Annotated in this window: 99 protein-coding genes, 1 rRNA gene, 1 pseudogene and 1 other annotated feature; of the genes and pseudogenes, 73 read left to right on the forward strand and 28 right to left on the reverse strand. The window is 39.8% G+C overall.

Features of this window, described 5'->3' with window-relative positions; translation table 11 throughout:
• The first annotated feature begins 137 nt into the window (after positions 1-137).
• The 8 genes from rrf to PQ578_RS19005 all read left to right on the forward strand — a co-directional run bounded on the left by rrf (position 138) and on the right by PQ578_RS19005 (position 9,087).
• Positions 138-254: ribosomal RNA gene (gene rrf, locus PQ578_RS18970) — 5S ribosomal RNA — on the forward strand.
• Positions 255-527: 273 nt separating this feature from the next.
• Positions 528-1,940 (forward strand): cryptochrome/photolyase family protein, encoded by a 1,413-nt coding sequence (locus PQ578_RS18975; protein ID WP_273836042.1) that lies wholly within the window; start codon positions 528-530, stop codon positions 1,938-1,940.
• A 103-nt stretch (positions 1,941-2,043) separates the two neighbouring features.
• Positions 2,044-3,534 (forward strand): spore germination protein, encoded by a 1,491-nt coding sequence (locus PQ578_RS18980; RefSeq protein ID WP_273836043.1) that lies wholly within the window; start codon positions 2,044-2,046, stop codon positions 3,532-3,534.
• Between the two features lie 12 nt (positions 3,535-3,546).
• Complete coding sequence (locus PQ578_RS18985; protein WP_273836045.1) at positions 3,547-4,635, forward strand: GerAB/ArcD/ProY family transporter; 1,089 nt, start codon at positions 3,547-3,549, stop codon at positions 4,633-4,635.
• Positions 4,632-5,696, forward strand: a complete 1,065-nt coding sequence (locus PQ578_RS18990) for a Ger(x)C family spore germination protein (protein ID WP_273836047.1) — start codon at positions 4,632-4,634, stop codon at positions 5,694-5,696. Before PQ578_RS18985 ends, PQ578_RS18990 begins: the two co-directional genes overlap by 4 nt.
• Positions 5,697-5,833: 137 nt before the next feature.
• A complete protein-coding gene (gene hutH, locus PQ578_RS18995; protein ID WP_273836050.1) occupies positions 5,834-7,345 on the forward strand; it encodes a histidine ammonia-lyase in 1,512 nt (503 codons plus the stop codon).
• Positions 7,346-7,417: 72 nt separating this feature from the next.
• Positions 7,418-7,912, forward strand: coding sequence for an Lrp/AsnC family transcriptional regulator (locus PQ578_RS19000; RefSeq protein ID WP_159781296.1), 495 nt, complete (start codon positions 7,418-7,420; stop codon positions 7,910-7,912).
• The gene (locus PQ578_RS19005) at positions 7,909-9,087 is read left to right on the forward strand and encodes an aminotransferase (protein WP_273836052.1); all 1,179 of its coding nucleotides are present in this window, start codon (positions 7,909-7,911) and stop codon (positions 9,085-9,087) included. Before PQ578_RS19000 ends, PQ578_RS19005 begins: the two co-directional genes overlap by 4 nt.
• A 38-nt stretch (positions 9,088-9,125) precedes the next feature.
• On the opposite strand, the gene PQ578_RS19010 is transcribed toward PQ578_RS19005, so the two are convergent.
• The gene (locus PQ578_RS19010) at positions 9,126-9,362 is read right to left on the reverse strand and encodes a hypothetical protein (protein WP_273836055.1); all 237 of its coding nucleotides are present in this window, start codon (positions 9,360-9,362) and stop codon (positions 9,126-9,128) included.
• Positions 9,363-9,614: 252 nt separating this feature from the next.
• Between PQ578_RS19010 and queD the strand changes: the two genes are divergently transcribed.
• Genes queD through queC form a run of 3 tightly spaced genes read left to right on the forward strand, consistent with a single transcriptional unit; the run spans position 9,615 to position 11,488 of the window.
• The gene (queD, locus tag PQ578_RS19015; protein WP_224598065.1) at positions 9,615-10,091 is read left to right on the forward strand and encodes a 6-carboxytetrahydropterin synthase QueD; all 477 of its coding nucleotides are present in this window, start codon (positions 9,615-9,617) and stop codon (positions 10,089-10,091) included.
• The gene (locus tag PQ578_RS19020) at positions 10,084-10,812 is read left to right on the forward strand and encodes a 7-carboxy-7-deazaguanine synthase QueE (RefSeq protein ID WP_273836056.1); all 729 of its coding nucleotides are present in this window, start codon (positions 10,084-10,086) and stop codon (positions 10,810-10,812) included. The genes queD and PQ578_RS19020 overlap by 8 nt, the downstream gene beginning before the upstream one ends.
• Position 10,813: 1 nt before the next feature.
• On the forward strand, positions 10,814-11,488 hold the full coding sequence (gene queC, locus PQ578_RS19025; RefSeq protein WP_273836057.1) for a 7-cyano-7-deazaguanine synthase QueC: 675 nt from the start codon (positions 10,814-10,816) through the stop codon (positions 11,486-11,488).
• Between the two features lie 166 nt (positions 11,489-11,654).
• Here the strand turns inward: queC and PQ578_RS19030 are convergent, their stop codons facing one another.
• Positions 11,655-12,740: a citrate synthase/methylcitrate synthase gene (locus tag PQ578_RS19030; RefSeq protein WP_273836060.1), complete on the reverse strand. Its 1,086-nt coding sequence runs from the start codon at positions 12,738-12,740 to the stop codon at positions 11,655-11,657.
• A gap of 116 nt (positions 12,741-12,856) precedes the next feature.
• On the opposite strand from PQ578_RS19030, the gene PQ578_RS19035 reads away from it, so the two are divergent.
• Positions 12,857-13,735: a LysR family transcriptional regulator gene (locus PQ578_RS19035; protein ID WP_273836062.1), complete on the forward strand. Its 879-nt coding sequence runs from the start codon at positions 12,857-12,859 to the stop codon at positions 13,733-13,735.
• Positions 13,736-13,880: 145 nt separating this feature from the next.
• On the opposite strand, the gene PQ578_RS19040 is transcribed toward PQ578_RS19035, so the two are convergent.
• Positions 13,881-14,285 carry a hypothetical protein gene (locus PQ578_RS19040; RefSeq protein WP_273836064.1) on the reverse strand — a complete coding sequence of 135 codons (405 nt, stop codon included), beginning with the start codon at positions 14,283-14,285 and terminating at the stop codon, positions 13,881-13,883.
• A 111-nt stretch (positions 14,286-14,396) separates the two neighbouring features.
• Here PQ578_RS19040 and PQ578_RS19045 point away from each other — a divergent pair, with 111 nt between their 5' ends.
• Positions 14,397-15,233, forward strand: a complete 837-nt coding sequence (locus tag PQ578_RS19045) for an SPL family radical SAM protein (RefSeq protein ID WP_273836066.1) — start codon at positions 14,397-14,399, stop codon at positions 15,231-15,233.
• A gap of 78 nt (positions 15,234-15,311) precedes the next feature.
• On the opposite strand, the gene PQ578_RS19050 is transcribed toward PQ578_RS19045, so the two are convergent.
• From PQ578_RS19050 to PQ578_RS22565, 3 genes and pseudogenes are all read right to left on the reverse strand, one after another.
• Positions 15,312-16,475, reverse strand: coding sequence for a S1C family serine protease (locus PQ578_RS19050; RefSeq protein ID WP_273836069.1), 1,164 nt, complete (start codon positions 16,473-16,475; stop codon positions 15,312-15,314).
• 23 nt (positions 16,476-16,498) lie between these two features.
• Positions 16,499-17,527, reverse strand: coding sequence for a hypothetical protein (locus PQ578_RS19055; protein WP_273836072.1), 1,029 nt, complete (start codon positions 17,525-17,527; stop codon positions 16,499-16,501).
• Positions 17,528-17,590: 63 nt separating this feature from the next.
• Positions 17,591-17,656, reverse strand: a pseudogene (locus PQ578_RS22565) (zinc-ribbon domain-containing protein); the annotation flags it as partial.
• A gap of 666 nt (positions 17,657-18,322) precedes the next feature.
• Between PQ578_RS22565 and PQ578_RS19060 the strand changes: the two are divergent.
• The 8 genes from PQ578_RS19060 (at position 18,323) to coaW (ending at position 25,616) form a co-directional block, all read left to right on the forward strand.
• Complete coding sequence (locus PQ578_RS19060; protein WP_273836074.1) at positions 18,323-18,907, forward strand: TetR/AcrR family transcriptional regulator; 585 nt, start codon at positions 18,323-18,325, stop codon at positions 18,905-18,907.
• Between the two features lies 1 nt (position 18,908).
• Entirely contained in the window at positions 18,909-19,232 is a 324-nt protein-coding gene (locus tag PQ578_RS19065) for a DMT family transporter (RefSeq protein WP_273836076.1), read from the forward strand.
• Between the two features lie 12 nt (positions 19,233-19,244).
• Positions 19,245-19,562 carry a DMT family transporter gene (locus PQ578_RS19070; protein ID WP_160920218.1) on the forward strand — a complete coding sequence of 106 codons (318 nt, stop codon included), beginning with the start codon at positions 19,245-19,247 and terminating at the stop codon, positions 19,560-19,562.
• Positions 19,563-19,618: 56 nt separating this feature from the next.
• On the forward strand, positions 19,619-19,747 hold the full coding sequence (locus tag PQ578_RS19075; protein ID WP_273836078.1) for an RAxF-45 family protein: 129 nt from the start codon (positions 19,619-19,621) through the stop codon (positions 19,745-19,747).
• 186 nt (positions 19,748-19,933) lie between these two features.
• Complete coding sequence (gene abc-f / locus PQ578_RS19080) at positions 19,934-21,787, forward strand: ribosomal protection-like ABC-F family protein (RefSeq protein ID WP_273836079.1); 1,854 nt, start codon at positions 19,934-19,936, stop codon at positions 21,785-21,787.
• Positions 21,784-22,587, forward strand: coding sequence for an AAC(3) family N-acetyltransferase (locus tag PQ578_RS19085; RefSeq protein WP_273836081.1), 804 nt, complete (start codon positions 21,784-21,786; stop codon positions 22,585-22,587). The genes abc-f (PQ578_RS19080) and PQ578_RS19085 overlap by 4 nt, the downstream gene beginning before the upstream one ends.
• A gap of 277 nt (positions 22,588-22,864) precedes the next feature.
• Entirely contained in the window at positions 22,865-24,712 is a 1,848-nt protein-coding gene (locus PQ578_RS19090; RefSeq protein ID WP_273836083.1) for a PAS domain-containing sensor histidine kinase, read from the forward strand.
• An 88-nt stretch (positions 24,713-24,800) separates the two neighbouring features.
• Positions 24,801-25,616 (forward strand): type II pantothenate kinase, encoded by an 816-nt coding sequence (gene coaW, locus PQ578_RS19095; RefSeq protein WP_273836086.1) that lies wholly within the window; start codon positions 24,801-24,803, stop codon positions 25,614-25,616.
• A gap of 34 nt (positions 25,617-25,650) precedes the next feature.
• Here the strand turns inward: coaW and PQ578_RS19100 are convergent, their stop codons facing one another.
• Entirely contained in the window at positions 25,651-26,763 is a 1,113-nt protein-coding gene (locus tag PQ578_RS19100) for a diguanylate cyclase (RefSeq protein WP_273836088.1), read from the reverse strand.
• A 143-nt stretch (positions 26,764-26,906) separates the two neighbouring features.
• Between PQ578_RS19100 and PQ578_RS19105 the strand changes: the two genes are divergently transcribed.
• The 4 genes from PQ578_RS19105 (at position 26,907) to PQ578_RS19120 (ending at position 32,785) form a co-directional block, all read left to right on the forward strand.
• Positions 26,907-27,581 carry a response regulator transcription factor gene (locus PQ578_RS19105; RefSeq protein WP_273836090.1) on the forward strand — a complete coding sequence of 225 codons (675 nt, stop codon included), beginning with the start codon at positions 26,907-26,909 and terminating at the stop codon, positions 27,579-27,581.
• Complete coding sequence (locus PQ578_RS19110; RefSeq protein ID WP_273836092.1) at positions 27,578-28,945, forward strand: sensor histidine kinase; 1,368 nt, start codon at positions 27,578-27,580, stop codon at positions 28,943-28,945. The genes PQ578_RS19105 and PQ578_RS19110 overlap by 4 nt, the downstream gene beginning before the upstream one ends.
• Before the next feature lie 165 nt (positions 28,946-29,110).
• Positions 29,111-32,182, forward strand: coding sequence for an efflux RND transporter permease subunit (locus tag PQ578_RS19115; RefSeq protein WP_273836094.1), 3,072 nt, complete (start codon positions 29,111-29,113; stop codon positions 32,180-32,182).
• A 102-nt stretch (positions 32,183-32,284) separates the two neighbouring features.
• Positions 32,285-32,785 (forward strand): carboxymuconolactone decarboxylase family protein, encoded by a 501-nt coding sequence (locus tag PQ578_RS19120; RefSeq protein ID WP_273836097.1) that lies wholly within the window; start codon positions 32,285-32,287, stop codon positions 32,783-32,785.
• A gap of 88 nt (positions 32,786-32,873) precedes the next feature.
• Here PQ578_RS19120 and PQ578_RS19125 read toward each other — a convergent pair whose 3' ends face one another.
• The gene (locus tag PQ578_RS19125) at positions 32,874-34,625 is read right to left on the reverse strand and encodes an N-acetylmuramoyl-L-alanine amidase (protein WP_273836099.1); all 1,752 of its coding nucleotides are present in this window, start codon (positions 34,623-34,625) and stop codon (positions 32,874-32,876) included.
• A 539-nt stretch (positions 34,626-35,164) separates the two neighbouring features.
• On the opposite strand from PQ578_RS19125, the gene abc-f (PQ578_RS19130) reads away from it, so the two are divergent.
• Positions 35,165-36,835, forward strand: a complete 1,671-nt coding sequence (gene abc-f, locus PQ578_RS19130; protein WP_273836101.1) for a ribosomal protection-like ABC-F family protein — start codon at positions 35,165-35,167, stop codon at positions 36,833-36,835.
• Here the strand turns inward: abc-f (PQ578_RS19130) and PQ578_RS19135 are convergent.
• Positions 36,832-37,014 carry a hypothetical protein gene (locus PQ578_RS19135; protein WP_098442379.1) on the reverse strand — a complete coding sequence of 61 codons (183 nt, stop codon included), beginning with the start codon at positions 37,012-37,014 and terminating at the stop codon, positions 36,832-36,834. The genes abc-f (PQ578_RS19130) and PQ578_RS19135 overlap by 4 nt on opposite strands.
• Before the next feature lie 122 nt (positions 37,015-37,136).
• On the opposite strand from PQ578_RS19135, the gene PQ578_RS19140 reads away from it, so the two are divergent.
• On the forward strand, positions 37,137-37,868 hold the full coding sequence (locus tag PQ578_RS19140; protein ID WP_337958034.1) for an MOSC domain-containing protein: 732 nt from the start codon (positions 37,137-37,139) through the stop codon (positions 37,866-37,868).
• Between the two features lie 281 nt (positions 37,869-38,149).
• On the forward strand, positions 38,150-39,844 hold the full coding sequence (locus PQ578_RS19145) for a M3 family oligoendopeptidase (protein WP_273836104.1): 1,695 nt from the start codon (positions 38,150-38,152) through the stop codon (positions 39,842-39,844).
• A gap of 78 nt (positions 39,845-39,922) precedes the next feature.
• Here the strand turns inward: PQ578_RS19145 and PQ578_RS19150 are convergent, their stop codons facing one another.
• The gene (locus PQ578_RS19150) at positions 39,923-40,204 is read right to left on the reverse strand and encodes a hypothetical protein (protein WP_273836105.1); all 282 of its coding nucleotides are present in this window, start codon (positions 40,202-40,204) and stop codon (positions 39,923-39,925) included.
• Between the two features lie 159 nt (positions 40,205-40,363).
• Here PQ578_RS19150 and PQ578_RS19155 point away from each other — a divergent pair, with 159 nt between their 5' ends.
• From PQ578_RS19155 to PQ578_RS19165, 3 genes are all read left to right on the forward strand, one after another.
• On the forward strand, positions 40,364-41,026 hold the full coding sequence (locus tag PQ578_RS19155) for a hypothetical protein (protein ID WP_273836107.1): 663 nt from the start codon (positions 40,364-40,366) through the stop codon (positions 41,024-41,026).
• Positions 41,027-41,248: 222 nt separating this feature from the next.
• Positions 41,249-41,737, forward strand: coding sequence for an 8-oxo-dGTP diphosphatase (locus PQ578_RS19160; RefSeq protein ID WP_273836109.1), 489 nt, complete (start codon positions 41,249-41,251; stop codon positions 41,735-41,737).
• 12 nt (positions 41,738-41,749) lie between these two features.
• Positions 41,750-42,154, forward strand: a complete 405-nt coding sequence (locus PQ578_RS19165; RefSeq protein ID WP_273836111.1) for a GNAT family N-acetyltransferase — start codon at positions 41,750-41,752, stop codon at positions 42,152-42,154.
• 26 nt (positions 42,155-42,180) lie between these two features.
• On the opposite strand, the gene uptA is transcribed toward PQ578_RS19165, so the two are convergent.
• Positions 42,181-42,771, reverse strand: a complete 591-nt coding sequence (gene uptA, locus PQ578_RS19170; RefSeq protein ID WP_224883142.1) for an undecaprenyl phosphate transporter UptA — start codon at positions 42,769-42,771, stop codon at positions 42,181-42,183.
• A gap of 208 nt (positions 42,772-42,979) precedes the next feature.
• On the opposite strand from uptA, the gene PQ578_RS19175 reads away from it, so the two are divergent.
• The 3 genes from PQ578_RS19175 (at position 42,980) to PQ578_RS19185 (ending at position 44,548) form a co-directional block, all read left to right on the forward strand.
• On the forward strand, positions 42,980-43,756 hold the full coding sequence (locus PQ578_RS19175; RefSeq protein ID WP_273836115.1) for a hypothetical protein: 777 nt from the start codon (positions 42,980-42,982) through the stop codon (positions 43,754-43,756).
• Positions 43,757-43,844: 88 nt separating this feature from the next.
• Positions 43,845-44,351 (forward strand): GNAT family N-acetyltransferase, encoded by a 507-nt coding sequence (locus PQ578_RS19180; protein ID WP_273836118.1) that lies wholly within the window; start codon positions 43,845-43,847, stop codon positions 44,349-44,351.
• Between the two features lie 41 nt (positions 44,352-44,392).
• Positions 44,393-44,548: a hypothetical protein gene (locus tag PQ578_RS19185; RefSeq protein ID WP_224883135.1), complete on the forward strand. Its 156-nt coding sequence runs from the start codon at positions 44,393-44,395 to the stop codon at positions 44,546-44,548.
• A 31-nt stretch (positions 44,549-44,579) separates the two neighbouring features.
• Here PQ578_RS19185 and PQ578_RS19190 read toward each other — a convergent pair whose 3' ends face one another.
• Complete coding sequence (locus tag PQ578_RS19190; protein WP_273836122.1) at positions 44,580-45,215, reverse strand: FMN-dependent NADH-azoreductase; 636 nt, start codon at positions 45,213-45,215, stop codon at positions 44,580-44,582.
• 92 nt (positions 45,216-45,307) lie between these two features.
• Between PQ578_RS19190 and PQ578_RS19195 the strand changes: the two genes are divergently transcribed.
• From PQ578_RS19195 to PQ578_RS19210, 4 genes are read left to right on the forward strand one after another with little or no spacing between them, the layout of a single operon-like run.
• Entirely contained in the window at positions 45,308-45,895 is a 588-nt protein-coding gene (locus PQ578_RS19195; protein ID WP_273836125.1) for a DNA-3-methyladenine glycosylase I, read from the forward strand.
• Positions 45,885-46,094: a DUF4937 domain-containing protein gene (locus PQ578_RS19200; RefSeq protein WP_273836127.1), complete on the forward strand. Its 210-nt coding sequence runs from the start codon at positions 45,885-45,887 to the stop codon at positions 46,092-46,094. The genes PQ578_RS19195 and PQ578_RS19200 overlap by 11 nt, the downstream gene beginning before the upstream one ends.
• On the forward strand, positions 46,091-46,279 hold the full coding sequence (locus PQ578_RS19205) for a hypothetical protein (RefSeq protein ID WP_273836128.1): 189 nt from the start codon (positions 46,091-46,093) through the stop codon (positions 46,277-46,279). The genes PQ578_RS19200 and PQ578_RS19205 overlap by 4 nt, the downstream gene beginning before the upstream one ends.
• Before the next feature lies 1 nt (position 46,280).
• Positions 46,281-46,886, forward strand: coding sequence for an SGNH/GDSL hydrolase family protein (locus PQ578_RS19210; protein ID WP_273836130.1), 606 nt, complete (start codon positions 46,281-46,283; stop codon positions 46,884-46,886).
• A gap of 80 nt (positions 46,887-46,966) precedes the next feature.
• On the opposite strand, the gene PQ578_RS19215 is transcribed toward PQ578_RS19210, so the two are convergent.
• Both PQ578_RS19215 and PQ578_RS19220 read right to left on the reverse strand, forming a co-directional pair.
• Positions 46,967-47,584, reverse strand: a complete 618-nt coding sequence (locus PQ578_RS19215) for an NUDIX hydrolase (RefSeq protein ID WP_273836131.1) — start codon at positions 47,582-47,584, stop codon at positions 46,967-46,969.
• A 70-nt stretch (positions 47,585-47,654) separates the two neighbouring features.
• Positions 47,655-48,032 (reverse strand): thiol-disulfide oxidoreductase DCC family protein, encoded by a 378-nt coding sequence (locus tag PQ578_RS19220; RefSeq protein WP_098442392.1) that lies wholly within the window; start codon positions 48,030-48,032, stop codon positions 47,655-47,657.
• 146 nt (positions 48,033-48,178) lie between these two features.
• Between PQ578_RS19220 and fabG the strand changes: the two genes are divergently transcribed.
• The 3 genes from fabG to PQ578_RS19235 all read left to right on the forward strand — a co-directional run bounded on the left by fabG (position 48,179) and on the right by PQ578_RS19235 (position 51,216).
• Positions 48,179-48,943, forward strand: a complete 765-nt coding sequence (fabG, locus tag PQ578_RS19225; RefSeq protein ID WP_273836133.1) for a 3-oxoacyl-ACP reductase FabG — start codon at positions 48,179-48,181, stop codon at positions 48,941-48,943.
• Positions 48,944-49,043: 100 nt separating this feature from the next.
• A complete protein-coding gene (locus PQ578_RS19230; protein WP_273836135.1) occupies positions 49,044-50,765 on the forward strand; it encodes a pyruvate oxidase in 1,722 nt (573 codons plus the stop codon).
• Between the two features lie 64 nt (positions 50,766-50,829).
• On the forward strand, positions 50,830-51,216 hold the full coding sequence (locus tag PQ578_RS19235; protein ID WP_273836136.1) for a gamma-glutamylcyclotransferase family protein: 387 nt from the start codon (positions 50,830-50,832) through the stop codon (positions 51,214-51,216).
• A 57-nt stretch (positions 51,217-51,273) separates the two neighbouring features.
• Here the strand turns inward: PQ578_RS19235 and PQ578_RS19240 are convergent, their stop codons facing one another.
• Positions 51,274-51,873: a hypothetical protein gene (locus tag PQ578_RS19240; protein ID WP_273836138.1), complete on the reverse strand. Its 600-nt coding sequence runs from the start codon at positions 51,871-51,873 to the stop codon at positions 51,274-51,276.
• 306 nt (positions 51,874-52,179) lie between these two features.
• Positions 52,180-53,067 (reverse strand): DMT family transporter, encoded by an 888-nt coding sequence (locus tag PQ578_RS19245; RefSeq protein ID WP_273836139.1) that lies wholly within the window; start codon positions 53,065-53,067, stop codon positions 52,180-52,182.
• A gap of 238 nt (positions 53,068-53,305) precedes the next feature.
• Between PQ578_RS19245 and PQ578_RS19250 the strand changes: the two genes are divergently transcribed.
• Positions 53,306-54,130 (forward strand): DUF368 domain-containing protein, encoded by an 825-nt coding sequence (locus tag PQ578_RS19250; protein ID WP_273836140.1) that lies wholly within the window; start codon positions 53,306-53,308, stop codon positions 54,128-54,130.
• Positions 54,131-54,169: 39 nt separating this feature from the next.
• On the opposite strand, the gene PQ578_RS19255 is transcribed toward PQ578_RS19250, so the two are convergent.
• From PQ578_RS19255 to PQ578_RS19265, 3 genes are read right to left on the reverse strand one after another with little or no spacing between them, the layout of a single operon-like run.
• Positions 54,170-54,625, reverse strand: coding sequence for a GtrA family protein (locus PQ578_RS19255; RefSeq protein WP_273836141.1), 456 nt, complete (start codon positions 54,623-54,625; stop codon positions 54,170-54,172).
• A gap of 21 nt (positions 54,626-54,646) precedes the next feature.
• Entirely contained in the window at positions 54,647-55,789 is a 1,143-nt protein-coding gene (locus PQ578_RS19260) for a glycosyltransferase family 4 protein (protein ID WP_273836142.1), read from the reverse strand.
• 31 nt (positions 55,790-55,820) lie between these two features.
• Positions 55,821-56,969 carry an NAD-dependent epimerase/dehydratase family protein gene (locus tag PQ578_RS19265; RefSeq protein WP_273836143.1) on the reverse strand — a complete coding sequence of 383 codons (1,149 nt, stop codon included), beginning with the start codon at positions 56,967-56,969 and terminating at the stop codon, positions 55,821-55,823.
• Positions 56,970-57,408: 439 nt separating this feature from the next.
• Between PQ578_RS19265 and PQ578_RS19270 the strand changes: the two genes are divergently transcribed.
• Positions 57,409-58,587 (forward strand): MFS transporter, encoded by a 1,179-nt coding sequence (locus PQ578_RS19270; RefSeq protein ID WP_273836144.1) that lies wholly within the window; start codon positions 57,409-57,411, stop codon positions 58,585-58,587.
• 47 nt (positions 58,588-58,634) lie between these two features.
• On the opposite strand, the gene PQ578_RS19275 is transcribed toward PQ578_RS19270, so the two are convergent.
• A complete protein-coding gene (locus tag PQ578_RS19275) occupies positions 58,635-58,832 on the reverse strand; it encodes a hypothetical protein (protein WP_273836145.1) in 198 nt (65 codons plus the stop codon).
• A gap of 133 nt (positions 58,833-58,965) precedes the next feature.
• Between PQ578_RS19275 and PQ578_RS19280 the strand changes: the two genes are divergently transcribed.
• The 5 genes from PQ578_RS19280 (at position 58,966) to tyrS (ending at position 62,954) form a co-directional block, all read left to right on the forward strand.
• Complete coding sequence (locus PQ578_RS19280) at positions 58,966-59,169, forward strand: helix-turn-helix transcriptional regulator (protein WP_159781344.1); 204 nt, start codon at positions 58,966-58,968, stop codon at positions 59,167-59,169.
• 2 nt (positions 59,170-59,171) lie between these two features.
• The gene (locus PQ578_RS19285; protein ID WP_273836146.1) at positions 59,172-59,546 is read left to right on the forward strand and encodes a permease; all 375 of its coding nucleotides are present in this window, start codon (positions 59,172-59,174) and stop codon (positions 59,544-59,546) included.
• A gap of 77 nt (positions 59,547-59,623) precedes the next feature.
• Positions 59,624-59,974, forward strand: a complete 351-nt coding sequence (locus PQ578_RS19290) for a hypothetical protein (RefSeq protein WP_098442406.1) — start codon at positions 59,624-59,626, stop codon at positions 59,972-59,974.
• Between the two features lie 389 nt (positions 59,975-60,363).
• On the forward strand, positions 60,364-61,299 hold the full coding sequence (gene hemH, locus PQ578_RS19295) for a ferrochelatase (protein ID WP_273836147.1): 936 nt from the start codon (positions 60,364-60,366) through the stop codon (positions 61,297-61,299).
• Positions 61,300-61,422: 123 nt separating this feature from the next.
• Positions 61,423-61,647: a binding site (T-box leader), on the forward strand.
• 59 nt (positions 61,648-61,706) lie between these two features.
• A complete protein-coding gene (gene tyrS / locus PQ578_RS19300; protein WP_273836150.1) occupies positions 61,707-62,954 on the forward strand; it encodes a tyrosine--tRNA ligase in 1,248 nt (415 codons plus the stop codon).
• Positions 62,955-62,995: 41 nt separating this feature from the next.
• On the opposite strand, the gene PQ578_RS19305 is transcribed toward tyrS, so the two are convergent.
• Both PQ578_RS19305 and PQ578_RS19310 read right to left on the reverse strand, forming a co-directional pair.
• Positions 62,996-63,754, reverse strand: coding sequence for a FixH family protein (locus tag PQ578_RS19305; RefSeq protein WP_273836151.1), 759 nt, complete (start codon positions 63,752-63,754; stop codon positions 62,996-62,998).
• 264 nt (positions 63,755-64,018) lie between these two features.
• Positions 64,019-64,825: a GNAT family N-acetyltransferase gene (locus tag PQ578_RS19310; RefSeq protein WP_273836152.1), complete on the reverse strand. Its 807-nt coding sequence runs from the start codon at positions 64,823-64,825 to the stop codon at positions 64,019-64,021.
• Positions 64,826-64,994: 169 nt separating this feature from the next.
• Between PQ578_RS19310 and PQ578_RS19315 the strand changes: the two genes are divergently transcribed.
• On the forward strand, positions 64,995-69,899 hold the full coding sequence (locus tag PQ578_RS19315) for a lamin tail domain-containing metallophosphoesterase family protein (protein WP_273836153.1): 4,905 nt from the start codon (positions 64,995-64,997) through the stop codon (positions 69,897-69,899).
• A gap of 114 nt (positions 69,900-70,013) precedes the next feature.
• On the forward strand, positions 70,014-70,700 hold the full coding sequence (locus PQ578_RS19320; protein WP_273836154.1) for an HAD family hydrolase: 687 nt from the start codon (positions 70,014-70,016) through the stop codon (positions 70,698-70,700).
• A gap of 2 nt (positions 70,701-70,702) precedes the next feature.
• On the opposite strand, the gene PQ578_RS19325 is transcribed toward PQ578_RS19320, so the two are convergent.
• Complete coding sequence (locus PQ578_RS19325) at positions 70,703-71,230, reverse strand: cysteine hydrolase family protein (protein WP_273836155.1); 528 nt, start codon at positions 71,228-71,230, stop codon at positions 70,703-70,705.
• A gap of 173 nt (positions 71,231-71,403) precedes the next feature.
• On the opposite strand from PQ578_RS19325, the gene PQ578_RS19330 reads away from it, so the two are divergent.
• Positions 71,404-71,823: an organic hydroperoxide resistance protein gene (locus tag PQ578_RS19330; protein WP_224883089.1), complete on the forward strand. Its 420-nt coding sequence runs from the start codon at positions 71,404-71,406 to the stop codon at positions 71,821-71,823.
• A gap of 84 nt (positions 71,824-71,907) precedes the next feature.
• On the opposite strand, the gene PQ578_RS19335 is transcribed toward PQ578_RS19330, so the two are convergent.
• Positions 71,908-72,741: a transporter substrate-binding domain-containing protein gene (locus PQ578_RS19335; protein WP_273836156.1), complete on the reverse strand. Its 834-nt coding sequence runs from the start codon at positions 72,739-72,741 to the stop codon at positions 71,908-71,910.
• 274 nt (positions 72,742-73,015) lie between these two features.
• Between PQ578_RS19335 and PQ578_RS19340 the strand changes: the two genes are divergently transcribed.
• From PQ578_RS19340 to PQ578_RS19350, 3 genes are all read left to right on the forward strand, one after another.
• Entirely contained in the window at positions 73,016-73,249 is a 234-nt protein-coding gene (locus PQ578_RS19340) for a hypothetical protein (RefSeq protein WP_273836157.1), read from the forward strand.
• Between the two features lie 186 nt (positions 73,250-73,435).
• Complete coding sequence (locus PQ578_RS19345; protein WP_273836158.1) at positions 73,436-75,025, forward strand: BCCT family transporter; 1,590 nt, start codon at positions 73,436-73,438, stop codon at positions 75,023-75,025.
• A 135-nt stretch (positions 75,026-75,160) separates the two neighbouring features.
• Positions 75,161-75,514 carry a hypothetical protein gene (locus tag PQ578_RS19350; protein WP_273836161.1) on the forward strand — a complete coding sequence of 118 codons (354 nt, stop codon included), beginning with the start codon at positions 75,161-75,163 and terminating at the stop codon, positions 75,512-75,514.
• Between the two features lie 69 nt (positions 75,515-75,583).
• Here the strand turns inward: PQ578_RS19350 and PQ578_RS19355 are convergent, their stop codons facing one another.
• Both PQ578_RS19355 and PQ578_RS19360 read right to left on the reverse strand, forming a co-directional pair.
• Positions 75,584-76,393: a ZIP family metal transporter gene (locus tag PQ578_RS19355; RefSeq protein ID WP_098442420.1), complete on the reverse strand. Its 810-nt coding sequence runs from the start codon at positions 76,391-76,393 to the stop codon at positions 75,584-75,586.
• 179 nt (positions 76,394-76,572) lie between these two features.
• A complete protein-coding gene (locus tag PQ578_RS19360; RefSeq protein ID WP_273836162.1) occupies positions 76,573-77,145 on the reverse strand; it encodes a thioredoxin family protein in 573 nt (190 codons plus the stop codon).
• 160 nt (positions 77,146-77,305) lie between these two features.
• Between PQ578_RS19360 and PQ578_RS19365 the strand changes: the two genes are divergently transcribed.
• The 16 genes from PQ578_RS19365 to PQ578_RS22440 all read left to right on the forward strand — a co-directional run bounded on the left by PQ578_RS19365 (position 77,306) and on the right by PQ578_RS22440 (position 91,383).
• Positions 77,306-77,863 carry a tyrosine-type recombinase/integrase gene (locus PQ578_RS19365; RefSeq protein ID WP_273836163.1) on the forward strand — a complete coding sequence of 186 codons (558 nt, stop codon included), beginning with the start codon at positions 77,306-77,308 and terminating at the stop codon, positions 77,861-77,863.
• 15 nt (positions 77,864-77,878) lie between these two features.
• The gene (locus tag PQ578_RS19370; RefSeq protein WP_273836164.1) at positions 77,879-79,351 is read left to right on the forward strand and encodes a potassium/proton antiporter; all 1,473 of its coding nucleotides are present in this window, start codon (positions 77,879-77,881) and stop codon (positions 79,349-79,351) included.
• A 149-nt stretch (positions 79,352-79,500) separates the two neighbouring features.
• Positions 79,501-80,322, forward strand: coding sequence for an endonuclease VIII (nei, locus tag PQ578_RS19375; protein ID WP_273836166.1), 822 nt, complete (start codon positions 79,501-79,503; stop codon positions 80,320-80,322).
• A 78-nt stretch (positions 80,323-80,400) separates the two neighbouring features.
• Positions 80,401-81,390, forward strand: coding sequence for a LacI family DNA-binding transcriptional regulator (locus PQ578_RS19380; RefSeq protein ID WP_273836167.1), 990 nt, complete (start codon positions 80,401-80,403; stop codon positions 81,388-81,390).
• Positions 81,383-82,273 carry a ribokinase gene (rbsK, locus tag PQ578_RS19385; protein ID WP_273836168.1) on the forward strand — a complete coding sequence of 297 codons (891 nt, stop codon included), beginning with the start codon at positions 81,383-81,385 and terminating at the stop codon, positions 82,271-82,273. The genes PQ578_RS19380 and rbsK overlap by 8 nt, the downstream gene beginning before the upstream one ends.
• A complete protein-coding gene (rbsD, locus tag PQ578_RS19390) occupies positions 82,270-82,662 on the forward strand; it encodes a D-ribose pyranase (RefSeq protein WP_273836169.1) in 393 nt (130 codons plus the stop codon). The genes rbsK and rbsD overlap by 4 nt, the downstream gene beginning before the upstream one ends.
• A gap of 14 nt (positions 82,663-82,676) precedes the next feature.
• Entirely contained in the window at positions 82,677-84,167 is a 1,491-nt protein-coding gene (locus PQ578_RS19395) for a sugar ABC transporter ATP-binding protein (protein ID WP_273836170.1), read from the forward strand.
• Positions 84,160-85,113 (forward strand): ribose ABC transporter permease RbsC, encoded by a 954-nt coding sequence (gene rbsC / locus PQ578_RS19400; RefSeq protein WP_159781366.1) that lies wholly within the window; start codon positions 84,160-84,162, stop codon positions 85,111-85,113. Before PQ578_RS19395 ends, rbsC begins: the two co-directional genes overlap by 8 nt.
• Positions 85,114-85,123: 10 nt before the next feature.
• Complete coding sequence (gene rbsB / locus PQ578_RS19405) at positions 85,124-86,047, forward strand: ribose ABC transporter substrate-binding protein RbsB (RefSeq protein WP_273836171.1); 924 nt, start codon at positions 85,124-85,126, stop codon at positions 86,045-86,047.
• A gap of 106 nt (positions 86,048-86,153) precedes the next feature.
• Positions 86,154-87,173 (forward strand): phosphotransferase enzyme family protein, encoded by a 1,020-nt coding sequence (locus tag PQ578_RS19410; protein WP_273836173.1) that lies wholly within the window; start codon positions 86,154-86,156, stop codon positions 87,171-87,173.
• 69 nt (positions 87,174-87,242) lie between these two features.
• Positions 87,243-88,172 carry an aldo/keto reductase gene (locus PQ578_RS19415; protein ID WP_098442432.1) on the forward strand — a complete coding sequence of 310 codons (930 nt, stop codon included), beginning with the start codon at positions 87,243-87,245 and terminating at the stop codon, positions 88,170-88,172.
• Positions 88,173-88,285: 113 nt separating this feature from the next.
• Complete coding sequence (locus PQ578_RS19420; RefSeq protein ID WP_098442433.1) at positions 88,286-88,477, forward strand: hypothetical protein; 192 nt, start codon at positions 88,286-88,288, stop codon at positions 88,475-88,477.
• 3 nt (positions 88,478-88,480) lie between these two features.
• Positions 88,481-88,918, forward strand: a complete 438-nt coding sequence (locus PQ578_RS19425; protein WP_273836176.1) for an NUDIX domain-containing protein — start codon at positions 88,481-88,483, stop codon at positions 88,916-88,918.
• A 142-nt stretch (positions 88,919-89,060) separates the two neighbouring features.
• Entirely contained in the window at positions 89,061-89,756 is a 696-nt protein-coding gene (locus PQ578_RS19430) for a Na-translocating system protein MpsC family protein (protein ID WP_273836177.1), read from the forward strand.
• A 143-nt stretch (positions 89,757-89,899) separates the two neighbouring features.
• Positions 89,900-90,085, forward strand: a complete 186-nt coding sequence (locus PQ578_RS19435) for a hypothetical protein (RefSeq protein ID WP_224883065.1) — start codon at positions 89,900-89,902, stop codon at positions 90,083-90,085.
• 74 nt (positions 90,086-90,159) lie between these two features.
• On the forward strand, positions 90,160-91,383 hold the full coding sequence (locus tag PQ578_RS22440) for an NUDIX domain-containing protein (RefSeq protein ID WP_337958035.1): 1,224 nt from the start codon (positions 90,160-90,162) through the stop codon (positions 91,381-91,383).
• Positions 91,384-91,418: 35 nt separating this feature from the next.
• Here PQ578_RS22440 and chrA read toward each other — a convergent pair whose 3' ends face one another.
• Together chrA and PQ578_RS19455 are read right to left on the reverse strand one after the other, a co-directional pair.
• On the reverse strand, positions 91,419-92,612 hold the full coding sequence (gene chrA / locus PQ578_RS19450; protein WP_273836179.1) for a chromate efflux transporter: 1,194 nt from the start codon (positions 92,610-92,612) through the stop codon (positions 91,419-91,421).
• A 12-nt stretch (positions 92,613-92,624) separates the two neighbouring features.
• Positions 92,625-92,933 carry a PadR family transcriptional regulator gene (locus PQ578_RS19455; RefSeq protein ID WP_224883059.1) on the reverse strand — a complete coding sequence of 103 codons (309 nt, stop codon included), beginning with the start codon at positions 92,931-92,933 and terminating at the stop codon, positions 92,625-92,627.
• Positions 92,934-93,242: 309 nt separating this feature from the next.
• On the opposite strand from PQ578_RS19455, the gene PQ578_RS19460 reads away from it, so the two are divergent.
• The 3 genes from PQ578_RS19460 to PQ578_RS22445 form a co-directional block, all read left to right on the forward strand.
• On the forward strand, positions 93,243-94,727 hold the full coding sequence (locus tag PQ578_RS19460; RefSeq protein WP_273836181.1) for an MDR family MFS transporter: 1,485 nt from the start codon (positions 93,243-93,245) through the stop codon (positions 94,725-94,727).
• 423 nt (positions 94,728-95,150) lie between these two features.
• Positions 95,151-97,109 (forward strand): lipoteichoic acid synthase, encoded by a 1,959-nt coding sequence (gene ltaS, locus PQ578_RS19465; protein ID WP_273836182.1) that lies wholly within the window; start codon positions 95,151-95,153, stop codon positions 97,107-97,109.
• Between the two features lie 91 nt (positions 97,110-97,200).
• Positions 97,201-97,339, forward strand: a 139-nt coding sequence (locus tag PQ578_RS22445; RefSeq protein WP_337958036.1) for a transposase, incomplete at its 3' end; no start/stop codon positions are given.

The following is a 97,339-nucleotide window of genomic DNA, read 5'->3' on the forward strand; positions in this document are numbered from 1 at the left end:
TGGAGGCTTTTGAATCAGACGCGCTTTTTGCGTCAGAATCAAAAGGTGAAACGATCGAGGATTTGGCTTACGTAGCTGGACACATTATTGGAATACGTTGTGCGTGCTATCTAGTTTTCAGGGAATACCCTGTAAAGTCTAGTGACGATGGCGAAGAGGTCACACCCGTTCCCATGCCGAACACGGAAGTTAAGCTCTTCAGCGCCGATGGTAGTTGGGGGATCTCCCCCTGCAAGAGTAGGACGTCGCTGGGCAATGATGAAAGGCGAGAGACCAAACAGTTTCTCGCTTTTTTGTATGGTTTTATAGATGTTTCACTAGCTCAAAGCCCTCATTCATAACGTTCGCGGAATTATCATGCGAAAGTGCGGAATAAATTCAACTATCGCGGAATTAATAACTACTTTCCACTTATTGCCCTCATATATCACGCCCAAAGAATTAACCTTAACCTAATCATCCTTCTAACACATTAAAACTATCAACAACTCTTCACTCAACTTAAAATAAGAGAAGAGGTGAAGAATATGAGTAAAACCGTTATTGTCTGGTTTCGTCGGGATTTTCGTTTAAGCGATCATACTGCTCTTGAAAAGGCAATTTCCTATTGCGAAGAAAACGATGCAGAATGGATGGGAATTTTTCAATTAGATCCACATTTCACGGAAAACATTGATCTTCATCATGATTATTTTTTTCAAACGGTAGCACAGTTTCAAAATAGGTGCCAAAAAGAAAATATCCCTTTCCAAATTGTTTATGGTCATCCGATTGATGTATTTGAAAAAGTAACAGACACCTTAGACGTGAAAGCCGTCTTCTTTAATGAAGACAAAGCAGGTTACGGTGCACGTCGTGATGAAGAAGTTTGTGATTGGTTAAAGGAAAAAGAAATCGAATATCATTTTTATCAAGATTATTATTTACACGGCGCACAAGATGTAAGAAAGCAAGATGATACGATGTACAAAGTCTTTACACCATACTATAAACAATGGCGCACATTGAAGAAACCACAAGTGATCCAGATTGATTTAAAGAAAGTTAAGAATTATGCTCTCAAGATCAGTCATTCTCTTAATTCCGATAAAGAATTTAAAAACGTATTAGAACAGTGTGAGCGTGATTGGAAAGCGATTGGAGAAAAGAGTGCCCATCAGCGTGCAAAGCGTTTTGTGAAAGAAAGATTAAAGGATTATGATCATCATCGTGATATACCTTCACTCGTTGGGACAAGCAAATTATCTCCATACTTAAAAACGGGCACACTTTCTGTTCGAACACTTTTTCATATGGTAGCAGAAAACGATAATAAAGGGGCAGAAACGTTTATCCAGGAACTTGCCTGGCGGGATTTTTATGGAATGGTTCATGAAGAATTTCCTGAATTTCGAGAGCGTGAGTTTCAAACAAAATACCAAGGGATTCCATGGAATGACGATAATGATAGATTAAACAGTTGGAAAAAGGGAGAAACTGGTTTTCCAATTGTTGATGCTGGGATGAGACAATTAAATCAAGAGGGATGGATGCATAATCGACTCAGAATGATCACTGCCTCCTTTCTTACTAAAGACTACCTTATTGATTGGAGACGTGGTGAACGTTATTTCGAAGAAAAGCTTATTGATTATGATGAGTCTTCTAACACTGGAGGGTGGCAATGGGCTTCTTCCACCGGTACGGATGCCGTTCCATATTTTCGGATTTTTAATCCTACGACACAAGCAGAGCGATTTGACCCGGAGGGGACTTATATTCGAAAGTACGTTCCAGAATTAAAGAACGTGCCGAAAAAATATATTCATCAACCGTCAAAAATGAGTGAGGAAGAACAAAAAGAGAGTAAATGTGTGATTGGACAAGATTATCCTCACCCAACTGTCGATCATAAAGAACAGCGTCAAAAGGTACTCAGTGTTTATAAGGAAAGAACTTAACGAGATCAGGTGCTTCTTAGCATTTGATCTTTTTTGTGGGATAAGGCAATCAGAACTGTGCATGCTAATCGGAAGAGACTGTAACGTACGGAGATGATTACTTTTGAAATGGTTTAAGCGAGGTGCATCTGAAAAACCGAGTACATTAGAAGAAATGGTCAAGGATCTGAAGCAATCAATCGATTTTGTTTCGTATGAGAACAAAGAGAGTGATCAGCCTTATCGTTTAATCTACTTTGCCTCTCTTATTGATCCTGAGCAGTTACATCGTGATATTTTACCCGTAATAAAAGAGTGCGAATCGAAATCGCTCGAAGATTTAAAAGGCATCCTTCCTATAGAGAATATTGAAATACAATCTAAACTGTCACTTATCCAGGAACGTCTATTAGAAGGACATGTCGCTATTCAACTTTCAAGGGGTCAAAAAGTACTTTTAGTCAACATCAGTTTGCGTAAATCAAGAGATCTCTCTGCACCAGAAATTGAATTTAGTGTAATGGGACCAAAAGAGGGATTAGTAGAGGATCTTCATACAAATATGAATTTAATAAGGCGCAGAATTCCTCATCCCAGGTTAAGGATGAAGGAGATTACTGTCGGAACGGTCAGTAAAACAAAGGTAGTCGTTGCTTTTATAGAGGGTGTTGCGAGTGAGCAGAATATCAATACAGTTATGCAGCGTCTAGAAGATCTTGATTTTGACATAATCTCTGATTCTTCTTTTATTGGGCAAATGTTAGAAGATAACTCGTTTTCGGTTTTTCCGCAAATGATTGACACTGAGCGAACGGATCGAATTACGGGTCATATGAATTTTGGTGCTTTTGCAATCTTAACAGAAGGATCTTCTAATGCTTTAATTGGTCCAATCAACTTTGGTCAATTGTTGGTTTCATTTGAAGATTATTATCTAGGTTGGAATATTGCTTCGTTTTTTCGTATTGTGCGAATGATTGCGATCGTAGCCTCCATTATTGCAACCCCTTTGTACGTTGCGGTATTAACGTATCATTATGAGTTATTTCCATCTAAACTATTAGCAACATTAATTTCTTCAAGAAGTGACATACCATTTTCACCAGTCATTGAGGTTTTTTTTCTAGAAGTGACGATTGATTTATTACGTGAGGCTGGGGCAAGAATGCCAACAAAAGTTGGTCAAACCCTTGGTATCGTTGGTGGTATTGTCATTGGAACGGCTGCAGTAGAAGCTTCCCTTACAAGTAATATTCTTCTAATATTAGTTGCGTTGTCAGCGCTAGCATCTTTTACAACGCCTGTTTACCGTATGACAAACACCATTCGGTTTTTGCGCTATCCTTTAATTGTTTTCGCTCAATTCCTAGGGTTGATTGGTGTTGCGTTGTTTGGCTTATTTATTTTGACACATATGATCCGGTTAACGTCATTTGGAAATCCATATCTGGCACCGTTATATCCGCCAAGAATAAAAGATTGGTATGACTCTTTCTTCCGTTTACCTTATGTGATGCAAAAAAACAGGTTTCAATTTTTTCGAGGAAACCAATCAACGCGTTTTGAGGATAAGAAGAAAAAATCAAAGCATTCGTTGGACTTTGATGAGCAGTAGAGGGTGAGTTGTATGGAACAAAAACGAAATGATCTTCTAATTTCTCCTTTCCTCATTATGTTTATTATTCATAGTAATCAGGTGGGCGTCGGGATATTAGGCTTTCCGAGGTATATTGCGGCTTATACAGGGAATGACGCCTGGATCGTTGTCATTATAACGGGTGCCATTTTTCATGTGTTTATATGGATGATGTACCGTATCCTTAGTGATGGTGCGTTTGATATTATTGACCTTCACAATAAATGGTTTGGTAAATGGATAGGCGCTATATTTAACCTTACTCTCATGATGTACCTGCTGTTAGGTACGATTGTCATTTTACGCACATTTATCGAAGTAATTCAGGCGTGGATGTTTCCTGAGTTAGCGACATGGATCCCAGTGGCGATCTATCTTTTGTTAACGTATTACGTCCTAGCAGGAGGGTTTCGTACTGTTGCAGGTATTTGTTTTTTTGGTGTTTTAATTCCGATGTGGTTGGTATTTACGGCAACGGCTCCAATCAAGTTTTCGACATTTAGTAATTTACTGCCGATCATGGATCATTCGTTAAAAGAAATTGCTCTTGGAACAAGGCAAATGACACTTAGTTTTGTAGGCATTGATATTTTATTACTCGCATACCCCTTCTTAAAAAATCCGAAAAGCTCTCGGATATGGGCTCATATGGGCGTGCTATTAACGACTTTGATTTATACGATGGTGATGGTCGTTTCGTTAGCTTTTTATAGTGAGGGTCAACTTCAACAGTCAATATGGTCTACATTAATTGCGTGGAAAGTGGTAGAGCTTCCTTTCGTTGAGCGCTTTGAGTACATCGGAATTACCTTCTGGTGTTTTGTTGTTTTTCCAAACATTTGTCTCACCATGTGGGGAGCGAGTCGTGTGGGGAAAAAAGTTCTTCATATAAAACAGAAACACTTTGTCTTTATTCTTATTGCATTTGTATTTACTGCATGTGTGTTGATTGTTAATCGCGATCAAGTTGATTATCTCAATACTTTAACTTCTACGATCGGGACGTATGTGTATTACTTTTATATCCCATTTATTTTCCTATATAGTATGATTTGGAGAAGGGTGAAAAGGCGAGTATGAAATACGTATGTAGCTTATTGATGTTCTGTGTGCTCCTGACGGGGTGTGTGGCGGAAGAAATTATTGATGAAGTTCCCATTCTGTTTATTGTAGGATATGACCAGGGAGAAGATGGAAAGATAAAAGGAACGATCTCCCTACAAACGTTTGATCCCAATCAAGAGGTAGAAACGAGAGCTTTTGAAGCGGAAGCTTATACGAGTAAAGGGCTTCGGAATCAATTAAGTGGACTTCCTAAGCCAATTTCGATTGGAAAAATGGCTGTTTTGCTATTTAGTGAAGATATGGCGGAGGAAGGAATTATTGATATTCTAGATAGTTTCTTGAGGGATCCTGCAGCAGGCCGATTGATTTATATAGGGGTTGTAGAGGGAAGTGCAAGTGAATTAATAAAAAATGAATTTCAATATTTGCAAGGAATCGGTCCATTTTTACAGAATCTTATTAAGCAATCAGTGGAGTATGGGAATATGCCAGAAAATAATATTCATTTATTCGATTACAAATATTATGGTGATGGAATGGATCCCGTTACTCCTATTCTGAGGATGGAAGAAACGGAGGTTAAAATTAAAGGTCTTGCTTTGTTTGATGATGATAAAATGGTAGGTAAGCTTAACCTAGATGAAATGTTTATATTTGCTTTGATTAATAAAAGTTTCAGCGCAGGGTTATATGAATTAGAGCTTCCTGATGGCGAGTACGCAAACTTACAAAAAATAAAATCAAAGGTAAAATATAAAGTAGAAAACGGGAATACAGACCCTTCACTAAACATATCAGTTAAGTTAAATGGCAATATAGTAGAATATACCGGTGAAAAGTTAACAAAGGAAAAGAAGACAGAAATCGCACAAACATTCGAAAAGAAAGTAGAAGCGCAGGGACTTGATATGATCAGTCAATTTCAAAAGTTAGGAATTGATCCTTTCTCCATCGGTGACCATGCCCGAAGTCAAACAAGAAACTTTGATTTTAAAAAATGGGATGAACGTTATCCGGATCTCCCTGTTACGATTGATGTAAAAGTGAATATTGGAGAATCAGGTATCATTGACTAAGGAAGGGTGTTGAAGGCCCATGAGCAATTACACCAATTCGAGTGATAGCAAAAACCGTTTTAAAAATCGATTCGATTTTTAAAACGGTTTTTTTCATGGACCTTTACTTAGATAATAAGGTAGAGGAGTGGGCGAATATGATTCTTCTAGATGGCAATCGTTTATCACTTGCGCAATTAAGAGAACTTTTATATAACGGTGAACGAGCTGATTGTTCATATAAAAGCTTACAGAGGGTGGATGAGAGTAGAGAAGCAGTAGAAACAATCGTGGCGAATGGCAAAACGGTGTATGGTATTACGACTGGATTTGGTAAGTTAAGCGATGTTCATATCTCTTCTTCAGATGTTGATCAGCTACAGTTAAATCTTATTTATTCCCATGCGTGCGGAGTAGGAGATCCGTTTCCACCGATTGTTTCAAAAGCGATGCTGTTGCTTCGTGCAAATGCTTTGCTAAAAGGCTTTTCTGGTATCAGACGTGAAGTCATTGAACGCCTGATTTTGTATGCGAATGAGGATATTCTTCCCGTCGTTCCCCAACAGGGTTCGCTCGGGGCTAGTGGTGATCTTGCTCCGTTAGCTCATCTCGCCTTGCCGTTACTAGGAGAAGGAGAAGTATTTTACCGGGGAAAACGCGAAAAAGCGATCGTTCCGTTAAAGGTGAAAGGAATTCAACCAATACAATTAACAGCAAAAGAAGGTCTCGCCTTAATTAATGGTACTCAAGCAATGACGGCTATGGGAGCTGTTACTTATCTAGAAGCCGAGAAACTTGCCTATGAAGCCGATGGTATTTCAGCGCTAACATTAGAGGGATTACGAGCAATAACAGATGCTTTTGATGAAAGAATCCACTTGGTAAGAGGATATCCCGAGCAAATGGATGTAGCAAGAAGGTTAAGAAAACTGTTAAAAGGCAGTCGACTAACGACTAAACAGGGTGAAGTTAGGGTGCAAGACGCTTACTCTATTCGCTGTATCCCTCAAGTTCACGGTGCGTCCTGGCAGGCGCTGGGTTATGTGAAAGAAAAGCTCGAAATCGAGATGAATGCGGCAACAGATAACCCACTTATTTTTGATGGAGGGGCGAAAGTTCTATCTGGGGGGAATTTTCATGGTCAGCCAATCGCACTGGCGATGGACTTTCTTTCCATTGCTATGGCTGAGTTTGGAAGTATCTCAGAACGACGCATTGAGCGGCTTGTTAATCCGCAATTAAATGATTTACCTGCATTTCTAAGTCCAGAGCCGGGGCTCCAATCAGGTGCTATGATCATGCAATATGCGGCTGCTTCCCTTGTCTCAGAGAATAAAACGTTAGCACATCCTGCTTCAGTTGATTCGATCCCCTCTTCAGCCAATCAAGAGGATCATGTTAGTATGGGAACGATTGGAGCTCGTCATGCATCGCAAATTACGACAAACGTTAGAAGGATTCTTGCCATTGAAGCCATTTGCGCCATGCAGGGGATTGCATACCGAGGTGAGGACCAACTCTCTCCTCAAACGAAACGAATTTACCAGGCGGGAAGACAGATTGTTAAAATAATTGATTGTGATCGTATATTTTCATATGATATTGAGCGTTTCACAGAGTGGTTGAAAAACGAGAATGAGATTACGAATATTGTGCTAGGATTAAAGTAGGTTTGAGTGAAATGAAATAAAGCAATAAGAATGATATAGTAGATGAAATAGATACAATCAGGGGGCCTTTCCATGAATGAAAAAGAAATCGAAATTCTTGAGATTTTAGAAGAAAATGCGCGTATTCCAATGGATGTGCTAGCCGATATGGTTGAATTGTCGGTTGAAGAAGTAGAGAAAACAATCAAGAGACTTGAAGAGCAAAACATTATTTTGAATTATTCGTCTGTCATCAATTGGGATAAGACTTCTGGAGTAGATGGAGTTGCAGCCATGATAGATGTGAAAGTAACACCGAAACGAGACGTTGGCTTTGATGAAATCGCTGAACGAATTTATCGTTTTCCAGAAGTGAAAGCTGTTTACCTGATGTCAGGCGCCTTCGATTTATCTGTACAGATCGAAGGTAAAACAATGAAAGAAGTGGCCTTTTTTGTCTCAAATAAGCTATCGACGCTCGATTCAGTTCTTTCGACAACAACGCATTTTCTGCTAAAGAAATATAAACATGACGGTGTCATCTTTGAACCTGAAAAGAAAGATAAGCGGATTGTGGTGTCGCCATGAAGCATGTTCAACAGCACTATGTGTCAAAAACCGCTTCGCAATTAAAACCATCAGGCATTCGAAAGTTCTTCGACCTTGCATCACAAATGGATAACGTTATTTCACTTGGTGTTGGCGAGCCTGATTTTGTGACACCGTGGAATGTATGTGAAGCTGGCTATGCTTCACTTGAAAGCGGTTATACGGCTTATACGGCAAATGCAGGGTTACTTGAGTTAAGAGAAGAAATTTCTTCGTATCTGTCAGAGCAATTTTCACTCAATTATTCAGCTGAATCTCAAATCATTTTAACGGTAGGAGCAAGTCAGGCGATTGATTTGGCTTTTCGAGCGGTGATAGATCCAGGCGACGAAGTTATTATTGTCGAACCTGGTTTTGTCGCCTATGCTCCAGCTGTCACGCTCGCAGGGGGTACGCCTGTTTCCTTAGAGACAAAGGCAGAAGATGAGTTTAAAATCACTCGTGAATCGCTTGAGAAGGTGATAACGAAGCGGACAAAAGCCATTCTTCTTTGTTTTCCGAGCAATCCAACAGGTGCAACGATGTCTGAAGCAGAACTGAAGAGCGTAACAGACGTAATTGAAAAACATGATCTTCTCGTATTATCGGATGAGATTTATGCGGAATTAACTTACGATGAAACGCACTACAGTATTGCACGTGTCAATGGCATGAGGGAGCGTACGATTCTAATTTCTGGTTTCTCAAAAGCTTTTGCGATGACTGGGTGGAGACTAGGTTATTTGACCGGTCCTGAAGAAATTATTTCGGCCATGTTGAAGATTCATCAATACACGATGATGTGTGCGCCCACAATTGCACAGCATGGGGCACTTGAAGCGTTGAAAAGTGGGAGAGAAGATCTCGAGCGAATGAAAAAGAGCTACCGTCAGCGAAGGAATTTCCTCGTGAAATCATTTAATAATATCGGTCTTTCTTGTCATATGCCAGGTGGTGCATTCTATGCGTTCCCATCCATACAGGCAACTGGAATGACGTCTGATGAATTCGCTGAAAAGCTATTAGAAGAAGAGCGGGTTGCCGTTGTTCCAGGGCACGTCTTTGGTGCCGGTGGCGAAGGATATGTTCGCTGTTCATACGCAACATCCATTGATTCTTTGCAAGAAGCGGTTAAGCGAATTGAACGTTTCATGAAACGTCGTCAACGAGCATAATTAAGAACGCCGTCCATCACTTTGGACGGCGTTATGTATTAATAGGATGTTGGATCATCTTTACTCATTGTGATACCAGAAGATGATTGTTTTGCCAACAGCTGACGCAGCAATTCATTTTTCTCCTGATCTGATGCGTTCTTTCGCTTCATAAAGCTCATGGTCTTAAAAATAAAGACAATCGTTAAAACAATGATAAATAAAAGAATGGCGACATAAAGAAAACCAAAAAGACCAAAAAGCACACCAAAACCTTCCATTCCACTCTCAGACATTTTCATTCACCTCCTTTTTCATTTGTATATTTTACCACTTTCACATCAAAGTGAAACCTCTTCAAAGGGAGAAGGGAAACACTCGCCTTTTCTTAACAGACGTGGTGTGATATTATTATCAAGTTGGAGAGTTCGTAATTCCCTCCTCTCGTAAAACAAAACTAGGGACCGTGAAAATGATAGCCCAAATCTCTGAATGGAGTTGGGGTTTTTCATGCGTCTCCCTTACTGAATAATGAAGGGGGCTTTTTTATGTCTTTTATGATTCCAAAGAAGGTTGAAGTACTTGGAGAAGATATTCAGAAAAGCGAATTAAAATATCATCATAAACGGGTAGCCGTTACGAAGGAATTTACTTTTGATGCCGCTCATCACCTGCATTGCTATGATGGCAAGTGCAAAAGCATGCATGGGCATACGTATAAATTAGTGATCACGATCAGTGGATATGTTAATGACATTGGTATATCAGTTGATTTTGGTGAGATTAAAACATTATTTAAAGAAGTGATTGATTCGAAGTTAGATCACCGTTATTTGAATGACGTCCTTCCAAACATGAACACAACAGCTGAAAATATGATTGTCTGGATGTGGGAACAGTTGGATCAGGCCCTCACAGAACGCAAGATGAAAGATCTTGGTCAGCGCATCGAGGAACTGGTTCTTTACGAGACACCAACAAGCTACGCAACGCTGAAGCGGGAATGGATGGAAGACAATGAATAAATGGGATCTACCAGAACAATCCGAATACATGCAGTGGGAATTACCGATGGTTGAGGTGTTTGAGACAGTAGAAGGAGAGGGAACGCGAGCGGGTTTTCCAACCGTTTTTGTACGCGTCTTTCACTGTAACCTACGCTGTAGCTGGTGTGATACGCCGTATAGCTATGCTCCGGATAAAGCAGAATACACAGGATCTATTGCCTCGATTATTGATCAAATTAAGCAATATAAGAGTCGTCATATTTGTTTTACAGGTGGAGAACCACTGATCCATCGTGAAAAATCGATGGCGCTCCTTCAAGCCATGGTGGATCTACCGCATATTGAAGATATACACATTGAAACGAACGGGGCGATAGATCTCACTCCGTATGAAGCCGTTCGAAGAGACGATAGAGCGTGGCAAGAGAAAGTTCGATTTGTGATGGACTATAAGCTTCCTGATTCTGGTGAGCAGCATCGTATGCTTCATGAGAACTTTACACTGCTTGATACGCAGGATGAAGTCAAATTTGTGATTGGGTCTGATGAAGATTTCACTGTCGCTAGTGAGGTTGTTGCAGAAAATCATCAAAAAGGCCAGGTCCTGTATAGTCCAGTTTGGGAAACGATGCCGCCACATAAGCTCGTTGATAAAATTCTAGAAGCCGGATTGAGTCAAGTGAAGCTAAGTATGCAGCTTCATAAGATTATTTGGGATCCGAATCGAAGAGGTGTGTAAGATGAGTAAAAAAGCAGTAATCGTTTTAAGCGGTGGTTTAGACAGCACAACATGTATGGGAATGGCAAAGGAAAAAGGGTATGAGCTTTACCCGATTACGTTTCACTATGGTCAAAAGCATAACCGCGAAGTCGAGCAGGCCAAAAAAGTAGCGGACTATTACAATGCACCTGATCATCGCATTGTGAACATTAGTTTTCTAAATCAAATTGGTGGTAGTGCCCTCACGGATGATTCAATTGATGTACCGACAGATATGGATGAAGATGAGATCCCCGTAACTTACGTGCCTGCACGTAACATGATCTTTCTTTCCCTTGCATCTGCTTACGCAGAAGTAATTGGTGCAGAAGCCATCTATATCGGCGTATCGGCCGTTGACTACAGTGGTTATCCTGATTGTCGACCTGAGTTCATTGAAAGCATGAATGAAACAGTTAACTTAGCTACAAAAGCAGGGGCAACAGGTAGTGAGATGAAGATTGAGACACCGCTAATTAATTTGACGAAAGCTGAAACGGTTAGCGAAGGGCTAAGATTGAACGTTCCTTATGAATTAACAACATCTTGCTACAATGGTGAAGAAGAAGCGTGCGGCGAGTGCGATAGCTGCCGTTTGCGTTTGAAAGGTTTTGAAGAGGCTGGAGCGGTTGATCCGATTCCATATAAAGTTTAATTCATAGTAGAAAAGCTGCCTGTCGGGTGATCCCGACAGGCAGCTTTTTGGGGTTTGGCCAATAAAGTTGAGATATAGCCAATATACACATCATTTAGCAATAAGCTTCTTGGAGATGGCTTGATTCGACAAATAGCGCGGGTGACAGGCACCCGCACCTCGATCATCACTCCGGCATATTCCCGCTATAAACAGAGGATGGACGAATAATTCGGTTATTTTCATTTTGCTCATAAACGTGAGCAATCCAGCCAGCGGTTCTTGCTGCTGTAAATGTCGGCGTAAATAGCTCTGTAGGAAGCTCAATAGCTCTTAAGATCGCTGCGGCATAATATTCCACATTCGCATATAGTTTTCGATCAGGTTTGTACTCCTGTAAAAGGCGTACAGCAGTTTCTTCTACTTCGTGTGCTAATTGAAACTCTTCATCATCATAAAAGTCTGATGTGATTTCGCTTAAAGCGGCAGCACGGGGGTCTCGGGTTTTATAGACGCGATGACCAAAGCCCATAAGCTTCTCGCGATTTTCAAGTTTGTGCCGTAATACTTTCTCAACGTCTCCATCTCGCTTAATTTCGTCTAACAAATCAATTACACCAGTTGGAGCGCCGCCATGAAGTGGTCCTTTCATAGCACCAATCGCTCCCGTGATAGCCGATGCCAGGTCACTTTCAGTTGAAGCAATCACGCGTGCTGTGAAAGTAGACGCATTTAGACCATGCTCCATAGTTAAAATAAAATACGCTGTTAATGCTTTCACATGATTGTCCTGAGGTTGCTTACCTGTGAGCATGTATAAATAATTCCCTACATGAGAAAGAGATAAGTCTGGTTCAATGATCGGTAATCCTTTTTGAGTCCGATAGCGATAAGCAATGATTGTCGGAACGATGCTCAGTAATTGAATGCCCTGTTCTTGCGTTGCAGGAAACTGAAACGATTGATTACCGATGGAAGACAATACAGTTCGAACAACACTCATCATTTCCATATTGTCTGGTAAACGATTGATAATTTCTTTATAACTTGTCGATAAAACTCTTGCTTCACCAAGTGATGAAGTAAAAGCATTTAGTTGCTTAGCATCAGGAAACACGCCATTCCATAGAAAATAAGTGGCTTCTTCAAATGACTTTTCTTTTGCGATGTGTTTAGCCCATTCTCCTCGATAGACGAGCCATCCATTCTCTCCGTCCACAAGGCTGATCTTGGAATCAGCTGCAACGATTCCTTCTAAACCTGCATGAATCATATGCTCAACTCCATTCTGTTCGTCTTGTTTTTAGTCTATCGTTTCGTTATGATTATGACTAATAAATTATTAACTTATAATTAATAGCGATTCGTAATCAATAGGAGTGCAATAAGATGAACATCAATTGGATTAAAACGTTTGTTGCGGCAGCAAGTTACGAAAATTTTAGAGAGACCGCTGAGAAACTATATCTTGCCCAACCAACTGTAACGGTTCATATTCAACAGCTCGAGAAACAGATTGGTAGTAAGTTGTTTATGAAAAGTGGACGTCGGGTTGTACTTTCTGAAGCAGGAAGGCAGTTTTTACCTCATGCGAAGGAAATGATGGAGCAGTATGAGCAAAGCTTACGTCATATGAATGGCTGGCGACAGGGGTACCATCACAAATTAGCGCTCGCTGTATCTCCATTGATTGCAGCAACCGTTCTTCCAAGTGTGCTACAGCAATTTATGAAAGCTTATCCATCGATAGAAGTTGTTGTAAAAGTGAGTGAATCGAATGAGATTGGAGGGATGGTGGCTAGAAATGTTGCAGATTTCGGGCTATCTCGCATGCAATCGGTAGAGACCCATCTAAAGTGCGAGCAAATTGGAGCTGATCCGATTGTGCTTGTAGTCCCACATGATGGTGGCGATGCTGAAACGAGTCTGCCGCTTTCGCTAAATGATTTTTGTACACAGTTAACGTTATTAACACATAATCACCCTGATTATTGGGATGATTTATTAGTTGAGTTAAGATCGAAATACGAAGGCATTCGGACGATGGTTGTCTCACAAGTTCATATTACAAAAAGGTTTATTGAGGAAGGACTGGGATATTCCTTTCTACCTCGTTCTTCTGTCCAACGAGAACTTTTTGAAGGGAGGATGCTACAAGTAGATACGAGAGAAATTAGACTACCTGAGGTTCACACGTATCTGGTCTACCACCATTTATCGAATGAAGCTGTGAAATTCAAAGAATTTATCGAACGAAATCTCCAATGAAAAAGCCCGATCAGCGTCCTGATCGGGCTTGCCTCTTATTTTCCGAGTGTGAAATAAGAGTGTGGGATAGGTGCGTGAGTATAGATCCTAAAGGCTAGCTTACACGCTTTCCTAGTATGTGTTAATTTAACTAAACTATGCGTGATTAGTAAGAAGTAAGTCCCCAAATTTTCCACTCTTTCTTTTCTTTTGTAGCAAAAAGATGCATTCTTACAGGGAGTTGCGCTGATTTTTTTGTGATAAGCACGTCAATTAAAAAGGTGTGGTCTGCCACTTTTTTCTTACAGGCTTTCAAAGCAGGTTTATAATAGTGAGACGTTTTCTTTAAAGGAGAAATGCTTACAATTTGCCACGTTTTCGTGTCCTGGTTTGTAGCCATAAGTCCTGATAGGAGTGAGTTCGCTTTAGAAGGAAGTCCTTCCTTGGAATTTACCTCACTTAAAATTGGGGTTGGACACTTTCCTTGAAGAAGCTGTACCGGACTAGCTGCGTTCGAAGACATTGGTAAGAGAAAGAAAATAACAAGTGTAGCGCTAATGTATCGGTTCAAGATGCATTCCACCTTTCTCTGCTTACAGTGTCCAGAATAAATAAATGTATGCAGCGTGATCGAATGTATGTTCGGTTTATGCTATACTTAATGTGAAGGGAGGGAGAAGAATTGAAACCTTCAATTGAATCGAAAACAGCTCGATCGATCTTAACCAAAGGCACTGGGTTTCTTCATGGGTATAGTCATACACTTAATCCTTACGCTGGATGTGCGTTTGGGTGTTCGTATTGCTACGTTAGAAGAATGCCGATATCCCTTTTTAGAGAAGAAGATTGGGGAGCCTGGGTAGATATAAAAGAAAATGCAACTGATCTTGTGAAGAAAGAAATTCCGAAAGCACGTAAAAAGGGTAGGGTATCGATATTTATGTCTTCTTCCACAGATCCTTATCAACCAGTGGAACATAAAACGCATTTAACGAGAGGGTTGTTAGAGGCGATGATCGAAGAAAGTCCTGACTTTTTGTTTCTTCAAACCCGGTCTCCACTCGTTACAAGAGATATCGACCTTTTGAAGCAATACAAGAATAAAATCCTTGTCAGTATGACAGTAGAAACAGATCTTGAGTCAATTCGCAAAATCTTTGCTCCGTCAGCACCACCGATACATGCAAGGTTAAAAGCGATTCAACAATTACGCTCTGAAGGCATACCAGTACAAGCTGCTGTCGCACCACTTCTACCATGCTCAGAGCAATTCCCACTAAAGTTAGCTGAAGTAACGGATCGACTTACACTAGATGACTTTTTTATGGGAGATGGAAGTGGGGGTAAACGAACGGAGCAGCTTGGGATTCGAAAATTATTTGAGGAAAATGGTTTGAATGATTGGTATGATCGGGAGGCGTACTTGAAAATAAAACGTCGACTACAAGAGGTTTTCTCTGAAAACGCGATTTATATTTCTCAAGAAGGTTTTTATCCCCCAAAAGGCAGCGATTGTTAAATGGATTTGAACATAAATTAACACAAAAGGTTAGAAGTAATTCTTCTAACCTTTTGTGTGGTGACGCTATTTTAATCTTTACTTTAATTTCTGAGCATTTCCATTTAGAATTTTTAACTGGTCATTTTCATAACCGACTTGATAGGTAACATTATAGAGTGAGGTCGTCGTTTTTTTATCTTCAGTTCGTTCATTAGCATTAATTGTTGCCGTTACTTTTACTTCGTCATTGGTTTGATTTAAGCTACCGGTCATATTCGAAACTTCAACATTGAGAGTATGGATGTAACCCTTGCGAAAATCTTCATAAACCATCTCGCTTTGCCAGCGGCTTCCAAGCAGTGAGTAGGCTGTTACATAGTCTTGAGTGGATAGACTTTCATAAAAGTAACCAATGAGATAAGTAGCATTATTTTTAAAATCTTCTCCCGTCAGTCCTTGAGGTGTAGCTACTTCTTCTTTACTTTCATCATCGACTGTTAGTTTAATCGGTTCATCAGACCAGCCTTTGATTTGGTCGATGACGTTTGGAAGTGGAATGCTAAACCCAATGGCGCCTGAATCTGTACCTGCAGAATTGATCGCAATGGCTTCACCTGTAGTAGCATCGATAAGAGGGCCACCACTGTTTCCTTTTGTAATAGGTGCGGATATTTGATAAATGTGTTCATAGCGATAAGGCTCTAAAATAAACTCTCGATCTAAACCGCTAACAATCCCAGTTGTTACAGTGTTTTGTAGCCCGAGAGGACTTCCAAGAGCGATGATGTTATCGCCAACTTCTGCCATGCGTTCCTCAGCAACTGAAAGCGGGGTATTCTCTTTTAGTCCAGGTACGCGTATGACCGCTACATCAGTTGTATCTCCCATACCAATAATTTGGGCCTCGAATTGTTTAGCGTCGGACGTTTTAACTGTAATCTTTTGTGCTCCTTTAACTACATGAGCATTCGTAATGACGTCACCTTCCGAATTGTAGAGGAAGCCAGAGCCTGAAGATGACCCGTCTTTTAAATTAACCTCAATCTGGACGACGCTTTTTTGTGTTTCATGAATCACGGATTTTAAATTTGGTTCTTCAGCTGTCTTTTCTGATGTATCTGTTTTCTTACCGAGAGAAGAAGTTGCTTTAACGGCCGAACTAGAGTAGGAATCATGTAAAAAATAAAAACCTATGCCTCCGATAACTAGAATGAAAAGAGAACTAGTCAGGGATAGTAGTAAAGATAATTTCTTAGACATCCGTTGTTACATACTCCTTTCAGTTAATCCAAATACCATGTAAAGTGATCAATTTGTACAGTAAACTCATCAAGATTCTCCACCTCATCACCAACATCATAGATCATAAAATCAAATTTTCCTGTATCGTCAGGATAAAGTTTGTCGGGATTAATATACACTTCACCTTGATCAAATTCGTTTCCATCTCCGTCGATTACCTTATAGGATGCTCCAATCGAGTTTACCGGAACGGTAGCTTTGCTTGTCACTTGACCAGTTACTTTTAATTCGTCGTAATCGGTTATTTCCGTTTTTAAATCGGTTAGTTCAATTGCACTCGTTCGGTTCATTTCTTCTTCTTTTGCAGCAACCACCATCGCATGTTCAATGCGCTTTTGTTGTTCCTCTTCAAAAGAATTTCGTCTTTTTTCAATGACGGTCTTCAGGTTTAATAATTTTTCATGGTCTTTATTAATCTGTAAACCTTTTTCAACGGCGTTGAGTGCTTCTGTAAAGTGATTTTCTTCTAAAAATTGATTCGCTTCATTAATTGTAAAGTCTATTAGCTGACTGCGAATTTGACTAGCAATTTCCTGCGCCTCCTCAACCTGTAACGTTTCTGCTCTCGTCAAAACAGGTTTCAATTCATCAATCGATTTTTTTCCTTTCATATCATACTTTAACTCAGCAACCATGACAGTTGTTCGAGCGGAGGCGATATTATTCTGTAAATGAGAGGAAACCTTTCCATTATAAGCAGCTGTTGTATCCTCAGCTTGTCGAATGAGTTCGAGTGCTTCATCGTAGTGGTCCTGCTGTCTTTCTTTTTCAGCCTGATTAAGCGTATCTTCGACGGTAAGTGCGGTGGCAACTATATTTCTATTCACTTCCGCTGCTGGGAAATGACTTCTGTTTTTTTGGGCTTCTTTAAATTGTTCTTGAGCTGCTTCAAAATCGCCTTTCTTCGCCAACTCTTCTCCTTTTTCAAATGAGCGAATCGCTGCTTGCGTTACCGATTCTTCATAAAGATAATAGCCTGAAAGGGAGATAGCGAGGATAAGGAAAATCATCAATGGTAACCAACGCCACAAAATGAAAATTATTGGGTTGGATCTTGTCTGCAAAATCAGTTCTTTTCCGCAGGAGAAGCAGAATTGTTCATTTTGGCCTCTCTTTTTTCCACAATGTGGACAATACATTCTTATTCCACCTGCTTTCAATCTCAATCACTAGTTATATTTTGACACATTTTATTGAAGAGGGAAATATCTTTCAAAGGGTTGTTGGTGAATTGAAATATAAAGCAATTTTCACGCAAATTTTGCTCTTTATCCTTTAACAAAGCACTTTGTGTCTCGCTATTCAATACTAAAGACATGATTTTATCGAAGTGAATAAAATTGAGTGAATAGTCGCGGGTCTATAATCCTGATATCTTGTGAAATTAGTCGTTTCATACGTTCGTCCCGTGTTTTAGGGTCCTGTTCACACCATATATCCTTTGATAAGATGATCTCAAGACCCCCTTTCAAATATTCCGTTACCAGGAAGACCGGCATTCGCCGGTCCTTTTTTTTGTGGTGGTTCGTGAAAGCAAACAAGCGAAGGGTCTGATGTAGGTGAGGGAAACAACTTTTATTTTTCAGGAAAGTTATTCTTTTTTGAAACCTCATTCCATGCAGTATCGTCTAATAGTTGAAAACCCTTATTCCCTTAGATGTAGCTACCGAGATCTCATTCTGGTAGCTGCTTTTTTTAGGTTCATTGCAAAAATGAAAAGGAATTGGTATAATAACTAACGAACGGTAGGTAGAGCCCTGCGTTTTATTTTTTCTTGTAAACTAACGATCGGTAGGTAATGTGAAATGAAAAAAGATTCAACTCAAGATCGCATTAAAGAGGTTGCACTGATTTTATTTGCTCGTAATGGGTTTGAAGGAACTTCCCTATCAGAAATCGCTTCAGGTGTGGGAATAAAGAAGCCTTCTCTTTATGCACATTATAAGAGTAAGGAAGATCTCTTTTTAGCTGTCATCCATAAAGTATCCGTTGATTACAATGCGTTTTTTATAAAGACTGCAGAAGAATTAAGCGATCGGATTCCAGAAGATCAGCTTTATTATCTGCTTCACAAAAACACAAGTTATTTAAGAAATGATGAGTTGGGTCTGATCTTTAAACGAATGATGCTGTTTCCACCTGAATCGTTAAGATCAGACATATACGCTATGTTTGAAAAAACAGAAGATGTAATGAGACAGGTGATTCAATCAATCCTTGTACAGATGGTCCGTGAAGAGGAGTGGGAACAGGTTTTTGATGCTTATTTATGTCTACTTGATGGGGTGTTTGAACAGGTTTTCTATTATTCACCTGAAGAGCATAAAAAACGTCTGGAAAATTCGTGGTCGGCTTTTATTAAAGGTGTTTATAGTAGGGAGGAGAATTAGCATGGCATGGATTTATCTTGTAATAGGTGGTCTGATGGAAGTTTTATGGGCTATTGGTTTAAAATATTCCGATGGATTTACGAATCCAATGATTAGTTTGTTAACAATTTTAGGAATTGTAACGAGTTTTTACTTTTTTGCGAGAGCGCTAAAGTATTTACCTGTGGGTACGGCCTATGCCATTTTTACTGGACTTGGAGCCGCAGGAACAGCGGTCATTGGCATGATGTTTTTAAATGAATCAATTAGTTTAATGAAAATCTTTTTTATCATATTGCTCATTTCTTCCATTATTGGCTTAAAGCTAAATGCGAAGGAAGCATAGGAGGAGTATACAATGGCATGGATTGCATTATTAATCGCTGGGCTTGGTGAAGTTGGCGGTGTTATTAGTTTAAAGTTATCTGAAGGGTTTACTAAATTAAAACCATCTATTTTTACGATCTTATTCGGATCGATGAGCTTTTTTATGTTGTCCTTATCTTTGAAGGCATTGCCAGTAGGTACGGCTTATGCCATTTGGACGGGAATCGGTTCAGCGGGAAGTGTTTTAATTGGGATGTACTGGTTTAAGGAACCAAGGAACCGGATGCAATTAGTGTTAATATCCTGTGTTGTCATATCAGTTGTAGGGCTTCGAATAGCAGAGGGTTGATTTTGTCAGATAGTTCAGATAGAATAGAATTATTAATTAGAGGAGGTGAGGAAGAGATGTCTAACGCTTTTGTTCGTACGGAATTTATGGATTATGTATCGATTTGCCGTGCGATTTTTCATGAAGTTGTTATTGAAGGGACAAGTGTGTCCAAATTCAGCAACTTCATAAGAAAAAAAGCGTAAGGCTCTCTTACCCTGCTTCAGGCGGAATGGATAAATTAACAGATAAGGGAGCGGCAATTTGCCGTTCTCTTTTTTCTTTAAGTACGAGGCTTCATATTGGATTAAAGATGATAAATTCCAGATTAAACCACAGGTAAGGTGTAACCTTATTTGTGGTTTTTTTTGTTTGTAGAAAGGATGATAAACATGATATGTACTGCGCAAGGAATTAGTAAAATGCTTGGTGGAAATGGCTTGTTTGAGGATCTTTCATTTGAAGTGATGGAGAATGATAGAGTTGGAATCGTAGGTAGGAACGGAAGTGGAAAAACGACTCTTTTAAAACTTATAGCGGGAATTGAATCAACCGATCATGGGGTTATTCATTATAAGAAGGGGACAAAAGTTGGTTATTTAGCGCAAATTGCGAGTGATTCTGAGTTAACAGTTAAGGAAGTTCTTAGAAAAGCTTTCACTAACCTTATTACAATGCAAGAGCGAATGAGCGAACTCGAATCGGAAATGGGGAGAGGGGATGAGAATGATCGCACGTTAAAGAAATATGGACAATTGCTTGAGGTTTTTACAAGAAAAGGGGGATATGAAATTGATTCGTCTATACACCATGTCGCAAATGGACTTGGGATCAAGGACCTTCTTTCTACATCTTTTGATCGACTGAGCGGTGGCGAGAAGACGAAAGTAAGTCTTGGTATGTTATTGCTTCAAGAACCTGAATTATTGTTACTAGATGAGCCAACCAATCATTTGGACGTGGAAGCAGTGGAATGGCTGGAGACGTTTATGCAGCAATATAAGGGTACGATTGTCATTGTTTCGCATGATCGCTATTTTCTTGATGAAGTTGTAACGAAAATAATGGACCTGGAAGATGGTGAATTACATGTTTATCAGGGGAACTACAGTGGTTTTGTAGAAAAGAAAGAAAAAATGTTGCTAGCTGAATTTGCTGCTTATCAAGAGCAACAAAAGAAAATGAAGAAAATGAGAGAAGCGATTAAACGATTAAAAGAATGGGCAAATCAAGCGAATCCACCGAATGCTGCGCTTCACAAACGGGCAAGGAATATGGAAAGAGCGCTTGAGCGCATAGATAAAATCAAGCGACCTCTTCTAGAACGAAGAAAAATGGGGTTGGAATTCGATTTGAATGAGAGAAGCGGGAAAGATGTCGTTCGTTTTGAGGATGTTTCAATTGGTTATCAAGGAGGATCATTAGTAAAGAATAGTAACTTGCATATTCGTTACGGGGAACGGGTGGCGATAGTAGGGAAAAATGGAAGTGGGAAAACAACGCTATTGAAAGCGCTACTTGGCTCTATTCCGCCTCAGGATGGAAAGGTTAGCATAAGTGGAAGCGTAAAAGTCGGTTATCTGTCTCAACATGTTCTGAAAGAAAGTGAAGAAAAGAGATTTATTGATGTGTATCGGGATACTGCAAAGGTTTCTGAATCGGATGCAAGGCATGAGTTAGCCAGCTTTCTCTTCTATGGTTACAGCGTTTTTTCGAAAGTATCATCATTAAGCGGTGGTGAGAAAATGCGACTGCGATTGGCCCAGTTAATGAGTCAGAAACTGAACTTGTTAGTACTTGATGAGCCAACAAATCATCTGGATATTGACTCGAGAGAAATAGTAGAAGATGCACTCGACAAATTTACAGGAACCATTATTTGTGTCTCTCATGATCGCTATTTTTTAAATAAATGTTTTCCGGTAACGTACTGGATAGAAAATAATCATCTCCACCACTATATTTATCCTTACAGTGATGCGAAACAGAAGCACCTTGAAACCTTGCAGCAGGAAAAAGATTCTACGGTTAAAAAGAAGAAGACTAAAACGGATCCGGTGGAAATGGAGGTAGGACTTGATGCAGAAGCAGAAGTCGAAAAACTCGAGGCACGTCTCTTTGAAATTGATCAGCAAATGAGCGTGACGAATTGCAGAAGAGAATATCAGGATTTATCTGTTGAGAAAGAAAAGCTAAGTTTAAAACGAGAACAATTATATGAAATGTTAATGGGGGAAGAGAGATGACGGAGAAAAAAGCGATTCATACGGTTTGTATGCCACACACAGTCAGTAGTCTTGTCGTGGACTTTCGGGAGTTAGGGATAAAGGAAGGGATGACTTTAATTGTGCATACCTCACTTAGTTCACTTGGGTGGGTGTGCGGAGGAGGAGAAGCTGTTATTCAAGCGCTTATGGAAACGGTTGGAGAAGAGGGGACGCTTGTCATGCCTGCTCAATCGGCCGGTAATTCGGATCCGGCAGAATGGATGGCACCCCCCGTACCTGAGTCATGGTGGCCAGTTATTCGTGAGAATATGCCGGCATTCTCACGCGAAACAACAGCAACAAGAGGTATGGGGGCGATTGCGGAGCTTTTTAGACGATATCCGGGAGTTGTAAGAAGTAATCATCCAATGTACTCTTTTACAGCTTGGGGGAAGAATAGAGAGTACGTGACGGAGCATCAACCGCTACAAGCAGGATTTGGAGAAACCTCTCCGCTAGCTAAAATTTACGAGCTAAATGGAAAAATTCTATTCATAGGTGTTGGTCATGAGAGCAATACCTCTCTTCATTTATCTGAGCATGCGAAAAAAAATCAAGTATACGTTACAAAATCAGCTGCGCTGTTGGAGAATGGTGAGAGAGTTTGGAAAACCTACAACGAAATCGACTACGATTCAGATTGTTTTGCGAAGATTGGATATGAATTTGAGGAAATTGAAAATTATCAAACAATGAAAATCGGTGGTGCTGTCTGTAAATTATTTGATCAGAGGAAGGTGGTCGACTTTGGACGGAAATGGTGTGCAGAACATTTTTAATAGCCGTTTTAATATGATAACAGTTTAACTAAATGACTTTTCTCTATTCGTACAATTGCCTCATTAGGTAAATAGTACTTTAGGAGTATAGGTGTTGGAACTAAAATGATACAAGTACTTTAACTGATTTAATAAAAAGGACTTCTTTCGAGAGGTCTTTTTTTATTATCACGTAACTATGCAGGAAAATACGCCCTCTTACAAGAAGATATGATTGAAACATTTTTCTCCCTCCAAAGACCTATTTCATTAACTATCATTTTTAGAAGGAGTAGCTATGACTTATAACAAAGAGAATATGACCTATAATAGCTCGGGCCCTCCTACTGACAATGTATTACAAGAAGAGAGGGGTAAGGTAACGAATTTAGTGAAGTACTATGAAGACTCTACAACAGCACTTGTCGTTCAAAAAAATGAGAAATGGCTTTATTTAAACGCCGCAGCTGTTCATCTTCTTGGCTATAACGATTCAAGTGAATTAGAAGGAAAGTCAATCTGGGAGACGATTCATTCATCAGAGAGGCAAACTGTTTTGAAGCGAATCGAGGCTTCGATCAACGGAGTGAATCCTGGCACTTTCGTTCAACGGTGGCTGAGGAAAGATGGATCCACCGTTTCTGTAGAGGTTTTGGCGATTCCAGTGGAGAATTTTCTTGGTCAAACGTCAGCGATTATAAAAGAGGTTGATCATGAGACCAAAAAAATACAAGAAATGTACGCAAACTATGAGCTCATTACTGAGAACATGAATGAGATTATTAGTTTACTTGATGCTAACGGAAGACTACTTTATGTCTCGCCTTCTTATCGAGATTATGCTCGAGCAAGCATAGACGAGGAAATTGGGCGCAGTTCGATTCGATATATTCATAAGGAAGACAGGGAGCATGTGAGAACAGAGTTTTATAAGCTGGTTAAATTTCGCAAACCTTTAATGATTAAGTATCGTATGCAGCGAAGAGATGGGGTTTTTCGTTATATTGAATCCCAGGGGACGTGCATCTTAAACGAAGAAGAATGCTCTTATGTCGTCGTTTCAAGAGATGTGACCGAAAAACACCAGGCTGAGATGAAACTGCAATTAAATGAGAAAAAGCATCGCATGATCCTTGAAAACAGCAATGACTTAATTTGTATGATGAATCATGAAGGGATAACTGTCTACGCCTCACCTTCCTATAAGGAAGTATTAGGTTATGAGCAAAGCGAAGTCATCGACAAGGATATCCTAACTTTTATCCATCCTGAAGATTATGAGAAATGTCAGAAAGCCATTCAAACCTTAACGGAAACGAAACAATCAATTACAACCGTTTATCGAAAACGGCATGCTTCTGGGCACAGCGTTATTCTGGAAGCGAAAGGGATGGCTGTTAGCGAGGGGGATGAGCAAGTAAATCATTTTGTATTTATAGCTAGAGATATCACTGAAAAAATACAGCTAGAGCAATATCGAGAAAATATTGAAAAGTTAGCAATCATTGGGGACGTGGCGGCTGGTTTTGCACATGAAATACGAAATCCGCTTACGTCAATCAAGGGCTTCTTAAAGCTTTTAGCGAAGAAGGAAGCAGAACATGATAGGATGTATCATCACATTATTGAAAGAGAGCTTGCCAAAATAGAAGAGGTGATAAATGGCTTTATTTCCCTTGCAAAACCAGAGGCAGGTGAAGTTGCTGAGGTAAGCTTATTAAAACTAATCAAAAATGCAATTAACGTATTAACACCGCAGGCTGCTTCTAAAAACATTAGAATTAATATTAGCAGTCAGTTAAAAACAATCGTCATTTGTTGTCAAAAAAATCAGATGAAGCAGGTGTTTATTAATATTCTAAAAAATGCAGTTGAAGCGATTGAGGAAAATGGCAAAATCGATGTCATTCTTGAAGAAAATCGAAACAACGTTTCCATTGAGATCCATGACAATGGCGTTGGAATTGAAGAAGAAAGACTTGAGCGAATCGGTGTGCCGTTTTATACAAATAAAGAAAAAGGCATAGGCCTTGGTATGACTGTGAGTAATAAAATCATTTCGGAGCATAAAGGTAGTCTTCGGATTGAGAGTAAACCAGGAGAAGGAACACGTGTTTATATTCAGCTTCCAAAGGGTGGGGATTAACCCTACCCTCTTTATACGAATAAAGGGGGAGCCACATACATAGTAACGTTAGTCTTAAGAATATGTGAGATATGAAAGAAGGGATGAAATGACTGATCTCGTTGGGATAGATGCGGGTGGAACGTTGATTAAAACAGTTCACCTTAAGGAAGGTGAATACAATTATAAAATATTTCCATTGAATGATATCAATGAGGTTGTGACGTGGCTTAAAGATCACCATCCAAAATCAAAGTTGAAGATCACTGGAGGGAAGCAATCGGTCCTTGCTAAGCTAGTTGAAAATGAAGTTGAACTGGTTCCAGAATTCGAGGCGACGACAAATGGCGTTCGAGCAATTTTAGAACGATCAAATCTAACCCTTCCTGACGATTACTTACTCGTAAACGTTGGCACGGGGACCTCGATTCACTCTGTTCATTGTAAAAGTGCTGAACGACTTGGAGGAACGGGTGTAGGGGGCGGGATGCTCTTGGGCCTTTCTTATTTATTGACAGGTCGAACAGACTTTTCGGAGATTACTCAGCTAGCAGCAAAAGGAGAACGAAATGGCATTGATTTAAAGGTGAATGATATTTATGAAGGTGCCTCTCCTATTGATGGTGATTTAACTGCCAGTAACTTTGGCTTTATTGATCGGATTAAGCAGCAAGAAGTAAAAGACGAAGATGTGTTGGCATGCTTAATTGGAATGATTTCCGAGTCGATTTTAATGATGGCGATTCCATTTACGAAAACCATTTCTACGTCAACCATTGTATTTATCGGTTCTACTTTTCAATCGAATCCATTATTGAAACAGCAGTTTGAACGGATTGAGGAACTATTTGATATCAACGCCAACTTTCCACCTCATGGTCAATTTAGTGGAGCAGTGGGAGCTTTATTATATTGTAGTCACTAGATCAAAATGAAAAAGGGGCAATTGGCCCCTTTTTTTAATACTCATAGACTTTCATAGTTTTTTCATTTGAGCAAATGCGGTTTCGTCCACTTCGTTTTGCTTGATAAAGAGCCTCATCTGCTTCTCGATAAAGCTGAGCAGGAAATGGGACCGTTTCGGGAAAAGTACTCGTACCGATTGAGGCAGTTATATGAATGCTAATATCCTTATTAATCGAAAAAGAAATTTCCTCGATTGTGGATCTGACCTGTTCACCAATCGCTAATGCCTCTCTATTCGAGCAATTATCTAGTAAAATGGTAAATTCTTCTCCACCATTACGAGATACAATATCGTTCATTCTGGCGGCAATTCTTAACGTCTTACCAAATTGAGCCAAAATGGTATCTCCAGCTGCATGACCATACGTATCATTCACATGTTTGAAATGATCAATGTCAATTACTAGAAGAGACAATGGCTTTTCAGCGTTTGTAGATTCTTGTATTGCGCTGTTTAACGCTTCATCAAAACTCCTTACGTTGTTTAACCCGGTAAGCGGATCGATGGTAGCACTCTTTTTGTATTCTTTAAACAGGTGATTTGTTTTTCGTAAATGTTCTGTTGTGTAAAGCGCCATCGCCCCTGTCACAGTGGATGTAATCCAATAGAGAACGTTAATTTCACTAAATAAGCTTTTTATATCAAGTAATACGTATACGATGATAATACTGAAGGCAATGTTGGAATAAATAATCATCCAGAATGCTATGGCGATAAATGAAACCTTCCATTTTCTAAAGAAAAGATAACCGATATAAAGAGAAGTTAACAAACCGAGTGAAACAAAAGAAGAAAGATTTATTCCAATTATAAAACGCGTTATTTGGATAACAATAAGAGCAATCATCCCAGGCAATGGTCCTCCATATAAGGTGACCAGTAAAAGTGGTATATGTCTTAAATCGATGATGGTTGTGCTATCAACAACTTGAATGCTATAAATCATCAGCAAAATTCCTATCATGCCAGCATACAAACCGCTAAGGAATTTTCTTTTGATTGAAGATGTCGGTGTTAGATTTTCTTCTCTGAAAAATTGATAATAAAGAAAAAGTAGAGCCAGTATAATCATCATATTGACAAAAAAGTCGTGTATTAACTGCATTCGATTACACCTCGAATTTCTGAAGAGTTCTATCGAATTTATTTTACCATTTGCAATAATAACCGGTTCAATTTTTATTACTCGTTCATATTCTATTCATACTTGGGAAGTACACTATTAATATAGAAAAGGAGCTAGTGGTAATGATTACGATATTACTTGCAGATGATGATCAAAACATTCTAGATTTAATGGCGTTATACATAGAAAAAGAGGGATATTTCGTTAAGAAAGCTTCAGACGGAAAAGAAGCAGAAAAAATTCTTGAGGCTAATAAGGTTGATCTAGCGGTAATCGATATTATGATGCCGCATGTTGATGGCTGGCAACTATGCGAAGAAATTCGAGCTTATTACGATATTCCTGTTCTCATGGTTTCGGCAAGGGGACAGGCCTCAGATAAAGTGAAAGGGTTTAAACTTGGAACGGATGATTATGTCGTCAAACCATTTGATCCTATTGAACTTGTCATGCGGGTAAAGGCATTATTACGAAGATATCACATTCAAAGTGCAAAGAAAATATCAATAGGGTTGTTTGAAATGAATGCTGAATCATATGATGTAGTGCTTGGAAAGGATCGCATTTCTTTGCCCAAAAAAGAGTTTGAGCTTCTATTTAAATTAGCAAGCACTCCAGGTAAGATATTTACACGAAATCAGTTAATTGAATCAATATGGGGTTATGATTTCCAAGGAGACGATCGAACAGTAGATGTCCACGTGAAACGAATTAGAGAAAGGTTTTATAGTAGGGAAATACCTTTTGCTATTAAAACCATGCGTGGACTAGGATATCGTCTGGAGCTATTAAAATGAAGCGGTCGATCTACCTCAGAAGTGTCGTCATCTATATCGGGGTTGTTTTGATCAGTCTCATACTATCATTCTGGATTATGAATGTTTTTTATATTGATACCATCCGAGAGCGTCTCCAAAAAGACATTACCGAAGTAGGACGTCAAACAATCGCCTTATATGAGAATTCGAGCTACACCGATCCTTCAGAATTTATTGGAAATATCCCAACCTTTAATTACAATCTTATCCTTTATGATGAATCTGGAAAAGCAGTACAGCCTATTGATAATGGGAAGTGGCGAATTTCCGCAAAACACATCGAAAAGGTGTTAAACGGAGGGGTAGTTCGTGTGAATGATCGGACAGCTTCGCCTCCGTCCCAATTAAATGTCGGCTTACCATTTCAGGACAGCGATAGTCGTTACGCTCTTTTTATTAGACCTGATCTTTCGCTTGAAGAGAATACAATTAAACGAGTGATGCTAACGACTTTACTACTTGTACTTATTATTGGAAGCTCCATTTTTGTCATATTAATGAGGTATGTTGTTCGTCCCATTCAACACCTGACAGAAGCGACAAAAAAAGTAGCGGTAGGTGATTTTACTGTTCGAATCAATAGTAAACGTCATGATGAAATAGGAGACCTCTCGAGAAGTTTTGATCATATGGCGCATGATTTAAGGCATTTAGAAGAAATGCGTCAGGAATTCGTTGCGAATGTTTCCCATGAAATACAGTCTCCACTTACATCGATTGGTGGCTATGCCCGAGTTTTGCAGAATAGTATGTTAGATGAGCTTGAGCGAAAAAAATACCTTGGGATTATTCAAAAAGAAACAGAGCGCTTATCCAAATTAAGCGAAAATCTTTTAAAGATGACGACACTTGATGCAGATGATCCTATGTTTCACTTAAGAAACTATTCACTTGATGAACAGCTAAGGGAAGTGATTGTATCACTTGAAGCGATGTGGGCTGAAAAAGGGATCGAAGTTCAGGTTGATTTAAAAGAAGTTCAAATCGAAGCGGACTATGATCAACTCAGCCAAGTGTGGATAAATCTACTATCAAATAGTATTCGGTATACGGAATCAAATGGTGTTATCACTATTCAAATGAAAGAGAAAGCAGGAGAAGTAATGGTCGAAGTGCGAGATACAGGCTGTGGTATTCCTGAAGTAGACCAAGCGCATGTATTTGACCGATTTTATAAAGCGGATAAAGCAAGGTCGAGTAATGGAGGTAGCGGACTTGGACTTGCGATCGTCCAACGTATCGTTCATCTTCACAAAGGAAATATTTTGCTTGAAAGTAAGGTAGGCATTGGTACAACGATTACAATTACACTTCCTAAAATGAAAAAGCGAAAAGAAACATAAATGTTTCTTTTCGCTTTTTCATTTTAAGATTAACGCTTTATCCCTGACTAGCCTCGAGTGAGATGGAGTTATAAATCGCATTGAAAAATGAAATGAGTTTGTTCATAATGCGTTCATTTTCGCGTCGTATACTGATTCCAGATCAAGAAAAGAGGAGTGTATGAGATGAAATTTCTTACTAGATTTAGTTTGAAGAATTCAGTTGGTGTTTTATTATTAACGATTCTTGTATTGGCAGCTGGTATCATTTCAACTAATCAGATAAAGGTAGAAACTTATCCGGATGTCACATTCCCAGCGCTTATTATTCAAGGGGTTTATCCAGGTGCTTCTGCCGAGGCCGTTGAGCAGGAGGTTACGATACCCATTGAAAATCTACTCGAAAATAGCAACAAGTATGATGACTTAACGAGTACATCTTCTGAAAACGCTAGTGTAATCTCCCTCATGTACCCGTTTGGTACGGATATTGAGGAAACGAAACGAGAGCTAGAAGACATCGTCTCGAAAGCGGAACTACCGGATGAAGCAGTGGTTGAGGTTATAAGCATGTCAGCTGGGGCACGGCCAATCTATGAAGCTGCGCTCTCATCTGAAGATGCGGATGAGCTTCAACAAAAGCTTGAAGATGATATCGTTCCAGAGCTTGAAGGACTTCCAGGAGTGAATAGTGTAAGCTTAAGCGGAATAAAGGAAACAACACTTTCTATTGAAGTGGATGAAAAGAAGGCAAGCGAATATGGTCTTACGTTAAATGATATTAAGGATAAGATCAAACAGAGCGAATATAGTCTCCCCCTTGGATCAGTGGATGAGGAAGATACGACGATTCCAGTTAAATTACAAGGCTCTATTGACTCACTTGATAAACTAAAAGACACAAAATTTGTAATTGAAAACAGTCAGACATCACAAGTGGGACAGCAAAGCTCACCACTAGAAAGTAAGGAAGTTGTTCTTACGGATTTTGCTGAAGTTACAGAAGCATCAGAGAAAAATGAAATTTCTCGGTTCAATGGACAGGAAAGCTTTCTTATTCAGGTAACAAAAAGTCAGGATGAAAATACGAAGGATGTTGTCGATCATGTGAAAGAAGTTCTCGCGGAATATGAAACAGATGACGTGGAACTATTCACCATCCTTGATCAAGGTGAAGAAGTGGAGAAATCAATTTCTTCTCTCCTTAAAGAAGGTGGATTCGGCGCACTGTTCACAGTCATTGTTATTCTCTTGTTCCTAAGAAACATTCGTGCAACGATTATCGCCATTATTTCTCTTCCTATTTCGATTCTAGGAACAATTGCCCTACTTGATCAGTTTGGCTATACGTTAAATATTATGACGTTGGGTGGTTTAGCCGTTGCTGTTGGGCGAATTGTGGATGATAGTATTGTTGTTATAGAAAATATATATAGATGGCGTCAGGAGAATAAAGAAGAGTTGTCCAACAAAGCACTAACCTACTATGCGACGAAAGAAGTACTTGGAGCTATTACTTCTTCAACAATTGCGACACTCGTAGTATTCTTACCTCTCGCATTTGTGGGAGGGATACTTGGAGAGTTCTTCAGACCATTTAGTTTGGCTGTCGTTTTCTCAATCTCGATCTCACTCTTAGTTGCACTGATGTTGATTCCGGTACTAGGTAGTGCTTTCTTTAAGAAAGTAAAACATCACGAGAAGGAATCAAAATTAAACCATTTATATGAACGTTTTATAAGAGGGGCACTTAAGAAAAAAGCGCTCGTCATTGTAACATCCGTTCTATTACTAGTAGGTTCACTTGCCATGATACCGGCTTTGGGCGTTTCCTTCCTGCCAGCTGGAGAAAGTGATTCTTTTGAACTGAATGTATCGCTACCAGCTACAACACAGCTTGACAATACGAATGAGGTTGCAAGTCAAATTGAAGATTATCTGACTGAAAAAGAAGAGGTCGACTACAGCCAGGTATCAATCGGACTATCTAGTAGCCCAATTCCAGGTGAAGGAGCAGGACAATCAAGAGAAAATGAAACGACTGTTTTTGTAAAGCTAACGAATAGTGATGATCTTCAAAGCACGATGGAGACGTATGAAGAAGATGTTCAAAACATTGTAGAAGAAGTTTATGAAGAAGGAACTGTTAAAGCAACAGAAGTTCAACAGGAAGGTCCACCGAGCGGGAACACGATTGATGTTAGCTTGTATGGAGACGACCAGGAGAAGTTGACAGAAGCTGCTACTCAAGTTGAGGAACTTCTATTACAGGACAATGAGTTAACGAACGTTTCGAACAATCTCGAAGAAGTTCAACCAAAATGGACCATGTCGCTTACCGATGAAGGTGAAAAAGCGAATGTTAGTCCATTCCAGGTTATGCAGATTGTAAACAGTCGTTTGCAACCACTTGATGGTGGGACAATTGAAATTGATGATCAGAAATGGGAAATGTCTCTTTCTTATAATGATGAAGTAACATCAAAGAAGGAATTAGAAGAGCTTAAGATTCCAACTGCAAATGGAATACAACCATTATCAGATGTTGCCTCAATTGAAGAAACAACAGCACCAGTAACGCTTTATCATGATGAGGGCAGAACGTCTGCTTCCATTTCGGCTGATATCAAATCTGATGACACAGCACGAATGACACAATCTGTTGAAGAAGATCTTCGTGTGCTTTCCTTACCAGAAGGCGTTGAAATGGAAGTTGGAGGTGGTCAGGAGATGATTACGGATGGCTTCGCTGACCTTGGACTTGCGATGCTTGCAGCGATTCTTCTCGTGTTTTTTGTACTAAGTCTAACGTTTAGAGGAATTGTTACACCGATTGTCATTCTATCCTCCTTAATTTTTGTTCCAAGCGGATCGTTAGCGGGGCTCCTTATTGGAGGTCAAACGCTCTCCATGAGTGCAATGATTGGGATGCTTATGCTAATCGGTATTGTAGTCACGAACGCAGTAGTGTTACTTGATCGCGTAGAAACGAACCGAATGAACGGTTTAGAACTGACAGAGGCTTTAGTTGAAGCGGCAAAAGTGAGATTGCGTCCAATCATCATGACGGCTCTTGCAACAATTTTTGCCCTCATTCCTCTTGCGCTTTCGAATTCAGCATCTGGTCTCATTTCAAAGGGACTTGCGATTACGGTCATAGGTGGACTGACTACTTCTACCTTATTAACACTCGTTTTCGTCCCGGTCTTTTATGCGATGATCGGAAAATATCGTCGAATGAAAAAAGAAACGTTTTAAAACCTGCTCACCCCATTGTATTCCTTGCACAATGGGTTTTTTTTTATGAATAATAAAAAATCTTTGTTATGATATAGAATGGATAAAGAAAGGATGATTGAAATGCCGTGGATTAAACCTGCCAAACAATCAGATATAAAGGAGCTTGACATCTACAAAGATCTGGAACATCCCGTTCCTGTATTTAATCGATTGATTGCGAAAAGTCCTGATATTTTTTCAACGTTTATGCCTTTAGCAGCTGCTGTTAAAGCTGGTGTTTTAAATGAATTTGAAACAGAAGCAGTTGTGGTTTTTGTTTCTCAATTAAATGGGTGTGAATTTTGTTATACCGGGCATGGAAACTTGTTAAAAGAAATTAGTGGAGATGAGTCTATTCTTGAGGAGCTTAATAACTATAAAAGCTCCAATGCCTTTGAGAGTCATTTGAAAAGTATTCTAAGCTATGCAGAGAAACTTGTTACGAATCCAAAGAGCCTGGAGAAAGCGGATCTAGAGAAACTAAAAGAACATGGCTATAGTGAAAAAGAAATCGTTGAGATTAATCAACTGATTGCCTATACATCTTATACAAATCAAACGTCGATTGGTCTTGGGTTATAAATGATAATTTCACTGACGGATAACACCAGATGTGATTTATAAACGAAAAAGGACCTTCCTAAATAATTGGAGGGTCCTTTTCAAACATTTACTTCGTTTTATAATAATCTAATACCCCTTGATAAATGCCTTCAGCAAGTTCTTCTCTATACTCTTGTGTAAGAAGAAGCTTGTATTCTTCATTATTCGTTAAGAAACCGACTTCGACAAGAACACTTGCCATCTTTGATTCTCGAATTACTGAGAAGCTCTGGTTCTTTACGCCACGATTATTTGCTTCTGTTACTTCAATTAATCGTTTTTGAATGCTTTCTGCAAGAGCTTTACTTTCCGCTGAGCTATATTTATCGTACCAATACGTTTCAATTCCATGAGCTGCTTCACTCGCTGCATTTGTATGCACGCTAATAAACGCATCGGCATTTAAGTTATTGGCGATAGTTGAACGCTCTCTTAGCTCTAAGAACGTATCATCTCTTCTCGTCATGACAACGTTCGCTCCAGCTGACTTAAGTTTTTTCTCGAGATAAAGCGAAACATCAAGGTTGATGTCTTTTTCTAATAGTTTGCCATTGCTTGCACCAGGATCATGATCTCCATGACCAGCATCGACAACAATGGTTAAGTTGTTTAATGAGTCACTGCTTTGAAGGAGTAGGTAACCACTGTGAACATAAGCTACTTGACCCTGATACTTAATTTTTGCCCAATCTCCAGCATAACCGTAGATTGCAACTTCAGCATTACGTGGCAATGCTCCGATTTTTGTGCCGCTCATTTCAGGACTTGTACGCACATTTAGGCTCGAAGCTGTTACAATACCCGTTTCTAAAACAACTTCTTCTACTTGTTCTTTCATTTTATAGGAATTGACAATACTAGAAGAAAGAGCACCTTCACCACCTAGTACCATTAATGAAGAGGCATTTTGAAAGAGATATGTTTGAACATCTGTAATAGGTTTCACATCGTGTGCTAAAACAACAGGTGCATCAAATTTCTCTGCTAAAGAGGCTGCTGCTACAGCATCAGGGTAATCTTCCTGATCGGCTAGTACGGAAGTTCCTCTTGCTAGAATGTAAGATGAGCTAGAGGCGAAGAAAGCTTCATTAACGGCAATGTTTGTTTGAAAACGATCTTTTCCCGAAAGACGGACAACTTTCTTGCCTTGTTGTTCTAATTGAGTACGCACATCTTCAGAGACTACAGAAGACCCGCCAATTAAATAGACTGTCTTAATGCTTGAAGGAAGCTTAGGTGCCTTTGAAACAGTCGATAAATAAATAGGATAATGTTTAATAGCTGCTACGCTTGATGCTGAAAGAGAGTCAGCTACTTGCATGCCATTAACGATAATAGCTGTCGAAGTTTGATCAAGTCCAGCGGCTTGATTGATTGCGTTGGCCGTTTCAAAACGATCTGACCCTTTCAATCGTGACACGGTGTATTTTTGTTTTAATTGATTCTCAACATCTTGACTGATTGCTCCGGTACCACCTAGAATGTAAATTTTTCTGGTTCCAAGTCGTTCAAGCTCTTTTGCAACGTTAGAATCAAGTTTTGTTGATCCAGTTAATAGGATAGGAGCTTGTTTCACACCGGCTAAACCAGAACTCGCTAGTGCATCGAAAGGCATATCAGCACGAGTTAGGATAACGGCTTTTTCAGTTGTTGTTAGCGTTCCTGGTGAAACTTTCTTAGAAATTTCAATCGCCGTTTCAATTCGATTTGCTCCACTAATACGTTCAACATCATTGCTTGCTGATGTTTTTTCTGGAAAACTTATTCCTGTGAAAATTAGAATTATGGCCATTATTAACGTAAAAAGCTTATTGCGCACGATGTGTATTCCCCCATATTTTGTTTGTCTATTTTTTATGTACACAGTGACCTCACATCAACGACTCCCATAACCTCCTTTCAAAATTAGTATCAAATGGAAAGTATTTCTTAACTATTTTTAATATCGGCCTCAAATACGAGAGATTATAGGGTCCTTTTGTACTAAAAACAGATAAAAATCGACGGGATTTGATAAAACTTCTCTTACAACTTCTAATTGTTGGGATTTAACAACACCCTTATAAATATTGACATTATTTTGACTTTTCTTTAAACTAATGACAACAAAAGACGAAGGGAATGGTTAAGAAGCGATGGAAAACTAATCTTATTTTTTCAGATCAACTTTCAATAAATGAAATTGAGATTCTGGAGAATAGGATTAGTCTGTCTTTTTAACCTTCCACGCTTGCTGAAATGTGCTTCTTTAAGATGCGTTCTTTTAGCGTGCGTAGGTATATGGATTGACAGACCTCTCCAGAAAATGGGGAGGTTTTTTACTCCCCCAAAAAATGAAATAGAGAATGGGGAGATTCGATGAACGTTATGTCGATCAAAGGATTGAAGAAAACTTTTAATGAAAATCGGCTATTTCAGCATGTAAATATCGATATCCATCAAGGTGAGCGGATTGGTATTGTTGGGCCTAACGGTGCTGGCAAAACAACTCTAGCAAGGATGATCGTCAAAGAGATTGATCCAGATGAAGGGACTATTTCTTGTAAAGGAAAAATTGGTTACTTAAAGCAATCGATTGATCAGGAGGGGATGATTGAGAACCATAGAGTGGATGGGGATTCTTTCGATTTCAAAAGAGAAAAGGAATTAGGGATTCGTTCACTTAATGTAGAGGAGGAGAATTTAAGCGGTGGCGAAAAGTTAAAACTTGCGCTCACAAAAGTTTGGTCTACGAATCCGGATTTATTGATTCTCGATGAACCGACAAATCATTTAGATGAAAAAGGTGTTAATTGGTTGATTCGGGAGCTTCATTCTTTTCAAGGAGCGGTTCTTGTTATTTCTCACGATCGTTATTTTCTCGACCAAACCACTAGTCGAATCCTTGAAGTTGAAGCGGGGAAGATAAATGATTATCAAGGGAACTATTCCGCGTATCGAATTGAAAAGCAAAATCGATATGAAGAACAGCTTCATCACTATTCCGTACAACAAAAAGAAGTAAAGCGAATAGAAGGGCAGCTTGCTGGATTAACGAAGTGGTCAGAAAAAGCACATCGGGAATCAACGAAGCAAGATGGAGCTAAGGAGTATTACCGAATGAAGGCGAAAAAAATGGATCGCCAGGTAAAGTCAAAACAAAAACGACTTGAGAAGGAACTACAGAAAAATAAATTAGAACAACCTGATCAGGAGAAAGAGATTCGATTTCAATTTCAGGAAAACAATTCACGTGGAAAACGATTGTTAGAAGCGATGGATGCGGGCAAATGCTATGAGGAACGATGGTTATTTCGAAGAAGTTCTTTCTATATGAAGTATGGGGAACGAATGGGGGTTGTTGGGGAAAATGGATGTGGGAAAACAACATTGCTACGTACGTTGCTTGGATTGGAACGACCGAGCGAAGGAGAAGTGTGGAAAAGTCCATCACTTAAGATTGGGTATCTTTCGCAAGATGTCCATGATCTTCCGGAAGACAAGACTCCTCTTGACGTTTTAAATGTAGTAACTAAGGAAGAAATCTTTCAGGCAAAATCGATTTTGGCTTCGATGGGAATGGAAAGAGTGAACGCCACAATTAACCAACTTAGTCTTGGAGAAAGGACAAAACTTAAGCTAACGCGTATGCTGATGAGCAAGTATGATCTATTAATCCTTGATGAGCCTACAAATCATTTGGATTTGCCTTCACGAGAGCAGTTGGAGTCTACCCTTCAATCTTTTACAGGTAGTTTACTTATTGTGTCACATGATGTGTATTTCTTGGAAAAGATGTGTGATCGGTTGTTAGTGTTTGAAGATCAAAGAGTGAAAAGGGTTGAAATGAACTTATCTGATTTTCGGAGTCGAGTAAAAGAAAAAAGCTCTTTTGTTTCTTCAAAAAAAGACGAAGAACAAAAGATGCTTTTAGATAACGAAATTTCTGCGGTAATAAGTGAGATTAGTTTACTCCTTCCTGGTGATGAGAAATTAGCTGAGCTCGATAGTAGACTTAAGAGGTTAGTTGAGAAAAAGAGATTACTTTAGACGTCTTCTACTGCAAAGAAGCGTTCCACTGAATACAAATCTGCTTTTGGATGATTACGAAGTAAGACATAGCCTTCACGCTGTGCTTCTTCAAAATTATCGTACTCATCTTCTGAATGAAAGATTGCTCTGCGTCTTTCGTTATAGAGGGTAATGGAGTAGTATTCTTTAATTTCCATTTATCTCTCTCCTTTTTCCTTTGTTTCTACTAGTTCTATGCAAATCTCTTGTTGTTTATACTAGACTGATAGAAAAAATGCATTTTATTCTCTTTGGTTATACTAAAGAGAGATAGGAGCTGATGACAATTCAAATTGGCACACTAAGTGAAATCATGCGTCATCCTGTGAAATCAATGACAGGTGAAGCCGTTACAGAGACGATGGTCATGAACTATGGACTTTATGGTGATCGAAGTCACGTCATTTTAGATGAGAAGCAATCGTTTTTAACAATTACACAGTTTCCATCACTCGTGCGCTATCAAGCATCGTTCAGTGCACATGAATCACTAGATGGTTATCCTGAACCTGTTATTGTGACACCAGAGGGAGAAACATTTAAATGGTCGGACTCAACCTGGCTAACAGAACTAGAAACAAAAACGTCGAAACAGCTAACAAAAAAGGTTTACCATCCTGAACACGTTCCGATCGGACCGATTGAGGAAGAACATCTACTGATTCTAACTGACGCTTCTCTTCAGGCATTAGAGGAGTCATGGGGAAAACAAACGGATCAACGGCGATTTCGACCAAACTTGAAACTTAACTTATTTGAAAAAACTCCATTTGTAGAACAAGCGTGGGAAGGGAAATATTTGAGAATTGGGAAAGAGGTACTCATTCAATTCACAAAGCCCTGTGAACGGTGTATGATCATCACGGTTGACCCTAAAACAGGAGAAAAACAGCCTGAATTATTGAAGAAAATTGCGCAAGAACACGAGAATTTTTTTGGAATGTATGCTCGAGTCATTCAAGCTGGAAATATTAGCACGAATGACACATTGTTGCTCTTAGATAAAGTATAAAAGCGATAAGGAAAATATTCCCGAAAACATTTTTTGGTTTTAACGTTAGAGATAATGCTTAGCAGGGTACAAGCAAGAATGGAGCCCCATCTTTGGATGGGATGCTTCGATTTCCACACAGGAGGGGTCCCATCCACGGGGTGGGGTCCCATTTTTTGTGTTTTGATTTTATACTTATCAAAAAGCGATCGTCCTTTGAGAATGATCTCGAGGCATGGGCTGTCTGAAAATTCTGTGGTAAACTATGGAATGGTACATAAAGCATCTTAAGGGGGAAGCTGATGAGTACGTTTTACGTTGAAAAGTATAATTTTACACATCCATCTAAACTTGAAGAGGAGTTTAAATCTCTTCTCGATCAGCCACTTCATTCTGCTGATGAATTAGAGAAGTGGATCTTGCGTATATCTGAACTAATGGATGGCGTCGCAGAAGGACTTGCTGGTCATTATATTGATTTTCAATGTCACAGCAATAGTGAAGATGCGAAGAAAGCTATTGAGCATGATCAAGCATACATTGAACCGATGGTGAAGCGTTATGAAGGTGAATTTGATAAGAAGTTTCAGAGCTCACCCCATAGACTAGAGTTAAACCAGAACTATTACAAGCAATTTCTACTTCGAAAAGAAAACGCGATGGCGCTTTTCAATGAAGAAAATATTGATTTGGAAGTTGAAGAAGATCGAATCGTCAACCGTTATTTTGAACATACCGGTTCTCTCTCGTTTAAGTGGAACGGTGAAGAGAAAACGTTAAGCGAAATGTTTCTCATGATGCAAGACGGAGATCGCTCCATTCGAAAAAGCGCAATGGAAGAAATCTTTCAAACGTTATTAACAAAAAAGGAAGATTTACAAGGAATTATGGATGAGCTGATTCAGCTTCGCCAGAAAAAAGCAGAAAATGTAAATCTCGATAATTACCGAGATTATATGTTTAAGAAATACGAGCGTTTTGATTATACACCAGAAGATTGTAAGGCTCTTGCAGAAGCTGTGCGAAAGCATGTTGTGCCTTTAAAGGAAAAGTTGCAGAAAAAGCACCAGCAAGAGCTTGGTATTGAGACATATAAACCGTGGGATACGAGAGCTGTTCCAAAAGATAAGTTGCCGCTTCGCCCTTTTAATAAAATCGACGAGCTGATTAAAGAAACATCTACTATATTTGATCAGCTATCCCCACGCTTCTCTTATCTTTTAAACGAGATGAATGAGAAGGGAGCTCTTGATCTTGAAAGCCGTAAAGGAAAGGCTCAAGGCGGTTTTTGTGAGTACTTACCAGTTTCGGAGCTTTCGTTTATTTTTATGAACAGTACAAAATCACAGGATGACTTCATAACGCTTCTTCATGAGATGGGTCACTGCATTCATAATGATTTTAAGCGAAATCAAATGCTATCTGCCTATCAAGAGACGCCGATGGAGTCTGCTGAACTTGCAAGTATGACAATGGAACTTCTTACAATGGACTATTGGAATCTTATGTATACGGATGAAAAAGAACTGCTTCGAGCTAAAAAAGACCAGCTTGAAGGCTTGATTCTCTTTCTACCAAATGGAATCGTGGTGGATCAGTTCCAACATTGGATGTATGAGAATCCGAATCATACGAGCAAAGAACGAAGTGAAAAATACATGGAGCTCTCACGCACGTATGATTCTTCCTATGTCGATTGGACAGGGCAAGAAGAATGGATTCAAAATAATTGGCAGTTAATCCTCCATATCTTTGAAGTGCCTTTCTATTATATTGAATATGTGATCGCACAACTTGGCGCTATTCAGATGTATCGTCAGTATCGTGAAAATCCAGAGCAGACACTTGAGAATTACAACCGTGCCTTATCACTTGGAAGCTCTGTTTCATTAACTGAAGTATATGCAGCAGCTGGGATCCACTTTGACTTTTCTGAAACAATGATCAAAGGGTTAATGGACTTCATTTCGATTGAGCTCGATTCATTAGCTGAATAAAACAGGAAAGCCTCTCTCTTAAAATAATAGGAGAGAGGCTTTTTGATGGTTATACTAGCTTAAAATGACGCTTTCTAACTAATTGTCATCAATTGTCCATACTTTACAGCTAGGGCACTGAATGATTTCAAATCGATCTTTTTTTAGTTCATCCATCCACTCTTCCCATGAGTCATGCTCTGGAGACATTTCTAGCGTTTTAACCGTCTGCAACTCATCTCCATCGCTATTTGTACAGGTACATTCTACGATCGCAAGGTTAGAATCTTGATAGTCATGTTCTTTTGTATTTTCAACGGACCAGTTAATTAATCTCTGGTCAGTTGGACGGCGTTCTTTATAATGGGTACGGGTTAACATTAAATCACTCCTTCTTCTGTAAGGTCAGGTTCTTTACCTCATTAGCGAAATAGCCTATGATGGAAGTAACATTTTTCACTATTCTGCATGTTCGAAATTGACATGGAGCATCCTTTTCCTAGTCCGTTAAATTTAATATCCACTTAAGGAGGGATACACTTGTCAGAAAAAGAGCTTTACAATGCAGTTGTCCTCTCAGAGTCGCTGTATTTTAGCGACATCTTTCAAAATGTTCTCGCTCAGCACAACATTGTTCAAGAAGAGCATACTAGACTGACAGATTACACGTACAAGAGCACGTTTCGAAAAGGGGAATCAATACTTACCTCTTACTATTTTGCCAACCACGAAGTGATGTTTGTTCAGGCAAGTGAACTCTATTCCTTATTTGTTATTGCGCTGGACTCTGTGATTGAAGGCATCACTGGAATGGAAATTTATTTGGAAGAATTCAACCAAGACAGCAGCCTTATCCGAATGGAAAACCGGATCGTAAATGAAAAAGGAAAATGTGAAAAGTTCCCTTATATGCAACTCTATGGACAGGAACTATGGCATTCTCCGGCGTTTTTGTTAGCGAATCGAGAGGGATTGCTTCAGCTTCGCGAAGCGATTGATGTCGCTCTGCAAAACGGTGAGTATCGACATGTGACAAGTTCTTCAGAAGGTGATGGATATGATCTCTTGATCAAAAGAATCGAAGAAGATGTCGAATGGTCTCGTGTGGAAACACCATATACGGGTCTTTCTAATAAAGAAGAAGGCACGATAAAACCTTTCGAACTATTTAGTCAGTATCGAACCATTCTTGAAGAAGAATAATTGTTTCTAACGCAGAGCATTCTTGCCCCGGGTGCTGCTGCGCTTTTTTGTTCCGTTCATTTTGCGCTCTTCCTCCTTTACTAACTACACATACTCCATCCTTCTCTTAATGATGTTACCCGCTTTTGCAAAAAAAATTCCTCAAAGGATCATAGGCTCATGTAAGAGAATGGTATATACTGTCATCATAGAACAAACTTAACCTTCATAGAGGGGGAGAAAATGACAACAATCAATGCAACATTATTATCCATGGTTATTTTACATAATGAAGAAACAGATGAGGTTCTTTTGTTAGATCGTCCTCCTGAAGCCGGGTTTCCAGGTTATATTGGACCTGGTGGTAAGATCGAGCTTACAGAAAGTTTTACTGAAGGCGCTGTGAGAGAGCTTTATGAAGAAACGGGTTTCATTGTTTATCCAACCGATCTTATTTTTAAAGGGATTGATGAATTTATCATTCCAGAAGAGAACTACCGCTATATTGTATTCAATTATGTCGCCCATTCTTTCTCTGGCGCTCCTCATGAAAGTCCTCCTGAAGGGAAATTACACTGGGTAAAGAGAAGCGCTGCTACCGAACTTCCAATGCAAAATTGGTTTCAGGAAAGATTTCCGAAGTTCTTTGAAGAGGGGACTTTTGAAGTTTCGATAGAATATGAGAAACATAGCGAAATACCAGTAAAGCTAACGAGAAGAACGCTTGGATAAGGAGGAGGACAATTGATTCAAAGAAATGATAAAGCAAGAGAGTTCATTCAAAATAAAGTGATTGAATATAACGGAGAAAGACTTTCTGAAAGTGTGAAATCTCCTCTTGAAAAAGTAGCCTATGTAATAGAAAAGCGTGAAGTAATTGGCGGCATCTCTGGTACACTGTTCTGGCAACACCTTCATATCGATTTCTTATGGGTGGAAGAGAAAATGAGAGGATTTGGCCACGGTAGGAAACTACTTCAACAAATTGAAAGCCTAGCAGAAGAAAAGGGCTGCAGACTGATTTTACTTGATTCTTTTAGTTTTCAGGCACCAGGTTTTTACTTAAAAGAAGGATATGAAATTTGCGGGAAAGTTGAAAATCACCCTAAAGGACATACCCAGTACTTTTTACAAAAAAGACTTTGTTGAGTACAGACGGATTAAGAAGTGAACACTTAGCGGCGCCTTTTCAAAAGGAGAAGGCAGCAGTAGCTTACGAGAAAGAATCCTGCACCAATGCTGACAGGAAGCGTATAGGTTCTTGCAACAGAATGGATATGTATCCAATTTTCACCGAGTTGCAAGCCCATATAAATAAATAGAACAGACCAGGGAATCATGGCTAAAATCGTATAAATCGAGAATCGCAGTAGTGACATTTTGGCAATACCTGCAGGAATCGAGATTGCGTGGCGAACAACGGGAATAAATCGGGCTGTAAAAATAACACCGACGCCATTCCTTTCAAACCAGGTTTCGGCGAGCGTAAGGTGTTTTTGAGAAATGAATAGAAACTTCCCGTAGCGCTCTAAGAATGACCGCCCACCATAGCGCCCGAGCCAGTATAAAAAAAGTTGTGCGATTGTACCACCAACCGTTCCCGCTATAACGGCACCGATGAAGTGAATGGTTCCTTCAGAAACCATATACCCACCATACGCAAGCACAAGCTCACTTGGAATAATTTCGACCATAAGTGCTAGCGCTATTCCAAGATAACCAAGCTGGAGTAGCCAGTCTAAACAGTGATAAATAAACGCTGTCATAACCCAAAACTCCTTTCATGGACAAACTGTTCACCTTAAGCTTATTTTTTATGATGAGAAGTTAGACCTGAAAACTAGTTACCGTCGTATAATAAAGGTTGGTTCCGAATAAATATAGAACCCGGAATGTAAGCACTCCGGGTAAAGTTCGTTCTTATGAAAGAATGACAATCGATTAGAGAGGTGAAAGGTAAGGATGTTAACATCCATGAAGAAATTTCTAGCGACATTAGATCAGCCAATGCAAGCGAAAACGGGGAAAGAAAAAGCTTTAACCGTCCTTTCCATTATTGGATTTATCTTATTATTATATCTTGTAGCTTTCTCTCCGTTTATGTTCAGACTATTTATCACTTGTCTTAGCGTTGGCGTATCGTTATATGTGATAAAAAAAATTCATGATTTTGATCGAGTCCTAAAAGGTGAAAAAGCAGAACAGCCTGCTCCTTCATCTAACGAGGCTAATCAGCTTTCGTTTTCCCTTGAACAGCCAGAGGTGGAGGAAGATTCCAGCGAGGAAGCAGAAAAGGAACGTGAGCTTGAACAGATCAATAGTGATAAGACGATGCTATTTGAAGAACTGTTATCAAAAGCAGATCTCGATGAAATAGAGAAAGAATCGTACCGAAATCGCATGCAGCAAAAGGAATCAGAAAGTAACCGTATTGTGCAAGAGGTGTTACTCTTTAAAGATAAAATCCAGAAAGCTGTCATTGATAAGAAGGGGCTTTTCATTAAGGAAACACCTGATATGAAATTAGTTGCTGAATTGATAGGTGTAGAGTCAGTTGAATCAAGTTCTTTTGTGGAATTAAATGAAGAACTTCGTCTTATTTATAACGACATCCCAGAGGCGAAACGCACGATTCTAATCGAATATGAAATGGTGAACGAAGACTTTGAGTTAACACGATTAGGGTATAAAGAGCTCATGAAAGAAGTAAGAAAGCTCGAAAAGAAAACGAGACAAGTAGTAGAACAGTAAGCAAAAACGTGTATGAGCGATCATACACGTTTTTCTTATGATAAGCTTTAGAAGATGAATGGATTTTACAAGAAATGAGGAAATGCATATGTACATTAGACAAATAAGTCCTGATGATGCGGCAGCGTTTGTAGAGCTGTTGCGAGAAGTTGAACAGGATGCGTCGTTTATGCTTTTTGAAAGTGGCGAAAGAAAGACGACGGTAGAAGAACAGCGGGAGCGCATTGTAAAAATGGAGCGAGACCGTCATTCAAGAATTTTTGTAGCTGAACGTTCTGGTGAATTAATTGGTTACTTAATCGCGATTGGTGGACAGGCCAAGCGAAACAACCATTCGGTTTACCTGGTGATTGGAATCCGAAAAAAGGATCAGGGGCAGGGCGTTGGTTCCGCTTTATTTACTGAGCTAGAAAAATGGGCGAATGATCAACGCATTCATCGTCTCGAGCTCAATGTGGTGACGCGAAATGAAGCCGGATTAGCTCTTTATCGAAAAGCTGGATTTGAAGTAGAGGGTTTGAAGCGTCATTCACTGGTCATTGATGATGAGTTTGTTGATGAATATTATATGTCAAAGCTATTAGCTCATAATTAAATCGTTCTTCATCCATACTACAAATGGAAGGAGGCGATGATATGTTTGATCATACAAAGCATATTCCGCTTGAAGGCATTCCGGGGGAATTTACGATGAGCGATGAATCTCAACAAAATGAAGAAGTGGCTGAGATGAGTTTTCCCTTTGATTACAGCTTGATGATTCCGCTGGATCATACGATAAGAAAAGAGTAAAAAAAGCGCAACTGCGCTTTTTTTTGCTTGGTTAAAACTTTTCGGCAGCCTGACGAGCTTCATCCATTGCTTTTTTCTTAATTTCTTCCGCTTTCTCAGGCATTTGTGCCATTCCTTCTGCAATCACAGATTCCACAGACGGGATACCAAGGAATCCTAGGACGGCATGTAAATACCGATCTCCAAATTCCATCTCTTTTGCTGGACCTTCTGAATAGATGCCGCCTCGCGCTTGGATGTGTAAGGCTTTCTTGTCCGTTAATAAGCCGACTGGGCCTTCATCTGTATACTTGAATGTCTTTCCAGCAATGGCTACGGTATCAATATAGGCTTTTAATTTAGGCGGAAAGCTAAAATTCCAGAAAGGCGTTACAAAGACATATTTATCTGCTGCGATAAATTGATCCGTAAGGTCGTTAATTTTACTCACTTTTAACTGTTCGTCGCCCGATAGCTGATCAAAACCATTTCCCTGCTGGAGCTTGCCCCAACCGTTAAAAACGTCCGTATCAATATAAGGGAGATCAATGTTATAGAGATCTAGCTTTAGAACATCATCATTCGAGTTTTTTTCTTGGTAGGCTTCAAGGAAAACTTCCCCTATACTTAAACTAAAGGATTCTTTTACTGGTTTCGGATTTACGGTAATATAAAGTACTTTAGCCATAACGCTCATCTCCTTTTGTTATCGCCACTTAGTATGGCTTGCGTAAGAAAAAGTATTCAAAGTGATGAGGTTCATTAACTGGAGGTGGAAAAATGGTAAACCGATGCGCGTGGGTTAGCGAAGAAGAGATTTATAAAGCTTATCATGATCACGAATGGGGTGTGCCTGTTCGTGATGATCAGAAACTTTTTGAAATGCTAATTTTAGAAGGAGCGCAGGCAGGATTAAGCTGGATTACGATCTTGAAAAGAAGAGAGAATTATCGAGAGGCATTTGATCAATTTAATGTACAGAAAGTAGCCGCTTATGGTGAGGATAAAATACAAGAATTGCTCATGAATGAAGGGATCATTCGTAACAAGCTGAAAGTGCGTGGAACGGTAAAGAATGCGAAAGCCTTTCTCAATATTCAAGAGGAGTTTGGAAGTTTTTCATCGTACATATGGGCGTTTACAGAAAACACCCCAATCCTTAATAATTGGAAAAGCATCGAAGAGGTTCCTGCTGAAACCGAACTAAGCAAGAAGATAAGTAAAGACTTGAAAAAGCGTGGTTTTACGTTTGTTGGTCCTGTTATTATGTATAGTTTCCTACAAGCAGTTGGTATCGTGAATGATCATACGACAGATTGCTTCAGGCATCCCAATGCGATGGAAAAGGCTGAACACGATGTTGATTAAAAAAATAATCTGTCATGTGAAGGAAGAGATGAGAGAAACGTTTTCGTCTGGACAAGAGCGCTGGCATGGATTGCGTGATTGTAAAGGATTTGTAGCTCAATATGGTGGTTGGTCAGAAGAAAATGTTGCGATGATCGTGGGCTTTTGGAAAAATCGTCAAATATATGCCCGATTTATGAATGAAGAGCATGATTTATGAATGAAGAGCATGACGTGATATATATAACAACAAATCAACGAGACTGTGTGGAGTCGATTGAGGTCCAGGTTGAGGATGTTGATGTAAGAGATATCAATAACTATGCGACTAATTGGCTAAATGAGCAAAATAGTGCAATCGATAGTAAATGGACGATTACGACCGATAGCTTGGAGGGCTCTTAGAATGAAACAAAAGTGGTTGTTCGTAGGCGATAGCATCACAGATTCAGGTAGAAACCAGGACTCAGAAGGACTTGGTAACGGGTATGTGAGAATGATTCGAGATGGGATGATAAAAAAATACGATGTTGAAATGATAAATAAAGGGGTGAGCGGTGATCGCATTACAGATCTTGAAGAAAGATGGAATCAAGATGTTCTCGCGCTTCAACCTAATGTTGTGTCGATTTCAATTGGCATCAATGATGTATGGAGACAGCTTGATCACCCTGAAATGGATCAGGTGACGCCAGAGGATTTTAAAAAAATCTATGATGGGTTAGTAGAGAAAGTTAACTCATTAGGAGCAAAATGTATTTTAATGGAGCCAACAATTATAGAAGAAAGAGTTGATTCGATCGGCAATCAAAAGCTTTTCCCATATGTAAAGATTGTTCGTCAGTTAGTTGAAAAATACGATGCGGTATTGGTGCCAACTCATACTGCTTTTTTAGAAGCACTCCAAAAAGGGAATAAGACATTAACGACAGATGGCGTGCATATGACTGAGGCGGGCAATCAGCTAATGGCGAAAACCTGGCTAGATACGTGTGTAGATAGGTTGTTTTAACAGCTAACAATTAGAATTCCAGGAATTTTAAAAGGCTCTGTTCATCTTGAACAGAGCCTTTTTGAGAAAACATCGTAAAGTTAATCAAAAACAGGACCGAGCGCTGGATCGTTATGTAACGCAAAAAGCATTTCGATTTGTGATTCTGTGATCCTCCCTGTTGATAAAGGAGGAAGTTCATTTTGAGCAAAAAAGCCACAGTCACTAGTTTCAATGCTTTTAGCTGCGTTTCCACCGATTAGCTCACATTCAATCATCACCTTATATATATGGTAAGGCGATGGCGGGTGAGGGTGTTTTTTGTGATCCAGCACAGCAAGAAGCCTTCTAGCTTTTACTACATAGCCTGACTCTTCCTGAACTTCTTTCACCGCTACTTCTCCTGGTGTGAAGCCAACGTCACCCCATCCGCCGGGAAGAGACCACTTGCCATCTGCTTTTTCCTTTACAAACAGCAGTTTTCCTTCACGAAAAACGACTGCTCTCACGTCTACTTTAGGCGTCTGATAGCCCGTTTCATTTGCGAAGAGTTGCTGAATGGTTTTCATATCGTAGTCGGTGTAAGTTTCCATCATTTCAGTACTAAGCTGTCGAAGTTCAATATAGCGTTCGTAATCATAGTTATCCTGTGTATAGGTTAATCCTGCTTGAGCAATCGATTGAATTTGTTTTGCCCACGTAAGCCATTTTTCCTCCATCTGCCATGCATCCTTTCAAACGTAGCCTCTTTTCATACTATCAAATAGAATAACCTTGCTAGCAGCAAGGTTATTCAAAACGAGGCTCTGAATAACGACCAAACCAATCATAGCGATTTTTTGAAAACCATATATAGAGTGGTGAACCAAGCTTATCAACGAAAGGCAAATATAGAAATAGTGAGAGGGGTACGGTTACAGGAAGGGCCATTAACAATCGTCTCACAGTATAAAAGCCAGCGTGAAGGTTCCCGGAAGTTGTTAACATATGAATTTCATCATACATTCGTTTGTGTCGAAACTGCATATAAGGATAGTCTTCTGGGTGTTTTTCAATTTCCTGAACCGGTATCCATTCAATTTTGTTAAACCAGTCAAGTTTGCGAAGTGATTTCTTTACATAAAAACAAAATGGGCATTCAGCATCATAAAATACAAGATGTTTCATCACGATAGCCTCCAATATTAATTTCATTCTTTATACCCTTTTCACTTATTCGCACTGTTTTAAACAGAATGACAATAGTTGACAGAAAATTGTAATATTATTATAGTCTAATTAGATTAAAAAGAAAACGCTTACGGGAGTGGTGATTGGTGAAAAGACTTGAAGGAAGAGTTGCTTACATAACTGGTGGAAGTAGGGGGATTGGGGCAAGTATTGCAGAAACATTTGCAAGTGAAGGGGCAAAGGTTTACCTTGCCGATGTAAATGAAGAAGCGTTATCCATAACGGGTAAGGATTTAGAAGAGAAAGGTTATTCAGTCATGACAGGCATTGTCGACGTTACGGAGCGGGACCAGGTAGAATCTAGCATGAAAGAAGCGGCGGAAGCTTATGGCTCAATTGATATTCTTGTAAATAACGCCGGAGTTATTCGCGATAATTTATTATTTAAGATGACCGATGAAGACTGGATGACGGTCATGCAGGTGCACCTTACTGGAAGTTTCTATGCATCCAGAGCTGCCCAAAAATATATGGTCGATCAAGGATATGGGCGGATTATTAGTCTTTCCTCAACGTCGGCGCTCGGAAATCGTGGTCAAACAAATTATGCAGCCGCTAAGGCAGGTATTCAGGGGTTAACCAAAACGCTCTCACTTGAGCTCGGTAAATATGGCATTACGGCTAATGCAATTGCACCAGGGTTCATTGAAAGTGATATGACAAAAGCAACGGCCGAGCGCCTCGGGGTTGAGTTTGACCAGTTTATTGAATATAACAAAAAGCAGATTCCGGTAGCTAGAACGGGAAGGCCTGAAGATATTGCGAATGCTGCCCTCTTTTTTGCAGATGAAAACTCGTCCTTTGTTAGTGGACAGGTTCTTTACGTAGCGGGTGGACCAAGAGCATAGCATAAACTAATCTAGGCTTTATTTTTTCCTGCTGACGTTTCACCGATTCTATAGAGGGGTACTTTCCCATTATGGATAAGGAAACGGAGGAGGAGTCATGATGTTTGAAAAAAATGCTGGTGAGATACTATTAAATACACTTTCTGAATGGGGAGTAGACCATGTGTATGGTTTGCCGGGAGATTCCATTAACCATTTTGTAGAGAATTTACGTAATGCTCAAGATCGTATGAAGTTCATTCAGGTGCGTCATGAAGAGGTAGGTGCACTTGCAGCAGCGTCGTATGCGAAAATAACTGGTAAAATTGGTGTCTGTCTTTCCATTGCAGGACCTGGAGCTGTTCATTTGATGAATGGTCTTTATGATGCAAAAGCTGACGGTGCTCCTGTACTTGTGATTGCTGGACAGGTTGCAAGCGATCAGCTTGGAATGGATCAATTCCAGGAAATTAACCTTGAACGCATGTTTGATGATGTATCGGTGTTTAATAGACGGGTAGAAACAGCAGCATCACTACCTGACCTTACGCATCAAGCGATACGAACAGCAGTTGAGAAAAAAGGTGTAGCCATTCTTACAATCCCAGATGATCTTGCTGCTGAAAAGGTGAAACAAAAAGTAGAGAATACGTCTCTCATTCGTTCAAAAGCTGTCGTTCATCCTCATGACTCCAATTTAAATGAAGCTGTTGCTCTTTTAAATGAAGCAAAAAGACCGGTCATTTTAGCTGGGAAAGGTTCGAAGCATGCAAGAGAAGAACTGCTAGGTTTTGCTGAAAAAGCAGGGGCTCCTGTTATCTTAAGTTTGCCTGGTAAAGGTGCTATTCCTGATGTTCATCCTTATAACCTGGGGCAACTTGGCCAGATCGGTACGAAGCCTGCATATGAAGCGATGGAGGAAACCGATTTACTTATTATGGTTGGTACATCATTTCCGTATCGTGACTATTTACCAGATAAAGCAAAAGCCATTCAGATTGACATTGATCCAACGCAAATCGGGAAACGCTATCCTGTTACAGTCGGATTAATTGGTGATGCGAAATGGACGTTATCGTATTTAACACAGCATACGAACTACCAGGATGACCGTGATTTTATTGAAAAATGCCAGGATAATATGAAAAACTGGTGGTCACATCTTGAAAAAATTGAAGGTGAGCAGTCTACACCGATTAAGCCCCAACAAGTGATGCCACAGCTACAGAAAGTATTGGATGATGATGCAGTGCTTTCAGTAGATGTTGGAAACGTGACCGTGTGGGCATCAAGACATCTGCGCGTCACTAATCAGAAATTCATTATTTCCTCATGGATGGCAACAATGGGGTGCGGACTACCAGGAGCGATTGCTGGTAAACTTGCTCATCCAGATCGTCAGGCCGTTGCGATTTGTGGGGACGGCGGATTTACAATGGTGATGCAAGATTTCTTAACAGCTGTCAAATATAAACTACCGATGATTGTCGTTGTGTTAAACAATGAACGTCTAGGTATGATTAAATATGAGCAGCAGGAAATTGGCAATATCGACTATGAAACAGAATTAAAAGACTTTAACTTTGCTGCGTTTGCTGAAACAGCAGGTGGGGAAGGTTACCGCGTTGAGAAATATGAAGAATTGTTACCAGCCTTTGAGCGAGCTGCAAAGTCAACAAAACCAGTGATTGTCGACGTGGTCATTGAAGAGCAGCCGCCACTTCCTGGTAAAATTACTTACGAACAAGCAGCAAGTTATTCAAAATACATGCTGAAAAAAGCATTCGAAGAACAGGAAATTGATATGCCGCCGTTGAAAAAGGCATTAAAGCGAATTTTTTAATAAAACATACTAGAGAGCCCGCTGATTTGCGGGCTTTTTGTTATAAATAAAAGGAGTGAGAATGATGTACCTCGTCTTTTGCTATGGAACCTTACGATCAGGCGAAAGCAATCATGCGGTTATAAAAGAGGCGACTTTAATAGAAAGTTTCAGCTGGACAAATGGACAACTGTATGACACAAGGGATGGTTATCCTGCTTTAATACAGAACGAGGATGCTACTGTATATGGAGAAGTCTATGAAGTGGATGATCAGTTACTAGAGAAAATCAATCTACTTGAAGGTTATCAGGAAGGGCGAGATTACAATTTGTATGAGCAAGTGATGCAGATAATTGAAAGTAATCGGGGAAGTTATGAGGCGATTACGTATATGATGAGGAAGCCTGAGAAGCGATTTATGGAAATCCCAGATGGGGACTGGGTAACGTATCGCAATAGGAAAGGGTGATCTATCGCAACCAAAAAAAGCAAACCTCCAAAACTGGAGCGTATGCTTTCGAAAGAGTTAATCGGTCAATATCATATATTCTTCTGGAATGTGAAGCGTTGTTTCATAATAGAACTGATCAGAATAACGTTCTGAAATCGGTTTTTCGATCATTTTGTAGGTAAGGTAGGGCTGTTGAATTGGTTCTTTCACAATCGTTGATTCGACGATTTTTTGCTGTTTTTCGCCTGTATCTGTAATCGTATCTAGCTTTATCCAAATAGAATGATGATCATCGCTTACATAGTGAGATTCAATGCCTTCTTTTTCCTCAGGTGTTTGCAAAAGCTGTGAAAAGTCTTCTACCTTTTCGTTATGCTCTTCGAGGGAATTCAGATAAGGGGAAAGGGTGTTTTCTTTCCAATGAGCTTTATCTGCTGAAAAATCATAGCTGTTGATGGTAAAAGATAAGTAGCCTATGATGATCAAAATAAGGGCAAGTGAGGCTCCTTGATAGATAGCATTTAAACGCGATAGAGATTTTCGATTTTGTATAAGATGAACCATGAATATTAACCCAACAATGATCCACAATACGTCAGATATGATTGTGAGGGGTGCATCTGATAGTTTTTCGACTTCGTTGTATTTTTCAATGACTTGGTTGATCGTAGGCATATTCATTTTCCTCCATAATATAAAATAGCTAATTGATGAGAACACATTGTCGCTGGAATGACGACTTGCTCATTGTAACAATAAATTGGAGGTTTCATCCATATAAATTGGAAAATATCATATAGTAGGAAGAGGCTTTCTATCTTGAACACAAATTCGTATATAAGCATCATCAGCTCCAATCTTATACGAGTTTCCCACTAGTAGATCGTGAAACTGACAAAATGCGTTTACTTTAATAGGTGAAGAAGTGCAAAAAGAGCGCTAAACACATGGAGACGTTTAGCGCTCTTTTTATTGACTTAATTAATGAGATGTTTGCAGTTCTCTCTTTTTAAGCTTTTTTGCCTCATGGTTGTTACGTAGAAACATATAAAATGAGGCTGAGAAAATAATGATATAGCCAATAATACTCCATGTATCAGGAATTTGTCCGAATAGAACGATACTGATTAAAGCAGAGTAAACGACTGTTGAGTAGAAGAAAATCGAAATCTCGCGAGCTGGCGCAAACTTATAGGCAACGGTAAGGCCAAATTGGCCAAGCGTAGCGAACACGCCTGCTAGTAGAAGATAGATCAGCTGCTTCGTTTCCATTGGTTCATAGAACATAATCACGAATGGTAACAAAACAACGGTTGAGAAAAATGAGAAATAGAAGACAACCGTATAGAATTTCTCGCGTTGTCCAAGCACCCTTAGAACTGTATAGGCGCCGGCAGCGAAAATAGCAGAAAGTAGTCCAGAAATATACGGGATCGTTTCGAGCGAGAATTGCGGCTTGATAATCAATAACGTTCCGATGAAAGCAATGATAATGGCAATGATCTGAAAACGTCTTGCTTTTTCTTTTAAGAAAAGAGCAGAGAAGATAATCAATAAGAATGGACTTAGCTTATTGAGCATGTCGGCATCAGATAGAACGAGATTATCAATCGCGTAAAAATAGAAGATGATCCCTAGCGTTCCAAGAGCGGAGCGAAGTAAAAGGAACTTCTGGTTTTCTTTTTTACCGAATAGCCTTTCTTTGTAGTACATTACAAAACCAAATGAAATGATGGCAGAGACACCATTTCGAAACATTGTTTTTTGAATCGTTGGAACGTCACCTGATAGCTTTACTAAAGCAGCCATCATCGCAAAACCAAAAGATGATATTAGTAATAGGATAATTCCTTTATTTCGATCACTCATCTAATTCCTCCAGTGTGTGTAAATCACTTCTATCACTTTACTGCAAACCAATCGTCTTTTTCAACTGCCAGGCTTTAATTAGGAAATGTCACAAAATTGATTCACCCTTTTCGAAAGGAGATGTGGCATAGTAAATGATAGCGGACATTTTTTACGAAACAGAAAAACGTTCGGTTAACAAAAGGCGAGATATGGGTAAAGTAGGTACTAGACAGATAGCAAAAGGAGAAACGTGAACATGTTTGTGTGGCGAAATATTTATCGAGGTTTATTAATGGGTGTTAGTGACCTGATCCCTGGTGTTAGTGGTGGAACGATCGCGATGGTGCTTGGCATTTATCGTAGGTTAATTAGTGGGATCAATGGGTTAATGAGTAAGAATTGGAAAAAAGAACTCGGCTTTTTTATTCCCCTTTTACTAGGAGTAGGACTTGCGTTACTGCTCGTAAGCCAGCTTATGGAAAAGCTTCTTGAACATTATCCTCAGCCAACGTTCTTTTTCTTTATTGGACTAATCATAGGGGTAGTGCCATTTCTATTAAGAAAAGTGGATTACAAGAAAAATTTCGAGCCTTTCCATTATGGATTGTTAATTGTAGCGGCAATTCTAATTGCTTCTACGCTGTTTCTAAAAGGCGATGGTTCAGGAGAGATAATGAAATCATTAGACATGGTCGATTATATCATTCTGTTTTTCTCAGGATGGTTAGCTAGTACAGCGATGATTCTCCCTGGAGTAAGCGGCTCTTTTGTTCTTTTATTATTAGGATCGTATCAAACCGTTATACATGGTCTTTCTTCGTTTAATATTCCTCTTCTGTTAACAGTGGGCGCTGGAATCATTATTGGATTGAGCTTAACGGGGAAGGTAATTGCTCATTTACTTTCTAAATATACCGTCTCCACTTATGCGGTTATGATTGGATTAGTCATCGGATCCGTTGTCGTCTTATACCCAGGATTTCAGTCTAATGTAGGACTTGCCATTGCAAGTATAGCAACGTTACTCCTTGGATTAGGGGCAGCTATTGCTCTTGGTAAAATCGAGCATAAGGAAGCATAATAAAAACCGCAGGAGTTTCCTGCGGTTTTTTTGTGTATCTCATTGACTCTCCTGCTTTGGCTTCGTACGCGGAAACACGAGATGTTTCATCATAAAGAAGCTTGAAGCAGATGAGAGCAGCATAGCGAGTCCCTTTGAAATGTTGCGTTCAATGTAACGAGGAAGTGAAATCCATTCAAAAATGAGAAGCGCCCCATAAAAGACCAGGTTACTAATCCCAAGAGCGATCACAGCCTGGAGGAGAAACAGAAGCACTTGTTTTCGATCATGAATTGCTTTGGAGGGAAACGTCAGCTTCGCATTCCAAAAATAGCTATTGGTGATCGCAAGCACATATGAAATTGTGTTATACATAATAAGTTGGATTCGATCATCTGTAGGAAAGAACAGCATGAGCAGGTTTAAAGCACCGATGTCAACAAGTGCATTCATTACACCGATTGCACTAAAGCTCATTACCTGCTTTGAACCCCTTCCAATTCGCCACTGCTTCATAGACTCAACCTTCTATCATTTCTATTGGATCGCTTGTTGCTGCTTTTCTTGTTTCTGTTCAATAGCAGACTCATAGAAATCAAGTAGCTGCTGGGCTGGCCCACGCCATCCATAATCTCTAGAATGCTCGTACGCTTCTTTCGACATTTTTTTTAGTAGTCCTGGCTCTTGAAGGCGATTAATGACTTCAGTCAGATTACCGTTAGTACCTGAACGGTAGAGAAGACCAGTTGAACCATCTTCAACTTGTTCGTTCGTTGGACCTGATTCTGCGGCTATGACGGGAAGACCGCTTGCCATCGCTTCAAGAATAACAAGGCCTAATGTTTCCGTTGTTGAAGGAAACATAAAGGCGTCTGCAGAAGCATAAGCCCTGGCAAGCTCTTCTCCGTGTAGAAAACCAGTGAAGGTCACATTCTCTAGATGACCAAAATTCTTTTCAAGTTCACTTCGATAAGGACCATCTCCAACAATCGCAAGATGAGCATCTGGCTTTTGCTCAAGCATCGGTACAAGTGAATCTATTTCTTTTTCGAACGCTAATCTTCCGACAAAAAGAAGAAGAGTTTTATCTGGATGCTCATTTGATAACCGGCGTCGCATGTCGCTGTCACGCAGTTCAGGATTGAATCGCTCGGTATCTACGCCACGCTTCCATAAATGCATATTATAGAAATTTTGATCAGTTAACTCTTCTAAGATGGCTTGTGATGTACAAAGGTTAATATCCGCTTTATTGTGCATTCTTCTGAAGTGCCACCAGAGGAGAGGTTCCGACCATGACATATTGTAGTAATCGGCGTATTTTGGTACGTGAGTATGGTAAGAGGCGATAAGGGGGACGCCAAGTTTCTTACCATACTTAATACCTGAATATCCCATGAAAGCGGGGTTAACGACGTGAACGAGATCAGGATCAAACTCTTCTAGATAAGTTTTAATCGTACGAGTCGGCATGCCAAATTTCCGATGTTTATAGAGAAAGAATGTACGAGGCTGAACTCCATCAAAGCGAATATTCCGATAGCTACGCACTCCTAAATCTGGCGCGATGACCTGGATTTCGTGTCCTTGATCAATTAAATAATCAATCGATGCACGAAGCCTTGTCACGACACCATCTGTTGAAGGTAGGAATGTCTCGGTTACGATGGATATTTTCATAAGAACACCTCAATTAGTAATTTGCATCCCTTTACTTCCACGTAATATTCGGAAGAACGTTTTCTTTCAGGACGCGATCTTTGTATTTAAGTGCTGTATCAAGTGTTCTCGAAATGTGCTCATCTGTAAGGAGAGATGGCTCAAGCCCAAGATCAATTAAGCTCGTGTTCACTGCATGATAGTAGTGCTCTTCTTTCTCCACGCGAGGATTTTCAAGGTGATCAATGCTCACTTTAAGCCCTTTTGCTTCCGCAACACGCTGAACTTTCTCTGCAAGCTCGAGAACAGAAAATTCTTCTGTAAACTGATTGAAAACGCGGAATTCCCCTTTGTCAGCTGGGTTTTCTGCTGCGATTTCAACACAGCGGATCGTATCTTTAATGTTTAAGAACGCACGTGTTTGCTTACCTGATCCATACACGGTTAAGTTATGACCGATCGCAGCCTGGATAATGAAGCGATTGAGAGCTGTACCGAATACACCGTCATAATCAAGGCGGTTGATTAGACCTTCGTCATGCTCATCTTCGTCCGTATGAAGTCCATAAACAATTCCTTGATTTAAGTCTGTAGCGCGAATGCCCCAAATTTTGCAGGCAAACTGAATGTTATGGCTATCATGTACTTTTGATAAATGGTAGAACGATCCCGGCTGTTTCGGGAATGGAAGGACATCTTCTCGTCCTTTGTGTTCGATTTTTATGTATCCTTCTTCAATATCTATGTTAGGCTGGCCGTATTCACCCATTGTGCCCAATTTAATCAGGTGACAATCAGGGGTTACTTCTTTAATCGCATAGAGAACGTTTAAGTTACCGACAACGTTGTTCGTTTGGGTAAACACGGCATGTTCACGATCAATCATTGAATAGGGAGCTGAGCGTTGTTCCGCAAAGTGAACAAAAGCTTCTGGCTGCACTTGTTTGAAAATCTCTTTTAAGAAATCATAGTGCATTAGATCACAATCATATACGGAGATATGCTTGCCTGTTTTTTCTTCCCATCGTTGCACACGCTCTTCTAGCGGTAAGATCGGTGTTAGTGAATTGGAACGTAGTTCGTCATCCCACTTTCGTCGAACCATGTTATCAACGATTGTTACATCATGGCCCTGTTTTGATAAGTAAAGTGCGGTTGGCCAACCACAGAAACCATCTCCGCCTGCTACAATAATTCTCATAGATTTTACCTCCATCACAATGGTCGATTTAGTAGTGAAATCCTTGCTTTATCAAGTATTTACGATAGCATTCATCAAGACTGCATTCAACTTAGGACATTCTAATTTACGAAAACTTTAAATGAATCTGTGAACGTATACCTCTTTCATTCCCTAAACGAAGTGCGGGTACACCTTTAAGTTTGCCTGAAACACTTTATAAAAACAATTAATTAATTTAGAAAATTTAAAATAATAAAATTGGAATATGTTAGAATGAAATAAGAAATGTGTAAAATTACGTATTAATTTCATCATAACCCCTATACAAATAGTGATAATACATACTGATTACGGTTTCATAATTTTGTGAATAACTTGGAGAAATGGAGTGATTGTTCCAATGTAAACTGACTACCCTTACTTTATGAAAAAACAGAAATAAAAAGGGGTAGTTATGATGAGATTTCGTTCATTTCGTTTTCTATGGGTTGGGCAGGGGTTTGCCAACATAGGGGACGTTCTCTATATTGTGGCGCTTATTGCTGTTCTTTACCAGGCAACGGGTTCTGCACTTTATCTTTCGTTGTTACCGTTCACGATTACAATGGCTCGTTTTGTGAGCGGCATATTTGCACCGCTCGTATTAAACCGTGTGTCGTTAAAAGGATTGCTCGTCGGTTCACAAAGTTTAAAGACGGTGTTGCTAGGATGGCTTGGTCTGTCTTTATGGATTTTCACTCCTTCCGTGCTGTTCATATTAATGATTGCTTTTCTAATTGCATTTTTGGATGGGTGGGCCGCGCCTGCTCGGAATGCCATGCTGCCTCAACTCGTTACGGAAAATGAACTTGCGAAAGCGAATAGTTTCGTAGCGGTCGTTGATCAATCGATTCAATTTGGAGGTTGGGCGATTGGCGGTATCATGGTTGCGGCTACGTCTGGCTTTATTGTGATTTGGATTACTTTTTTGATGTATGTCATTTCTACGCTCATGATGGGTTTCATCGTCGTAAAAGGTTATCAAGATCGGCAATCGAAAATTCAAATGATGAGCGGTTGGAAAATCATTTGGAAGCATCCAGTTCTACGTGTTGTTCATATGATGATCGTTATTGAAGCTATCGCAAATGTCGTCTGGATTGCAGCGATTCTTTATATCTTTGTGGAAGAAGTGCTTATGAAATCAGAAGCATGGTGGGGATATTTAAATGCAAGCTTTTTCATCGGTTTGATTGCTGGTGGTATGGCAGTATCGAGATATACGCGTTGGTTTGAACGGTATATGAAGGAAACGCTACTAATGACGTGCTTTTCGATTAGTATTCTCACGTTTATTTTTGGCCTTTTAAGTGTCCCGGTAATAGCCCTTCTATTAACTGTACTTTCTGGAGTAGTTGAACAAATTAAATCCATAGCGATGATAACGATGATTCAAAAAAGATGTCCGAATGAGTCTCTTCCTGAGGTGTTTAGTGCACAGAGTGCTCTGATCTCAATCACGTTTGGTCTTGGATCTTTGTTTTATGGCTTTCTTGCTGAGCTTGTTAATGTGCCATTTGTTTTTGGTTTATCAGGAGTCTTATTGTTAGGATCAGCACTTTATTTACGAAAGAACATTCACATCTTTAATGAATAGTAAGAAACAGCCCTCATGCTAGCCTAGCAAGGGGCTGTTTCTCGTGTTTATCGATTTTGATCTTTATTTCCTGTTACATCAATAGCGGGCGTATTGTTGCCGAGATAGCTAGTAGGATGAGTTGGTTCCTCGCCATAGAAATCTTCATTGATTTTTTCGTCAACATTTACTGGGCCTTTCCCTTTGTAAAAGGAATCATTGATCTTTTTGTTGGCGCGCACGGCTTCGCTCGGATCTTGTTTCATTTTCGACCTCCTTATTTTGTCTGGACCTTTTTAGCATGTGTAGTTTAGTGGGAGATCATGTTTTGTAAAGTTAGCTTTACGTAAAGTGTGCTTTACGTTAAAATGATGGTGAAGAAGTTAGGAGGCCTTTTAATTGAAAAATGTACTACGTGAAAAAAGAAGAGAAAAAGGCTTTTCACAAGATCGTCTGGCAGAAATCCTGGGCGTATCAAGACAAACGATTATTTCAATAGAAAAAGGAAAATACAATCCGTCTTTACCGCTAGCACTCGAAATGGCAAAATTGTTTGGAACGATTGTCGAAGAAATTTTTTATTTAGATTCAGAGGGGGAGTAAGTGTGGGAATTAATAAAGCCTATGTTGTTTTTGGCGTCTTTTTTGCTTTAAATGCTTTATTACTACTGAGCGTTGGGATTGGGACAGGTAATGAACCGATTCCTGCGAGTTATATGCTGATATCAATGTCCATTATGGGTTTTTGCTTAAGTTACCTTCAGCCGCAATTTAAGGCGAAAGATGAGCGAAGTCGCATGATTCGAGAGAAGGGGATGTTTTATTCCTATTTTGCTGTGCTTGGGTATATCATGGTGTTTCTTTCTCTTCTTCAATTCAACATTGTAGAGATCAGTGCAGTAACGGTGCTGAGTGTGTTAGCTGCTATGCTGATTAGTACCGTTTTTGTTTCAATGGTGATCGTCGCTAAGCAGCATTAAATGCCATCACGATGATTAGAACGGATGAGAATCGGGAAACCCTTTTTGTGAGATCATCAAAAAGGAGTTGGATTGACATGAGTAAATCATTACAAGCCTATTTTACAACAGAGAACGATGCAGAAAGTGCAAAAGCTGATTTGCAGACTTATTCGGTAAGTCAATTGTCAGTTGAACATATTCCAGAAGATAAAAAGCTTAACATTGATGCACCTATTCCAGGACAAGGAACAGCTACACCGGCTGGAGCGAACAACGATTTGTTCTTCTCGAACGAAACGCCTACAGGAAAACAAGAAGAAAATGCAGATCCTTCTGGGAAGGCAGATCGAGAGTTTCGCTATTTGTTAGCATTTGAAACAGATGAATCAGATGATACAGATTTACGTGAAGTGGTTTCAAAACATAATGGTGCTATGGAGAAATAAGGACAAGAGCTGCGCGAATGTGCGCAGCTTTTTCTTATGAGTGGCGGTAGGGGGTCAGGTACGTACCTGACCCCCGCTTCTGACCCCCGCTTCACTACCGCGCTACTTCACAGCAGTATGAAAACAATCGTTGGTGGGCAGGCTTGAGATTGAAGTAGAAGAAGAGAAAGACAGAACGCAAGATGTCCGCTATACTAGTGAAGGAAGCGCATCGGAAGTGGCAATCTACATAAAGATTTGGTTCAATGAGTATGACACAGAACGTTGCGAATTTAAGTTCGGTTTCCTTTGATTCAGGGGAGAAAAAAAGGTATACTGATAGCTAGATGATAATAATTACAAAAAGATAGTTTGTTTAATTAATTATTGGACGAGAGGGGAACACATTCATGGCTAAAAAAACAATGGGATTACTCGTAATGGCGTATGGAACGCCGTATAAAGAAGAGGACATTGAAAGGTATTACACACATATACGACGTGGTCGTAAGCCGTCTGATGAACAATTAAAAGACCTCCAAGATCGTTACAAAGCCATTGGTGGTATTTCGCCACTTGCGAAAATAACAGAAGACCAGGCGAAAGGGCTAGAAGCTCATCTTAATAAGGTTCAAGACGAAATTGAATTCAAGCTATATATCGGATTAAAGCATATTGAACCTTTTGTTGAAGATGCTGTTCAAGAGATGCACAATGATGGAATTGAAGAAGCGGTTAGCATCGTCCTCGCTCCTCATTTCTCCACATTTAGCATCAAATCATACAATGGACGAGCTAAACAAGAAGCGGAGAAAATCGGAGGCCCGGTTATTCATTCAGTAGAAAGCTGGTATGATGAGCCGAAGTTTATCACCTATTGGGCAAAGCGAATTAAAGCTATCTTTGACGACATGTCTGACCAAGAGCGTGAAAAAGCAGTACTAATTGTTTCTGCCCATAGCTTACCTGAGAAAATCATCGCAAATGGAGACCCTTACCCTGATCAATTGAAAGAAACAGCCGACCTCATCGTTGAAGAATCTGGCGTTAAAAACGTGGCAATCGGTTGGCAAAGTGAAGGAAACACCCCTGATCCATGGATTGGTCCTGACGTACAGGATTTAACGAGAGATCTTCACGAAAAGCAAGGTTTTACTTCGTTCGTTTATGCGCCAGTTGGTTTTGTCGCGGATCATCTAGAAGTCTTGTTCGATAATGACTACGAATGTAAAGTTGTGACCGATGTAATTGGCGCAAACTATTATCGACCGGAAATGCCGAATGCCCAGGATGAATTTATTGAGATTCTTTCAACAGTCGTTTTGAAGGAACTGAATCATAAGTAATAGACACGCAGTCTGTCTTTTTCGCAGGCTGCTTTTTATAACTTGCAGATCGAAGTATGAAAGATCAATTGACAACCAAAGTAAAAAAAGATAAAGTAATGAGAAATTCATGTATCGGAATAATCAAAAGCTGTGAAGAGGAAGCAGTAGCGCGTTATGATCAGTAGTGGCAGAGAACCAGTGGGTGGTGTGAACTGGTACAGCATAGCCGTGAATTACCCCTCAGAGCTTTCTTGACGAACGGAGTGATCCTACTAGTCAGGAACGGGAGAACCGTTATCCAAATCGAGCCGGAAGAATTTATTTCTTCAATCAGGGTGGTATCGCGTGTTAAGCCACGTCCCTATTTATTATAGGGGCGTGGCTTTTTATATTATCAAATTTTACTTATTAGGAGGTCGACAGGAATGAACAGGAGCATGGATCAGTTATCAGCAGAACAAAGAAAGGAAATGGAAAGGCAATATGCGGTCTATACCCATGGAACGAGTCAAGTCATTCCTGGAGAGGAGCTTAAGGAGAAAATCGCTACTTCACTTCTAAAAAATAAGCCGCTTAAAGTTAAATTGGGTCTTGATCCTTCAGCGCCCGATGTTCATATTGGACACACCGTTGTGTTAAATAAATTAAGACAGTTTCAAGAAAATGGTCACATTATCCAACTGATTATTGGAGATTTCACCGGAAAAATTGGTGATCCGACAGGAAAGTCTACGGCAAGAGTGCAGCTTACTGACGAAGAAGTAGAAAGAAATGCAAAGACTTACCTTGAGCAGTTTGGAAAAGTTCTGGATCAAAGCAAGGTAGAGCTTCACTATAATTCAAAGTGGCTTTCTGAATTAAAATTTGAAGATGTAATTGAACTCGCCGGAAAAATTACAGTTGCTCGTCTACTTGAACGTGACGACTTTGAAAATCGAATGAAGGCGAATAAACCTGTTTCTCTTCATGAATTCTTTTACCCACTCATGCAGGGCTATGACTCTGTTCATTTGGAAAGTGATATTGAACTTGGTGGAAACGATCAATATTTCAACGTTCTCATGGGGCGTCACCTTCAGGAACAGTTTGGGAAAGAGAAGCAAGTTGTGTTAATGATGCCGCTGCTTGAAGGGTTAGATGGAATTGAGAAAATGTCTAAATCAAAAGGGAACTACATCGGAATAACTGAGAAGCCATCCGAAATGTATGGAAAAGCGATGTCCATTCCGGATGAGCTAGTTATAAAGTATACGGAACTCATTACGGACTTATCTCTTGATGAAAAGCTATCGGTTCGACAGGAAATTGAACAAAATGAGATTCATCCTAGAACGGCTAAAATGAATCTCGCCAAAACCATAGTTCGCATGTTTCATGGAGAAACAGCTTCTCAAAGTGCGGAAGCGCAATTTCAGCAAGTGTTTCAGCAAAAGCAGCTTCCAACCGATATTGAGGAAGTGATATGGGAAGGTGAGCGCTCAATCTCAGTGCCGAATCTACTCGTTTCGCTCGACATGTTATCCTCAACGAGTGAAGCGAGACGAATGGTGAAAAATGGCGGCATAAAACTGAATGAGACGAAAGTCACGAATGTTAACGAAGAAGTGACAGTAAAAGATGGACTCGTCGTTCAAGTAGGGAAACGAAAATTTAAGAAGATCAAATTAAACTAATAAAAGGCTCTCCCTTTCAAGTTAAAGGGAGAGCCTTTGCGTTATTCTGTGATTGTTAGGTTTTCTTCTGTATGTTCATGAAGTCCTTCGTCATTCTCGACATGAATGGTAACTGTGTAATCACCAGCTTCTTTAAACGAAGTTGTGGCTTCGTATTCGCCGTCTTTCATTTCTTCAGCGTCAATCCACTCAGCTTTTTCTTCCTCCACTTTCGAAATTTCATAACGAACGTCAGCACCTGTTAAAGCGGCATCGTCTTTTTGCAGGTGTGCCATTAACATAACCTCTTCATTGGCTTTCATTTCTTCAGGCTTCATGAGATGAATGGATACGGCGCTTTCATGTTCATGCTCGTGTTCATGACTTTCAGAAGCGGCTTCTTCTTCAGAACCTACCATGATCTCATTTTTCGGCATCGTATGTAGATCTCGAGCAGTTACATGAGATTGAACAAAATATTTTCCGGCTTCATCAAGTTGCTGTTCAGCCGAATACACGCCATCGCCATCATGAGAAGCTTCGATCATTTCACTCTCTTCTTTAGCGCCCTCTTTCCATACTTCGAACATCACTTCATCTGCATCGTCTACCTTTTCTTCTCCTTGTGTAACCGTGACAGAGAATGTAACCTTTTCACCTTTTTCTACTTTTTCAGGAGTATCAAGTGCAACTTCAAGCGTCTCAACTTGCGTCTCTTCAGCTGTTGAATTATTATCAGATTCATTTGCATTATCCTGTCCGCATGCCGCGAGAACAATCGCCATGCTAAGAATAGAAACTAACGACCCTAATTTTTTCATTTCATTCTTCCTTCCTTCCATTATCCACTAAACGATTTTCTAAGTGTACAGTATGACCAAAAATCGAATCTTGTAAACTCGATCAACACTTTAATAGTAAGAAAGTTAGGCGGTGATCTCAAGTGGATATTAGATTGACATGTGACTAGCTCATGACAAAATCGTATAACTCCAAACTTGTCAAAAGGAATAAAGTAGTTGAATAGAAATTGAATTAATTCCAGACGTGAAGAAAACGATCCGTATAGAGAGGGATCGTTTTCTTCACGTCATAGATGTTTCAGTTTCAAAACGGATCATCATCCATTTTTCAATATCCTGAAATCCAATCCGTTTATATATCGCACCTGCATCAGGATTATCATAGAAAAGACAAAGCACTTTCCCTTCTTGTAGAACGTCGAAACATAACTTACTCGTACATGTTGTAGCATAACCGTTTCGTTTATAGTCTGGTAAAGTGCACACGCCCACAACCATGGCGGATTGAGAGTTTTCTGCTGCTGTAGAGGCGGCTGATACAGGCTGGCTGTCCCTTTCAATATAGTAGGTTCTCGATACGCCTTTCTCTTGATTACGTTGTTTTTCCTCTACGGTTTCGGTGGCATCAAATTCATCAATTTTATTATGTAGGGAATGAATTTTATTCAGATCATTTAAATCTGCTTTTTTCACTTCTTCTATGTTCTTTAGGGAAAGCTGCTCCACGCTTTCACACTTTGCATAGAATAGTTCTCGACTTGAATGAGGGGGATGGGAGATGTTTGGCTGAATTTGATTGGTCACTCTCTTCAAACCCGACATCATTAGGAAGTTTGTATCATTTGAAATCCCCTTTGCAAAACCTTCCGCATCAAATTCGGCAGGAGCAAAGGGGATATAGTTTCTTTCATATTTTAATAGAACAGCTCGTAATGTTCCGTCTTCAGAGAAATCTCCCCACAGCTTTTGGAATGGTTGATCATAACCGTAGGCTTCAATGTCTCCTAGTATAAACAAATTTTCAGCTGCATGCGGCGTTAGCAAGGAAAGGCATTGGTGATGGTCTTTTTCTGTTAATCGTCTAATCAATTGGTTTTTTCCCCCTTTTTGGATGCTAACTCTCAATTTTACATAAGGAATTCAAAAAGTAAATAGATTCGGAAAATTTATCCTAATTTTACAATTTAAAAACAACCCATTAATAGTTTAACTCTACTATAAGAGAGGGGGTCCACAATGAACGAATGAGGGGGATGAAATGAAAAGGAATAAAGGTTTTAAATTAGTCAGTGTAGGAATGATTGCATGCCTGTTATGTTCGATGCTGTTTTCAACAAATCTAGAAAACTCAGTACAAGCGGAGGAAGTTGGGTTTTATCCGCTTCTTATTACAGAAATATCACCCAATATTAAAGGAGCGGAAGATTATGAGTATGTCGAGGTCTACAACAATACAAATCAGCCGCTCTATTTAAATGACTATGAATTCCTTTACCGGTATACAGATGGGAGCGCTGAAGATAAAAAATTTACTGTAGAACCAGCTGTCATCGATCCAGGTGAAACGAAGGTGCTATGGTATAACAAAAGTGGAAAAACCATTGTTGATTTTGAAAATCACTATGGAGTGACGAAGCTTCAAGATCAAGTGATTAGTCTTGGCGGAGAAGAATTTAGTGGTTTTTCAAACGGCGGAAATCGAGGGGTTGTTCTCCTTGATCGACAAGGAAATGAAATGCTTCGTGCTTCTTATGCTGGTGATCAGGCAGCTGAGGATTTGAGCGTCCATTATCAATATCCTATTGGGGATAAAGAGATGTTGATTTATCAAGCAAAACAAGCGCCAACACCAGGAAGTGTTGAGGAGTCCCAGGTTCCACTTAGTCCGCAACCGTTATCGAATGTTGCTATTACTCATGATGCACTGACAACGCAAAGTGGTAATGAAGATATGACAATTAGGGCTGGAATTACAGCGGAAACCGAATTGCAACACGTTTCGCTTGTTTATCAGGCATCTCAATTAGAAGAACCTGTTGAAGTTCAAATGAAGAAAGTAGAAGATCCTTCAGAACCTTATGGAGGGGTATACGAAGCCGTTATCTCCAAAGACAATTTTGCTTTTTCAAAGGAAATGACTTACTACATAAAAGTAGAAACAGCTCAATATACAAAGAACCATCCTGCTCATGCCGGTGAGCCGTTTACAGTAAAAATAGAAGAAGCGTTAAAAAATGAGCCGCCGGTAATCACGCACGAAGTTCCGGTACCGATTGAAAATCAAGATCTGACAATTTCCGCGGAAATAAAAGACGATACCGGTGTTCAATCGGCTGTTTTATCCTATCGTTTAGATGAAAAAATGGAGCCTGTCACCATTCCTATGGAGCTGGGAGAAGGTGATGTTTACTCGGCTGTTATTCCTTCTAATAAGCTTTGGTCCGACACACTTTACTATACAATTAAAGCAAATGATGGAAAGCATGAGGTTACATCGGAAGAGTATAACGTACATGTTGATCGTCCAGAAATTGATCAAACGAAATTACCAGAGTTACTCATTACTGAAGTTGTTCCTGATTCAACGAATGTCAATGGTGCGGATGGTTATGAATTCATTGAAGTATACAATACGACAGATCAAGCAATTAACTTCCAGGATTATAAAATCCAGTATCGGTATCCGATGGATGGTCCAGAAGCAGATTTGATTTGGTCACCTCAAAAAGAAGATGTCACCATTCCTTCAGGTGAATCAATGGTTTTTTGGATTATCAATTCAGCCAATCAAAATGAAACGGTTGCTGATTTTAACAAGAATTACGGATCAGAGTTAGTTGAAAATGAATCTATTGTAAAGATAGAGTCAAATGGCATGTCCAATAGCAGTGCCCGAGGAATTCTTGTTGCAACGAATACGGGTAAAGAGATTTCGATTGGTAATTATAACGATCAGGTCGGCATTGATGATACCGCTGCAAATAAAGGGATACTTTATACGTATCCAACAGATGGTGCACAAATTTCAAGGAAAATCAGTAGTGCTACTGAGCCAGCTTCTCCAGGTAATGTGTTACCAGGTCAGGTACCAGCTGATTTAATCAAAGTAGAAGAAGATAGCGAACCGCCTTCTATTGAAGCGCTACATGATTTTGAGAAAGTGAAGCAAACGGAAAATATCGAACTAATCTTTGATGCAAAGGATAATCACCTTGTGAAGACAGTAGTACTTTTCTATAAGCATGAGAGTGAAGAGAACTTCCGCAAAGTGTATTTAAAAGAAGACTTTGACGATACATTCTATCATCACACCATTTATTCACCCGATTTAATTGGTAGAAATGGAATTGAGTATTATACGGAAGTATCTGATGGAACGAACCGTATCAAAAGTGAGGTAAAAAAGATTGAGATTGAACAGCCAGTGAAGGAGGCCGTTCGATTAAATGTAAAAGATGGCGATATTCTCTCTGGAAAGGAAATCATAAAAGGCGCGGCAGATGGAGCGACACCAGATGATCTCCTTCTAAAAATCGATGGGGAAGAGCCAACAAACACGTTTAAAGCACTAGAAAACGAAGCGTATTTTGCATTTGATGTGAAGAAAACAAATCTCTTTTTCCAAAATGGCGTAACGATGGGAGAAGAAGCGCTTCTTATTTTTGATGATACAATCAATCGCTACATGACGCTATCGGTTCCGATCCAATCCAGTCAGCTTGAAATAGGGAACCAAAATACGATTAGCATACGTTCTGGAACGAAAGTATCACCATTTGACGACAATTCAGAAGAAAACCGTGATGATTTCTATGTGAAGAATATTCGACTTGTCATGAGTGATGGCACAATAATTCAAGACGAGGCTTATATGAACTTAGAACAGGAACTTACAATTGGAGATGGGGGCGGAGCTACTCCTGTAGTTGATTTTAACTTTACTCTTTCTGAAGACCTCTTTTCTTCTCTTGCTTACCAGTGGGATACAAGGAAGTCTAGGGACGGTTTGCATACCATTCAGGTTTACGATCCAAAGAAAGGGAGCGTAGAAAAAACAGTTCTTGTCGATAATACAGCTCCAACGATCCTTCCGACGATTAAAACAAAAGAATATAAAGGGAAGTTTACGATTGATGCAGAGCTTGTTGATAAAACATCTGGGATGGAAAAGCTAACTGCCACACTTGATGGAGAAACAGTCGAATTGCCTTATGAGACATCTTCTGTTGACCTTGAGGCTGGTGAGCACGTTGCTGTGTTTACAGGATATGATGTAGCTGGAAACAAAGCAGAAGAAAAGGTTCCATTTACAGTAGTAGAAGAACAGCCTGAAAAACCTGAAGTCATTTCGCCAGAGAATGGGGAAGGAAATGTAACTGGAAATCCTAAGCTAAAAGTGCTTGTGGAAGATCCTACTAATGACGAGTTAGACGTTGATTTTTATAAAGGCTATCAATATTCCGCTGGAGATAATAATATTAGCGTCCATGCGAACACAGTGGATACAGAACCACCTGGCGTTTTTAAACCTGAAGGGGAGAAAGCAATCACTGACAACGAGGTTCAGCTTATTTCGAAAGAAGATCAACAGTATATGACCACTGATTCGACGACTCAATTCCCTTATCACCGTTTTGATGTTGAGGTAGAAGAGTCGGTTCAGGATCGTGATCGTATTGCTCTTCATTGGAAAGGGAAGTCATTAGAAGGAAGAAAAGTATCGATGTATGCCTGGAACCATAATCAAGAAAACTGGGATCCGATAGTGCAGCAGATCGCTCCAGAAGGAGATTTCACGCTTGAAGGGTCTGTCATAGCTAAAGATTATGTAAAAGACCAAAAAGTGACGGTCCTTGTTCAAGATGAAATTCCAGAAAATCGTGATCAGTATGATTATACGTTTGTTTGGATGAGCGATACGCAATATTATTCTGAAAGCTATCCGTATATTTATCAAAAGCAAACCGAGTGGATTAAAGATCAGCAAGAAGAAATGAAAATTAAATATGTTTTCCATACGGGAGATTTAGTGGATGAAGCGGATAAAGTCTACCAGTGGAACAATGCAGATGCAAGTATGAATGTGCTTGATGATGCCGGCATTCGTTACGGCGTTTTAGCAGGTAATCATGATGTTGATAACAAAACCGGTGACTATACAGCCTTTTCGAAGTATTTTGGAGAGTCGCGCTTTAACGGTCGAGATTATTATGGAGAGTCTTATCAAGATAACAAAGGACACTATGATCTTATCTCTGAAAATGGCAATGACTATCTGATGCTTTATATGGGCTGGGGAATTGAGCAGGAAGAAATTGATTGGATGAATGCTGTTTTAGATCAGTATCCTGATCGAATGGCCATTCTTTCTTTCCATGAATATTTGCTTGTTTCAGGAAACCGAAGCCCTCTTGCAGATAAAATCTATGAAAAGGTCGTTGTGCCAAATAAGAACGTTGTTGCAACGTTATCAGGCCATTACCATGACAGTGAGTTATTAGTAGATGAAATTGACGACGATGGTGATGGAACAGCAGATCGAAACGTGTATCAAATTCTTGCAGACTACCAGGGAGGACCAGAAGGCGGGCAGGGTTATTTACGTTTGTTACACGTCGATGTTGCGAATAATCGAATCTATATGAACACGTATTCTCCTTACTTAGATGATTATAACTTCTATGATAATGAGCAATACCCAGGAAAAGATGAATTTACGATTGATCTTAATCTAGAGCCACAAGTGAAACGTGTAGCGACTGATTATTTTGAAGTAAATGTTTATACGGAAGAAAAAATCGGTTCAGATCAAAGGGTAAGGAGTGGAGGCATTGCTGAAGCAAAATGGAAGAAACTTGCTAAAGGTGAAACGTATTACTGGTATGCCACTGCATCTGATCAGTTTGGGGGGAAAACAACGTCTGACATTTGGCACTTTACAATGAAGGGGTCAAAAAATGAGAGAGTGGAGAAAGAGAAAGAAAAAGAAAAAGAACCTGCTCAAAAAGAGGATAATGAAGTAAAAGAAGATAAAAAAGAGGAGAATGGGATTAAGAAAGTTCAAACGAAGGATGAACAAAAACCTAAACCGAACGATGAGCTTGTAGATGAAGAGAATTCAAGCAGTGAGCAAGTAAACGAAGAAGATGCTGAGAATAAATAATTTTATGGAGATCGTGAGTCTGACTCACGATCTCTTTGTTTTGGAAGGAAATACAAGCTCTATAACAGAAGTGAAGAGAGAAGTGTGAGCAAACAATGAAAGGAATTAAGAAGGATGATAAAAGGAATTCTCTTTGACCTAGATGAAACACTTTTAAATCGAAAAAAATCAGTAGAATCTTTTATTCGCGACCAATATAATCGCTACGAACCTTATTTGGCAAGAGTAGAAGGAGATACTTATTGCTCTCGCTTCATTGAACTTGATAACAACGGATACACGTGGAAAGATCGCGTCTATGAGCGGTTAGTAGAGGAATATCAATTACCGTTATCTTCTGTAGAGCTTTTAGATGATTACCTTCTTTATTTTAAACAGCATTGTCACCCTTTTCCAGGCATGTTTGAAATGCTTGAGGCGTTGAAAAAAAGGGGCTACAAACTTGGCATCATTACAAATGGAAGAACGGAATTTCAATTAAGCAATATTCGTGCTCTTGGAATTGAAGCGTATTTTGATACCATTGTTATTTCAGAGAAGGAAGGAGTAAAAAAACCTGAGAAAACGATATTTCGACGAGCACTTGAACGTATCGGTTTAGAAGCTCATGAAGCAGTTTTCGTAGGAGATCATCTCATTAACGACATAAAAGGTGCGAAAGACGTAGGTATGAAAGCGATATGGAAAAAACGAGATAAGGAAATCGTAGAGATGGGGATAGACTACATCTATTCGCTGATTGACCTTTTATTCATTGTAGATGAATGGAATGCTAATAGAAACAAAACTAATCAACATTGAACCTAGTGAAGCCTGTCTACAAATTGATCAGTTGAGATGGTGTTTGCAAACCATTGAAGCGTATGATTATGATGTTGAATCATTTGTGAAGCCTTTAAAATCGGCGTATCCCAGGTACTATGTGCATCTTCAATTAAATGTGTAGAAAAGCCTTTAGAATGGGCACTTCGGCATGTTGTATCGATACAAACTTCGGTTTGAATGCCGGCGATGAGTAAGGTTTTGATCCCTTTGTTATGGAGGTTTTCTTCAAGCGTTGTTTCGTAAAAGGAATCGGGTGTCTTTTTCTGAATCACGAAATCGTCTTTTTCAACAGTTAGAAAAGGATGAAGCTTCCAGTTTTCGCTATGAAGCTGTAGGTCTATTCCTTTGGACTCGTGTTGAATGTAGAAGACGGGCAAGTGTTTCGATTTAGCAGATGCGATCAGTTTTTTTAGATTATATAGAAGTTTTGCATCATGATAGACGGATGCTCCGCGTTGAAACATACGGTTTTGAACATCGATAATGAGAAGTGCAGTTGCTTGCAAAAATATCTCCCCCTCCAAAATAAGAACAAGTGTTCTATTATAAATAATACACTTATCAAAAGAAAAATTCAATCTGTATTTGAAAAAAACATTCATTGGCACTATGAATGTTTAAAACAGGTAAAAAAAGGGGACATTTCAGTTGTATGCAAATTAGAAGGAGCTGATATTCAATGAGTAATGTAATGTTTACTTCACAAGCAACTGCAGAAGGCGGACGTAATGGACAAGTTAAATCTTCCGACGGTTTAATTGATTTAAATCTTGTTATGCCAACAGAGAAATCAAGCGAAACAGGCTCAAACCCTGAGCAACTGTTTGCTGCTGCTTATGCCGCTTGCTATGATGGTGCATTAAACCTTGTGGCATCGAAGAAAAAAATGGACATTGATTCAAAAATCACAGCAGACGTTAGCTTGTTGAAAGATGAAGCAGATAATGGCTTCAAAATTGGCGCAGCCCTTACTGTAGAAATTAAAGGTGTTAGCCAGGAAGACGCAGAAATGTTAGCAGAAGAAGCTCACAAAGTATGTCCTTACTCTAAGGCAACACGAGGCAATATTGACGTAGAAATTAACGCAAAAGCTGTTTAATAACTAAAAGCCGTTCTCCAACTAGTTGGAGAACGGCTTTTTTCATTAAAAGACTGATCTTAAACGAAGAAAAAATCGGTTAAGTTATTTTTGAAATTCAATATCTTCCGGAAGTTCTGTTACATCTGCATCGTTAAAGAATGTCTTTGAGAGGTCACGGATTGTGCCGTCTTCGAGCATTTCTTCAATAACGCTATTCACCTTTGAAATGAGTTCTTCGTTTTCTTTGTTCATCAATAGTCCACCTTCACTCGGCATGTACTGAATATCAGGGTGAATGGTAAGGTCAAGTTCAGGGAAGGCTGCTAGAGCCAATCGCTGTAAATAGACATCATTTAAAATAACATCCGTTCTGCCATTATCAACGTCACGAAGGTACTGTTCATTTGTAGCGTTATCGTAGATGACTTCTTCAGCGCCTTTTTCTTTGGCAAGCTTCATAAAGTTTGTTGTCGCAGCCCCAGCTGCTTTTTTGCCTTCCAAATCGTTAATGGAGTCAATCCCAGAAAGGTCATCAGCTCGTACGATCGCTGTTCCGTAAGAATGTTTGTATGGGGTAGAAAGGGCGAATTTCTCTTTACGCTCTTCTGTAATGCCAATATCGTTAGCGGCCATGTCAACTTTTCCCGTTTGTACAGCCGTCAACATTCCATCAAAGCCCATTTCAACAAATTCAACTTTTAAATCCAGACGGTTAGCCATTTCTTTCACGATTTCAACGTCGAAACCAGTTAAGTCGTTCGTTTCTTGCTCGTGATAAGAAGTTGGGTAAAGGGTGCCAGATGTTGCCACTTCAATTGTTCCCTTATCCTGAATTTCTCCCCATGTCGTTTGTTCCTCTTCTTTCGCATTATTGTTGCCACATGCTGCTAGTACTCCAAGTAAGACTAGCAATAAAAGCATTTGCTTTAATTTCATCTAGTATTTCCCCCTTTTTAGTCAGAACTTTACCATAGCAAATCTTCCCGTATTCTAGCAAACCATTTAGACTAAATTTTGTTAAGGAGATTGGAGGCGAGTGTCGATTCGTACGCGTCCTGGCACAAACTAATAATGATGAATAGACTAGATAAAAAATGTGCAAGCAACGGCCATAAGACCTAGTTTAGTTTATGAATGAGAGGGTAACAGGACCATATCGAACCCCCTGAGATTTCTGTGGGTTATTCAATAATGGAAGGGGTATGAAGAATTGAAACAATCGATCGGAAGTTGTACGCACCGATACTCGGTCGTGCAACACCAAACAAAAATGGCGATTGAACATTCCAAGCGCTTGTCTAAAAAGAAAGTAGATGTTCGGAGGATATCTCAAATGACTGGATTTTCAGAAGAACAAATTCTTGAATCGATGGAATTTGGTGATCCCGATTTTAAAGTTGAACGTCCGACGCTTCCAAAACAACATATCCATCTGGACCTATAATGTAAACGTCCAGCAAATGAGTGAGCCTGCTTAGGTGATAAAAGTAGGCTTTTTTTTGTGAAGCCTGATAAAAGGGAAAAGTTGGTTAGTTTCATAGCTAGTTGGGTACAAGATAGACATAGAAAAATGGATTAATCTTGATTGAGAGTTGATGAAATATGACTTTCAATCTGAAAGGAGAGGTGTATGAAAGAAAAGAAAAATCAAAAAGGAAATTCAGTATTTTGGATTTCGGGCTTAGTCATATTCGTGCTCGTCATATGGGGAGCTCTTGTTCCTCAATCCTTCTCATCTGTAGCGAGTTCAGTCTATTCGTTTACAACGAATGCATTTGGCTGGTTTTATTTATTGGCCGTCATTTTCTTTGTGCTGTTTTGTTTCTATCTTGCGATTAGTAAGTATGGAAAAATTCGCTTAGGTGATGATGAGGAGAAACCAGAATATCCCTTTTTTACATGGATTGGCATGTTGTTTAGTGCAGGTTTTGGGGTTGGTCTTGTCTTCTGGGGTGTCGCAGAGCCGATGACGCATTTCGCAAACCCTCCCACTGGTTTTGGGGTAGAAGGTGAGACGGAGCAAGCAGCAAAGCTTGCGATGCGGTATTCATTTTTCCATTGGGGCATTCACCAGTGGTCTGTATTTACAGTTGTCGGTCTTGTGATGGCATATTTCCAGTATCGAAAAGGTCGCAGAAGTTTGATCAGTGAAACAATTTCAAGTGGCTCGAATGCGAATAAAAAATCATCATGGAAAAAAGTGATCAATATCCTTGCTGTTATTGCAACCGTAATGGGTGTAGCCACATCGCTTGGCTTTGGCATCTTGCAGATTAACGGCGGATTAGATTATATGTATGGACTTCCTCAAAATGGTATGGTTCAAATCGCTATTACTGCAATTCTTTTTCTCTTATATATGGTTTCTTCGACAACGGGACTAAACAAAGGTATCAAGTATTTGAGTAATTTAAATCTTGCCCTTGCTCTTCTACTGATGCTGTTTATTCTTTTCCTTGGGCCAACGGTATTTATTCTTGAAAGCTTTACGCTTGCGCTAGGAGGATACATTCAGAAGTTTATTGAGATGAGCTTCTTTATGACGCCATATCAAGGAGGATCATGGGTGAAGGAATGGACCGTTTTCTATTGGGCGTGGGTCATTGCGTGGTCACCTTTTATTGGCGCTTTCGTTGCTCGCGTTTCAAAAGGACGAACCATTCGTGAGATGATTTTTGGCGTATTGATTGTTCCTCCATTCATTGCGATGGTATGGATAGCCGTATTTGGTGGAGCGGCTTTTCATTTGGACTTGTTTCAAGGGACAGCCATTGCAGACGCTGTAAATAATGATGTAACCAGTGCTTTATTTGTGACATTAGAGCAATTTCCACTCACTCAAGTGCTATCCATCTTGTCACTGTTTCTAATCTGTGTTTTTCTTGTTACTTCCGCTGATTCAGCTACGTTTGTTCTCGGGATGATGACCTCAGATGGTGACTTAAATCCTTCTCTTTTCTCAAAGCTTGTATGGGGCACGTTGATTGCCGCCATTACCGCGGTCTTAATTATTAGTAGCGGTCTACAGGGGCTTCAGACGGCTTCTCTTGTGGCAGCTTTACCATTTACGGTGATCTTACTCATCATGTGCGTGAACCTTTTTAAATCGCTACGAAAAGAAGTAAGAGTAGCAAATAGGAAGCGAGAGCAAACATTATTGAAAAAAGTAGCTGAAGCAACGAAAGAGAAGAAAGAACATCGAAAAAAACAATCTTCTTAACAAGTTATTCAATAGAAAAGTTTTTTTCATGTATCTATCTTGTCTCTTATTCTTGTAGACTAGTAGTGAGGGTGTGCTTGAAAAATAGGAAGATAGAGTTAATTTCACGAAGTTGTGAAAGAAAGAGGATTGAGAATGTCAGATCTATTATGGATTACGTATCTTGGAATATTAGGAGCCCCAGCGATAGGGTTTCTATTAAAAGGGAAATATAAAACAATAGCGATGAAAGTTGATTTTATCGTTTCATGTATGACATGGACTGGTTTATTTGGATATGTAACGAATATAAGTATCGGACCAACTCTACTATGGAAAATTGTTTTCGTCGTCGGAATCGTGTGGGATCTCCTATTTGTGATTTATATCGATCAAAGTGATGAAGCGATTGAGGGATTGAGTGAGAAAACAGTGAAAGCTACAACAGTCGTATTCTCAATTTTGATGCTCCTACCACTATATTATGGACTCTTTCGCTATGCTTTTTAAAGGTAATCTTAATCGTGTGTAGAAGAAAAAAGGCGCGTTCCTCCGAGGAACGCGCCTTTCGTATGCGGACTAGCCAAGTGCTACATCGAGAACCATCATGACGGAAAAACCAATCATAAGTGACATGGAAGCAATTTGAACATTCCCTTTCTCTTGAGAACCAGGAATGATTTCTTTTGCTACTACGAAAATCATCGCACCAGCTGCAAAACTCAGCGCATACGGTAAGAGGGGTTGAATGTAAATGACAGCAAGTGCCCCAACAACAGCTGAAATAGGCTCAACAACTCCTGATAGCTGTCCGTAGAAAAAGCTTTTCGCTTTAGACATACCGTCACCTCGAAGTGGTACAGAGACGGCGGTACCTTCAGGAATGTTTTGAATTCCAATTCCGATCGCAAGTGCAATAGCACCGGCAAGTGTTGAGCTCGAAAACTCTGCAGCTACAGCACCGAATGCGACACCAATAGCAAGACCTTCAGGAATGTTGTGCATTGTAATGGAGAAAACAAGCATTGCGGTACGGTGTTTTGCTTTTTTATCTTTAATGTCTTTAAAATACAAATCTTCATTAATATGTGGCAAGATACGATCAACGAGAAGAAGGAAAAACCCTCCTAATAGAAAACCAACAACTGCCGGAATATACCCAGGTACTCCCTGTTGTTCGGCCATCTCTATCCCAGGGCTAAGCAGGGACCAAAAGCTTGCTGCGATCATAACGCCTCCCGCAAATGCAAGCATGCCATCAAAGACTTTTTGATTAACAGTTCTTGTGAAAAATACAAATGATGCTCCAAGTGCAGTGGCGCCCCATGTAAACATCGTAAAAAGGAATGCCTGTGAGACAGGGCTTAATCCAACAATCCAATCACCCATGAGTAAACTCTCCTTCTAAGAATCTATCTATATTTTCCTATCATCATATTTTTTGCCTTTAGGAAAAATCTATACACTCAAGTCTAATCCGACTGTTGGTAACTGTCAACATTCGTGAATCATAGGAAATGTTTTATAATCATGTAAAAAGCCCGGCACATTTGCCGGGCTTTTTTGTATTATTTTGTAACGGTCACTGATTGACTTAGCATAGCTAGCATGTCGTCCTTGATGTGCTTCCACATGTCATGATCCGTTGTAAATCGTTCTGTGGTTTCATTAATAAATGAGAGGAACGCCTTCTTAAAGTTTGGATCGCCCTTTGGTGGAAGTGATTGTTTTGCTCGATCCACATAGGCTTGGACTTCTGGAGCACGTGGCCCCCATTTTCCAACTTCACGGCCTTCTGAATCAATCAATACAATAATCGGAATCGATCTTGCTGTTCCATTTGTTAAGTATTGATCCATCAGTTCAAGGTGATTGTCACGAATAAAGTATGCACTTTCAATTAAAGCTTCATCAGCCATGCGCATAAAAATAGGGAGGTTAACCATTGCATCACCGCACCAGTCAGCTGTTAGGACAAGAGCACGGAGCTTTTCAGATTGAAGAGAATGAAGAAATTCAAGGTCATCTTTTCCGAGAGTAACATGATTATAAATGGTTAATAAATCTTCTCGATGTTCGTCCATACTATGAATGTATTGTTGCATGGACATGCCCCTATCAAACCAATTTGTAAGTTCCATTAATGGCCCTCCTTTATTCGAATTCTTCCATAATTAATTATACTACGAAAAAGCCCGGAAATCCTTTTTATCATAGAATAGCCTTTTCGTATGAAAGCATATCAATAGTGACATAACCTATGCTGTGATATAATTGAGTCACATAAAGGAAGTGATAAAAGTGAATTCTGTTGGAGCGATTCAAAGTACAAAACAGATTGAGATATTAAAAAAAGCTCTAATAAAGCGATCGAAGCGCGATTACTTACTGTTTATTTTCAGTATTAATACAGGACTTCGTTTAACCCCACTGTTGCATCTCACTCTCAATCATGTGATGAAGGATGGATCGTACAATGAATTCTTAGAATCCTCTATTACCGAAACAACAGATATCTACCTCAATTCAGAAGTGAAACGCGCTCTTACGCTTTATGTGAATGAGCATTCTTCAAATGATAACTTTTACCTTTTTCATACGAAAAAAGATCCTTCTCATCCAATTACAAGACAGCAGGTTCATCGCATTTTATCTCAAGCGGGAAAAGATGCCGGACTTGAGCATCCAATCAGCTTTCATAGTTTAAGAAAAACGTTTGGTTATCATGCGTTTCAACAGGGAGTAGCCGTGTCTCTCATTCAGAAAATTTATGGACATGCGACGAGAAGTGAAACATTAAAATATATCGGTATAAATTCTGAGCAAATTCCGAAACTGAAGATTGATGTAAATTTATAGAAGGGAGGAAGATCAATGGATACGAATGCAGTAATCTTATTCAGCGCCATCTTTTTAATCGGTGGAGTCCTGATGGCCAAATTTTCTTCCCGGTTAGGTGTCCCAGCACTTGTCTTGTTTATTATCGTGGGAATGATTACAGGAAGCGATGGACTCGGATATATTTATTTTGATAATGCTTCACTTACACAGTCACTTGGTATATTAGCTCTCGTGCTGATCTTGTTTGATGGTGGCTTACAAACAGAATGGCGTCGTACGAAAGCCGTTCTTCCTATTTCATTATCTCTCGCAACAGTAGGCGTTCTTATCACTTCAGGGTTATTTGGTGTTGCTGCCAAAATGATTTTGGATGTGAATTGGAATGAAGCGCTACTCTTAGGTGCGATTGTAGGTTCAACAGATGCAGCGGCGGTCTTTGCCGTTTTGAAAGGGAAGAACATTAAGCGGAAGTTGCAATCGACCCTTGAAGCAGAGTCAGGCTCGAATGATCCAATGGCTATGTTTTTAACGCTTACGTTATTACAGCTTGCTATTGGCGAGACTGCCTTTGGTGCATCCGTCATCCTGTCGTTCTTCTGGCAAATGGGCGCTGGACTACTACTAGGTGTCTTGTTTGGCTACGCGGCCTCATGGGCGATGAAGAATATCGAGTTAGGTTCAAACGGGTTATACCCTGTCTTTTCAATTGCGATTGCCTTAATTACATATAGTGCAACAGATTTAGTCAACGCAAGCGGACTGCTTGCTGTTTATGCTGCTGCCCTTGTACTTGGTAATACGAAAAGTCTTCCATATGGTCAAACGATTTTCCGCTTCCATGATGGAATCGCTTGGATGATGCAAATCTTAATGTTTATTATGCTAGGTCTCCTTGTCAATCCTTCAGAACTATTCTCAACCTGGATTGTTTTAAAAGGACTAGCGCTCTCGTTTATTTTGATTGTAATTGCTCGTCCAATTGCTGTTTTTCTTTCAAGTATTCCGTTTAAGTTCACTATTAAAGAAAAAACCTTTCTTTCTTGGGCCGGATTACGAGGCGCCGTGCCAATTGTGTTAGCGACTTTTCCGCTGTTAGAAGGACTAGAAAATAGCCAGCTATTCTTTAACCTCATTTTCTTTATTGTCCTCACTTCTGCCCTTGTACAAGGCGCTACTATTCCTCTTATAGGGAAAAAATTAGGGCTAACTGGCCCTGAAGTTCATGTGCCTTCTCATTCATTAGAACTCGTATCATCAACAACGGTTAACGCCGAGATGATTCCTTATACCATTAGGCCATCTTCTAAATTAATTGGAAAAGAGTTATCCGATATATCATTTCCAGATAAAGTGCTCGTTAGTGCAATTATTCGCCGAGATGAATTGATCGCACCTTCAGGAGATACGAAAATAAAAGTGAACGATGTACTTTATATTCTTGTTGAAAATCAAAAGAAATCAGAGCTTGAAAAAGTACTGGGGATCCGAAAGACAATCGGTGGATAACCAAAAAGTTTTGAACGAAGGGGCTCTGCACTGCAGAGCCCCTTCGTTCGTTTCATTCACATAAAGTTAGGGAAAATCCCCCCTAAATCATTAATATCATTGATGCAACTAAACGATTATCTAACAATGAAGAAAGAAGGTCATCGATAATGCCTGAAGGTCCTGAAATTAGAAGAGCTGCAGACAATGTAGAAAAAGCATTACAAAAAGGACGCGTTATGGACGTTTTCTTTGCTTTTGAACAGCTAAAAGGATATGAATCTCTCTTAAGCGGTGCACAGGTAACGAGGGTAGATACGAAAGGAAAGGCGATGCTGATTCGATTTGATAATGGGTATACGATCTACTCGCATAATCAGCTCTATGGGAAATGGGTGATACGGAACGCCTACAATTATCCAAAAACGAATCGTCAGCTACGTCTAGCCCTTCATAATGAGAAGAAGTCTGCCCTTCTATATAGCGCATCAGATATTGAAGTGCTTCGTGATGAAGAAGTGCCTCTCCACCCTTTTATTGCGAAAGTAGGACCTGATTTACTGAGTGAAGAAGTAAGTGCGGAACAATTGAAGGAGCGCTTTGAATCAAAAGCTTTCCATAAGAAAAAGTGGACTTCCCTTTTGCTAGATCAGTCTTTTATTGGTGGTATTGGTAACTATTTAAGAAGTGAAATTCTCTTTCTAGCAGGTATTCATCCGGATTTACGTCCAATCGATTGCTCAGAGCGGCAGTTAACAAAAGCGGCTGAAGCTACCGTGAAACTCGTTCACCAATCCTATGAACATAACGGGATTACAAATGATCTTAAATTAGCGATGAAGTTGAAGGAGAAGGGACAAAAGCGGCCTCAGTACCGACATTGGGTTTTTAACCGAGAAGGGGAGGCGTGCCGAATCGATGGAACAGAAATTCAAAAAGTGAAAGCTGGATCAAGAAGATTGTATTTTTGTCCAACGTGTCAGGCGAAGTAAGAAAAAAACTTGCAAACGCATTCAAAGGTGTGATAAATTATCTGTAACCGGTTACACAAAGGCGAAGGAGTGAAGCACATGGCTACAATTCGAGACGTAGCAGAACAAGCGGGAGTATCTGTTGCGACCGTTTCTCGTGTTCTAAATGATAATGGTTACGTAGGAGCCGAAACGAGAAAACGCGTGATGGGTGCGATCAAAAGTTTGAACTACAGTCCAAATGAAGTAGCGCGCTCACTCTATAAACGCGAATCAAGGTTAATCGGACTTCTTCTTCCTGATATCACGAATCCTTTTTTTCCTCAGTTAGCCCGTGGTATTGAGGATGAGGTTAACCGTGCTGGATTCAGGTTGTTACTTGGGAACAGTGATGAAGAGGCAACGAAAGAATTAGAGTACATTCAAACCTTTTTACAAAATCAAGTTGTTGGCCTTATTTCAGCAACAAATAATACAGAAAACGAGAATTATACAAATCTTGATTTGCCTGTTGTCTTTCTAGATCGTGTGTCAAAACAACATCCTTCTGTTTATGCTGATGGAATCGAAGGAGGACGACTTGCAGCGAAAGCGTTAGTTGAGAGAGGTTCAAAAAGAATTACACTGATTAAAGGACCTGGCCATGTAAAGCCAGCGATGGATCGATTCCAAGGAGCACTCGCTGAATTAAGTGCAGCGGAAGTTGATTTTTCGGTTCTCTCCACTTCCTCTTATGCATTTGATGATGCACGAAAAAGGGCTGAAGAGCTCTTTGAAAAGCATTCTGATACGGATGGAGTGATTGCAAGTAACGATATTGTAGCAATTGCCATTTTACATGAGGCACTTCGTCTTGGAAGAAGGATTCCGGAGGACTTACAGCTGATTGGTTACGATGATATCCCGTTTAGTAGTTTGTCCTATCCTTCTTTATCAACAATTAGGCAACCTGCTTATGAAATGGGGAAGGAAGCAGCGAAGTTACTCATTCGAATGATTCGAAAAGAAAAGGAAATTGATCAGACGATTCAATTACCAGTTACGCTAATTGAGCGAAATACGACAAGAAAGGTTGATCCAAATGCGTAGAGCGAAAATAGCTGTTATCGGAAGTTCCTCAATGGATCTTGTAGTAACTTCCAAGAAACGTCCAGGAGCTGGAGAAACGGTATTAGGAGAATCATTTAAAACCGTCCCTGGCGGCAAAGGGGCAAATCAAGCAGTTGCAGCGGCAAGGCTTGGTGCAGAAGTGCATATGATTGGCTGTGTCGGTGACGATCATTACGGCGAGGCGATCCTACGAAACTTTAAAAACAATGGTGTTAAAACCGACCATGTGGAACCGGTTACAGGAGTTGAAAGCGGAACAGCTCACATCATTCTTGCAGAGGGCGATAACAGTATTGTGGTTGTTAAAGGAGCGAATGATTACATTACGCCTTCTTATATTAAAAAGAAGGCTGAACTCATTGAAAGTTGCGACCTGGTCATGATTCAGCAAGAAATACCGGAAGAAACGGTAGCGTTTGTAGCTGAGTTATGTCAGAAAGTGAATGTGCCGTTGTTACTTAACCCAGCGCCGGCAAGACCCATCTCACAGCAGGTGATTGATTTAGCTACGTATATGACACCTAATGAACATGAGGCAGACGTTTTATTTAGTGGGCAATCAATGAATGAGTCATTAAGAATGTATCCTGAAAAGGTATTTATTACGGAAGGCGCAGCAGGTGTACGTTATTTCAATGGGCAGAAGGAAGTGTTGATTCCCTCATTTAAAGTAGAAGCCATTGATACAACAGGAGCAGGAGATACCTTCAACGCTGCATTTGGTACAGCGATTGCGGAAGGAAAAACGCTAACGGAAAGTATCATATTTGGTAATCGCGCTGCTTCTCTTTCTGTTACTGGTTTTGGGGCACAGGGTGGCATGCCGACTCGTGAAGAAGTGGAAAGGATGCTATCAAAATGAAAAAAAGAGGGATGTTAAATAGTCATATTTCAAAAATTCTTGCAGATCTAGGGCATACAGATCAGATTGTTATCGCAGATGCTGGTCTCCCTGTTCCTGACGGTGTGGCAAAAATTGATCTTGCCTTACGACCGGGAATGCCGGCGTTTATAGATGTGGTGAGCGAACTTCTTCATGAAATGGTTGTCGAACGTGTGACGCTTGCAAATGAAATTGAAAGTAACCAAAAGGTGCATGATTGGCTAAAGCAGGAGCTTCAAGAAACGGAACGGAATTATGTCGACCATGAAGCATTTAAAGAGAAAACGAGGCAGGCGAAAGTTGTTATCCGTACAGGTGAAACGACGCCCTATGCCAATTGCATTCTTCATTCAGGAGTAATCTTTTAAACGAGGTGAACAGCATGCAAATTAGCATGAGAGACATTCATAAAGCATTTGGAGCGAACAAAGTGCTTGAAGGCGTGAACATCGACATTCAAGATGCCGAAGTACATGCATTGATGGGGGAGAATGGAGCTGGGAAGTCTACGCTCATGAACATTCTTACTGGTCTTCATAAGAAAGATGATGGAACAATTGTGATCGATGGGAAGGAACGGGTTTTTGATAATCCGAAAGAAGCCGAAGAAAATGGTGTCGCTTTTATTCATCAAGAGCTAAACATCTGGCCTGAGTTAACGGTATTAGAGAATTTATTCATCAATAAGGAACCGGTTACATCTTTTGGTCTTATTCATACGAAAAAAATGAAAGCGATTGCGGGTGAGCAATTTAAGAAACTAGCCATCTCCATTCCTCTTCATCAGGAAGCAGGAAAATGCTCCGTTGGACAGCAGCAGATGATTGAAATTGCAAAGGCATTGATGACTGATGCGAAAGTGATTATTATGGATGAGCCCACGGCAGCGCTAACGGAACGTGAGATTCAAACGCTGTTCCAGGTGATTCGCTCGTTGAAGAAAAGCGGGGTTTCCATTGTCTACATTTCGCATCGCATGGAAGAGATCTTCACGATCTGTGACAGCATTACCGTCATGCGAGATGGAAAAACAGTTGATACAAAGGCGATTCCAGAGACGAATTTTGATGAAGTTGTTCGAAAAATGGTTGGTCGAGAATTAACTGATCGCTTTCCTGAACGTTCTCCAAAGCCTGGTGAAACGATGTTAGAAGTCAAAGGCCTCGCTAGAAAAGGCGTGTTTGAGAATGTCAATTTCTCAGTAAGGTCCGGTGAGATCGTTGGGGTTTCAGGATTAATGGGCGCTGGTCGAACAGAAGTCATGCGGACGATTTTTGGGCTGGATGGAAAATATACAGGCGATATATTTATTAATGGCAAAAAAGTAGTCATTAAAAATCCTTCTCAAGCTGTCCAACTAGGCCTTGGTTTTATTACAGAAGATCGAAAAGAAGAGGGACTTGTGCTTGATTTCTCATTGAAAGATAATATCGCGTTACCGAGTCTTTATAGCTTTGCTCCGAAAGGCTTAATCAATGAAAAAAGCGAGCAGGACTTTGTCGAACTCCTCATTAAACGGCTAACGATTAAAACCGAGTCTGCTCGAACAAGTGCTAAAAACCTTTCTGGAGGTAATCAACAAAAGGTGGTTATCGCTAAATGGATTGGGATTGGACCGAAAGTATTGATTTTAGATGAGCCTACGCGCGGCGTTGATGTTGGGGCGAAGCGTGAAATTTATCAATTAATGAATGAGTTAACGGATCGTGGCGTTGCGATTATCATGGTTTCCTCTGAATTACCGGAAGTGCTTGGTATGAGCGATCGTATTCTTGTTTTTCGTGAAGGTCAACTGACTGGAGAAGTATCAAAGAATGAAGCAACGCAAGAGAAAATAATGACGCTGGCAACAGGAGGTCAAGAAGATGAATAATGCGATGAAAACAAATCATGTTGGGAATGTGATGCAAAAGCTAGGACCACTATTAGGTTTACTCGTTCTTGTTGCAACCGTTTCCATCTTAAATCCAAGTTTTTTAGAACCACTTAATTTATTGAATTTACTTCGACAAGTGGCAATTAATGCGCTTATTGCTTATGGGATGACATTTGTTATTTTAACAGGCGGAATTGATTTATCGGTTGGTTCGATTTTAGCACTCTCAAGTGCACTGATGGCTGGCATGATGGTGTCAGGAATTGACCCTATTTTGGCAATACTCATAGGTTCTTTGCTAGGAGCTGTTATGGGTATGGTGAATGGACTGTTGATTACGAAAGGAAAAATGGCTCCGTTTATCGCAACGCTTGCAACGATGACGTTATTCCGAGGGTTAACCCTCGTCTATACAGATGGGAATCCGATTACAGGGCTTGGCGATAGCTATGCTTTCCAGCTTTTCGGAAGAGGCTATTTCCTTGGTATCCCAGTTCCGGCGATCACGATGTTACTATCATTCGCTGTTCTCTGGGTGATTCTGCATAAAACACCCTTTGGGCGTAAAACGTATGCCATCGGTGGAAATGAGAAAGCGGCTCTTATTTCAGGTATTAAAGTGAATCGCATGAAAGTGATGATTTATTCTCTAGCTGGATTACTTTCAGCTTTAGCAGGAGCGATTTTAACGTCAAGATTGAATTCAGCACAACCCACTGCAGGAACATCATACGAGCTAGATGCAATCGCGGCAGTTGTTCTTGGCGGAACAAGCCTTTCCGGAGGTCGAGGTTTAATTATTGGAACATTAATCGGTGCACTGATTATTGGTACGTTAAATAACGGCTTAAATTTGCTTGGTGTATCTTCTTTCTTCCAGATGGTCGTCAAAGGTGTTGTTATTATCATTGCTGTGTTGATTGATCGTAAAAAAGCAGCTTAGGAGGATTTCTATGAAAAAGTTATTGCCATTCCTGCTCAGTTTGTCATTGCTTGTGCTTGGAGCGTGTTCGCTTCAACCGCCTGAATGGGCAAAGCCGAGTCAGGAGACAGATATAGAGGATATTAAAATTGGTTTATCCGTTTCAACGTTAAATAATCCCTTTTTCGTATCGATGAAAGATGGGGTAGAAGCTGAAGCGAAAGAAAAAGGCATGGACATTGTTGTCGTAGATGCGCAAAATGATGCGGCAAAGCAAATTAGCGATGTTGAAGATCTGATTCAGCAGGGAGTCGATGTATTATTGATTAATCCAACTGATTCAGCAGCGATTTCGACTGCTGTCCAATCAGCGAATAGCCTGGGTATTCCAGTCGTTACGCTTGACCGCTCTGCGGAGAAAGGCGATGTAGCCACTCTTGTTTCTTCGGATAATGAAAAAGGCGGAGAAATGGCTGGCGAGTTTTTAGTGGAGCAGTTAGGAGAAGAGGCAAAAGTAGCTGAGCTTGAAGGAGTACCCGGTGCATCGGCTACTCGTGAACGAGGAAAAGGGTTCCACAACATTGCAGATGAGAAGCTAGATGTTGTTGCAAAACAGACAGCTAATTTTGATCGTACAGAAGGTTTAAATACGATGGAAAACTTGCTTCAAGGTAATCCGGATATCGAAGCCGTATTCGCCCACAATGACGAGATGGCGCTTGGAGCTCTACAGGCTATTCAAAGTTCGGGGAAAGACATTCTCGTTGTTGGATTCGATGGAAATGAAGATGCGATTAATAGTATTCAAGATGGAAAGCTATCAGCGACTGTTGCACAGCAACCTGAACAAATCGGTTCACTCGCCGTTCAGGCAGGTGTTGATGTATTAAAAGGGAACGAAGTTGATGAAACAATTCCGGTTCCATTAAAGCTAGTAACGGAAGAAACAAAGTAAGGTTAAACGCTCCCACTTCTGGGAGCGTTTTATCGTTTAAAAGGAAATGAAAGAGATAAGTCGAATTTAATGGTAGTAGAAAAGAAGGAAGAAGGAGGATGTGGAGATGGAACCCTGGATTGAAGCAATGTTCTCCGAAACGTACGTGGATGAAGCGATTGATCGATTTGGTATTCAAGTATCGAATATAAGAAAGCTAGGCGATTTTGAAAACTATGTTTATGAAGTTAAAGAGAATGAAAGAACATGGATCCTTCGTTTTACTCATAGCTCTCACCGTACTCTTGAAGAAATAAAATCCGAACTCCTGTGGGTCAATCAATTAAGCGATGCAGGCGTTCAAGTGGCACGCGCCTACCCTTCTATAAAGAATGAAATGGTAGAACTAATCTTAACAGAGAAGGGGACGTTTTATGCTTGTTTATTTGAAAGGGTGCCTGGTAATGCGATTAAAGTAAATGACGACTTTTTTGGACCCGCTCTATTCGAAGCATGGGGAAAAGAGATTGGGAAGATGCACCGTTTTTCGATGAAGAACAAGGTTTCATTCATGCGAGCGAGATGGGATGAAGGTGACTTGCTTCAATTCGACCGGTATCTCTCCAAACCTGAAGATGCAAGAATCATAATTGAAGGGAAAAGGCTGATCGAAGAAATCCAGACGTTTCATGAAACAGGAAATACGTTTGGTCTCATTCACTCCGATGTCCATCACGGAAACTTTCATTATGATGGTAATGCGATTCATCTATTTGATTTCGACGATGCGATGTATCATTATTATGTAAGTGATATTGCGATTCCTCTCTATTATGCGGTTTGGCAAAAATGTGGAACCGCGTCTTTTACAGAACGATCGAGCTTTGCTACAGCATTTTTACGTTCCTTTTTGAAAGGGTATCGAGAAGAAGCAAATGTCTCTTATGAATGGCTTAAAACGCTTCCTTATTTTATTCGATTAAGAGATTTTGAACTCTATACTGTATTTCATAAAAAATACGATGTTACTAAGATGAATTCAAAAGAAAAAGCCATGTTAGACGGCATCCGTGAACGATTGATTCACTCTGAATTAATTGCAGAGCCTGCATTAGAGGATCGAGAGAAGTGGATTGAAAGCACGTAACGATGTTTTCCAATTACTAAGAAGTGGTAATGTACTTTGTGTAGCTTTTAACAGAAAGGATGATTGAAAGTGGCAAAAGTACAAATTGGAAAATCTGGTTTACAGGCAAACCCAATCGGTTTAGGTACAAACGCCGTGGGTGGACATAACATTTATCCGAATTTAAATGAAGAAACAGGGAAAGATCTTGTAAGAGCAGCAATAGATAATGGTATTAATTTATTGGATACAGCTTATATATACGGACCTGAGCGCTCTGAAGAACTTGTTGGTGAAGTGATCAAAGAACGGGGAAGCCGAGACGATATCGTTCTGGCAACAAAAGGCGCTCATGAATTTAAAGGAGAAGAAGTTGTTTATAACAATTCACCTTCGTTCCTAAAACAATCTGTGGAGAATAGCTTAAAGCGACTTCAAACAGATTACATCGATCTATTCTATATTCATTTTCCAGATGAACATACGAACAAAGCTGAAGCAGTAGGTGCTCTTAAAGAATTGAAAGATCAAGGGAAAATTAAATCGATTGGTGTTTCTAATTTTGATTTAGAGCAGTTAAAAGAAGCAAACAAGGATGGCTATGTGGATGTGCTTCAAAGTCATTACAACTTGTTTCATCGCGATGCTGAGGAAGATCTTCTTCCTTATACTGCGGAACAGGGGATTTCCTTTATCCCATACTTCCCACTTGCTTCTGGACTTCTAGCAGGTAAATATGATGAGAACACGACGTTCGATGATATTCGCTCGAAGGATCCTCTTTTCCAGGGAGAAGCTTTTAAAGCAAACCTAAAGAAAGTTGATCAGGTCCGAAATATTGCGAACGCAAAAGGCGTTGAGGTTACACACCTTATCCTTGCTTGGTATTTAACGCGTGACAGCATTGATGTGCTTATCCCAGGGGCTAAGCGTCAAGAACAGGTTGTTGATAACTTGAAAACACTTGATGTGAAGTTAACAAGTGAAGAAATCCAGCGTATCGATCAGATTTTCAAGTAAGAGAAGTACAAACCAGAGGATGTTATGTCCTCTGGTTTTTTGTAGGAAATTCTATCTGTTTTGTCTAGGAGTATGCAGATATGTCCAGTCATACATAAAAGGAGGCCTCCCACTTGAAAAAGAGCGTGCTTTTTATTCTTACACTTTCTCTTGTGCTCATTGCCATTCTTCTCATTTTCCTTTTCGAGGATGACCGTGCAGTACGGCCAGGTATGATCATGTCACTCGGTGCGCTTGCGGTCGTTTTTCAGCGGGTCGTCTTGTTACTGGTGAGACGAAAAAGGAAAAAACACAAAAGGAGGTAGTGAATGATAAAAGTAAAAGCACTTGGGCTCCTTTTTAGAGAACAAGAGATGTTAGTTGAAGCTTATTATGGAAAGCATTCAAAAGGATTTGGAAGTTATTATCGTCCACTTGGAGGGAATATAGAGGTTGGAGAGCATTCTAAAGTAACGGTAGTAAGAGAATTTAAAGAAGAGCTTGGAATTGAAGTGGACGTAAATCAGTCCCTAACTTGCCTAGAAAATCGATTTCAAATTGGTGAGGAATGGTCGCACGAAATCATTCAGATTTATAGTGTATCGTTTGGTGAACCAAAATATTATGAAAAGGACGCGTATTCATTTCTTGAACATGATGCGGTAGCGAACTGGATATCGATTAAGGATGTAGTTGAGGAGAACATCCACTGTTACCCTAACGGTTTAGGGGAGGTATTGAAGCGAATGACAAAACGAGACAAGTAATCATGTCACTATCATGACGATCCTGTCATCTAAATGAAATATCAAATTCAATCCATATTCTTTTAATAAAGTGGAAAGACTACTATAATGAATACTGGATAGGAAATACGATGTTCCTATCTTAGAATAAAGGGTGAACCTAATGGAACGTAAGTCAAATGAAGCTGAAATTGCGAGTTATGTCGGCAAACTGTTAAGAGATAACTTTGGGAAAGGCCCATCATCGGTTTACGTATCGATACAGGAACCGTATATGACAATATATTTTCGCGATTTTCTTGCACCGATGGAACGAGTACTAGTGGATCAGAAAGAAGATATGCGTGTTGAAGAAACGCGTGATTTGCTGATTCAAGGCTTGTTACCTGAAATTAAAGCATCCATTCGAGTGATGACAGGTATTGAAATCCAGTCATTTTATCATGATTGGTCTCTTCAAAATCGCTCAGGAGTTATTGTTGGTGTCATGAATAACATCAATGAAATGGAAGGTAAAGCACTTCCTGAATATGATAAAAAAGAACGCGTTCATGAGGAAATTATCCGAGTCAGTATGCTTGCGGAAAAAGCACCAGAGAAAGTAGATTCCTGCATGCTAAATGACCGAACGCTCGTTGTGCTTCGGGACGGTATTCTCGTTCGCATAGAGAAAGAGTTAATTCGCGATGGTTTTGAAGAACAATTAAAATTATCGAAAAGACGGCTTGAGAAAAGCTTGCTTCATGATCAACAATTTGAATCAATCCTTGCTACAAAAGTAGAAGATATTTTTGTAGACTGGGATTTTAATCTAGATAAAAGCTATATTACATTAATTCTTAAACCAAACAGATACTAGGTGGAAATAAACTGGGCGATAGAACCAGTTATAAGCCAAAAAGAACCAGACTTCTGGTTCTTTTTGGCTTTTTTATATTTTCTTATCCTTCCAATGCAGCAGAAAACACACTATGAATATAGAATCAGACAAGGAGGAAGATAATGAAATACCTAATCGATCATTCAAAGCGCATTATTCATCGCACACCATTTGCTGGTGATCAATGTGAATTTCATACAACACCTATTACAAAGAGAGAGGGCACGCACGATCATCTCTATCTTCAAAAGCTGATTGATAAGGAGTTATATGAAGTGTGTAGTTATTGTAAAGGAAGTATTCAATAATCCCCTGTAAAAGAAGGAAGTCCTCACTATTGTTGCGAATGTCTTAATGATGTTAGGCGGATAGGAGGTACGTGATGGATCGAAACAGAGCGGGAGTGATCATCATTCAAGATGATCATATCGCTTTAATAGAGCGAAATCGAAATGATGAAACGTATTATGTTATTCCAGGTGGTGGAATCGAAGAAAGTGAAACACACAAACAAGCTGCTAAAAGAGAAGCCCTCGAAGAACTAGGAGTAGACGTACGTGTAAAAGCGTTATATACTTCTTTTCAATTGAATGGGGAACATTTTTACTATACAGCCGAAATCCTCAGTGGTGAATTTGGAAACGGAACCGGTAGCGAGTATCGGTCTTCTTCTCATAAACGAGGCGCGTATAAAGCGGTTTGGGTACCGGTTTCTGAACTAAACGGATTACGTATCTATCCTGAAGAAGTCATTTCAGTATTGGTGTCTGACAGGAGTCTTAAACTTACTGAAACTAGTTCTAAGATAGGAAAAAGTTATCAATTGAGCTGGGTAGGGAGTATGTATCCTTATTTAGATGAACCTACCTGTACTGAGGTTGGGAACGTCTCGGTTGGTCGTTTTGGAGGGAACACTTCAGCAGGACAGAATAAGAATGAAGACGGTTGTCTCGTTTGGACTGGAGTAGATTGGGAATTTGCAGTCCTATTAGATGCACATAAAACAGCTAGTAGTGCAGCGCTTATTTTAGATGAAGTTGAGCGATATCACTCGTTGTTTACGAACACTCTTATAAAAAAGACGCAAGAAGCAGTGAGTGAATTGCGCGAAGCTGTAGTTGGCCTTTTTCAAAACGCAACATTTAAACAAAAGTGCCGGGAAGTGGAAGGGGAGACGGCCTGTTTAATTGTCGTTCGAAAAGATAAGTATCTATGGTGGTTCTCCGTTGGTGATTGTTTATTGCTTTTGATTCATCCAGAGCTGGAAGCGCTTGGAGAGTTGGTGCAAAATCATCGAAGTTTCTACGAGTGGATCGGAGAAGTGAACACATTTGATTCAATTGTCCCGTGCTATAGCACCGGCACAAAAGAGTTAAGAAAAGGGGATAACCTCATTTTCTTAACAACGGATGGATTACTTGAGTGTCCTCACGCAAATTTTCATTTGCCAGATCAAGTCGTGGCTCGAATGAAAAATCAGTCGGTGCAAGATGGTGTTCAACAATTATTAGCAGAGATAGAGGTTAAAGGTGTCAGAGATAGCACCACAATTGTCGCATGGAAAATTAACATAGTAGAAGATGGCGTAATGCCGAGTGACTTATAATGAAAGAAGACGTCGCATGAGTGCGACGTCTTCTTTTAGAATGAACTGATGATTTGAATGAGATACCCGCCGATGATGCCTATACCAACGATCATCCAGGCTGGGAACTTCCATATTGAGAGTAAAGCGAATAAAATCGCGGCAAGGGCAAAATCTTCTCCTGAATTAATTGCGCTTTTAATAACAGGGTCATAAAAGGCCGCTAATAAAATACCTACCACACTAGCGTTCACGCCAATTAAAACTTTTTGAAATGAAGCCCGCTTTCGTAATTCATTTAGAAATGGGAGGGCAGCTGTAATCAGTAGAAAGGACGGTAAGAATATCGCTATGGTGACGACGATTGCTCCCGTAATGCCTCCTAGCATCGTACCGAGATAGCTTGCGAACGTAAACAGTGGACCTGGAACTGCTTGGGCCATTCCATAACCTGCAAGGAATTGATCGCTTGAGAGAAGACCCTGGGGAACGATTTCTCGTTCAATCATCGGTAAGACAACATGTCCTCCTCCGAATACAAGCGCACCTACTCGAAAGAACGTGTCAAATAAATTGAGAAGCGCATGATCGGTTAAACGGTTGAGAATTGGTAGAACGATTAAGAGCGTACCTAACAGGGCTAGCGAGCCAACACCAACTTTTTTTGATATAGAAACGGGAAAGGGTTTTACGGTTGTTTCTGTTTTGTCGTTAAAAAAGCGTAATCCTAGTAGCCCAGCTCCTGCGATAACAAGAAGCTGCATCCATGCAGACGGATAGAGTAGCATGATGAGAGCTGCGGCTAAGGCGATTGCAATTCTCGTTCGATCGGGTGTTAATTTCTTACCTAATCCAATAATGGCATGAAGCACGACTGCTGCCGCAACAATTTTTAAGCTATGAATAAATGTCCCATCACCAAGCGAAAAGGTTTGATAAAGCAGGGCAAAGATGACAAGAATGATGATAGAAGGAACTGTGAAGCCAAACCATGATAGGAAGCCACCAAACATCCCACCCCGCATCATACCGATTGCTATTCCAACTTGACTGCTAGCAGGTCCCGGCAAAAATTGACATAGTGCAATAATGTCAGCATACATTTTGTCATCAAGCCACTTCCTTCGATCAACATATTCATCCTTAAAATAAGCAAGATGCGCAACAGGACCTCCAAATGAAGTTAAACCCAGTCGCGTTGATACGAGAAGAATTTCAATAAAGGTTTTGAAAGAGTGTTTACCAGTCATCTTGACCCTCCATTAGTCTTTGATTTCTTTAAATAGTTCGTACGCTTTCGATTGGGCTTCTAACAATATTCGATTGCCTTTTTCGGTCGTACGGTAATATTTTCGTATCTTTCCATTTACGTTGTTTTCTTCTTTCGAAAGTAAACCATCATTCTCCATATTGTGAAGGATGGGATATAAGGTACCTGAGCTCATTTCATATCCGTGTTCACGAAGTTCTTCTAGCATCCATGAACCGTAGATCGCTTCTTCCTTAGCATGGTGAAGAATATGAATTTGAATAAAGCCTAGAAAAAGTTTCCTTAGTATTTTATTATCCAAATGCTACCACCTCTTATTATTTGATTTCGATATCGGTTTTCGATATTGCTGATAAGCAAATTTTAACGGGTAAATGATTGATCCACAAGGGGATGGGAGCGTTTTTTACAAATCCTTAATATGATTGAAGTTTCACCATTCAGTTACTCAATCAACCGTTAAGTGAACAAGTTCATAAGCTTAATTTCTTTTAATAGTGCTTTAGTTATAGTAAGATATTGTCTGTTGTTTAAAACGTTTTTGAACGGTAAATCCTAAGTGGAATCAAGATTTAGGGCACAACTGCTAAGGAGAAAAGGAGGGGAATCCATGGAGGAAAAGGAAACGTATGAATTCCTAGCTGATGATCCCAATTTTAATGTTAAACCAGTCATGATCTCGCTTATCATCGGAGCTTTTTTTGCTATCTTAAATGAGACACTATTAAATATTGCATTAACAACGTTAATGGAGAAGTTTAGCGTAACACCTGCCACTGTCCAATGGATGGCAACCGGCTTCTTGCTGGTAATGGGAATTTTAACACCGGTTTCCGCACTTCTGCTACAGTCCTATACGACAAGACAGATGTTTCTTGGCACAATGACGATTTTTACAATCGGAACCGTTATATGTGCAATCGCGCCGACTTTCGCTATACTTTTAACCGGTAGACTGTTACAAGCAGTAGGTACGGGATTATTAATTCCAATCATTTTTAACACATTTTTACTCATTTTCCCTCCAGAACGCCGAGGAAGTGTGATGGGGACGATCGGTCTCGTGATTATGTTTGCGCCGGCCATTGGCCCAACCCTTTCAGGCGTGATCGTGGACAATCTTGGTTGGAGATATCTGTTTATTACCGTTATTCCTTTCGCGCTGTTTTCGATTGGTTTTGGCTACAAGTTCCTTCGCAATGTTGGGGAGGTAACGAAGCCTAAAGTTGATATTCTTTCGATACTCTTTTCTACATTAGGATTTGGAGGCGTTGTACTTGGATTTAGTTTTGCGGGTGAGGGTGAAGTTGGCTACTTAGCTCCGCAAGTCTTTTTACCTCTTGTGATTGGGGTTGTTTCCCTGATTATCTTTGTACTTCGTCAGTTGAAATTAAAAGAACCAATGCTTGATGTACGAGTCTTTAAATATCCGATGTTCACAGTTGCCGTCTTGCTATTTATTATCATTATAATGGCGATGTTCTCATCTGAAATTATTTTACCGATGTACATGCAAGGTCCGCTCGGTTTATCGCCACAAACGGCCGGATTGATTCTACTGCCTGGTGCGCTGTTAAATGGCTTAATGTCACCAGTAATGGGGAAGTTGTTCGATAAGTTTGGACCAAGGAAATTAATAATTCCTGCTGCTCTTGTATTGACCGGTGTTATGTTCGTGTTTAGTACAGTGAAGGTTGATACATCCATTGTGTTAATTGTTTCCACTTATATTTTGCTCATGCTTTCGATTTCAGCAATCATGATGCCAGCTCAAACAAATGGACTAAATGGACTTCCCAAAAACCTTTATCCACACGGAACGGCTATTATGAATACGCTGCAACCTGTTTCAGGAGCCATCGGCGTCTCTGTTTTCATTAGCATTATGACAACACGTCAACAGACTTATCTCGATAATGCTGCTAACCCAGCAGACCCATCAACAATTAGTCAGTCCCTCGTGTCGGGAGTGGAACTTGTCTATCTTGTTGCATTCGGTTTTGCTGCAGCTGGCTTTCTTATTTCATTATTTATTCGAAAAGCAATGCCTGAAGATCGAGCAGGTCAAACTGAATCAAAAGCGGTTAATGACTAACGAAAAAAGCGTCTCAAAGCGAGGCGCTTTTTTGTTGTCACAATATCGTAAATGAAATCATGACTTTATGCTTTTATAAAAAGATGATAAATGTAATATACTTGAAACGATTGGAACAGAAACTGGGAATAAACCAAATATAAAGAGACAAATGGTAGTACCTTTCTAATTATTGTTATTTTTTTACCGATATTTCACTGCTCTTTAACAGAAGAGTTACGAATCAGTTGGGTACGTTACTGCTGTATTAAAAGAACGTTTTCATTGAAGAAAAATGAACTGAAAGCAAATGTAATGGAATTTGACATTAAATTTTTTAGGGAGTATTATACTCAAGTATTAGGATTTAAAAAAAATTAACATTTTTACATTTAAAATATATTCAACACAGTATGTAATTCTACAAGGAGGTCTTCAACTGGCATGCGAAATAAATTAAGCAGTCAGATTAATAAGCCATGGGCGTTGTTCTTTGGTGTCATTCTATTATTCTGGTTAAAAACGTATGCTGTCTATCAAACTGAATTTGATCTTGGAATTCAAAATGGTATGCAGTCGTTTCTATTAGTCTTAAACCCGATTAGTTCTTTGTTGCTATTCTTTGGGTTTGCCCTATTCTTCAAAGGACGTAAACGAGCATGGGCGATTCTAATTATTGATTTTGTCCTTTCCTTTATTCTTTATGCAAATGTCGTGTACTACCGTTTCTTTAATGACTTTATTACACTTCCAACAGTCATGCACACAAATGATGCTGGAGAGCTGAAAGACAGTGCCTTTGCATTAATGCAGTTCTCTGATGCGTTTTATTTCATTGATACGTTGCTTATTCTTGGATTAATCTTATTTAAAGTTATTAAGCCACAAGTCGCGATGAAAAAGAAGAAAATTGCACTTGTATTTGCCTCAGCAGCTGTCTTCTTCACAGTGAATCTCGGACTTGCTGAAGCTGATCGTCCAGAGCTTTTAACGCGTGCTTTTGATCGCACGTACCTTGTGAAATATCTTGGTCAATTCAACTATCAAATTTTTGACGTTGTTACAACTGTTAAGTCTAGCTCTCAAAGCGCGTTTGCAAGCAGTGATGATTTAACAGATGTTCGAAACTTTGTTGAAGCAAATCGAACAGAGCCAAATCCGGAGTACTTCGGTAAGGCTGAGGGAATGAACGTCATTTATATTTCCCTTGAATCGATGCAAAGCTTTGTAATCGGAAAAGAAATCGATGGTCAGGAAGTAACGCCGTTCTTAAACAGTCTTGTTGAAGATCAAAACACATTCTATTTCGATAATATTTTCCATCAAGTTGGACAGGGAAAAACGTCGGACGCTGAGTTTATGATGGCAAACTCTCTGTATCCACTACCAAGTGGATCAGTAGCGATGGAGAAAGCGCGGAACACGTATCAGGCGCAGCCAGCCATTTTAGAGCAAAAAGGCTACTCAACATCTTCCCTACACGGTAATGGTAAAACGTTCTGGAACCGTGATGAGATGTATAAGTCATTTGGTATTCAGAAATTCTTTGATTCAAGCTATTACGATATGAACGAAGAAGATGTTCATAACTATGGTCTAAAAGATAAGCCATTCTTTGAACAATCTATGCCATATCTTGAAAGTCTCGAACAACCGTTTCACGCGAAAATGCTAACTTTATCGAACCATTTTCCGTTTACAATGGATGAAGGGGATGTTGATTTCCCAACACCTGAAACGAATGATGCAGTTGTAAATGGTTACTTCCAAACAGCGAAATATATGGATGAATCCATCGAACAATTCTTTAACGATTTGAAAGAATCAGGACTTTATGACAACACCGTGATTGTTATGTATGGGGATCATTATGGTATTTCAAATAACCATAATAAGGCGATGTCTGAAGTAATGGGTGAGGAAGTAGGCCCATATGAAAATGCACAGCTACAGCGTGTACCTCTGTTCATTACTGCACCTGGTGTAGAAGGTAAGCAGGTTCATGAATATGGTGGGCATATGGACATCCGTGATACCGTTCTTCATCTACTAGGCGTTGAAACAGATGATTATATTTCGTTTGGATCTGATCTCCTTTCAGAAGATCATCGTGAAATCGTGCCATTCCGTAATGGTGATTTCGTAACGCCAGAAGTGACGTCTGTTAATGAGAAGTGTTATGCGAATCCATCAGGTGAAAAAGTAGATGCTGAACAATGTGAGCAGCCAGGACAGTTTGTCGAAGAGTCACTTGAACTCTCAGATAAAGTAGTCTACGGCGATTTACTGCGCTTCTATGAGCCTGAAGGTTTCACTCCTGTTGATCGTAGTGATTACGACTATAATGTTGATCAAACAGAACCAGTACAAGAAGATCCTGCACAAGAAAAAGAACAGAAATAAGGTGAAAGCATCCCGTTTATGATATGATCCCCACATAGTAGACAGAGAAAAGAAAGCACATTAAGCTGTCTACTATGGAGGGGATTTTTCTATGGGAGAAATCAGGAAAACATATGATGTGCCATTTAAGAAAAAAGCTGTAGATATGTATCTGAAAGAGGGAATGGGTTACAAAACAGTAGGAAGAGAATTAGAAATTGACCCCAAAATGGTTCGCCGGTGGGTTCAAC

This window comes from Guptibacillus sedimenti, assembly GCF_028610665.1.
GTDB classification, from domain to species: Bacteria; Bacillota; Bacilli; order Bacillales; family Guptibacillaceae; genus Guptibacillus; species Guptibacillus sedimenti.

Coding starts and splice junctions, on each gene's coding strand:
- PQ578_RS19305 (WP_273836151.1), bottom strand. CDS start 63,754: ATGAAAAAATTAGGGTCGTTAGTTTCTATTCTTAGCATGGCGATTGTT.
- PQ578_RS19380 (WP_273836167.1), top strand. CDS start 80,401: ATGGCTACAATTCGAGACGTAGCAGAACAAGCGGGAGTATCTGTTGCG.
- PQ578_RS19035 (WP_273836062.1), top strand. CDS start 12,857: ATGAACATCAATTGGATTAAAACGTTTGTTGCGGCAGCAAGTTACGAA.
- PQ578_RS19350 (WP_273836161.1), top strand. CDS start 75,161: ATGTCAGATCTATTATGGATTACGTATCTTGGAATATTAGGAGCCCCA.
- PQ578_RS19115 (WP_273836094.1), top strand. CDS start 29,111: ATGAAATTTCTTACTAGATTTAGTTTGAAGAATTCAGTTGGTGTTTTA.
- abc-f (WP_273836079.1), top strand. CDS start 19,934: ATGATATGTACTGCGCAAGGAATTAGTAAAATGCTTGGTGGAAATGGC.
- nei (WP_273836166.1), top strand. CDS start 79,501: ATGCCTGAAGGTCCTGAAATTAGAAGAGCTGCAGACAATGTAGAAAAA.
- PQ578_RS19230 (WP_273836135.1), top strand. CDS start 49,044: ATGTTTGAAAAAAATGCTGGTGAGATACTATTAAATACACTTTCTGAA.
- PQ578_RS19120 (WP_273836097.1), top strand. CDS start 32,285: ATGCCGTGGATTAAACCTGCCAAACAATCAGATATAAAGGAGCTTGAC.
- PQ578_RS19030 (WP_273836060.1), bottom strand. CDS start 12,740: ATGATTCATGCAGGTTTAGAAGGAATCGTTGCAGCTGATTCCAAGATC.
- PQ578_RS19195 (WP_273836125.1), top strand. CDS start 45,308: ATGGTAAACCGATGCGCGTGGGTTAGCGAAGAAGAGATTTATAAAGCT.
- rbsB (WP_273836171.1), top strand. CDS start 85,124: ATGAAAAAGTTATTGCCATTCCTGCTCAGTTTGTCATTGCTTGTGCTT.
- PQ578_RS19210 (WP_273836130.1), top strand. CDS start 46,281: ATGAAACAAAAGTGGTTGTTCGTAGGCGATAGCATCACAGATTCAGGT.
- PQ578_RS19250 (WP_273836140.1), top strand. CDS start 53,306: ATGTTTGTGTGGCGAAATATTTATCGAGGTTTATTAATGGGTGTTAGT.
- PQ578_RS18975 (WP_273836042.1), top strand. CDS start 528: ATGAGTAAAACCGTTATTGTCTGGTTTCGTCGGGATTTTCGTTTAAGC.
- PQ578_RS18990 (WP_273836047.1), top strand. CDS start 4,632: ATGAAATACGTATGTAGCTTATTGATGTTCTGTGTGCTCCTGACGGGG.
- PQ578_RS19005 (WP_273836052.1), top strand. CDS start 7,909: ATGAAGCATGTTCAACAGCACTATGTGTCAAAAACCGCTTCGCAATTA.
- PQ578_RS22440 (WP_337958035.1), top strand. CDS start 90,160: ATGGATCGAAACAGAGCGGGAGTGATCATCATTCAAGATGATCATATC.
- rbsC (WP_159781366.1), top strand. CDS start 84,160: ATGAATAATGCGATGAAAACAAATCATGTTGGGAATGTGATGCAAAAG.
- PQ578_RS19050 (WP_273836069.1), bottom strand. CDS start 16,475: ATGTCTAAGAAATTATCTTTACTACTATCCCTGACTAGTTCTCTTTTC.
- PQ578_RS19215 (WP_273836131.1), bottom strand. CDS start 47,584: ATGGAGGAAAAATGGCTTACGTGGGCAAAACAAATTCAATCGATTGCT.
- PQ578_RS19185 (WP_224883135.1), top strand. CDS start 44,393: ATGTTTGATCATACAAAGCATATTCCGCTTGAAGGCATTCCGGGGGAA.
- PQ578_RS19235 (WP_273836136.1), top strand. CDS start 50,830: ATGTACCTCGTCTTTTGCTATGGAACCTTACGATCAGGCGAAAGCAAT.
- PQ578_RS19140 (WP_337958034.1), top strand. CDS start 37,137: ATGACAATTCAAATTGGCACACTAAGTGAAATCATGCGTCATCCTGTG.
- queC (WP_273836057.1), top strand. CDS start 10,814: ATGAGTAAAAAAGCAGTAATCGTTTTAAGCGGTGGTTTAGACAGCACA.
- PQ578_RS19070 (WP_160920218.1), top strand. CDS start 19,245: ATGGCATGGATTGCATTATTAATCGCTGGGCTTGGTGAAGTTGGCGGT.
- PQ578_RS19395 (WP_273836170.1), top strand. CDS start 82,677: ATGCAAATTAGCATGAGAGACATTCATAAAGCATTTGGAGCGAACAAA.
- PQ578_RS19200 (WP_273836127.1), top strand. CDS start 45,885: ATGTTGATTAAAAAAATAATCTGTCATGTGAAGGAAGAGATGAGAGAA.
- chrA (WP_273836179.1), bottom strand. CDS start 92,612: ATGACTGGTAAACACTCTTTCAAAACCTTTATTGAAATTCTTCTCGTA.
- PQ578_RS19075 (WP_273836078.1), top strand. CDS start 19,619: ATGTCTAACGCTTTTGTTCGTACGGAATTTATGGATTATGTATCGATT.
- hutH (WP_273836050.1), top strand. CDS start 5,834: ATGATTCTTCTAGATGGCAATCGTTTATCACTTGCGCAATTAAGAGAA.
- PQ578_RS19330 (WP_224883089.1), top strand. CDS start 71,404: ATGAGTAATGTAATGTTTACTTCACAAGCAACTGCAGAAGGCGGACGT.
- queD (WP_224598065.1), top strand. CDS start 9,615: ATGTCTTTTATGATTCCAAAGAAGGTTGAAGTACTTGGAGAAGATATT.
- PQ578_RS19180 (WP_273836118.1), top strand. CDS start 43,845: ATGTACATTAGACAAATAAGTCCTGATGATGCGGCAGCGTTTGTAGAG.
- PQ578_RS19150 (WP_273836105.1), bottom strand. CDS start 40,204: ATGTTAACCCGTACCCATTATAAAGAACGCCGTCCAACTGACCAGAGA.
- PQ578_RS19175 (WP_273836115.1), top strand. CDS start 42,980: ATGAAGAAATTTCTAGCGACATTAGATCAGCCAATGCAAGCGAAAACG.
- PQ578_RS19085 (WP_273836081.1), top strand. CDS start 21,784: ATGACGGAGAAAAAAGCGATTCATACGGTTTGTATGCCACACACAGTC.
- PQ578_RS19345 (WP_273836158.1), top strand. CDS start 73,436: ATGAAAGAAAAGAAAAATCAAAAAGGAAATTCAGTATTTTGGATTTCG.
- PQ578_RS19205 (WP_273836128.1), top strand. CDS start 46,091: ATGAATGAAGAGCATGACGTGATATATATAACAACAAATCAACGAGAC.
- PQ578_RS19220 (WP_098442392.1), bottom strand. CDS start 48,032: ATGAAACATCTTGTATTTTATGATGCTGAATGCCCATTTTGTTTTTAT.
- PQ578_RS19335 (WP_273836156.1), bottom strand. CDS start 72,741: ATGAAATTAAAGCAAATGCTTTTATTGCTAGTCTTACTTGGAGTACTA.
- hemH (WP_273836147.1), top strand. CDS start 60,364: ATGGCTAAAAAAACAATGGGATTACTCGTAATGGCGTATGGAACGCCG.
- PQ578_RS19190 (WP_273836122.1), bottom strand. CDS start 45,215: ATGGCTAAAGTACTTTATATTACCGTAAATCCGAAACCAGTAAAAGAA.
- PQ578_RS19290 (WP_098442406.1), top strand. CDS start 59,624: ATGAGTAAATCATTACAAGCCTATTTTACAACAGAGAACGATGCAGAA.
- PQ578_RS19360 (WP_273836162.1), bottom strand. CDS start 77,145: ATGGAACTTACAAATTGGTTTGATAGGGGCATGTCCATGCAACAATAC.
- PQ578_RS19245 (WP_273836139.1), bottom strand. CDS start 53,067: ATGAGTGATCGAAATAAAGGAATTATCCTATTACTAATATCATCTTTT.
- PQ578_RS19110 (WP_273836092.1), top strand. CDS start 27,578: ATGAAGCGGTCGATCTACCTCAGAAGTGTCGTCATCTATATCGGGGTT.
- PQ578_RS19090 (WP_273836083.1), top strand. CDS start 22,865: ATGACTTATAACAAAGAGAATATGACCTATAATAGCTCGGGCCCTCCT.
- PQ578_RS19355 (WP_098442420.1), bottom strand. CDS start 76,393: ATGGGTGATTGGATTGTTGGATTAAGCCCTGTCTCACAGGCATTCCTT.
- PQ578_RS19410 (WP_273836173.1), top strand. CDS start 86,154: ATGGAACCCTGGATTGAAGCAATGTTCTCCGAAACGTACGTGGATGAA.
- uptA (WP_224883142.1), bottom strand. CDS start 42,771: ATGACAGCGTTTATTTATCACTGTTTAGACTGGCTACTCCAGCTTGGT.
- PQ578_RS19010 (WP_273836055.1), bottom strand. CDS start 9,362: ATGTCTGAGAGTGGAATGGAAGGTTTTGGTGTGCTTTTTGGTCTTTTT.
- PQ578_RS19260 (WP_273836142.1), bottom strand. CDS start 55,789: ATGAAAATATCCATCGTAACCGAGACATTCCTACCTTCAACAGATGGT.
- ltaS (WP_273836182.1), top strand. CDS start 95,151: ATGCGAAATAAATTAAGCAGTCAGATTAATAAGCCATGGGCGTTGTTC.
- PQ578_RS19370 (WP_273836164.1), top strand. CDS start 77,879: ATGGATACGAATGCAGTAATCTTATTCAGCGCCATCTTTTTAATCGGT.
- PQ578_RS19100 (WP_273836088.1), bottom strand. CDS start 26,763: ATGCAGTTAATACACGACTTTTTTGTCAATATGATGATTATACTGGCT.
- PQ578_RS19000 (WP_159781296.1), top strand. CDS start 7,418: ATGAATGAAAAAGAAATCGAAATTCTTGAGATTTTAGAAGAAAATGCG.
- PQ578_RS19160 (WP_273836109.1), top strand. CDS start 41,249: ATGACAACAATCAATGCAACATTATTATCCATGGTTATTTTACATAAT.
- PQ578_RS19320 (WP_273836154.1), top strand. CDS start 70,014: ATGATAAAAGGAATTCTCTTTGACCTAGATGAAACACTTTTAAATCGA.
- PQ578_RS19060 (WP_273836074.1), top strand. CDS start 18,323: ATGAAAAAAGATTCAACTCAAGATCGCATTAAAGAGGTTGCACTGATT.
- PQ578_RS19240 (WP_273836138.1), bottom strand. CDS start 51,873: ATGCCTACGATCAACCAAGTCATTGAAAAATACAACGAAGTCGAAAAA.
- PQ578_RS19255 (WP_273836141.1), bottom strand. CDS start 54,625: ATGAAGCAGTGGCGAATTGGAAGGGGTTCAAAGCAGGTAATGAGCTTT.
- abc-f (WP_273836101.1), top strand. CDS start 35,165: ATGAACGTTATGTCGATCAAAGGATTGAAGAAAACTTTTAATGAAAAT.
- PQ578_RS19135 (WP_098442379.1), bottom strand. CDS start 37,014: ATGGAAATTAAAGAATACTACTCCATTACCCTCTATAACGAAAGACGC.
- PQ578_RS19065 (WP_273836076.1), top strand. CDS start 18,909: ATGGCATGGATTTATCTTGTAATAGGTGGTCTGATGGAAGTTTTATGG.
- PQ578_RS19265 (WP_273836143.1), bottom strand. CDS start 56,969: ATGAGAATTATTGTAGCAGGCGGAGATGGTTTCTGTGGTTGGCCAACC.
- PQ578_RS18985 (WP_273836045.1), top strand. CDS start 3,547: ATGGAACAAAAACGAAATGATCTTCTAATTTCTCCTTTCCTCATTATG.
- PQ578_RS19425 (WP_273836176.1), top strand. CDS start 88,481: ATGATAAAAGTAAAAGCACTTGGGCTCCTTTTTAGAGAACAAGAGATG.
- PQ578_RS19460 (WP_273836181.1), top strand. CDS start 93,243: ATGGAGGAAAAGGAAACGTATGAATTCCTAGCTGATGATCCCAATTTT.
- PQ578_RS19145 (WP_273836104.1), top strand. CDS start 38,150: ATGAGTACGTTTTACGTTGAAAAGTATAATTTTACACATCCATCTAAA.
- PQ578_RS19055 (WP_273836072.1), bottom strand. CDS start 17,527: ATGATTTTCCTTATCCTCGCTATCTCCCTTTCAGGCTATTATCTTTAT.
- tyrS (WP_273836150.1), top strand. CDS start 61,707: ATGAACAGGAGCATGGATCAGTTATCAGCAGAACAAAGAAAGGAAATG.
- PQ578_RS19315 (WP_273836153.1), top strand. CDS start 64,995: ATGAAAAGGAATAAAGGTTTTAAATTAGTCAGTGTAGGAATGATTGCA.
- rbsK (WP_273836168.1), top strand. CDS start 81,383: ATGCGTAGAGCGAAAATAGCTGTTATCGGAAGTTCCTCAATGGATCTT.
- PQ578_RS19270 (WP_273836144.1), top strand. CDS start 57,409: ATGAGATTTCGTTCATTTCGTTTTCTATGGGTTGGGCAGGGGTTTGCC.
- rbsD (WP_273836169.1), top strand. CDS start 82,270: ATGAAAAAAAGAGGGATGTTAAATAGTCATATTTCAAAAATTCTTGCA.
- coaW (WP_273836086.1), top strand. CDS start 24,801: ATGACTGATCTCGTTGGGATAGATGCGGGTGGAACGTTGATTAAAACA.
- PQ578_RS19105 (WP_273836090.1), top strand. CDS start 26,907: ATGATTACGATATTACTTGCAGATGATGATCAAAACATTCTAGATTTA.
- PQ578_RS19020 (WP_273836056.1), top strand. CDS start 10,084: ATGAATAAATGGGATCTACCAGAACAATCCGAATACATGCAGTGGGAA.
- PQ578_RS19435 (WP_224883065.1), top strand. CDS start 89,900: ATGAAATACCTAATCGATCATTCAAAGCGCATTATTCATCGCACACCA.
- PQ578_RS19275 (WP_273836145.1), bottom strand. CDS start 58,832: ATGAAACAAGATCCGAGCGAAGCCGTGCGCGCCAACAAAAAGATCAAT.
- PQ578_RS19430 (WP_273836177.1), top strand. CDS start 89,061: ATGGAACGTAAGTCAAATGAAGCTGAAATTGCGAGTTATGTCGGCAAA.